This window comes from Neobacillus sp. FW104-15D2 (assembly GCF_058790155.1).
This window is the reverse complement of sequence record NZ_JBYTCJ010000016.1, coordinates 1-115,343: the sequence shown is the minus strand read 5'-3', so window position 1 is coordinate 115,343 and position 115,343 is coordinate 1. Positions and strand designations below refer to the sequence as shown.

The window sequence follows — 115,343 nt, the reverse complement described above, 5'->3', positions numbered from 1 at the left end:
AAAAATGTCCTTACAGGAGAAATAATAACCTTTGAAGAAGCTAAAATAAATTGGATTAAAAAGAAAACCCGCTTGCCGTTTTTAAAAAAATCTTCATTTAATTTAGTTGCAGAACAGCAGCTTCATTCTTTATACTAGTGATAATCACTGTTTGAAGGGTGGCAGAAAATGATTCACTTAAATTGGCAAGAACGTGAAACCATTAAAAAAGTAAAATGTATTCATACAAACGCTGAAAAGTATATTGTAAATAATGCATTAACTCCAGGAAACGTTTATGATGTAAAAAATGAAACAGAAGAGTTTTATTTTATCGTTGACAATACTGGTAAAGTTGGCGGTTTTTACAAAGATTATTTCGCGGATGCATAATAGGAAGGCTGCCTTTAAAAATGGGCAGTCTTTTTGCATACATAAATACTGGGCAGGGGGAGAATGGATTGGTTATTTCAAATGAAAATATTATTCTTGAAGGGGAAAAAGTAAAGCTTACCCCCATGGAAATGGAACATGCAGATGGCTTATGGCAGGCAGCACTGCCGGATATTATTTGGTCCTACATGGCAACAAAGATTAGATCTAAAGAGGAAATGAAGGGAGCTATAAAGGCTGCCATTTCAGAAAGAGATAAGGGTACACAGTATCCTTTTACCGTTTTTGACAAGGAACGCAGCCAGATAATAGGAAGTACTCGGTACATAGATATCTCAGAGGACAATAAAAGCCTTGAGATTGGCTGGACCTGGTATCATCCTGATGTATGGCGTACTCAGGTAAATACTGAATGCAAGTTATTGCTCCTTGAAAATGCATTCGAAAAACTTAAAATAAATCGAGTTCAATGGAAAACAGACATACGTAATATCCGTTCACAGACTGCTATTGCCCGTTTGGGTGCAATAAAAGAAGGAGTACTCAGGAAGGACCGTATTTTAAAAGATGGTTATGTCCGTGATACCGTTGTTTACAGCATGTTAAAAGAAGAATGGCCCACAGCTAAAGAAAAACTTCACTCCAAAATGAACACTTTATAATAAAAAAAGGCCTGTGGTTTATCCGCAGGCCATTGTTAACTTTTATTGTAAATCCGGAAAAATTCTTCTAACCATTTGTGAAAATTCATCGTAAAATCCTTTTACTGGACGGCCATTTCGCAAGTCGTCTCCGTAATCAGTCATATGTTCGTAGAAATCTGGATTTGCAGACACATACACCCGATCAATATCCTTGTCAGTGGATTTAATCTTTTTAGAAATTCTTTCTTCCAGACTGTTAGACAGGTGCTTGTTATCAGCTAATTGTACAGCTGCGAAAGCATTGTTATTCGTAACAATCACAACAGCCCGGTCTACCTCTTTCATTCCTGTTATTTTCTCTGCTGCTCTGTCAGCTACTTTTGCTTTGTTATCCTGATTGAGATTTCTAACATCATTATTATCTCCGACATTTCTAACACGTGGAACAGCATCCCTTGTGTTGTAATTAACTTTTGTTGGCTGTGTTCCATTATTGTTGCCAGCATTTTCGTTAGCATTATTTCTCGCACATCCTCCGATTAACAGTCCAAATAGAAGGACCGAAGGAAAAATCCATTTTGCCTTCATTATTTTTCACTCCTTATTTTCACTAATCACCGATAGCATTCCTAATTCATTGAAAACTATTCAGGATAGGAAGAAAAGAAGGATGTTTTTGTTTAATTAAATGGTAATAAACAAAGAAAAAGCATCCAGTTGGACGCTTTTTCTTTGTTTGCTTATTTTTTACCAGTACTAGTTTGAACCTCTGGCGTTTTTTTAGCCTGGTAAAGCCTTCTGCTCATCATAGTTTGGAGTGTTAAAAATGTACCACCGACTGCCCAATATAAGGGAAGTGCAGCTGGTGCTTTAAGTGAAAACATAACAATCATAATTGGGGAAAGAAGCCCCATATATTTCATTTGATCCTGCTGCTGTTGAGGCATGCTAGATTGTGAAACTTTAAATTGTAAGTAATAAATGACCCCAGCTATAAGGGTAATAGCAATATCAGGTTTTCCTAAACTGAACCAGAGAAAGTTGTGGGAAGCAATTTCTGCATTTCCTCTAATTGCGTAATAGAAACCGGTCAGGATTGGCATCTGAATGAGAATTGGGAGGCAGCCCATATTTAAAGGGTTAACTCCGTGCTTTTGGTATAAGCCCATCATTTCTTGCTGAAGCTCCTGTTTTTTCTTTGGATCCTTTTCAGTTTTCATCTTTTTCTGGATAGTTTCCATTTCAGGCTTCAAGCTATCCATCTTTTCTTTCATGCCCATCTGATTTTTATATTGTCTCAGCATAAGAGGCATTAATGCAAGACGGATTAGAAGTGTAATAACAATGATAGATAAGCCGTAATTACCGCCAAAGATACCAGCAAGTCCATGAATACTCTTGATAAAAGGTTCAACAAGATAAGTGTGGAAGAAACCGATGCCGCCTTTACCATTTTGAGCCGAACATGCTGAGAGTAATAAAGTTGTTAGTGTTAATAATCCTATTATTGTAAATGAAGACCGTTTTATTTTCATATTTCCTCCTGAAGTTTAAAAATTATAATGTATAAAGCAAAAAGGAAGAGTGTTCTTCACGGCCATCCTGCGAGCTTTTTTTTCTGCGGATATATTTTATAATCCACATTAAAATGTGATTGCTGTGATTATGGCTTTTTTCACTATTATAAAAGAATGGCTGAACGATTTTTGTGTTTGTAGTATCAGTAATAGAGCCAAGAAAAGAACTCTCGGCACTCCATGCCCAGAGAAGTTTAATAGTCATTCCAATATATATACTTATATAAAGTGCAGTAAGCGCATTAAAGTCTGTTAAGTCAATCAAGATCTGGATCAAAATCATTCACCTCGCTTTGTAGCCATGATATGAGTATAAAGGAGAAAGGGACAAGAATCAATTTAATAATATATATAACAGCCATCCAATTAAAAAAGTAAAAAGGTTCTTCACCATACCTGGTTGATCAAAGTTTCATTATTGTTTTTGTTTTGAATTTGAACGGAAAGCGAGCGCTGACGAAAAAAACAACAGGCAGTTAAACATTCTTAAAGATCCAAGAAAAATATTAGAAAAACTTGGCATTCGCCAAGTCCCTTTGGCGGTTGTCCTAGTTTTACTTATCACGCTCAAATCGGCACATCCTCAAAAAAGCTATGCTTTTTCTTCGTGCGAGGCAAAGCTGACGTAGCTTTCCTTGTCCTGTGCCTTTCACCTGACTAGGACTTCCTCGGAAAAGCAGGTGCTTTTCCGTCGTGCGATGATAATGCTGACGAAGCCTTCCTTATCCTGTCCGTCGTGCGTTCAGAATTTAGGGATATAAATTCTGATTAGCGAAAAAAGAAAAAAATGCCATAACTGGCATTTTTTAATTGAAAAGAGGTTTTTTCCAGTGTTTAGTTATCTGTTCAAGAGCATATTGTACTTTTTCCTCAGAAGGAGGTTCAATATCCTTTAATGGATATTCATGGCCAAGAGCTTCCCATTTATAAACGCCGAGCTTATGGTAAGGGAGAATCTCTATTTTTTGAACATTTTCTAAAAAGCCGATAAACTCGCCAAGTTCTTTAAGATCGGTGGGATCATCAGTAACCGAAGGTACAAGCACATGACGTATCCACACAGGAATCTTATGACTTGATAGGAATTTGGCAAACTCTAAAATGTGGTCGTTGGCCATCCCGGTTAGTTTAATATGTTTTTTTCGATTAATATGCTTTAAATCAAGTAAAATTAAATCGGTGTACTGAAGCAATTCCTCAAGGCCCTCAAGAAAATGGGCAGAGCTTGAAAAGCATCCTCCTGAAGAGTCAATGGTTGTATGAATTCCTTTACTTTTGCAAGCCTTAAAAAGTTCCACCAGGAAGGGGATCTGTAGTAATGGTTCCCCGCCGCTCACAGTAATCCCCCCGCCTGATGCCTGAATGAAAGGGAGATAGGAAGTTAAATCATTCATGATTTCGGAAACAGCCATCGGTTTGCCGCTTCCAATTTCCCATGTATCGGCATTATGGCAAAATTGGCATCTAAGAAGGCAGCCCTGTGTAAATACAACATAACGTATACCTGGACCGTCTACTGTGCCCAAAGTTTCAATAGAGTGAATATTTCCGTTCATGATGATTTTCCCCTTTCGGTAGTACACCGGAGGCCTTTAGCCCCCGGTTAATTTTCAGTTACATAGATTCATGGAAGGTACGGTTAATAACATCAAGCTGTTGTTCTTTAGTCAGTTTAATAAAGTTAACCGCATAACCTGAAACCCTGATTGTTAATTGAGGGTATAATTCAGGATGCTCCATTGCATCCAGCAGAGTCTCTCTGTTAAATACGTTAACATTTAGATGGTGGCCTGACTTAATGGCATAGCCGTCAAGAATGGAAACAAGATTGTGGATTTGGTTTTCTTCTTCTTTTCCTAGTGCTTTCGGTACAATGGAGAAAGTATTTGAGATGCCATCCATTGCATAAGCATATGGAAGCTTTGCAACGGAAGCAAGAGAAGCAAGAGTACCTTTAGTATCCCTTCCATGCATAGGGTTTGCTCCTGGCGCGAAAGGCTCACCTGTGCGACGTCCATCTGGAGTATTCCCTGTTTTCTTTCCATAAACTACGTTGGAAGTAATTGTGAGAATGGACATAGTGTGCAGAGAATCACGGTAAGTATGATGCTTGCGAAGCTTCTTCATAAAGCGTTCGACAATATCAACTGCTATGCTGTCCACACGGTCATCATTATTTCCGTATTTAGGGAATTCCCCGGAAGTTTCAAAGTCAACAGCGATTCCATTCTCGTCGCGAATTACTTTAACCTGGGCATACTTAATTGCACTTAGGGAGTCTGCAACTACGCTGAGTCTGGCAATTCCTGTTGCCATTGTACGAAGGATCTTGGAATCATGCAGCGCCATTTCAATTCTTTCGTAGCTGTACTTATCATGCATATAGTGAATGATATTTAATGTATTAATATAAAGTCCGGCAAGCCAATCCATCATATTATCAAACTTTTGCATTACCTCCTCATAATCTAGTACTTCAGAGGTAATAGGCTGATAGGAAGGTCCTACCTGTATTTTAAGTTTTTCATCTACACCGCCATTAATTGAATAAAGGAGTGCTTTTGCCAGGTTTGCACGGGCACCAAAGAACTGCATCTGCTTGCCGATTTCCATTGCTGAAACACAACAGGCAATTCCATAGTCATCTCCGTATTCAGGCTTCATGATGTCGTCATTTTCATATTGGATTGAACTTGTTTTAATAGACATCTTTGCACAGTATTTTTTAAAGTTTTCTGGGAGCTGAGATGACCATAAAACAGTGAGGTTTGGCTCAGGTGCAGGACCCAGGTTATCGAGTGAATGAAGGAAACGGAAAGAGTTTTTCGTTACCAGGGAGCGTCCGTCCATTGCCATACCGCCAATCGATTCTGTCACCCAGGTAGGGTCTCCGCTGAATAATTCGTTATAATCAGGGGTCCGGGCAAATTTTACAAGGCGAAGCTTCATAATAAAGTGGTCAACTATTTCCTGTACTTCTTCCTCTGTTAAAGTGCCTTCCATTAAGTCCCTCTCAATATAGATATCAAAGAAAGTAGAAACGCGTCCAAGACTCATTGCTGCACCGTTTTGTTCTTTAATGGCAGCAAGATATCCGAAATAAAGCCACTGGAATGCTTCTTGAGTATTTTTGGCTGGTTCTGAGATGTCAAAGCCATAGCTCTTAGCTAATTCTTTTAATTCTTTAAGCGCTCTGATTTGTTCAGCAATTTCTTCACGAAGGCGCATATTTTCTTCTGTCATAACACTGCTTGTGTTTTTTAAGTCTTTTTGTTTTTCCTGAATAAGGAAGTTAACGCCGTATAGAGCAACACGTCTGTAGTCTCCAATAATACGTCCGCGGCCGTATGCATCAGGAAGGCCGGTAATAATGGCAGCTTTACGGGCCAACATCATTTCATCGGTATAAGCATCAAAAACACCTTGATTGTGAGTTTTTCTAAATTCAGAAAAGGTTTTTTCTACATCTGGATTTAAAGTATATCCATATGCTTCACAAGCGGCTTTTGCCATACGTATACCGCCAAATGGCTGCATGGAACGGTTAAAGGGTTTATCAGTTTGTACTCCAACTACTTTCTCGAGTTCTTCAATTAAATATCCAGGCCCGTGAGAAGTAATGGTAGATACTGTCTCAGTATCCATATCTAAAACCCCGCCATTTTCACGTTCCTTCGTGGTTAGATCCATTACCTGTTCCCAAAGCTTATTTGTTGCTTCTGTAGCTCCCTGTAAAAAAGAGTCATCTCCTTCATAAGGAGTATAATTATTCAAAATAAAGTCGCGGACATTAACCTCTCTTGTCCATGTTCCTTTTGCAAAAACTCTCCATTGTTCCATGGTGATTCACCTCTAGTTTATTTTTAAATCTATATAACAGATTTGACGTTATTATCTTACCTTGAGTATAACAGTTAAAAAGTGATAAAAGTCACGTGAAATAGGGGGTAATTGTTAAGATATTGTGAAATCTAGGTTTTTAGGGGTTAATAATGGTAAAGGGGAAAGTTTTTTTAGTGAAAAGGGACTTGTGGTTCAAACTGTACTATAAAAAATATGCGATTATAAAGAACTGTTATATAAGATAAAATCAATGAAATCACTATGAATATAGTAGAAATTCAAAAAACACCACTTTCCTGAAACCATAACAGGATATTTGTTAAGGGACCGAGTATGTAGGGCGATAAGGGGTGGAATAAAAAAACAACAAGTGGTGTCCCTGTTGTTTTAATCTACGACAATATAGGCAATCATAGGACCATTATGGTCTTTATCAGGATGTGCATGGCATATAAGGCGGTATGTTCCTTCTTTTTTAAATTTGAGTGGGATAACAGTTTCCTGTCCTTTTTTTATGGTTCCTTTTATAGTGGTTCCTTCAATATGAAAAGGATGACTTTCTCCATTGACTCCATAAATAACAAGTCTTACTTTTTCATTCTTTTCAATAGAAATTGTACCAGGATCCCATCGATAAGCTTCAATTTCTTTTCCGTTGCTTAATTTGGTTTTATATTCCCCAGTAACCAAATGAATTTCACGGATGTTTGAATTCTCCTGGTTAAAAACAACGGTATCCGCTGCTTTTAGCATGTACCATACCGAAAAGGAAACAGCTGTTATAAAAACAAGGAAAATCAGTAAAACTGTTTGTTTCTTTATTACAAAGAAATTCATAATACAACCCCCTTATAGTAGTCCTAATACTATATATACGGGTATAAGGATAAAACTTGTCTGATTTTTTGGACTAACTTGGAAATGACACGCAAACATAGGGAAGACCAAGTTTCCATATACTTTTAATTGTTTGGCTCAGTTAAAGCTCATTGTTGATTTTTAATTAATTTAATAGAAGCAAAAGGCACGAGACTCCTCGGAAATCCTCCATTATGTTTTCTCGAAATTTCTGCGGGGTAAATTCCTGGATGATTCGCATGTGCTATCACATTTCCTTCGTGCGAAGGCGATTTCAGGGGCAATTCAATGTCATTCGCGAAAAGCGCTTTAAGGGAGACCCCGCAGGTGCTTAGCGCCGACGAGTAAGAAGGACTGAAGGGCGATACACCTCGAGGGGCTCGGCGCGGCAGCTTGACAGTCTCCTAAGTGCTCCTGCGCCATAGCGTTTCAAATAATCCTGTTTCGGCTCGCCGCAAAGCTACAAGTAACTGTTCACAGATGGTTCTCACAAAGTTATTTACAGCAACATGCAAGATTAACAAAGCCTATTATTTATATGATAGTAGGGGAGCCAAAGGGGAGAAAAGGAAACTGTACAAAGGCTAAAAAGAAATGATAAACCTAATGGTGAATAAGGGATTTTTGAATAATTTTCTTTGTTTTTTGTTCAGAAAAGATTATAGTAAATACAGGAATCAGAGGAAAAAAGGGAGAATCAGCATGAGTGCAATTAGAAAAGAAAAAGTCTTTACCGCTGCTAAATTCATTTTTCCACTCCTCTTGTTGATTTTGGCGGTATATGAACTAAATAAATTTGCTGGTAATATTAATGTTCATTTGCTTAAAAATGAGGTTAACCAGCTTCATATTGGTAAAGTGGTGCTGATTTTTGCTGTCACATTGTTAGCGGTTACTCCAATGTTTTTTTATGATTTTATACTTGTAAAAATACTGGATTTAAAAGTCCCTTCCAGGAAACTGTTTGAACAGTCGTTTATCGCTAATTCTTTTTCAAATTTAATTGGATTTGGCGGAATAATTGGAGCGATGCTTCGAACCTATTTTTACAATAAACTTGAACAAGATAAAAGAAGATTATTGGGAGGGATTGCTTCTGTCTCCCTCTTTTATTTGACTGGGATATCTCTTACCTCATGGGTTATAGTTTTGGGCTTTCGTGATTTCCCACTATTTTTGGATACGAAATGGCTTTATTTTGCAGTTTTAGGTGTAGGGCTCTATTTGCCTGTTTTTGCTGTAATCCATGTGGTTAAACATAAAAAAGACGATAAAATTCTCATATCTCTTGATACAGGGATAAAGCTTACGCTTGTTTCATTGCTTGAATGGGCGGCTGTTTTTCTCGCTATTTGGATTTTATGCGGTATATTGGGGATTTCAATAGGCTTTACAGGGCTGCTGCCTGTTTTTATTGTAGCTTCCTGTGCAGGAATCATCAGTATGATTCCTGGAGGTCTCGGTTCATTTGATTTGATATTTATTTGGGGAATGCACGATTTAAATATCCCAGATGAAAAGGTTTTGGTTTTACTATTATTTTACCGGATGGGTTATTATGTTCTACCTTTCTTGATAAGTATCATCCTATTTATTAAGGAATATTGGCAAAGATGGAATCATTCCTGGAATAACCTTCCTAATGCGATTGTTCAAAATGCAAGCCATACAATATTAACAGCTCTTGTTTTTATATCGGGATTAATTTTGTTGTTATCTGCATCTGTACCAGGAGTGGTCTCACGTTTAAAAGTCATTCAGGAGTTTTTGGCCTTTCCAATTGTGGACTTATCACACCGACTATCGGTAGCAGCGGGATTTTTATTGCTTGGGCTGTCACGCGGAATTGAATATAGTGTAAAAAGAGCCTACCAGCTAACGATGATTGCGTTATCATTGGCAGCTCTGTTTTCCATTTTTAAGGGGATAGACTACGAAGAGGCTTCTTTTTTACTAGTAGTGGCTTTACTCTTAAGAATGTCTCGAAATAAATTTTATAGAGAAAGCTACGTGATGACCTGGGGGAAGACGATATTTGATCTGACTTTGATTGCTATTATTACTTCGATGTATTTGATAATAGGATATCTCAATCTTCCAACTGCGAAGTTTAATATTCCTCCAAAACTCAGGCCCTATTTTATAACTAATTATTATGATTTATTTAACAGTGCACTTCTCGGACTCACTATTGCATTTTTAGTTCTGATGTTCGGTTATTTGATAAGCAGACCGAAAAATTGGGAAATGGAGAAAACTACCGGCCAGGAAAAAGAAATACTTGATCATCTGAAAAAATATAAAGGAAAAGTTTTATCCCACCTTATATTCTTACATGATAAGTATGTATTTTGGAACAGTAAAAGAAATGTTATGTTTTCTTATGCGCAGTATGCAGATAAGCTTATTATCCTCGGAGACCCTGTTGGAGAAAAAAGTGAAATGGCTGAGGCTATAGAAGAATTTCAGGAAATATCGGACCTTCATGGTTATTCATTGGTTTTTTATCAGGTGAGTAATGACCTGCTGCCATTTTTACATGGCAATGGTTATGACTTTTTTAAGCTCGGCGAAGAAGCATTTGTGGAATTGGATGAATTTAATATCAAGGGAAATAGGATGAAATCACTACGGAACATTCAAAATCAATTTGAGCATGACAATTATCGATTTAGGCTTGCCGAACCGCCTTTTTCGGACGAACTGTTTAATTCGTTAAGAGATACCTCAAATGAATGGCTGCAAGAAAGGCAAGAAAAGGGCTTTTCATTGGGTTTTTTTGATGAAGAGTATCTGAATAAAGCTGAATTAGCGATTGTCGAAGACCCAGATAAGAAAATTATGGGCTTTGCCAGTATCATGCCAATATATGATGACCGACAAACCATCTCGGTAGATTTAATGCGTTTTAGGCCTGATGCACCCACTGATATAATGGATTATCTTTTTATTTCTCTATTTGAATGGGCTAATCAAAAAGGTTACAAAAGGTTTAATATGGGAATGGCACCCTTAGCAAACGTGGGTCTTTCGAGATTTTCTTTTTTAAGTGAAAGGGTAGCTGCACAAATTTTTTTACATGGGCATTTTATATATCACTTCCAGGGGTTAAGGATGTTTAAACAAAAATTTACTGACATATGGGAACCTAAGTATCTGGCATATCGGAAGAAGTCATCCCTGCCATTTACAATGGCACAAATCACCCTTTTGATTTCAAAAAAGAGGGTTAAACAATAAAGTGTCCCAGGCGCAATAAATATATTTTCAAAGTAATGCACACGTCATTTCGCGTATATAAATGACGTGTGCATTTTATTTATGGCCGGCTCTGTGAAAGGGTATAAGAAAACTCTTTCATAGAGGCCATGCAGGACACTTAAAAATTTTTGCATTAAAAATCTTCTACAAGAATGGATTATTACTGTTTTCTTACATAGATTAAACATTAAAGAAAATGGTTTATAAGTTTGTCGAATCTGTTAAAATTAACAGGACTAAAGTAGAAGATAGGGTGTTAAAAATTGACGAAATTTGTTACGTTCCTAATGGCATTTATAATGTTTTTCTCAACTCAGACAGGTGCGTTTGCACGCCAGGATATAAATATAAAAAGTGAAGCAGCTGTAATGATAGATACAGAAACAGGAGCTGTTCTATATAGCAAGAATCCCGATGAAGCATTATATCCTGCTAGTTTAACAAAAATAGCAACGGCTATTTATGCTATTGAAAAAGGTAATCTCAATGATATCGTCACCGTAAGCAGGAATGCTGCCACTACAGAGGGGACGCGGGTTTATTTAGACGTTGGAGAAAAAGTACAATTAAAGAAACTCATTCAGGGGATGCTTATTAATTCAGGAAACGACGCGGCAGTTGCGATTGCGGAACATCTTGGAGGGACCGTTGAGCAGTTTGAGAAAGATCTAAACGAGTATCTTAGAACAAATATTGGGGTGCAGAACACCCATTTTGTGACCCCCAACGGACTCTTCAATGAATCTCACTATACTACTGCCATGGATTTGGCACGGATTACAAAGTATGCTCTGCAAAATCCCGTTTTTGCAGAAATTTTTGGTTTGAAAGAGTTAAATTGGGTCGGTCAATCTTGGAAAACGACTTTAGTTTCTAAACATCGAATGTTAAATGGAGAGATTCCTTTCCAGTATGTCACTGGCGGAAAGACAGGATTTATCGATGAGTCAAAGCAGACACTGGCTACTTCTGCTGATAATGGGAAATTAAAGCTAGTTGTCGTTGCGCTTAAGGCCGAGCATAAGAAAGATATTTATAAGGACACCGTAAAATTATTTAATTACGGTTTTTCTTCCTTCGATCATGAAACTCTGCCAAAAGACAAAACGTTTAAAAATGGAAAAAAACTCTACCTTGTTTCCGATGAGACAATGGTAACTAAACCTTTGAAGGCTCAGGTGGAAAAAGTAGATAAAAAAAGCGGTATGCTTGACGTGAAAAATAAGAATGGGGATATTCTACAGCAAATTAAGCTGACTGAAAAAAAGATTCCGGTTAAGAAACACAGGGAAGAATATACGAAAAATATGCATTTGAATTTGTTTTATGGAATCATTCCGGTTCTTGTTGTTTTTCTATTCATGTTTGTTAAAAGAAAATTAACCCGAAGCTAAGCAAAAAAGAAAGAGGGTATTTCAAACTATCAGTTTGGAATACCCTCTTTTTTAGGATCTATACTTTAATTTAGAGCTATACTAGCCAGATGATTTTCGCTCCATGCGCTCGCCTTCCACGGGCTGTTCCTCGGCGCTGTAAGCAGGGGATCTCCCATGGAACTCGCTTTTTCCAGCAGGACTTTGAACTTGCATTGAGAAATACTCACCGTATGTAGGAAATGCGACAGTACAAGGTAAGCATTCATGGAATTACATTCACGAAAGTATGCGAAGAATGATTGAATATTCTCGAGGAGTCTGCCATTTTCCGCTTCAAATAACTTAGATGGAAAATTAACAGCGAAAATTTTAGACCATGAGCCTCTATTTTATCTTTACTTTTTCACCAGATTAGTCGTGAATAGCATGATGAAAGAAATACCAATCATGCATATCACAAAAGTCCATGCTGTTTTCATATCTCCCGAATCCATTGCAATATAAATAGCTGTAGGAGCGGTCTGGGTTTTTCCAGGAATATTACCCGCAAACATAAAGGTTGCTCCAAATTCGCCAAGAGCTCGTGCGAAACTAAGAATCGTACCGCTGATTATAGATTTATAGGATAAAGGCAGGGATACATAAAGAAAGGTCAGCAGTTCTCCTGCTCCGTCAACCCTCGCTGCTTCTTCGATTTCTTTTTCTATAGATTGAAATCCGTTTTTAGCAGTTTGATACATAAGAGGGAAGGCTACAACAAAGGAAGCAAGGACGGCTGCCCAAGGTGTAAACATAATGGAATGCTGTATGATCCTTTCCACCAGTGCCCCAGCAGGGCTATGTGGACCTAATAAAATGATTAATAAAAAGCCTATTACTGTTGGTGGAAGGACAATAGGAAGTAGAAAGGCAGTTTCCAAGAAAGTTTTCCCCTTGAAATTTGGTCCAGACATAAGTTTCGCTATAATAATTCCAAATAGGAATACAAAAACCGCTGATATTAAAGAAACTTGAACAGATAATTTTATGGGAAACCAAAAATCACTATTAAACATACTCATCAATCCAATACTATAAATCCATATTTTTCAAATGTCTTTTGTGCTGGAGCGCTTCTTAAAAAATTCAAGAAAATGGCAGCTTCTTTGTGGTGTTTGGTTTCTTTAATTATACCTGCTGGATATATGATAGGATTGTGCGTATTTTTAGAAGCTGTCTCAACAATGTTCACCTTATTGGAGACTTTTGCATCAGTAAGATAAACGATACCAGCATCAACACTTTTTGTTTCAACATATGTAAGAACCTGCCTAACATCCTTAGCATGTATAAGTTTTGGAGTGAGCTTATCCCATAATTTGTATTTTTGCAGAGTCTGCTTAGCGTACATCCCTGCTGGAACAGTTTCGGGTGTTCCAATTGCAATCCTCGAAACCATTTTGTCCGATAAATCAGAGAAAGACTGAATAGCAGAATGGCTTTTTGGGGTGATGAGTACCAGCTGATTTCCCAATAAATCTTTGCTGTCTTCCCTTTTAATTAACCCTTTTTGTATTAAAACTTCAAATTTGTCTTTTGCAGCTGAAATAAAAACATCAACTGGTGCACCTTGAATAATTTGCTGCTGTAAGGCTCCTGTACCTCCAAGGTTAATGGAGAGCTGGATGTTCTTATGTTTCTTTTCAAAAGTGGTTTTTATTTCCTTAAGTGCATCATTTAAGCTTGCTGCTGCAGAAATCGTTAATTCAGATTTTTCCTGTTTTTGTGCTGGTGCGACCTTACCGGAACATGCACTTAAAACGATAAGCAGTGAAAACGAAAGTAACAGTGTAAAGCGAAGCTTCTTCATAGTATCCTCCAGAAAAACAAAAGTTGTAAAGACATATGAAAATTATATAGGAATCTTCTCCTTCATAAAAGCAAAGATTACTGCACGAAAAAAAACCTGCTGCAGGAGCAGGATGAATTAGAAAAAAAGTCTTCAGCAATCGTCGTTTTCACCGACATAGGGATGTGATTGAAACGAAGAAGGCGAGTCAATCTGGTCACGGTCATCTACCATGCTTTTCGTTGCGCAAAATTGACTGCCATCCCCAAAGTTTTGCCCAAAGCCCTGGTTTTTTTTATCAGAATTATGCCACTCTGCAAGGAGATTTTGACCAATATTAACTGCAGAAGCATTTTCGAAGGAATTAATTTTAATCATATAGATATTTATATTAATATACGGTATTGGAGCGGGCACGTAATCTCCTCCTTTGTTTGCTTCTAAAATATATGCATGCATAGGACAAATATGAAGAAAAGCAAACTGCAAATAGGGCAATAAACATTCTCTTGCCATAGGTACCTGAGAAGGAGATGAAATGGATGGATATGGATAAGCTGAAGCAGTGGCTGGATATCGCACAGAATATGCATGGAGCCGATTTTTGGAAGACGATTTTTGATCAGGATATGGCGGGATTTATGGATGAACAAAAAAGGGAAAAGCCCACAGATGGGGAAAAAATGAGCCAGGGAACGAAAGGTGACATTTTCCCTCCTATTGACATATTAGAAAACGATAAAGAAGTTATCATTTTGGTTGAAATACCTGGTGTGAAAAAAGAAGATATTGAGCTGGGGCTTAATGGGGACTCTTTGTTGATAAAAGGAGTTACAATGCAGTTTTTCTCTGAGTTCAGAAAGAAATACTCTGAGCGATTCTATGGGGAATTCCAGAGGAGCATCAAGCTTCCTAATGAGATAAAGCCAGAAGAAATTCAGGCGAAATTTTGGAATGGGATATTAATCGTAAGTTATACAAAACCTCCATCATATGTTCAGCCAATTAATATAGAATAGAAAGACGTACCGTTCCCGCTTGTTGGGAAGGCAGGAACGGCACTATGGATCTTACAGGAATATGCTTATTGAAGTCTGCTTTCAACCTCACGACAAACTTCATCAGCTGATAGGCCGTTTGCTTCAATAACAGAACCTTTTATTGTAGTGTCCTGAATACCCATTACATTTGAATCAAGGCCAGTCAATACACAGCAATCGCAATTTTGCGCATCAGATTCCTGCTTTAACTCTACGACATCATATCCTTTGTCGCGCAGCGCCTGCTGGACATTTGTAAGTGATTGTTCTACTCCTACTTTCGCCATTTCCAAACACCTCCTCCTAAACTTAGCTTGCCTAAGTGGAATTCAATTATTCCTTAGCCTTTTCTGAATAACTTGATTCAATCTGCAGGAAGATAAAAGTGGAGGTGCTGACATGTCCAAAAGAAAACAGGATCCCTCAACTATCGGTCTTGCCTCAAGCCAAGTTGAAGGGCAAGGGACCACACAAACAGAAACAGGCAGCAAAAGTATGTCTTCTTCACGAAAAAAACAAAAAAGACATTAAAAAAAGGTGCAAAAAGACCAGCAGGTTCTTTTTGCACCTTTTAATTTTATTATTGATACATAAGAGATACTTGTTTTTGCAATTCAGCATTTTCAAGGTACTCATCATAAGTCATTTGCTTATCAACAAGTCCTTTTGGAGTAAGCTCAAAAATTCGGTTCGCAATCGTCTGGATAAACTGATGGTCATGCGAAGAGAATATTAATGAACCTTTAAAGTTAATTAGACCATTATTCAGAGCCGTGATTGATTCAAGGTCCAGGTGGTTTGTCGGTTCATCCAGCAAAAGTACATTTGAACCGCTTAGCATCATTTTAGAAAGCATGCAGCGGACCTTTTCTCCACCAGAAAGAACACTGGACTTCTTAAGAACATCTTCACCTGAGAATAGCATCCTTCCGAGGAAGCCTCTAAGGAAGCTTTCGCTATCATCTTTAGGAGAAAATTGGCGCAGCCAGTCAACAAGATTTAACTCGCTATTTTCAAAGAACATAGAATTGTCCTTTGGAAAATATGCCTGAGTTGTTGTGATACCCCATTTAACTGTGCCGCTGTCAGCTTCCATTTCACCCATAAGAATTTTAAAAAGAGTGGTAATCGCAATCTCATTTGGTCCTACAAGTGCAATTTTGTCATCTTTATTCATAACAAAATTAATATTATCAAGAACTTTAACGCCATCAATTGTTTTAGTAAGGCCTTCAACCCTTAAGAGATCATTTCCAATCTCACGGTCAGGTGTAAAGCCTACATAAGGATAACGCCTTGATGATGGCCTTATATCATCAAGTGAGATCTTGTCCAAAAGCTTTTTCCTTGAGGTAGCTTGTTTGGACTTCGATGCATTTGCGCTGAATCGCGCAATAAAGCCTTGAAGTTCTTTGATTTTTTCTTCTTTCTTCTTATTAGCATCCTGTGCCATTTTTTGAGCCAGTTGGCTGGATTCATACCAGAAGTCATAGTTACCAACATAAATCTGTATTTTTGCAAAGTCCAGGTCAGCAATATGTGTACAAACTTTATTTAAGAAATGTCTGTCATGGGATACAACTATAACAGTATTTTCAAAGTTAATTAAAAATTCTTCCAGCCATTGAATCGCCTTAATATCAAGGTGGTTAGTCGGTTCGTCAAGCAAAAGGACATCAGGCTTACCAAATAAAGCTTGTGCCAATAGAACTTTTACCTTTTCGGATCCAGTTAGGTCTTCCATTTTTTTTGTGTGGAGATCTTCTTCAATACCGAGGCCCTTTAGTAGAATCGCAGCCTCTGATTCAGCTTCCCAGCCGTTAAGGTCGGCGAACTCACCTTCAAGTTCAGCTGCCTTCATGCCGTCTTCATCTGTAAAGTCTTCCTTCATGTAAATAGCGTCTTTCTCCTGCATTACCTCATAAAGGCGAGCGTGACCCATCATAACGACTTTTAAAACTTCGTCCTGCTCATACTCGAAGTGATTCTGCTTTAAAACAGCAAGTCTTTCATTTGGGCCCATGAACACACTTCCGGCTTGTGGTTCAATTTCACCGGATAAAATTTTCAAAAATGTTGATTTTCCGGCACCGTTTGCACCAATCAAGCCATAGCAATTGCCTGGGTTAAACTTTATATTTACATCTTCAAATAATTTTCTATCACCATATCGTAAACCTACGTTACTTACCGTAATCATGTTTAAATCCTCCATATATAAATATCTCAAAAATTATATCATTAAAAAAAGGTCATAGCGAATGGTTTTTAGCAGATGGCAGGAAATTGTATTAATTTGGATAATTTCCAGGTTTCTTTTGTAAGAAAAGGGCGAAAGTGGAAACAAATTAAGGCTTTTTACCCTTTTACTGAATTACTTATTAAAATAGAAAGAAGGTTAATTATACAAAGGTTTATAATTTACATTTTCCGGGAATAAAACCACTAGAATTTTGTGGTATAAGAAGTTTTTCAAATAATATGCTTACAGAAAAATTATCCAATTTTTTTTAAAAGATTTCACACTTTATTCATACTTTTAGTGTAAAATTAATTTTGTGACCAGCAAATAAAGAAGGTGAGTAGAATGGCTAAGAAACCAATTTCCGACCTAGTAAACAAATTAAAAAAAGCAGGAATAAAGGCCAGTTTGACTAAACCGAAATCGAATTATCTTTTATCATTACAGCAGTTAAAAAATAATCCAACATAGTATCAAAAAGAAAAAGCGGCCATCCCCGAGGATAACCGCTTTTTTTCTTTTAGGCAAATGATTAATTTAGCCGATCGTTTATATAGTCAAATACTTCCTTATGGTTAAATTCTTCTCCCATAGGGAACTTTTTAAGAAACTTATTGTTTTCATCAACAAGATAAGTAAAGGTGCTGTGTACAAAAAAACCATTTCCAGGATCTTTGTACTGAAATTGAAGAGCATCTGCTACCTGCTTAATATTTTTTTGGTCTTCTTTAATCGTTTCTTTTTGTCCAGTTAGGAATTTCCAGTTATCATCATTTTTTATGCCGAAGGAAGACATATATTTTTTTAGAGTATTAGGGGTATCCCGGTATGGATCAATTGTTATCGTTACAAACTCGATTTGTTTTCCAAAAGCTCCGCTTTTTTTCAAGTCGTTCTGTAAAAGAAGCATTTTTTGTGTAGTAGTCGGACAAATATCAGGACAATGGGTATAGATAAATTCCACGAGCTTTAATTTCTTATGGTCATCACCAAAACGATAGGTTTCATTGTTTTGGGTAGTAAGAGCTGCATCATCAGGTATCCTGGCTGAGGCATCACGAACTAGGAAAAAAGAAATTCCACCGAGAATGCCAATGATTATGAGCAAGCTGCTGATCAGATAAATTTTTTTCATTTTCTCTCCCCCCATAAATAAGATAAAGAACTTAATGCAAAAAAGATATGGATAAATTGTGAACTATATTCTTTAAGAGCATTTAAGTTTTATTCTCCTTTCTTAATTTGCTTATAAAAACCTGAGACAAAGCGCCTCACCATTCGTATCATTTTATAAATTTGTGTTTTCCCGAAAAGGATACTTTTAAAGGGGAATGATTTTTCCAGCAGACGGAATTAGTCCGTTCAGTTCCTGAGTAAGAGGCAGTTCTTTGTTATTCTTCAGTACTAGAATCCTCCAGTTGACCTAATTTTCTTTATCGTAACTATAAAAGCTTAAGAGGAAATTTTATCTTTGTTACATGTCTACGAATTCTTGAAAAAAAAAAGAGGTTTATGGAACATGTTGGAAGATTGATTATATAATGGAAGTGTTGTATAATTCTAATGAATTGATTGATAAAGGAGTATGTTTTATGTTAGGTGCCGTTCTTAACTAATCCACTAATTGGATATCCTATTTTGACTCTCATAGCCTTTTTGTGGTTAACACATAGGTTTATTTAGCTGTGGTTGAAAGGGAAGTTAAGAACAATGGTCATAGCAAAGCATACTGAAATGACAAAGTATAGCTGTGTACCTCTGTGTATACAGCTTTTTATTTTGTTTTTTTGGAAATGTGAAAAAGAAGATGGGGTATTTCTGTCTTCAAGGCCGTAATGACATTGTTCATTGCGGCCTTTTTTATTTAATTTTTTTAGGAGGAAAAACATTGAATCAACAAACCTTTCAAGTACTTGATTTTTTAAAAATTAAAGAAACTGTGGCCGCTTACTCTTTAACAGAGGAGGGCAGGAGAAGAATCTTAGAGCTTGTTCCCTCCATAAACCTAAAACAAATTGAAGCTATGCTGGGGGAAGTCACAGAAGCTGTTGAAATTCTAAAAAAGAGTGCAAGTGTTCCTGTCCATGGCCTAGACGGTGTAGAACTGCTAATGACAAGCTTAAACAAGGGGGTGGCATTACGTCCGGACCAATTAACAAAACTGGCTGAATTTCTGGATTGCTGTGGTAAGATGCGGAGGTATATGAGGGACAAAGAATTCATAGGACCAAGGATTTCTTCTTATGTAAGTACAATTGAAGAACTCCCTGAGCTAGGAGCAGAGATTATTCGCTGTATTCGCAATGGTCAGGTAGATGATTACGCCAGTAAAGAATTACTGAGTATACGAAAACAGCTGTCTATCCAAAAGGAAAGATTAAATGAAAAAATGCAGCAAATGGTTCGATCCAACAAATACAAATTGTATCTTCAAGAGAGTGTTGTAAGTCAAAGGCAGGGCAAATTTGTCATTCCCGTTAAGAAGGAATACAGGAACAAAATTAAAGGGGCTGTATTAGATATTTCCGCCTCAGGGTCAACTGTTTTTATTGAACCAGAAGAAATTGCAGTATACCAGGAACAGCTTGAATGGATGATGGCTGAAGAAGAAGCTGAGATCCATAAAATTCTTCTTTATTTAACAGGACTAGTGGAAAGCAAGGAACCTCAGATAAAGTTATCAATTGAAACGATGGTCCATTACGATGTTCTTTTTGCTAAGGCAAAACATAGCAGACATGTGAACGGCAGAACTATAGCCCTAAACGAAACGCACTATATCCATCTTGTTGAAGCTCGTCACCCATTATTGGGAGAAAAAGCTTGTCCCCTTACACTGGAACTTGGAAGACAGGAAAATGCTCTTGTAATTACAGGTCCGAATACTGGTGGAAAAACAGTTTCTATTAAGACAGTTGGTCTTTTAACCTTAATGGCCCAATCAGGATTGCATGTGCCAGTAGCGGAGGGCAGTTCCTTAAGCATATTTCAAAAGGTCCTTGTCGATATTGGAGATGGACAGAGTATTATGGACAATTTAAGCACCTTTAGTTCAAGGATCGTTAATATAATAGAAATTTTAAAGGAAACGAATGACAATTCTCTAGTCCTGTTGGATGAATTAGGTTCAGGGACGGATCCAAGGGAAGGGATGGGGCTAGCTACTGCAATTCTTGAACAGCTTTATGGTAAAGGAGCAACTCTTTTAGCTACCACCCATTACAGCGAGATCAAAGAGTTTGCGGATAATCATTCAGGTTTTCTTAATGGTTCTATGGAATTTGACCTTGAAACATTGCGGCCAACATACAAGCTTATGATAGGCAAGGGTGGCGAAAGTCAAGCCTTTGCCATAGCGTTAAAGCTTGGGATTCATCCTAAAATAATAGAAAAAGCACATTTAATTACCTATAAAGAAAACAAAGAGTACCCTTTGGAGGAAATAGATACAGCACAAAAAAGAGAACTAGAGAAGCAAATCATCATAAACAGGTATCAGCGAAGAGATAGAAAAATGGAATCAGCAACCCCGAAATTACAAACATTTATACAAGGGGACAATGTACTTCTTACTAACACTGATGAATTTGGAATTGTCTATAAGGGACCAGATGAGAAGGGGAACTATGTGGTTCAAGTTAAAGGAGAAAAATTCAGTATTAATCAGAAGAGGATGAAGCTTTATATTCCTGCAAGGGAGTTATATCCTGACGATTATGATTTTGATATTATCTTTCAATCGAAAGAGAACAGGAAGAAAAATTCTTTGTTGTCACGTAAACATGAAGAAGGAATTGTCATTGACCATTTTGAATAAAAGCAGGGCCGGTAACTGCGGCCCGTTCTTCAAGCGCCCACCGTTATTTTCAGATAATTAGAAATCCTGGGATTTTAAACACATCTTTGGCGTGGTCATGTTACAATAGGTTAAGCAAAATATGGAAGTGTGTTTTATAAAGGGGAATTTAGTTAATGGAAAGAATAGAAAGAAGAAATATCTTCTCGCTTCAGGGATTTTATTTGCTGTCCTTTTTCGGAGTAGGAAGTTTATTTCCACTACTAAGCGTTTATTTATCAGAAGTTGAAAAATTAAATGGCTATCAAATTGGTACAATACTTTCAATTGGCCCAATTGTTATGATTTTTTTCCAGCCACTTTGGGGGATGGTTTCCGATTTAACCCATTCGCCTACTAAGGTCTTAACATTTACCACCTTTTTGGCTGGGGTTTGTGGATTTGGTTACTACCTCTTCGGTTCTTATTCTATGTTTTTTTTGACGGCTATTCTGGTTGCAATTTTTCAAAGTGCAATCATACCTGTTTCTGATAGTATTTCCTTAAAATTTTCAAGCAGATTAAATTATAATTATGGGAATATCAGATTGTTTGGATCATTAGGTTTTGGACTCGCGGTTTTCATTATGGGGAAGATTTCAGAGTTTTCTCCCGCAGTTATATTCTTTTCATTTTTTGTTTCTTTGTCCATTGCTTCTGTTTTGGCTTTTAGGCTTCCAAAAGAGCATACAGGAGAAAAGGTAAAAATCCTTTCGGGAATGAAGGATCTTTTTAAACTAAAGAAATTTGTTGTTTTTCTTTTTGTTACCTTTTTGATTTTTGGTCCTAATTTGGCGAACAACACATACTTTGGTTTGTTTGTTGACGATCTAGGCGGCACATATACTGGTATAGGAATTGCATTCTTTATTGCGGTCATGTCAGAAATTCCATTTATGAGAGTAGCAGGAAGAGGTATTAATAAATATGGTCTTCTTCCCATTGCTGCAATCGCAGGAACGGTCTCGCTTGTTAGATGGCTGTTTTACTTTATGGAGCCTAGCTTATCATTGGTTTATGCTTCGGCTGTTATACAGGGTTTTTCCCTCGGCTTGTTTATTCCGGCGGGATTACAATACATTCGAGAAATTACCCCCTCACATATCACGGCAACAGCAGTTACAATGTATTCTGCCATTGGTAACGGTTTAGGGAACTGGTTCAGTACCTTTTTTGGCGGATTGATTTATGACAGGTATTCCATTTTCGGTGTTTATTTATTTTTTGCAGTTCTTGCATTTCTCGGAGTTTTGCTTACTTTATGGCTTATTAGGGAAGAAAAAAGCGGTATGTCAATTCGTAAAATAGCTGTAGGAGAATAATATAAGCAATAAAGAATATAACTTGTTTTTGCAAATAAGATAAAAAGGAGCTTAAAGCTCCTCTTTTACACTTATATCCTTATTCTGTAAAGAACAAAATACCTTGTACAGTGGAAAACATCATAAAAGATAAAATTCATGAACTGCTCAGTCCCTTAACTTATTCAATCCATAAATGGAAAATGGTTCTTTGGGCATACTAATGGTAAAGGAGGCGATTTCTATTTTTTATGGAAAGAGGAACCAAGAAGACGCCATTGAAAACATTATGGTTAGTACAGAAGTTTATTCCTGCTCTGATGATTCTTGTAAAGGCTGGATGAGAAAAGATTTTGCTACGGATGATTTGCTTTGCCCTATGTGTGGTAATGAAACGATTATGGAATTTAGAGATCTTCCTAAAATTTAATCTGTTATAAGACAGAAGTAAAAGGCCAGCTGAATGTCTATGTATTTATAGATTTTCATTTTGCTGGCCTATTTCTTTGCCCGCTAAATACATGTTGGCTTCTTCCATATATTTATGTTCATCTACAGAATCGCCATGGATGCTTTTCTTATTTGGATAGTTCCCGCCGTTTTCAATCGTAATTTGCTCTTCCTCAACAGCAGTGCTTAAATATTTATGTTTTTCGGTCATTGCACATTTCACCCCTTTTATAAGAGGTTTCGTCTAAAGAGGAGCTATTATACAGTGTTCCATATAAACGAGAAGGTATCTTATAATTGAGCTATTTTAAATTTTACTGTTGTTACTATTTAATTTGATTTTTATAAGTTAAAGTGGGGAAATCCCCTTTCCGAACAAAATGGAATGCCGTCTCGTTTGCCTCACATATGGGTTTTTCCCCGCCCTGTTTTACGCAGTAGCCTTTGAGGATTTACTCAGAACCAATAATTAAAAAATTTGTCACAAATCTTCATTATAAAAAAGAATTTTAGTGTTAAAATAATAATGTAAAGAAAATAATTTAACTTTTTTGGAGGCCTAACCATTGTGTCGTTCCGACATATGTGAACGAATTTTCTCTTCTCATATCAGGCTTTCCACGTTTGAAGATTTATCTGTTTATTTCGGGAAAAACAAACAGATGTAATCCTGAGGACGAAATTGAATTAACAAGTTCTGCTGCTTGTATAATGATATTTCAGAAACAGATAAATGGGGAATGGACTTGATAAATGGGCAATGAGGAAGTGAGAGCCTAAAAACTTAATAAAAAGTGATGTGTAACTCCAATTACTAAATAAAAAGCCTGCCTCCAACAACTTTTGGGAGGGAAAGCTTTTTAAAAAGAAGCGGAACATACACTTATTGGCTTGAGCTAAATAATAAGCCAATGGAATGGTTGGGTCTCCAAAACGGTTAAAAAAAATCTCCGTAATTTTACGGAGATTTTTTTATTTACGAATAAAAAGACTAGGTCATACGAATGCCAATATTCTAATAAAGACAATAAGCTAAGTCCACTTAAGAAACTTCAGGCTTACTGATATAGTTTTTCCTTTGAAAATAAAATCTGCTCGTTCCCAATTCTTCATTAAGAAGAAGCTCCATTTCCTCTAAATCTTCTTTGCCAACAGGAGGATCTTCCTGATCCCAATTTATTTTGTATATAAAATAATAATCCTTAATTTGTCTGAAAATAACAGGAGAGTTGGGAAATCGATCAAAAATTCCTTTGATATTATACCTTTTTGTATAGCTCCATTTAATTAAAAACATCTTGTGAAATCTCCCCCCGTTCCAATCTCCCTAATTATAGGCAAAACGGAAAAAAATTCAATTAAAAGTGTGTTAAATAGTAAGAATTACCTTTTCACAGATTATAAAAATATATAAAAGGCTTCTCATATTTGATGTTTCTATTGTTGGTTTTGTGAGCTGTATTCTTTGAAGCGGAAGACGGGGACTTCGGCGGTAAAAGCAGGCTTGCTGATGGCCCATGGAAATCGATCGCCTAAAACGAAAAATCATTAATTAAACAGCGGAAGTGACAGATAAAAGATAAAAGGCGGCCATTTGGCCGCCTTTTCATTTAACTATTCTTCTTTTTTGGAAAGGCAGCGGTCACATTCCATTAGATAGGATTCTGCCTGTTCAAGCATATGCTGGCCACACTCGGGACAAACCTTCTTTGGAAGATTGCGAAAAAATTCAACTGGACTTTGTAACATGTTTAACTCCTCCTTTTATAATACAATTTATTTTTATTTAACCTGTTATAGTACAGTATAAACAAAAAATATAAAAAAGTGTAGACTTTTTTTCTTTTTTTTAAATTTTTATTTTCGTCTAAAAACCCTTTTTCTAATATATATATACGATGAATAGGTTAAAAAATATTTCTTCCTATGTTTTGGTACTTCCCTAAAAAATCACTTTCTATTACAATCATATTAGAATCTCGAATTTATAAGGGGTTAATATAGGGGGATGAATGATATAATAGACCACTTTAATCCTTTTTTGATTGTTTTCGCCATAGGCTTAACGATTATGGCTTCATATACAGCACTTGATATGTTTACCTTATTAAGGTCATCGAACAGTAATAAACGGACTCTATTCCTTGGTGGTACGATTTCCATGGGAATTGGGATGTGGGTAATGAATTTTATGGGTTATTTAGCCGTTGATATTGGACGATTTTCAAGAATAAATATACCTCTTTCCATACTTTCAATTATTATGGGTGTGGCCTTTACAGGTATGGGATTTTACACCTTGCTGAGAAAGGAACTTAAGCGCGTTCATTTAGCAGCGGCTTCCATTTTACTCACACTGGGTGTGTTTTCTATTCATCTAATAGGTTTGTATTCGATGGAGATGGCAGCGAGTTACAATCCCTTTATACTAGGCTTGTCAGGACTACTTACTTTTGGTGTCTTTTTATTTTCATTATGGATCCTTTTTTATTCACAAAACTTTTCCGAAGAGGGCCAGGCTTGGCTTAAACCCGTTAGCTCCCTCATATTGACTATAGCTGTTGTAGAAGCGCATTTTCTTTTAAAAAGAGCTTCTTCCGGAGCTTTCACTCTTAGTGGTTCTGCCAATGGAAATTTCCTTCAGGAAGATTTTGTTATTTATCTTGTCCTGTTTGTTTCAATCCTTATTTTTGGAGGCCTGATTGGTTCTAGTGCCTTAATAAGTAAACGTCTATCTGCCTCCGATACAAATCTTAAGGATATTAAATCAGCTTTGGACGAATCCGCTATTGTTGGAATCACCGACCCTAAGGGTAATATTATTTATGTTAATGATAAGTTTGTTGAAATCTCTAAATACGAAAAAGATGAAATTATGGGTAAAAACCACCGAATATTGAATTCTGGTTATCATCCTAAAGAATTTTTTATTGGTCTTTGGAAGACTATCCAAAGCGGTCAAATTTGGCGGGGGGAAATTCGGAATAAGGCAAAAGACGGTTCATTCTATTGGGTGGATACTACAATTGTTCCTTTCCTCGATAAAAAGGGAATACCAACTCAATATGTATCCATCAGAAACGATATAACTAAAAGGAAAAAGTCTGAAGAAAGATTGCTCGAAAAAATTAAAGACGTGAAAGACATTAACTTTGCTTTGGACCAATCCTCAATTGTAGCTATTACAGATGCACATGGCACTATTACGAGTGTAAACGAAAAGTTTTGTGAGATTTCAAAATATGAACGGCATGAGCTTATTGGAGAAGATCATCGGATTTTAAATTCCGGTGTTCACCCGAAGGAATTTTTTAAAAATTTGTGGAAAACGATCGGTCAAGGAGAAGTGTGGAAGGGTGAAATTTGTAATCGTGCAAAAGACGGAAGCCTTTACTGGGTCGACACCACAATTGTCCCCTTTATGAATTCCAAAGGGAAGCCATATCAGTATGTTGCTATTCGTTCAGATATAACGGATAGAAAAACGGCTGAGGGTCACTTAAAAGCAACATTAAAAGAAATTAGTGATATTAAATTTGCGCTTGATGAATCTGCTATCGTTGCTTTTACAGACTCAAGAGGCATTATAACTAGTGTAAATGTTAAGTTTTGTGAGATTTCCAAATATACCCGAGATGAACTTATTGGAAAAAGTCATAGTATTTTAAACTCTGCCTACCATCCTAAGGAATTTTTTAAGAATTTATGGCAAACAATCGGCGATGGAAAGGTCTGGAAAGGTGAAATACGCAACAAAGCGAAAGATGGCAGCCTTTATTGGGTTGATACCACTATCGTTCCCTTTTTAAATGAAGACGGCAAGCCTTACCAGTATGTCGCGATTCGAAATGATATTACAGAGCGTAAGAAAACCGAAGAGGTATTGCACCGGCAGGATAAGCTGGCTGCAGTTGGGCAGCTGGCAGCCGGGGTCGCCCATGAAATTAGAAATCCTTTAACCTCTATGAAAGGATACACGGAATTCCTTCAGCTAGATGAGAAAGACCCTGAACGGCTGGAATTCCTAGCTATTATCCTTGATGAAATAGAACGAGTGAATACCATTGTTGAGGATTTTATGGTATTAGCAAAACCAAAAGCAGTTGAACTTGAGGAAAAGAATATTGTACCTGTTATCAAAAATGTTGTTTCTCTTCTTGAGTTCGAGGCAAGAAAGAAAAATGTACGTCTTCATTGTGACTGCAATCATGAGATCATTCAGGTTGAATGTGATGAGAACAGACTAAAACAGGTATTTCTTAACTTTATAAAAAACGGAATAGAGGCAATGCCAAACGGCGGAGATATTGTTGTCAAAACCACTATGGATAATAATAATGTCCAGATTTCGATTCAGGATACAGGCGTTGGTATTCCTGAAGAAAAGCTCAAAAAGCTTGGAGAACCCTTCTATACAACTAAGAAGAATGGCAACGGGCTTGGCTTAATGGTTAGCTTTAAAATTATTGAAGGCCATAATGGCAAGGTATTTGTTGAAAGCGAACCGAATAAAGGAACTACCTTCAATATCGTCCTTCCAGCAAAAACAGCATAATATAAAAAGATTAAACGGGAGATTTTTTTCTCCCGTTTTTTTTATTTCTTTTTACATATAGATTAAAGGAGGAGGAAAGTTTGAAAGCGTTTTAATTGTTGTTTTATTGCCATATATTTTTTCGGCAATTAAAAATGAATGAATTAATATGTTTATATAAGTACTTATGTTTTTAATGGAGGGGAAACGAGTGGGAGAGCCAAAATTCGTCAAAACCGTTTGCGGTTACTGCGGCACAGGCTGTGGATTGATCACAGAAGTTCAGGACAACAGAATTATTAAGATCCGCGGTGATAAGGATGCCCCTGTGAATAAAGGACAAACATGTATTAAGGGCGCATTTGCCTATGAGTATGTTCATGCAGAAAAAAGACTTAAATCACCTTTGTTACGTAAATCCGGACAACTAACAGAAGTAACATGGGATGAAGCCTGCGATTTTATTGCTAAAGGGTTAGCGAAAATTAAATCGGAGTGGGGTGGTAAAGCAATTTCCATGTTTGCATGTGCTAGAACAACAAATGAATCCAATTATATTACTCAGAAATTCATGAGGGCTGTCCTCGACAGCAATAACATAGACGGATGTAACCGAACTTGACACGCTCCAAGCGTTGCCGGTCTGGCAACTATTTTTGGCAGTGGATTCCCGACAAATACACTGGAAGATTTTGATAAAGCAGATGTATTATTACTGTTTGGTTCTAATACAACCGAGGCCCATCCTATAATTGCTAACCGAATAAAGAAAGCAGTAAAAGCAGGCCTGAAGATGATCGTTATTGATCCAAGAAAAATTGATATGGTTAAATCAGCCCACCGACATCTCCAAATAAACATAGGCACGGACATTGCTTTAATAAATGCCTTTATTCGAATCATATTAAAAGAAGGCCTGTATAAACCAGACTTTATATTTAAATATACGAATGATGTAGAGGCATTAAGAGAAAAAGTTGAACGTTATACTCCTGAATATGCTTCAGCCATTACAGGGATAAGTCCTGAAGATATTATCGACACAGCAAGAGAGTATGCTGGCGCGGGAAGCGCGATGATTGCCTACACTCTTGGAATTACCGAACATCATTGCGGTGTGAATAATGTATTTGATATTGGTAACTTAGCGCTTCTAACGGGTAATATCGGCAAAGAGGGGAGCGGTATTATGCCCTTAAGAGGCCAGAATAATGTTCAGGGGGCAGGTGATATGGGGTGCCTTCCCAATCAGCTGCCAGGGGCAATGAGTATTGTAAAGGAAGAAAACAGGCTAAGATATGAAAAAGAATGGAAGGTTACGCTTAATAAAGAAGTAGGAGATACTCAAACAAGAACCTTTGACCGTCTCGAGGCAGGGGAATTAAAAGCTATGTATATAATAGGGGAAAATCCCTTATTGGCTGATGTCCATATGAACCATACAAAAAAGCTTCTCGAAAAACTTGATTTGCTTATTGTCCAGGATATTTTTCTCACTGAAACTGCTGAACTGGCTGATGTTGTCCTTCCTGCCTGTTCCTGGGGAGAGGTGGACGGAACGTATACAAATACAGATAGAAGGATTCAAAGAGTCAGGAAGGCAGTAGAACCCCATCCAAACACGAAAGAAGACTGGAAGATACTTTGCGAGCTATCTGCCAAAATGGGATATCAGATGGACTACCAAAACAGCGAGCAAATTTGGGATGAAGTCCGCAGGCTGGCATGGGAGCTGTACGGAGGAATTTCCTATACAAGGCTTGAACAGGAGTACAGTTTGCATTATCCATGTCCCGATGAATCACACCCAGGAACATTGATCATGCATGAAAGGTTTTATCAGGAAGGAATGGAGTCTCCTAAATCTCCATTTGTTCCAGTAGATTATACTCCTCCTCTGGAAATGCCTGATAAAGAGTATCCTTTTATGCTGACAACGGGAAGAAGGTACGAGTCATATAATACTCACTCCCAAACTAAATACTACGCTAAAGGTGTAAAGCTTAAACAAACAGAAGAAACTGTTGATATTCATCCTGAAGATGCTGCAATGCTTGGAATAGAGAATGCGGAGACAGTATTGGTTAAATCACGCAGGGGAGAAGTAAAAGTTAAAGCAAAGATAACGGAACAAGTTGTTCCTGGATTGGTGTTTATGAGCTTTCACTGGAGTGAGGTACCAACTAACGTCCTAACACTTAACGAATTTGATCCTATATCAGGAACTGCAGAGTTTAAAGCATGTGCAGTGACGATTCAAAAATTGAATGAGTAATATGACAAAAGTCGGCTGCCAAGTGGCAGCCGACTTTTTTTATGGATAGGAAAGCATAAAGTTTTAACTATTAAATTGTCTGGCTCCAGCGCCCAGCGAGTTTTCATCTCTGTAAAAGCTTCCTTGAGTATCTTGCATCAAGTATGAACTTTAGGTGATACTTGGTGCAGCTAGTGTCCATCCCGCTCTCCCTACGATAAGTCAACATCGATATGCTTTGCATTTCGTGTTGTCCAGCTTCAGTGTCTAGGGGCTCGAGGTCATAAGCCAATCCGTCTGAAGGTTAAAGAACAACCTTCTCGCCGGCTCGTCTTATGCTTGTCGCCCCTAGTTAAGACACTTCAGCATTTCATTATCCTTTATCTCAGTCGAAGTGGAGGCACGCAGGACGCGGGTCAGAGAGGCGTTGCCACAAGGACGTGGCGACCTTAGCCTTTATTCATATTGCCATACGTCGTTGAACGTGCGCTTGCGCTTTTCTCATGCAAAGCGATAATAGATTAAAAGATAAGCTGAAAGGACGAATAGAAAATTAAGGAAAACAAAAATCATTTGATCAAGCCTAGTCTTGCAAGTTGATAGGAGGGTTATAAAATGAAACGCCTTCAATGATGAAAATAACCAGAATGATGTGTATGATAAAGTGCCCGGATAATTCAACCCCGCCAAAAATAGTAGTAGTCATAATAAAAATCCCTGTAAGAACAATAGCTAATACTCGATTTAATACCCCAACGACCAGCAGATATCCAACTACAAATTCTATAAATGCACTAAGTACAATAAATGTTGACGGATTATAGCCAAAGGTTGGAACACCGTGATGTTGGATAATATCAATGGTCATTACCGAATATACCCACTTTTCCACTGCGACCCAACATAGTGATAAGCCAGTCCCCAGATAAAGGAAAGGAAAGCCCCACCTTTCAATTTTTGTACTGCCAATTAATAAAACAAATATAATCGCAAGATAAAATCCATAATCAAGCATATGGAAAGGGCCATACTCGGCAGTTATTTTTATAAATATACCAAGTAATATAAGTGCGCCTGCCTTTGTTGAATAGTGATACAGAATAATTAGCAGGATGATTGCGGCCCAGACAAAGTAAATGATAAGTTCGGTGTGTATATGGAGTTCGGGAGCAAAAATGGTCCCAGAACTTACTTGAATTAGTAAGGCAGCAGCTGTTCCATATTTTAGTATATAACGTGAATATTTACGAAAACCCTCAAGAAAATGGTCTGCTTTTCTAATGGTTTCCATTTCATAATAATAGGTAGTACTTGGGTTAAGAGCGCTAAAAGAACCGCGACACCAACGGAAATAACCATAAATAACGGTGAAAGAATTTTTTCAAGAGGCACTTTTGCTGGTGTAAGGTTGGTAAACCATTTAACATGCGCTTCAGCAAATAAAGGTGTAAGAATCATTCCTAGGAATAGAAGTAAAGAAGTAAACCATTTTTTCATCATTTTTTCCTCCGGATTTTACATATATATAAATGAATAACAATTAGTGATTTGTTTCACATAAATAATATACAATGTGTATGCCCGAAGGACGCGCATTAATTTTGACGTTTCGATGAAGTTTTCACTATGAATATGTTGGAAACTCGAAAATAAAGGACTTGAAAACACCATTTTTAAGATATTTCCATAGATGTATTTAAGGTCCTAAAAAACTCATATATTGTTTGAAAATTCGGTTAATTTGAAATGCTATCGTAATATAGCTGCCATTCTTGTAACCATTTTATAACACGCCTGTTCTTTGTATTTCAACTTTTCATGTTAAGATATTTTATGTTAGCTGCTTAGAACATGGGAGGTAAGAAAATGAAAAAAACATTTAAAACATTAATAGCAGTCGCTGCACTCTCAGGAACTGTAGGTGCTAATGTACAGGCGGCAGAAGTCACAGTAAATAAAGGCGATTCGATCTGGAAGATTTCTAAAGTACATAATGAGTCTGTAGAACACATAATGAAATGGAATAACTTATCTACTGATTTAATTCATCCGGGGGATGTCCTTACAGTTTCACCAGAAGCAAACTACTTGGTGAAAGATGGAGATACTTTATGGGATATTGCAAAAACCTATGGTGTTACTGTAAATGAACTAATGGGCTGGAATCAGCTGCAAGGTGATTTAATTAAACCAGGCCTAAATTTAGAAATATTTAAGAGCGGTCATAACATTGTAAATGAAGCTGCAATCCAGCAAGCCAAGCCTGCCGTTCAGGTAAAAGCACAAAGTACGGCTAAAGCACAAAGTGCGCCTGCAGTAAAACCGGCTGTTGCACCTGCTGCCAAGTCTGCAGTCACAAAGCCTGCAGTAGCCCAGCAGCCAAAACCTGCTCAGCCTGCACCAGTGCAAAAACCAGCTGTACCAGCGGCACCAGCACCAAAACCGGCTCCAGCACCAAAACCGGCACCGGCACCGGCACCAACACAGCCTGAAACTTCTACAGCCAAAACAGAAGCAGTTGAAGGTAAAGTTATAACAGTTAAAGCTACAGCTTATACTGCATCTTGTGAAGGCTGCTCTGGAGTGACAGCTACTGGCATTAACCTTAAACAAAATCCAAATGCCAAAATTATTTCTGTGGATCCATCAGTTATCCCTCTAGGAACAAAGGTATATGTAGAAGGATACGGATATGCAGTTGCTGGAGACACTGGCGGCGGTATTAATGGAAATGAAATTGATGTCTTTATTTCATCACAAGATGAAGCGGTAAAATGGGGTTCAAGACAAGTAAAAGTAACACTTCTAGATTAATAGATTACTTGATTATAAAATAGATCGAGAGGTTGTCCTTTATGGGACAACCTTTTTTCGATTAAAACTGTATACCCTATTGGGTAAATGAACAAAAATCGGCTTTAAATTGAATGACTTTGCGTAAAAAGTTTCTTTTATATGTTTTTTTTTTAAATTACTAATTTTAATAAGATTAGACTCTATGAATATAGCATTTCGTGGGGTTTTGACGAATATATCCTTCCATAAAGCTTCAAATGAAGAAATTGGTCAGGTAAACGCCCCACTTTTCCAGAAAAATGCATGACCTTTTCAAAAGAATGCACGATTTTGCTGTAGGAATGCACGAATTTATCAAAAGAATGCACGATTTCGCTAAAGAAATGCACGAATTTATCAAAAGAATGCACGATTTCGCTAAAGAAATGCACGAATTTATCAAAAGAATGCACGTTTTTCACGAAAGAAATGCACGAATTTATCAAAAGAATGCACTGCTTCGTTAAAGAATGCACGACTTCGCTAAAGAATACACGGTTTCGTTAAAGAATGCACAACTTCACTAGAATGCACGACTTCGGTAGAATGCACGGCTTCGTTAAAGAATGCACGGCTTCATTAAAGAATGCACGACTTCGCTAAAGAATGCACGGCTTCGCTAAATGCACGACTTCGCTAAAGAATGCACGGCTTCGCTAAATGCACGGCTTGGCTAAAGAATGCACGGCTTAGCTAAAGCATCTTCGCTAAAGAATACGAATTATCTTAAGCGATTAAAAAATGCATCGCATTTTACATGTTTTGCTATATTATACCTTTTTAAAAGGGCACATAAACACTATGACAATAGATACTATTTTTTTCCAACATCTCGCAAAAAGTAGTTTTGTTTTTTTAATATGCCGATTTTAGCGGAAATCATGTGACTCCGCGGGAAAAGTGATTCCAGGGGGAGACAACCCCTCAGGAGTGAAGTGACCAGGAAGCTCCAGAGTCGCCCGAGGAAAGCAAGTGGGTTGGAGAAAAAATCAACAGTAAAATTTAACAGCGTCTAACAAACAAAAAAACAGACCGGATTAACCGGCCTGCTTAACCATTTCACTAACAGTTGTAGTGGATTGCCTTTGATAGAAGTACCAGTTTAAAGCAAATGAGACTGCGTAGAAAGCGATGAAGAAGTAAAAAGCTGTTACAGGAGTACCTGTTGCCTTTACGGACCAGCCAAATAACTTAGGAATAAAGAAGGACCCATATGCTGCAAATGCAGCTGAGAAACCAATAACAGGAGCAGCTTCTTTAGGAATGAAGATAGTTGGAATCATTTGGAATGTAGAACCAGATCCGATTCCTGAAGCAAGGAAAAGAATAAGGAATGATCCTAAAAATCCGCCAAATTGTTTTCCATTCAGGAAGTAAATTACCCCAACTGCCCCAATTGCCATTACCACAAGAACGTAAGCTGTAACTTTTGCTCCACTCATTTTATCAGCGAGCCATCCACCTACCGGCCTTGCAGCGGCTGCAACCAGTGCACCTAGGAAAGCAAGGGAAAGATGTTCTGGGAATTGGGATTTTAATAAAAGCGGAAACGCTGCAGAATAACCAATAAATGAACCGAATGTTGCCACATATAGAGTTGTCATAATCCAAGTATGCTTCCGTCTAACAATGATAAATTGATCTGCTACTGACTGTTTGGCATTAGGAAGATTATCCATCTTAAAAGCTGCAAGCAATGTCATGACAATAATAGGAATAACCCAGATAAAAGCTGCATTTTGAAGCCATACATGCTGGCCATTAGATAATACTTGTTTAAAGCAAGCATCAGAGATGGAACTGAAATCCATAGATTCCTTTTTGCATGTTTTTTTCCTTCTTCTTTCCAGAACTTTTCATCTTCTGGATTCCAATAAGTAATTCTTGCCATTGTAATTCTCCTCCATATATTTCATTTTTTGTTTTAATGGGTTATTTATATTTTTTATAATAAGGAGACTGGCTTCGAAAAATTGTGACGTACCTCACAAAAGCTGTGAAGGAAATGTGAACTCAATTAGAAAGACAAAAAGTTGTAACGTTTTTACCAGTTGACTGTAAAACAACCAATTAATAATTGTTTTTAAAAAGTAAAAGAGGGGTAGTATAGTTCTAAACACAAAAGAAAGGATGAATAATATGCTTTGGACAATAGCAGCAATTTTACTTGTTTTATGGGTATTGGGTCTTGTTTTCCACATTGCTGGAGGACTAATACATTTTCTATTGGTTGCCGCAGTGGTAGTTTTCATCTTCAATTTCATTAGAGGCAAGGCATCACGATAGATTGTAATTAAAAGATTTAACTCAAAAAAGTCTTCACAAAAAAGGCCTTCCGCGCTTAGCGGAAAGCCTTTTTCTATTCTCCCTTTGAATGAATCTCCCTGAACATACCTATATAATTTTGTGTTTCCCCTGCTTCATTTTTGATGGCGGTGATGGTCAAGTTTTCCTTATAAGATTCACCATTTTTGCGTTTATTCCAAATTTCACCTTCCCAAATACCGTTTTGCTGAAGACTTTCCCACATATTTTTATAAAAATCATTGCCGTGTTCACCTGATTGAAGGACACTTGGAGTTTTTCCTATTACATCCTTATGTGAAAAACCAGTAATTTTAGAAAAAGACGAATTAACCTTTTGGATTATTCCCTCTGAGTCAGTTACGAGAATTCCTTCAAATGAATGATCAATAATTTTTTCAGCAAGTTTTAGCTTATCCTGATAGAACATCCAAAAAACCAATAGTAAACTAGCAAGGGAAAACTCAGATAAAGTCATAAATCCAATAGCGTAATGACCTGTTAGATTAAAGAAAAGAGTAAGGACTAAAGGAGGGAAGAAGCCGCCTATTCCGCCGCTGGCACTTACTATTCCATTAACCACACCTGCCTGTTTTGAAAAGTATACCGGCACTATTCTAAAAATTGCTCCGTTCCCAATTCCTGCGCAAAAGGCAACAAGGAGGCATCCAAAAGAATATATAGGTAAAGAAGGTGTAAAGGATAAAAGGAAACCAGAGAAGGTTAATCCAGCAAAAACCGGAATTAATATAAATAATGAATTGATTTTGTCACCTAGCCACCCACCAACAGGCCTAAATATAGTAGCAATGGCAATAAATCCGGCTGTCCTAATCCCAGCATCGATTTTGTTTAAGTCAAATTGATTAATTAAAAAGGAGGGAAGATAGATAGTAAATGCAACAAAGGAACCAAAGGTTATAAAATAAAACAGACAAAGGAACCATAATCTTGAGTTTTTTCTTACTTCAATGAATTGATCATAAAATGGTACACTTACTCTTTTTTCTTTGCGATCACCAATCAAGAAGGTCAAAAGGATAAAAATAGCTATTCCAGCAAAGAAAATGGCTGTAGTCCTTCTCCAGCCAAGGGAGGCTGCAAGGATAGGTACTATGAAGGCTGTGATAGCCGTCCCTATATTTCCTGCTCCGTAGATACCATTAATTAATCCATGTTTTTCTTTCGGGTAGTATTTAGGAAGCGAGGTAACTCCTACTGAAAAAAGAGCCCCGCCTACTCCTAAAAGAACCCCGCCGATAAGCAGTGTAAAGAGGGATGTGGCAAAATAAATTATAGTAATAGGAATAAGAAGGATAACAAAACTCCAAAGAAATAAGACCCTTGCTCCATATTTATTTGTCAAGTAACCAAAAGGTATTCTGAGCAAGGAACCTAACAGGACTGGCAACGCTATGACCCAAGCTTGTTGGGTTAGTGAAAGAGGGATATCTTCCTTAATAAAAGGCATTAGGGAAGAAAGCAGTACCCAAACCATAAAGCCAGCAATCAGGCTTGCCGTTTGCAAAAAAAGCTGTTTTTTTTCGATTGTCATTTCATTCCCCTTGGAGGTCAAATTCTTTGTCCTTAAAAAGCCTAATCATTTTAAACCGGTAGTATATTTCGAATTAAAAATACCACATGTTGAGAAAGGAAGAAAAGCCTATTTTAAAAATAATATTTTGTGGTTCTAAATATTCAAAAATAAAATCCTGACAGCTGTTAGCTTGTTTGTTAATATTGATAGTAGTATATTTTTCCTTGCATAATAATTTCGCTGAATCTTCGTAAGCGGGGGCAGCATTGCGTGGGAATCCACTTGGGGTGGGTCCCTTTCGAGAATAATGCATCTCTTAAGCATTTTTTTCAAAAGGGGAGGGAATTTTTAGTCCGGAATCCGACAGCTAACTCCGTTAGAGGCCTAGGAAAACGCTATTAAAAAGGCTGTTAACACCCAAGGTATACCCAGGTGTTTTTTGTTTTATAGGAATACATTCGGGGAGAAAGCAAAAAATACAATTACAGAACTGGAGTGAAAATGGTTGGGAGCACAAGAAAGTATTTCACTTATTATTTTTCTAGTTACATACGGATTTATTATTTCTGAAAAAATACATAGGACCATTATATCAATGATTGGCGCAATCCTTATGGTAGCACTCGGTGTACTTGACCAGGAAAGTGCCTTGCATCACATTGATTTTAATACAATTGGATTATTAATCGGAATGATGGTAATTGTAGGGATTACTTCTCAAACAGGTGTTTTTGAATTTATTGCTGTTTGGTCAGCACAAAAGGTAAAAGGAAATCCTGTCAGGATACTAGTGGCATTAAGTATATTCACAGCGATAGCTTCAGCATTCCTTGATAACGTGACAACTGTTCTGCTTGTTGTTCCTGTTACGTTAAGCATAACTGTTCAGCTTAAAGTGAATCCAATGCCATATCTAATTTCGGAAATATTTGCCTCAAATATTGGCGGCACCGCCACTATGATTGGTGACCCTCCCAATATTATGATCGGAAGTGCTGTTAAAAAGCTGACTTTCTTGTCTTTTATCAACAACCTTACGCCTGTCATTATCATTATAATGATTGTAACTCTATTTATTCTTACGCTCATATATAGAAAGCAATTAAAAACAACACCGCAATTAATAGACAGTTTGTTGGAAAAAGATCCTTTTGCAGAAATTCTAAACAAAGCACTTTTAAGAAAATGCCTTCTTGTTATTGTTCTTACAATAGGCGGGTTCTTTCTTCATCAATTAATAGGCATTGAAACAGCTACAATTGCTTTAGCAGGCGCATTTCTGCTTCTGTTGATTACTGGTGATAAGTATTTGGAAAAGGCACTTGAAAAAGTGGAATGGACAACCCTCTTCTTTTTTATTGGACTGTTTGTGATTGTCGGTGGCCTTGTTGAAACGGGATTAATAGCATCGGTTGCCAGAAAAGCAATGACTTGGACTGGAGGAGAACTGAAATCCACAACCATATTAATTCTCTGGATGAGTGCCATTGTCTCTTCCTTCGTAGATAATATCCCTTTTGTGGCCACCATGATCCCCATGATTAAAGAGATGGGGAATTTGGGTATTAACAATTTAGATCCGCTTTGGTGGAGTCTGTCTCTCGGTGCCTGTCTTGGAGGGAACGGGACATTGATTGGAGCTTCTGCCAACCTGGTGGTTGCGGGGCTTGCAGCAAAAGAAGGGCAGAAGATTTCCTTTGTTAAATTTCTTTTTATTGGTTTTCCATTAATGCTGGTTTCAGTTTTCATTTCTATGATTTATGTCTATCTCAGATATTTGCTGTAAAAAAATTATGATAGGGAAGTATGTTTATGCAGAGAAAAAAGTATTATCTTGATCCGCCGAAAATATTAGTTCTTGGATTCGCAGGAATCATTTTACTAGGAACTTTATTTTTAACTTTTCCAGTCTCGACAGTTGATGGAAAAGGGCTTCATTTTTTAAATGCCCTTTTCACTGCTACTTCAGCTACCTGTGTAACAGGTCTAGTTGTAGTTGACACTGGTACAACGTTTACTCATTTTGGACAAATAGTTATCCTTTCTCTCATTCAAATTGGCGGATTGGGATTTATGACATTTGCTACGTTGTTTGCCTTTCTTCTAGGAAAAAGAATTTCATTAAAAGAGAGGATCCTCCTCCAGGAATCCTTAAATAATCTTTCAATGGAAGGGATTGTACGTCTGGTAAGAAGAATTTTAATTTTTACTGCTGTAATAGAAGCAGCGGGGGCCCTTTTACTTTCGATTCGATTTTCTTTTGATATGCCAATTGGCAAAGCTATTTACTTTGGGATTTTTCATTCCATTTCTATGTTTAATAATGCTGGATTTGATGTTATGGGGAATTTCACCAGCCTCACCGCCTATGTAGAAGACCCGGTTGTTACACTAACGGTTTCCTCTCTCATTATACTTGGTGGCATAGGGTTCATTGTTATGAATGAAGTAGTTGAATACAAGCAGACAAAACGATTATCACTTCATACAAAGGTTGTTTTAATGTCGACCTTCTTATTGCTTGCAGGTGGTGCAGTATGTTTTTTCCTCCTGGAGTTTTACAACCCAAAAACATTAAAGCCGCTTTCTTTTTCAGGAAAAATTCTTGCTTCTATTTTCCAATCCGTTACACCGAGGACTGCGGGGGCCAATACCCTCAGTCTGTCTGATATGACTCAGTCTTCCACCTTTTTAACGATATTTTTAATGTTTGTTGGAGCCTCTCCGGGTTCAACAGGAGGTGGTATTAAAACGACCACCTTTTCTACCCTTCTGGGAGCTGTTTGGTCTCAGATTAGAGGGAAAGAGGATGTTATTTTTTATCGACAGAGGATTGATTATGAAACAATCTATAAAGCCTTGACAGTTACTTTCTGCGGTTTGTTCCTTGTTATGGTCATTACAATGTTTTTAACCATTACTGAACATGGAAAAGACTTTCTAATGATTCTTTATGAGGTTACCTCTGCCTTTGCTACAGTAGGTCTTTCTATGGGTCTTACCCCTGAATTGTCACATGTAGGAAAAGCTCTCATTATTTTTACAATGTTTGCCGGAAGAGTTGGTCCTTTAACAATTTTTTACGCTGTATCCATTAAACGATCACCTGATGCTTTCCGTTATCCAAAAGGAAAAATCATGATTGGCTAATAAGAACGGAGGAGGGAAAGTCCGTGATAAATTCGTATGCTGTTATCGGGCTGGGGAGATTCGGAACGAGTATCGCAACCAAACTTTCCGAGGCTGGGCAGGAAGTACTCGGTATAGATATTAACGAAGAAAGAGTGGAAGATGCCAATTCTGTGGTAACCCATGCCATGATTGCTGATACAACTGAAATAGAAGCATTAAAATCCATTGGAATTAGAAACTTTGATACTGTAATAGTTGCTATTGGAAATAATATTCAGGCAAGCATCCTTTCAGTTCTTCTCCTTAAGGAACTCGGAGTGAAGAAGGTTATAGCTAAAGCTTTAAATAAGCTTCATGGACAGGTCCTTTATAAAGTTGGTGCTGATTGGGTCGTTCACCCGGAAAGGGATATGGGAGAAAGAGTTGCCCATCAGCTTTTATCACCGAATGTACTTAATTTTATTGAACTTTCCGATAAATATAGTGTGGAAGAAATAAAAATTCCCGATTGTATGAGTAATAAATCACTTAGAGAACTGGATTTACGGGCAAAGTACAATTTAAGTGTTATTGCTATACGCCATAATAACACAATAAAAATTTCCCCATCCCCAGATGAAAGTATTGAAAGGGAAGATGTTCTTGTAGTTATTGGGGAAAATGCCGATCTGGCACGTTTTGCTAATATGACTGATTAATGAATGCATATGAATGAGGTAATGAAAGGCCCAGTAACGGTCTTTTGTTACCTCTTTTTTTATTTTATTTAAAAAAAGGCATCTGGCACTTGATAGTTGTCCAAACTTGTCCATTTAAAATGAATAGAATAATAAAAATAAAGGAGGTGAAAAAAATGAGAACCAATGATTATTACTTTAATCAAATGGCTGGCAGTGGAAATGGGTCTGTTTGGCCTAATAATAGAAGGGCAGAAGTTTCACCAGCCTCCACCAGTCAAAGTGACTGCCAGAGGCTGGCAAACATCATTGGCGGTGATGTTATTACAGCATCTCCAGCTTGTGTCGTTCAAAGGCTGCGAGATATAAATGCCACTATTTTAGGCCGCCGCACCCGTTCCCCATTAGCACTCCCATTTGCCTTATCCTTTGAAAACAATCGAAACGGAAGGACACTAAACCTTGGTGAGTCAGTTGTCCTGGAAAGAGAAATCAACCCATTCATGACTGCTCTGAGAAGAAGAGGTATTACAGTGACAGCTGTCCACAACCATTGGCTGTTTGATGAACCACGGCTGATGTATATGCATTGGGAAAAAGTTGGAGATCCATTCGATTTTGCTAGAAATAGTTATAAGGCTGCGAAGGAGGCTGGCCTTTTTTAGTAATCCCCATATTCTTTAAAATGTTTAAATCATTCATAAAGCCCAAAGCTGTGTTACCAGCTTGGGCTTTTTTTAGAGATTTTTTTGTGAAACAGCCCCTTCAGCAGAAGCTTGAAATGAGAATTGGATTAAAAAACGTTTGAGCGCGTTTAACCTGATTTGATAAGGCTACTAGATATATAGAACTAAACTAAAAGGAAGGGCGGGACAAAATGGACAGGTTAAATAAAATTTTTATGAGCGTTATGGATGACTCTGATCAAATTATCAAGGAAAGTCAGAATGCCGAAAATCCATTAGCTATTCTTATTCGGACTGTGCTGGAAGAACAAAAGGATATCTGTGGAAAACTTATTGATTCTTTACAAAGGAAGGAACAAGATTTTAAAACTTATAAGAAGGAAATTTCTATTTTATTTCATGACGATTCTATAGCTGATTCAACCTTTCGGGCATGGGGAAGAGCCATAACCTGGCAGGATGAAAGTGCAGCTGAGCATGTTAACGATTTAGATTTATTATTTCAGAGGATTAAAAAGAAACTGAAAGAAGCGGCAAAGGAGCTGGAAGATCAATTCGGTCAAGAAACGATTAAGTATGCTGTTCCAGAGTTATATTTGCCCAAAACACAAAGAGAGGGTGGTCAATAATGGCTTGGGAAAAAGAACGAGTTGATATGAATGTATATACTCAGGGAGAAGTTGATAAATGGGTTTACAGCACATGTAATATCTGTTCAGTAGGCTGCGGATGCCATATTGCTGTAAAAGATAATAAGGTTGTTGGGATTAAAGGTAATTCTAAGCACCCTATTAACCGAGGAAGACTAGGACCAAAGGGTGAAAATCAATGGCATGCAAACAATAGTCCGGACAGGCTGCTTACACCGATGATTCGGGATGCTTTTGGGCAGCTCGTACCAGCTTCATGGGAGGAAGCAATGGAACTTATTGTTCAAAAAGCAAAGGAAACGTTAAAAAAGAAGGGCGGTAATGGGATAGCTATTTATTCTACGGGTCAGGCTTTCCTGGAGGATTATTATACCATTGCAAAAATAGGACGGGCGGGTATTGGAACGCATCTTCTTGACGCCAATACAAGGCTTTGTACCGCTACTACAGAATTTTGCCTTTTACAATCATTTGGTTCAGATGGGGTTCCAGCCTCATTTGACGATGTTGATGAAACAGATACGCTATTCATGTTTGGGCATAATCCAGCTGAAACAGGAACTGTTCTATTTGAAAGAATCATAGAACGAAAAAAAAGAACAGGAAAGCCTTATATTATAGTAGTCGATCCACGAAAAACTCTTACTGCCCGAATGGCAGACTTGCATCTGCAATTGTATCCGGGAACAAACGTTGCATTATTGAACGGTCTCCAAAGATTAGTATTGGAAGAGGGGCGAGTCGACCACGATTTTATTGAAAACAATACAATCGGTTTTGAAAAGATGGCAGAGCCTCTTGGAGACTGGACTTTGGAACATACTAGTAAAGTTACAGGAATACCTGCTGGATTAATTAAAGAAGCAGCAGATATCCTTGGACATACGGACTCACTGGTAACAACTACACTTCAAGGAACCTACCAAAGCGCTGATGCCACAACGGCATGTGTAGCGATTAATAATCTGCACTTAATTAGGGGACTTATCGGCAAACCGGGCTGTGGGCCTCTCCATATGGCAGGACAGCCAAGCTCATCTGCCAATCGCACAGCTGGTGGCGTAGGTACTTACCCGGCAAACAGAAATTCAAACAATCCAGAACATATAAAAGAAATCGCCGAACTTTGGTACGTTAAGGAAATGGATTTGCCAGTAGGGCCTGAAAAAGGAATAGAAGAGCAAATTGATATGATGGAAAATGGTGAGATCGACTTTTTCTGGAACATCGGAACAAATCCAATGGTTTCTCTTCCAAATAGGGCCAGGGCAAGAAAGGCATTTGAAAAAACGTTTGTTGTTGTACAGGATCCATTTTTAACAGAAACAACAGTTGTTGCAGACGTCGTAATCCCAGCTGCATTATGGGGAGAAAAAGAAGGAACGATGGAAAATGCGGACAGGACGATTAATTTATTAAGGAAAGCAGTGGAGCCGCCTATGGGAGTGAAATCTGATTTTGAGATATTGCTTGATTTTGCCCATAGAATGGATTTTCAGGACAAGGAGGGGAATCCGCTGATCCAATATTCAACACCAGAAGAATGTTTTGAAGAATGGAAAAAGGTTTCAGCGGGAAGGCCTTGTGACATGTCCGGAATTACTTATGAGAAGCTAGAAAAATACAATGGATTAAGATGGCCTGTCACAGAAAAGGCCCCTGAAGGAACCGCCCGTTTATATTCTGATGGACACTTTCCAACAGAAACCTCCTATACTCAATCCTTCACAAAGGATCAGTTTACAGGAAGACCGCTCACGCAGGAAGAGTTTGAGGAATTAAATCCGAATGGAAGGGCCATACTCCATCCAACAAGATACCTACCTCCTGTAGAACAGCCAAATAAGAAATATCCTTTATGGGTGACAACAGGAAGGCTGGTCTGGCATTGGCATACAAGGACAAAAACGGGACGTTCTCCATACCTGCAGACTGCAGCACCTAATGGATATGCAGAAATTAATACAGAAGATGCTTTTGAACTTGGGCTGATAGAAGGTGAGAAGGTTAGGATTATTTCTCCAAGAGGGGAAATTGAAGTACCAGTAAGAATTGGAGAAACGGTTCAAAAGGGGTTAATCTTTGTTCCTTTTCACTATGGAAGCTGGCATAAAAAGGAGGCAGCAAATGCTTTAACTGCAGACTATACAGATCCTTTATCAAAACAGCCAACCTTTAAGCAGTCTTCGTGCAGGATTGAAAAGATGAGAGAGACTCATATAGTTGGAGAAAATGAAAATCTTCGGATGATTGCTGAACAATTTAGGACGAGTATTGAAGCTCTTCAAAAGGTTAATGGACTTGTTTCTCCTTACGAACTTCAGACAGGAATCAAGCTGGAGATACCTTTCTCTGTTGAAAATGTTCCTTTGCCTGAATATCTTCCATATAAATAAATTTTGTTGTGTATTAAAGCAAAAATAGACAACGCTTCCGTTTAACATCAGGATTGTAGCTACCTCGAGGGGCTAGGGGTGGAGTTTGACAGGCTCGCGGGTTGCCCTGTAAAAAAACGATTTCATTGTCTGGCCCTTCGACGTACAGGAAGTGCTAGTGCCGTCATCGCCACAGGACGTGGCCATTTTAGCCGGCAGCACTTGTCCAGGCCTGAACAAAGCGCTTCCGTTCTTCTTTCTCCTCGGTCGTTTACGATCAGGGGGCTCGTTTTTCTTGCTTTTCCCACTGAAGTTTCGCTTATTTTTGCTCACCTATTCTTCAATTTGCAACAATGTTTTAGAAAAGAGCCAATAAAAAACAATACCCTTTTTCTCAAGGAAAAGGGTATTGTTTTTAGCCTTTTAAATAGGGTGACAGTTTTTTTATTGTTTCTTCAAGTTTCTCTCCGTTTTTTTGAAACATCGTTTTTGCCTCCTGGCTTTGAGTTTGAAGTGAAAAACTCATCATATCTGCCTGGCATTTTTTTAGAGTGGCAAGCAAAAGAGGTCGCTGTTGAGGAGAAGGAACTTTAATTTTATCGTCGTAAATATCTACTGTCAGTTCCCCATAAGAATTAATTTGTCCCATAAAAACATTTGGTAAGGATAGATTCATTTTTTCCAGTTCTATTTCTAGCCAGCCCCGATTTTTTCCAGATGCCCTTAAAGCTTCATCAAGTATGCTTCCGTCCATTATAACTGTTTGTGGTTCCTTTTCATTGGCTGTTTTTAAATTTAAATCCTTTGGTGTTAATGGCTGATTCTCTTTTTTTAGCAAAACACTCAGATTTCCGCGAGGTTCAAGTACGGCAAATTCTACATCTGCAGTCCGAAAGATGTTTTTTTGCCGCAGCAATGCAGAGAGTTCATCAATGGTATACTTTTCTTTTTTTAAATTATCTTCGAGAATTTTTCCATCCTTAATGATTACAGCACCTCTTCCTTCCACAATATCCCGGAAGGATTTACTTTTTAAAGAAAAGACGTCAACCAAAAAAGTAAGGCCACCGAAAAAAAATATACCGACAGCACCATTAATCATACTTTCTTCGAGTCCTGTAATTGCTTCACCTGCAATGCTTCCTATGGTAATTCCTGAAACATACTCTAAAAAGGAAAGTTCGGAAATTTGCTTTTTGCCAAGCATCTTTGTCACAAGAAATAATATAATCATAAAAATAAAAGACCGTATGATGATATCGATCCATCCTGGCATACTTTTTCCACCTCCACTTTATGAGTTTTTATACTGAGGTTCTTCTCTTTGCAAGTTTTCCATCCGATCGGTAAGTTCTATATTTATTTCACTAATAGTTAGCATGGATTCATGAAAAACCTGACTCGCCTCTTCATGGTTTGAATTTAGTGCTAAGATCGAGAGCTGAGATTCAATCCCCTTTAGGCTGTATAGGCATTGTTTGACATTTGAAATTACAGTCATTATTTACATCCTTTCAAAATAGGCTGGCTGGCGCCAGCCTGTCAAAATTACTGTTTATATTGAGGCTCTTCTTGTTCCATTTCCTGAAGACGTGGCTCAAGACTTTCAATTATAGTTTGGGCCTGCTGGGCAGCGTTTTGGTAAAGCTGCTTTGCATTTTGATTATCGGTAGATAAGGCAAAAGTTTCAAAGCTTGCCTGGGCACCTTTAAGTCCGGCAACAGCTTGTTTTACCTGAGCAATAACAGTCATGGTTAAATCCCCTTTCATTTTTAACTTACAAATGTAGTATGGCGTTATTTTTCTAGGATATGTAAGCATAACTGAATACAAATATAATCCTTGCATTAAGTAATTAAAATGATGGAAAGCAGGTTTTAGGCAAATATTTTTCAAATTCTTCATATATTTAAGCTATACGGAGTTAAGGGGGAAAAATAGTGGCGAAACCGGGGAAAGATGATTTTGTTAATGGGTTTGTTCCGCATCACAATCATGGTTCTGTAGATTATACTTCGGTAAGCGAAGGGCATGTGCATCAATGTCTTGATATTACTTCACCACCAATACAGACACAGGAGGGAGGGCATGTTCACTATACCGAGGGGTATGTAATGTTTGAAAACGGACATACACACCATTATAAAGCTTATTCAGGCCCCGCTATTCCGGTAGGAAATGGTATGCACGTTCATTACTATGATTTTTACACTTCAGAAGATGACGGACATAATCACCATGTCAGAGGTGTGGATCATCCGGCTCCAGGCAATAAATAATTAAATAAATAAGAAAATAGAAATAGACAATTGGGCCCATCCAATTGTTTTTTTTGGGAAAAAATTATGCAAAATTGAAATTAACCCTGCAGATTCTTATAAATGATTATAGGATGTTATTCTGCTTTTTGAAAATTCAGCCTGTTATAGTGTCCATAATTTGTTTCTTTCTTTATAATTAAAGCATGCCTTTTGGGCGCTAATACATATAAAGGGAAGGGTTATATAATGATAGATCTTCGAAGCGATACAGTAACTAAACCAACGGAAGAAATGAGAAAAGCAGCCTATCAGGCAGAAGTGGGAGATGATGTTTACGGAGAGGACCCGACCGTAAAAAAGCTGGAGGAAACAGCAGCAGAATTACTCGGAAAGCAGGCAGCGCTATATGTAACAAGCGGTACACAAGGAAACCAGCTCGCCATCCTTGCTCATTGCATCCCTGGAAATGAGGTAATCTTAGAGGAAGAATCCCATATTTTTTATTATGAGTCTGGAGCTCCTTCTGCGCTTGCAGGGGTTCAGCTAAAAACCCTAAAAGGAGAACGAGGGGCGATGAATCCTGGTGATGTATTGGCCGCCATAAGGGGAGAAGACCAGCATTTTCCCGAAACAGGGTTAATTTGCCTCGAAAATACTCATAATCGTGCAGGTGGAGCTGTCATTCAGCCAAACAATATGAGAGAGATTTACATGATAGCAAAGGAAAACCATATTCCTGTACATATTGACGGTGCACGGTTGTTTAATGCGGCTGCAGCTCTTGGATGTCCTGTAACAGATTTTTCTAATAACAGTGACAGTGTTCAAATTTGCCTCTCAAAGGGTTTGGGAGCTCCTGTAGGTTCTTTGCTAGTTGGATCTGAGGAATTTATCCGAAAAGCCCGGAAATGGAGAAAACGCTTGGGAGGTGGATTAAGGCAGGCAGGAATTATTGCAGCTCCGGGATTAGTGGCCTTAACAACAATGCGGGACAGATTGGCAGAGGACCATTCGAATGCCCGGAAATTAGCGGAAGGAATAGGTAATATAGCGGGATTATGTGTTGTTAATAAAGTTGAGACAAACATAATTGTTGCTGATGTTAGCGGATTGAACATAACTTCAAATCATTTTGTAGAAAACCTGAAATCACAGGGTATTCTTGCCGGCACTTTTGGAGGCAGCCGTGTTAGGTTTGTTACTCATTTTGATATCAATAACGGTGTCATAGACAAGGCGCTTTCAGGAATAAAGCAAGCAGCACAAAAGTAGACAATAAGCAGATATAGAAAATTCTGAAAGAAAATGTTTGGACAGACTTTGAATATTTCACATTTCAAAAAGGAACGTTTCACTGATTTTGTGGCAGCCGGAAAAATTTTCTTGCTGCTTTTTTTCATTCCCGCTGTTCTTACAATTTTTATAGAGATGCGAACAAGGGGAATCAAAATATCTTATATAGTTACACTAAAAGGAAAACCCCTGAAAGCATTTTTTGGGTTTTCCATCAATAAGTGGGGAATATTAAATATCGTTATATGAGTTTATTTGTTGACACAACCTTTTGGCTATAGTTATAATACTTTCTTGTAAACCGTTTATTTCGTATGCGAAATGTTCGGATGTGTAATATAATCATACGAAAGAAGGGAGGCAGGCATGTACGCTTTTAATAACGAAATATTGGAATCATTTTCAGAATTAAACAGAGAGATTTATAAGCTGGTTAAAAAAGATGCAGACAGGGTTGGACTTACTGTTGTTCAATTAAAAACTCTTTATAGACTGCTGGATAATCCGGATAGCAGTTTAAGTGATTTAGCTGAAAAATTACGGCTGACAAACAGTACTGTTAGTGGAGTAATTGACAGGCTTGTCCAGCATGGGCTGGTCGACAGAGTTGTTCCGCCGGAGAACCGGAGGGCCGTTTCCATACATTTGACTAAAAAAGGGGAAGAAATTATCGAATCAGTATTATCATCCCCTGAATCTCTTATAATTCAAAGAATCAACAGTGTTATGGCACTGCCTGAGGAAGAAATCAAAAACTTATTAAGATTGCACGCATTGGTGCGGTCTAGGCTATCGATGGAGGAGGAATAACAACAGATGAATGCAAGAAGACTGGTTCTTTTAAACGTTATTTTATTAATCATTTTGGTAGGCGGTGGATTAGCTGCTTATTCCTATTACAATCGTACTGTGAACTATTTAAGTACAGATAACGCACAGATCTCAGGACAGCAAGTGACCATTGCTTCCCCGGCAAACGGCAGACTGATCGACTGGACAGGAAAAGTTGGGGAAAAGTTCAGCAAGAATGATGAAATTGGCTCAGTTATGGCGGCTGGTACAGGTACGGCTTCACCTTCAGAAATAAAAATTACTGTGCCTCAAAATGGAACAGTAGTGCAAAGTAATGCTGTAAAGGATTCTTTTGTGGGCGCAGGAACTCCGCTCGCGCAGATGTATGATCTCGACAACTTATGGGTTACTGCAAATATAGAAGAAACAAATATTAATGATCTTGAAGTTGGCCAGGATGTAGATATTTATGTTGATGCATTTCCTAACAATGATTTAAATGGAAAAATCGAAAAGATTGGCCTTGCAACTTCAGGTACGTTCTCTTTACTTCCGAATACAAATACATCTGGAAATTATACAAAGGTTACTCAGGTAATTCCTGTTAGAATTTCAATTGATAATTACAAAGGACTTGAACTTGTTCCTGGAATGAACGTGACAGTGAGAATTCATAAGTAGGTGATAAAATGGCAATTACTATCACGGTTTACGTTCTAATATGCCTTGCGCTGCTGGCTTTTTTGAATATCAGGCTAGTAAAGAGGAGAAGCAGATTAGAGAGGGAGGAAAGAAGGAAGCCATTCTTATCCTCTGACCCCACATTGGAATCAGAAATTTCTAATGACAATAATACTCTTAACGACCAAGTTGACGAGATGCTTGAAAATTCAGCGGTCACTGAACCAGCACTTGAATATGTTGAATCAAGGGCAGAACTAAAAGAAGCTGAATTAGGCAGAAATACGAAAACACGCCGTGATCGGGGAAATGAGACAGGAGATAACAGCGGAAACGGCAAAATACTTGCTGCTTTAATGCTTGGAGCTTTTGTTGCTATCCTGAATCAGACATTGCTTAACGTAGCAATTCCCCATATAATGGCAGATCTAAATATTTCTGCGAATACTGTTCAATGGCTTTCTACCGGATATATGCTCGTGAATGGAATATTTATTCCTGTAACAGCCTACTTAATCGAAAAATTCGGTACTAGAAAGTTGTTCCTAACTTCGGTGTTACTGTTTACGATTGGATCTATTGTTTGTTCAGTCTCGGCCAATTTTACAATGTTAATGGCAGGACGGGTAGTTCAAGCAGCTGGTGCCGGAATTATAATGCCACTTTTAATGACGGTCTTCTTTACCATCTTTCCACCTGAAAAGCGGGGAAAGGCTATGGGAATTATGGGCATTGTAATGATTTTTGCTCCTGCCATCGGTCCTACACTTTCAGGATGGATTGTAGAGCATTATTCATGGAGACTTCTTTTTGATGTTGTCATTCCTATTGGAATCTTAGATTTAATACTCAGTTACATGTGGATGCGGGATGTCACAGAAGTTACCAATCCAAAATTTGATTTTCCGGGTGTGCTTTTTTCAACACTGGGTTTCGGTTTTCTGCTTTACGGTTTTAGTGAGGCTGGAAATAATGGCTGGTCCAGTACAATAGTAGTGACTTCGCTCGTTATCGGTATCGTTTCTTTAATCGCTTTTACTTTCCGTGAGCTTACAACTGATAAACCAATGCTGGAGCTCCGGGTATTTAAATATGACATTTTCGCTTTAACGACGATTATAAGTATGATTATTAATATGGCAATGTTTGGCGCAATGATTTTGCTGCCAATCTACCTTCAGAATATAAGAGGATTCTCTGCATTTCAATCAGGTCTTTTGCTTTTGCCTGGTGCAATTGTAATGGGAATCATGTCTCCTATAGCTGGGGCGCTTTTCGATAAAGTTGGTGCAAGATGGCTGGCTGTAGTTGGTTTAACCATTACTGTTATCACAACCTGGCAGTTCAGCCACCTGTCTATGTCTAGCACATTCAGCCATATTTTATTGCTTTACGTTATGCGTATGTTTGGAATGTCCTTTTTGATGATGACGGTAATGACTGAAGGTTTGAATCAGCTTCCGCGTCATCTTGCTTCACACGGAACAGCCGCATCAAATACTGCCAGACAGGTTGCAGGGAGTATTGGTACCGCGTTTCTTGTAACGGTCATGACGACAAGAAGTGGAGCTCATTATGGAGGATACCTTAATACGATTACAACAGGTAATCCATTTATTGGCAGCAGGATGGCAGAAGTTGGCCAGGGGCTTGCAGCCATGGCTCATGTGCCGTCAGCTGCAGGAAATAGCCTTGCCGTTCTAACACTATACGGACAAACCATGAAACAGGCAACAATAGACGGGATTAACGATTCATTTATTGTTGCAACAGGAATAGCCTTTGTTGCGTTAATCCTCGCCTTTTTTATTAAAAGAGCTAAGGTTAAAGAACAATAAAAATAGGGTGTACCGGTGCTATATTCTTAGCGCTGGTACGGCCTATTTTTATTTTAAGCGAACCGTTCGACATTTTTCACTTATATATCCACCTTCAGAGAATATGCCCCAGTTTCCTCAAAGGAACTCCCCACTAAACATATCTTTGCCCCACGTGCTAGTGCATGACTTACTAGGAGCCTCAAAGTGATTCCCTTCAAGCATAGGAATTGTGTTTTCTAAAAGCAAAGAGTTCAACATTCCTATATCTGTGTATATACTTAGAAAAAGGGTGAAAGGTGTGGGGGTTTTTGAATCAACAAGCTATAGTTATTCCAGATCGGTCAAGGTCTGCTAATAAAAAACAACATAGGAAGCTTTCAAAAACTCAAATATTTCAACGGGCTTTGCTTATAGCTCTGGGAGCCACTTTAATGGGAGTCGGTCTTGAAATTTTTCTTGTCCCCAATAAGGTTATTGACGGAGGAATAACCGGTATATCCATTATGCTGTCATACATAACTGGCTGGAATTTAGGATTATTCATTTTTTTATTAAACATACCTTTCTTCTTTATTGGATATAAACAAATTGGAAAAACCTTTGCTTTTTCCACCCTATTCGGAATTTTAATTTTATCGCTTGTTACCGCACTTCTTCATCCTGTACCAGCCTTAACCGAGGATATTCTGCTCGCTTCAGTATTTGGAGGAATTATTTTGGGGATTGGTGTGGGTATAGTTATTCGTTATGGAGGATCATTGGATGGAACAGAGATTCTTGCTATTCTTTCGGAAAAAAAACTGCCGTTTTCCGTTGGGGAAATAATTATGTTTTTTAATTTATTTATTTTAGGTACTGCAGGTTTCGTCTTCACCTGGGACCGGGCAATGTATTCTCTAATTGCTTATTATGTAGCTTTTAAAACAATTGATATTACCATTACAGGACTAGATGAGTCCAAATCCGCATGGATTATTAGCGATAATGCTCATCAAATTGGCGAGGCTATACTTAACCGTCTGGGCAGAGGAGTTACTTATATTAATGGGGAAGGGGCCTATTCGGGGGACGATAAAAAGGTGATCTTTTGCGTTGTAAATCGTCTGGAAGAAGCAAAATTAAAAGAAATTGTTTCCGAAAATGACCCCTCTGCTTTTTTAGCAGTTTCCGATATAGCTGAAGTAAGGGGAGGGCGATTTAAAAAAAGAGACATACATTAGAGCTAGTTAGTTGGCAGATGAATAATCGGAAAATAGGGACAGTTTTCCGTGATCATCTTTTTCAAAGTTTTGAATAAATTTGATGGTGAAATTTCTAGTGTTAACCTTATTTTTGGAAGGATGCAGGGAAGATGAAAATGAAAAAAGCATTGGTATTAATTTATGACACATTTGCAGAATTTGAGATTAGTATACTCCTAACTTGTGTAAATTCGCCAGAATTTCAAGTGAAAACAGTTAGTGTTAATCCAGAGGGTAAACCTGTAACATCAGCAGGCGGAATGAAATATACTGCTCATTTGAATTTGGAGAAGGTGAATCCAAAGGAATATGAGATTCTTATTATTCCTGGAGGTAATCCTTTCCCTCTCCTTAAAAACCAGCAGTTAACGAAAATTATAAGAGAATTTTACGATCTAAAAAAACTAATAGCCGCTATTTGTGCAGGCCCCTCCTTGTTATCTTCAGCGGGTATTCTCGAAAATATAAAGTATACAACCTCTCTTACCGAGGCGAACGCAGAATATAGCAAGGTAATGGTTTGGGGAAATAAGCAAAAAGACTTTTTGGTTTCAGATAATAGAGTCATTACTGCAACAGGATCTAATTATTTGGATTTTACAGAAGAGGTATTAATTCATTTGGGTATTCATTCTAGAGAAGAAACAAATCCATTGGAATATTTCCGGGTACCATCTGGAACCTGATAGCACGGAATATTAAATGGCGTATATAAGGAAAATATGTCAAAAAATGAAGAAAAAAATTGAAGAAATGAGCGGGTTTTGTCGGTCTATGCGCTTGCCCTGGAAATAATTTTAGGAAACTTTCAAACTAAACAGAAAAAAGATGGCAACTTAGAGCCATCTTTTTTTGCTTTAAAAAAGAAGTTCGAATACTTCATTCAGTTCATATGTTCTTTTTTCATCCTGTTCATCTTTTGCATACTGAATTTCCCTTTTTAGGATTCCATTTAGAAAATCGATTTCTTTTGCAGTTAAATGTCTTACAAAGTCGCCTTCCGAAGCATAGTTATGATTCATAAGTTTATGTAATAGATGCTGGCCTAAAGAATTGTCTTCCGAATAATTCGAAAGGGTTTCCCTCAAGTAGCCGAGTGTTTTATCCATATTGTCACCTTCCTGTTAAACCAGTTTATCGAACATACCTATTTTTATCCTTTTTCCTCTCAATTATTAACCTGCTTTTTAATTCTCGGCTATAGACCTCCGATTCATTCGAAACCCTTAGCTTTTTTTCGCTCAAGTCTTAGAAATAATAAATCACCGAAGTAATAGCACAATCGCCTATTTTAGAATATTTTATTGTAGAGGTTAGGGGAGGTGGGGAAATAGTGAGTTATTTATATGTAGCTCTCGGTGATTCTTTATCGGCAGGAGTCGGAACATCTTTATTTTCGCCGGGGTTCGTACAAAGATATAAAAGAATGGCTGAATATGTTTTGGAGGAACCTGTATTTTTAAGGGTATTCGCTTATCCAGGATATAAAACTGCAGCCATTTTAAAAGAAATGAAGAAGAATTACATTAAGGAATCAATTATAGAAGCAGATATCATCACAATCACAGCTGGTGGAAATGATCTTATTTTTGCAGCAAGGCAATATCTTACAGACAAAAATGAAGATGATTTTAAAAAGGCATTGAAATTAGGCATCAGTAATATGACGAAAATACTTGATACCATTCATAATTGGAAAAAAGAAGCTGATCGTCCATATATCATTCGCATGGTGAATTTATATAATCCAATTCCAAAAGAAGAAATAGCGGCTAAGTGGGTAGGAGAATTTAATAAACACTTAAAGACACTTGCTATTTTAGAACATGTTCGAATTGCAGACATCCAAAAAGCATTTAAGGGTTACGAAAGTGATTTTTTATCCATTGATGGCATCCATCCTAATGACATGGGATATGACCGTATTGCAGAGCTCTTAAATAGGCTTGGATATAAAGAACTTCGAGACACTGAAGAGGAATAGATGAGGGTACAACCTGTACCCTCTTTCTATTTTCAAAAGGATATGTTAAAAACTCATGGTTGATTTGGCTCAAAGTTTGTTGGAAGCTAGGGGTGCGAGATTCAACAGATCTAGGGAGAGACCATTCAAACGCCCATCGCCGCGGAAGCTCCGAACCGTTTATGGGAAGAGACCTTTTAGAAATCACAAGACCATTTAACAAATAATAACAAAAATAAAATAGCTCATTTCAGCATACTGCTGAACTTAAAGCAGAAAATAAAATGACTAGAAAGACTTTAAGAAAAGGTGGAAGAAAGTTGCCAATACAAGTAGTGAAAACAGTACCGAATTGGTTTACAATTGGGAATTTATTATCAGGAATTTTTTCTATAACTTTAATTATGAACGGTTTCTTTCGACTGGCAGCAGTTTTTATTTTCTTCTCAGCGTTTTTAGACCTTTTTGATGGACGAATAGCGAGAAAACTAAAAGTGAATAGTGAAATAGGTGTTGAATTGGATTCGCTTGCAGACATTGTAAGTTTTGGTGTAGCACCTGCCATCCTGTTTCATACTCTTTCTGATGGATCATGGATATCCTCAATTGCCTTTATGTTTTTTCCAGCCATGGGAGCCTTAAGACTCGCAAAATTCAGTGTAAAACCAACTGTAGGCTACTTTTGTGGAATACCCATAACATTAGCAGGGTTAATAATGGCAGGAATGGGACTGTTTTTATATAGCAACCCTTATATTACCTTGCTTCTGGCAGGATTAATGGTAAGTCCGATAAGAATCAAAAAATTTTAAGAAAGCTTTAGTTTACTGGCCATAAAAGGACTGCCTATAGAGGTAGTCTTTTTGTTTTAAAAAAATGGCGCTTTCCTAAGAGAATGTGCAATTTGAAGAGACTGTTGCAATAATAAGCGAGACTCCTCGAAAATGCCTTCACCTTTCTTCTTTCGGAGATGATTCACCGATACAATCTCAACGTCCTGTTGGAAAAGTAAGCCAGACTCGCAGATTGCCCGCGGAAAGCGAGCGCCGTGAGCGAAAATAATCAATCCAGTTTAACGATTCAAAAAAGAAGGTATTTAAAAATAGATAGCGAATAGTTATCAAATAGCTAGCAAATTCCTATCAACATGACCAGGAGGAAAAGAACATGCAAGAGGAAAACAGAATTCAACTAAACGTAAGAATTAAAAAGGAAACCTCTAATAAGCTGGACGAAATTGTCCAATATTATCAGGATAATACGAAACTTGGCAGAATATATAAAAGTGATGTGTTAACCGATATTATTGAAAAATCTTATGAAGTTATGAATAAACAGAAAAAAGTGAATCGCAGATAATACTGGGGGAAACTATGGATGTTTAAAATCGACATGGAAACACGAACAGCTTTCATCCATTAGGCAGGTAAACAAGCAACCTTTTGGGCGTGAAGGGAAGTAAATTTTGTTGAAACAATCAGAATTTCTGAATTTTTCAATACCGGTATATCTCTTGTTGCTTAGATGTGAAGATGTTTTCATGGCTATAGAATTAAGGAAAGATACATTAAAGATATTACCGGACGGGTCTATTATCCAGAAACCTTTAATAATGAATAACTAATTTGGAAACACAATGTGTTTCTTTTTTATGGAGTAATTCTGCTTCAGCATTTTAAAGTCAAATGAAATTATTCCGGAACATTCCCAGTGTATCAAAAATAAGATAGTGAAGAGATACACTGGAGGTGATGCAATGGCAGTCGTAAGAGCCAGACAATCCGATATTGATTTATTGGCACGTTTATTAAGAGCGGAAGCTGAAGGCGAAGGAATCCAGGGGATGATGGCCGTAGGAAATGTTGGCATCAACAGAATAAGGGCCAATTGTTCTGATTTTAAAGGGTTAAGAACAATTCCTCAAATGGTATACCAAGCACATGCATTTGAAGCTGTTACACATGGTTATTTTTATCAAAAGCCAAGGGAGCAAGAAAGAAGACTAGCCCGAAAAGCAATAAACGGGCAAAGAATTTGGCCAGCTAAATATAGTTTATGGTACTTTAGGCCACAAGGGGAATGTCCATCAACTTGGTATGATCAGCCATTTGTTGGGAGATATAAACTTCATTGTTTTTATGAACCAACCGGAGAAGAATGTCAAAACGTTTATAGTACTTTTTAAAAGGGAAAAGGAGCCAGGATATAGGCTCCTTTTATTAGTGTTTTTTCAGGTAACATATTTTAAGGAATTTAATACAAAGGGTGCCCTAATTATGCTATTATTGCAGAATAGTTTAATTTAAAGGGGGATACGAAAATGCTCGAAGCCCTTCTCATTTTTGCGCTTCAAATTATCTATGTACCGGTATTAACTCTTAGAACCATCCTGCTTGTAAAAAATCAAACCAAATCAGCAGCTAGTGCAGGACTTTTCGAAGGCATCATTTATATTATTAGCTTGGGAATTGTCTTCAAAGATCTATCCAACTGGCTGAATATCGCAGCTTATGTACTGGGTTTCAGTGCGGGGCTTTTGCTTGGGGGCTACATTGAAAGGAAACTTGCCTTTGGTTATGTTACATACAATGTAAGCCTTCTTGAGCGGAGTGATAAATTGGTTGAAACCCTCAGGGAAGCAGGTTTTGGTGTAACTGTATTTGTAGGTGAAGGCATAAATTCCAATCGGATCCGCCTGGATGTTGTTGCAAAAAGATCAAGAGAAAAGGAATTTTTAAAAATTATAAATGAAATTGCGCCTAAAGCCTTTTTGGTGTCTTTTGAAATACGCTCATTCCAAGGTGGTTATATGACCACTCGAATGAAGAAAAAAGCAAAAAAATACCAAGAATCCGGTTCATAAACCGGGTTCTTTTTTTTGATTAAATTTAAATAACACTCAATCGTTGATATTTCTAATCGGGCTTTAGCCCCCAGCGAGTGTTCATTACTGGCAAGCTTCGTTGAATATCTTACACATATATGATCGGCAGCTAGTGTCCCAACCACTCCTTCTCACATAAGTCAACATTGAATTGCTAGGCACCTCGTGTTTCCTTTATCACAGTCGAAGCGGAGGCACATAGGATGCGGATCAGAAAGACATTTCCACGAAACTGGGCGACCTTAGTCTTTCTGCAAATGGCCATACGTCGCATAGTGCGTGCTTACGCTTTTTAAGTTGGAAAATTATTCTTGTAAAATGTTTGCTAACTTGCTTGATAAGGGTATAAGTTATTAGCTTTATTTCAAGATAAAGAAAAAGAGAAGTGAGGGGAAAAGATGATTACCTTTGAGCATGTTACAAAAAAGTATCCAAATGGCCTGGAAGTCTTAAAGGATATAAATTTCCATATTAATAAAGGCGAGTTCATTGCTCTAATAGGGCCAAGCGGCAGCGGTAAAACGACGACAATGAAAATGATCAACCGCCTTATCGAACCTACTAATGGAAAAATTCTAATAAATGGGGAGGATATTTCTAAACAGCACCCTGTAAAGCTGCGAAGGAATATCGGTTATGTGATTCAGCAAATCGGTTTGCTGCCTCATATGACAATCGGGGATAATATTTCCCTTGTTCCTAGACTCAAGGGCTGGGAGAAAAATCAATATGATAAAAAAGTAGATGAGCTGCTGGATTTGGTGGGATTAGATCCAAAAACATTCCGGGATCGGTATCCTGCGGAGTTGAGTGGCGGTCAGCAGCAGAGAGTGGGTGTTGTCAGGGCGCTTGCCGGAGAGCCGCCCATTATCCTGATGGACGAGCCATTTAGTGCACTCGACCCAATAAGCCGGGAGCAGCTGCAGGATGAAATGGTTAAATTGCAGGAAACAATTAAAAAGACAATTGTGTTTGTTACTCATGACATGGACGAGGCAATCAAAATAGCAGATAAAATTGCCATTATGAATGAAGGAAGAATTGTTCAGTTCGATACACCTGAACGAATTCTTCGGCATCCTGCTGACGATTTTGTCAGAGGCTTTATCGGTGAAAAAAGGCTGGAAAATGGAGTTTTAGATATACCGACAGCAGAGGATCTTATGATAAGCAAGCTTGTTACAGCACGTCCTGGCCGAGGTCTTGCAGAAGCTTTGAAAATTATGAGAAGCTCACGGGTTGATAGCCTTCTTGTAACAGATAACGAACACAGACTTCTTGGAATTGCTCCCCTTGAAACAGTCCAAAGATATTTTGGAGAAGAAGATAAAACCCTTAGAGATATTATTAACACAAATTATAGTACAGTCGAACGAAGTACCCCTTATACAGAAGTTGCGGAGATTTTTGCTATGGAAGGTTCCACATTCATCCCTGTCCTTGAAAATGGAAAGCTTTCGGGACTTATTACGCGTGCGACAATGATGCGAGGTCTGGCTGGAATTAATACAGAACCTTCACAGAAAGGGGGCCAGATCAATGAATAACTTCTTTTCAACATTAGGTGCAACCTTTCGTGACCGATGGCCTGATATAGTAATTGGCTTAAAAGAACACTTATTTTTATCGCTTGTTTCTATTCTTATTGCAACAGCAATTGCAGTGCCACTGGGAATTTATATTTCGAGAAAACGAAGGCTGGCAGAACCGATTATCGGAGTTACATCCATTTTTCAGACAGTTCCAAGTCTTGCCCTATTTGGTTTTCTATTGCCCTTGTTTGGTATAGGTAACACAACTGCGATTATTGCTTTGACCATATATGCGCTTCTTCCTATCTTACGGAATACTTACATTGGTATTACTGGTGTTGATGCTTCAGTTATTGAAGCAGGGCGTGGAATGGGAATGACTAAAAACCAAATCCTCCGGATGATTGAACTGCCATTGGCTTTGCCTATTATTATGGGTGGATTGCGTACAGCAACTGTTTTGACTATAGGAGTGGCCACCTTGGCTGCCTTTATCGGGGCGGGGGGACTTGGGGATTTGATTTACCGCGGATTGTCCACTGCAAGAAACGAATTAGTTCTTGCAGGGGCTATTCCAGCAGCGCTCCTTGCGCTTTTATGTGACTGGATTTTAAAAAGAATCGAAATTGCAACTGATCCAAAAAGCAAAAAAAAGGTTTCCTTAAAGAAGATTGGTTATATTGCACTTCCAGTAGCTGCACTTTTGTTATTCTTTGCCTTTAAGGGTGAAGCGCAGGATGATGCGATAGTAATATCAGGTAAAAAGTGGACGGAACAATACATCCTGCCTCATATTTTAGAAGAATATATTAAAGCTAAAACTGATTACAAGGTTAGAGTGGATGAAGGTATTGGAGAAACTCCCATTTTAACAAAAGCGATTCAAAAAGGTGACATAGATGTTTATGTTGAATATACAGGAACAGGTCTTCTGACGGTTCTGAAGGATAAATATACGCCAGGAATGGACGCAGACCAAATTTATAATAAAGTTAAAACCAGATATGATAAAAAGTACCAGCTCGAATGGCTAAAGCCTTTTGGCTTTGAAAATACGTATGCCATGGCCTTAAATCCTGAAACTTATAAAAAACTAAACATTAAAACTGTTTCTGAACTGGTTTCTCACTCATCTGACCTTGTTTTAGGGGCGCCAACAGATTTTTATGAACGAGAAGACGGTTATCCTGCGCTTTCAAAAACATACGGACTGAATTTTAAAAGCAAAGAAAGCCTTGATGCAAACCTCATGTATACGGCTGTGAAGGAAGGGGATGTTCAGGTTATCCCGGCTTTTACTACTGATGGACGTATTCCGCGTTTCCATCTGGGTGTTTTAAAGGATGATAAAAAGTACTTCCCGCCCTATTATGCAGCACCGATTGTGAGGAAGGATACACTAGAAAAATATCCTAAGCTTGAAAAAGTGCTCAACGAACTGGAAGGCAAAATTACAAATAAAGATATGGCCGAAATGAATGCACGTGTTGATCTTGATAAAGCTGATCCGAAACAGGTTGCACGAGATTTCTTAAAAAAGAAAGGTCTTATAAAGTAAAATTCATCATTTCCGGGAGTATGGATCTCCCGGAATTTTTATTTTTTTATAATTGGAGGTAAACTACTCAAAAAAGGGTGATAGTATGAACCGTGCCGGCCGATATGCAGCTTCTGACCATTCAGATCCGATTGAGCTTCTTCATATTATTTACGAGCTGCCTGAGAAAGACAGAATGCTGATGTGGGTGGAGGGATATATTGATTTAGTTATTGAAAAACTTCCGGATTATGCAAAAGACATTCTCACTTCGAGAAAGGAAAAATGGGAAGATACAAAGGAATATATAAAGGAACAAGTTAGGGAAATAACGGAAACAGAAGATTATAAGGATGCCGAAAAGAAAACAAGAAAAGAGTTTGCTTTATTTGTAATGTCAAATTATCGGGAGTTGCAAAGCCTGTTATTTGCTTCATTTGATGGGAATATAAAAGAAAGTGATATTCGCAGGTATGTTTACAGGCGCCGATTCAGCGGAAGAAATAAGTATAGATAAGAGGTGAGGAAGATGGATTTTATACAGGATCACTTAAAAGATAATTTAAAAATTCTCTTTGTAGGTTTTAATCCCAGCTTACGGTCCGGGGAATCGGGACACCATTATGCCAACCCTAATAATCGATTTTGGAAAATCCTTCATTTATCCGGTTTAACACCAAGAAAGTTTAAGAATGAAGAAGATTATAAACTGCTGGATTTAGGATACGGATTAACCAATATAGTATCTCGTCCCACAAAGGCTGCAGATGAAATTACGAAAGAGGAATATAAAGAGGGAGCAAAAGAACTTCAGGCAAAAATTGAGAGATATAAGCCGATAGTCGTTTGTTATGTGGGGAAGGGTGTGTATCAGGAGTTTACCGGAAATAAAAATGTACCTTGGGGGCCGCAGAAAAATCCAGCAGTTTCTGGGACATTTGATTTTGTAGCACCGTCATCAAGCGGCCTGGTACGAATGAAAGTTGAAGAGGTAGTGGATATTTATAAACAGCTGCTTACGGTATTAACATAATAAATTTTGAAGAAAAATATCTTCTAAAAGAATTTCCATAGCCTTATCTCTATTAGCTTTTTCGTGTAAATAAGTATGTCTTGCTGGTTTAATGCGGGGAGACAGATTGATTGCTTCTGTTAATTCTTCTCTTTTGATCGGAAGAGTTTTAACATAATCAAAGAAACCGGTTCTGGTGAAAATTTTAAAAATTCTTTCTACACGGTGATTTTGTACCTTTGCCCATTTGTTCTTCAAATTCCCAATCATATAAAGCGGTAATATTTGAGACTAGATCACCAATACCTGCCAAAATGAATCTTTCTGGTGCACTCAATAATATGTCTATATCGGCAATAATCCTAAAAGGGACACTTGCGGGTATTGTTTTTTTTTTACCTTCGACCATGAGAGAACAATTTCGGCTGGCAAAACCGTCATTGGATGATGAAGTCGGAATGCTAATAAAAGGCCAATCCCTTGTATGAGCAATATATTTTCCGCAGTCAATGGTTAAGCCGCCACCTACAGCCAGAACGACATCATAATGATCTAAAGAGAAAGCAAGTTTGATTAAATTTTGAACATCCAAATCAGAAGGAAGTGTAAAGAAGTCGGCTTTAATAGCCTTTAGTGATAGAGCGACTCTGTTTTTAAATGAATCAAAGGTAAAATCATCAAAAATAAAAAGAGCTTTTTTGAAGCCATATTTTCTTAAGGCTTCCTCCATTTCGGATATTGCATCATTGTGAATCATAAGGATAGCTGGTATAGGAATATTGATCATTGAGTTTGACATTAGGATATTAGCCCTTTGTCGACAAGATAGGTTTCAACTTCCTTAAAGGAATTAACAGCAATGAAAGGTATGTCTTTTTCAGCCAGCAAATCCTTCAGATCGCTTTTAGCAAAGGTCACATCTGCAAATTCTGCCGGGTGGGAATCCGGCTCGCTGTCCCCAATAAAAAATACTTGCTCGTACTTTTCTTTTAACATCTGGATTACTTTGGATTTATCAATGCCGTAACGCTTAGAATAATAGGGGCTGTTTAAATCCAGTGTCAAGTGGACATTGTTTTCATGAAAAGACCCATTATTAGAAAAAACTTTTACATTCTCAATACCATACTTTTTTAAGGTTTGATATATATAGTAATCAGTACCGGCACTTAGGATATAAAAATCCCCGCCATTTTCCTGAACCTTTTTAATAAGGTATGGAACGTATTCATCAATTGGAATGGTATGAATATCATTGATGATTTGTTCTTCCTTTTGATTAATAGACTTAAAGACAGTCTGCAGAAAGTCAATATCAAGGATTTCTCCTAATTTCCACTGCTTATATAAGTTTTGTCCCTCTGGAAAATACTTTTCAATTACCATCCAGTAAAAATCCTTATTTGAAATAGTTCCATCAAAGTCAGATACAAATGCCCATTTTTTCATAATTATCCTCCAGATATAGGTTACAAAGATTTGTTTACCATTATAACAAGTTGAAAAAGAGTTGCGTAATAATTAGAGGAAAATGAAAAAAACGGCCGGAATGTTGCGCCCGGCCGTTCGGTATGTATGATGCCAGCTAAGCCGGCACCAGCCTCTTCCGTCCGAACTGGTTAAGTGTCCCGCAACAAGCGAATGTTCGGAAGAGGCTTTCTTATTATAACACGAAAAGCAGTTCAAATGCACGCTGCTTTCTTCTGTCAGAAAAAAGTGGTATGATTAGTTGAATTTGTTATTCTAAGGAGATGAAAACTTATGGCTAAAAAAGGATACATATTGATGGAAAACGGCGAAAAGATTGAGGTTGAATTTTTTCCAAATGAAGCTCCAAATACAGTAGCTAATTTTGAAAATCTGGCTAACTCAGGTTTTTATGATGGTGTTGTCTTTCACCGGGTAATCCCAGGCTTCGTATCACAGGGCGGCGATCCAACTGGCACAGGAATGGGTGGAAGCGGCAAAACAATCAAATGTGAAACAGAAGGTAATCCGCATAAACACCTTGCAGGATCTTTATCAATGGCTCACGCAGGAAGAGATACTGGTTCTTCCCAATTTTTTATTGTCCATGCGCCACAGCCACATTTAAATGGAGTTCATACAGTTTTTGGACAAGTAACATCAGGCCTTGAGACTGCTAAGAACATGAGAAACGGCGACAAGATGAAAGAAGTAAGAGTATTTGATGAAGAGTAATCTCATCTAAGAGAGAGTTTAATTACTCTCTCTTTTTTTATTGTTAAGAAACATTAAGAACCTTTTTCCCATCAAGAAAGGGTGCAGATTTCCCTCACTTTTTTGTAAAAGGTAAATACTATTTAAAAACAGTCGTTCTAAGAAATTATACTAATTCTGTTAGACAAAATTACCTGATTTAAGTTAGAATTTTAATAGTAAGGTAAACGATTAAGTAAATGGGAGGAAGGCAAATGTTAGGTGCAATTGAAGCCGGAGGAACTAAGTTTGTTTGTGCTGTTGGTGATAAATCCGGAAAAATACATGAGCGAATCCAAATTCCGACCACAGTTCCTGGGGAAACCATCCCTCAGGTAATTGAATTCTTTAAAAGATTTGAGATTGAGGGAATTGGAATTGGATCATTTGGCCCTATTGACATAAATCAGGATAGTCAAACCTATGGGTACATTACTTCTACACCTAAAACAGCCTGGAAGAATTATCCCTTTGTGCAAGCTATAGAAGAAGCTTTTCGCGTGCCTGTAGGGTTTAATACAGATGTAAATGCAGCTGCGTTAGGGGAAGCAACCTTTGGAGCTGCTAAGGGTCTGGATAGTTGTCTTTACATAACAGTTGGAACAGGAATAGGTGCAGGAGCTGTTGTTCAGGGGAAGCTGCTTCAAGGGCTTTCGCACCCAGAAATGGGACATATTTTGGTGAGGCGGCATCCTGAGGATCTATATAAAGGAAAATGCCCATATCATAACGACTGTTTGGAAGGTCTGGCAGCTGGCCCTGCGATTGAAGAACGCTGGGGAGATAAAGGGATAGATCTGGTAGAACGACAGGACGTTTGGGAAATGGAAGGATATTATATTGCTCAGGCTCTTATGCAGTACATCCTTATCGTTTCTCCCAAAAAAATTATTCTTGGTGGCGGAGTAATGAACCAAAAGCAGGTTTTTTATCCAATTTATAAATTTTTGGAGCAGCTGGTAAATGGCTATGTTAATTTGCCGAAGCTTTCTGAATATATTGTAAGCCCAGGATTAGGAGACCAGGCTGGAATCGTTGGTTCCTTGCTTTTAGCCCAAGAGAAACTTCTTGAGATACATAAATAATTATTAGGGGGATTCATTTTGCAGCCTTTATTTTTAAAACCTGTTTTTAAAGAACGAATTTGGGGCGGAACTGCTCTAAAACAGGAATTCAATTATGATATACCAAATGACCACACAGGTGAATGCTGGGCAATATCTGCTCATCCCAATGGCCCTTCCGTTATTGAAAACGGACCATATGCCGGGCTCACACTGGATAAGCTTTGGAACACGAATCCTGATCTTTTTGGACATCCAAAGGAAGATGTTTTTCCTCTGCTGACAAAAATTCTTGATGCCAACATGGATTTATCTGTTCAAGTTCATCCTGACGATCTTTACGCAAAAGAACATGAAAATGGTGAACTTGGAAAAACAGAATGCTGGTATATCATTGACTGTAAAGAAGATGCGGATATGATTTTTGGCCATACCGCTAAAACAAGGGAAGAGTTAATCGCGCTGACGAGTGAAGGAAAATGGGAAGACCTTCTTCAAAGGGTCAAAATAAAGCCGGGTGATTTTTTCTTTGTTCCGAGCGGTACGATCCATGCGCTATGTGAAGGAACTCTGGTGTTAGAAACACAGCAAAGTTCCGATACAACGTATAGAGTATATGATTATAATCGCAGAGATTCAGAAGGGAACCTTCGAGATCTTCATATTGAACAAGCCATTGAAGTGACAACAGTTCCACACGAGGGAAATGTAAGTTCATCTAAAGTGGAAAAAAAGGACAATGCCACTATCACTACTTATGTAAAGTCTGATTTTTTTTCAGTATATAAATGGGATATAGATGGGAAGGCTTCTTTTGATTTTAATGATAAGTACTTGCTTTTAAGTGTAATTAAAGGTAAAGGGGTACTAATTCATCAGGGAGAAATATATTCAATAACTAAAGGAACACATTTTATCATTCCAGTTGGATTTGGTGAATTTGAGCTCAAGGGCGAGTGTCAGCTGATTGTATCTCATCCATAAAATTAGAAAAGACAGGAGTGGCAATGTTCCCATCCTGTCTTTTTTAATGTTTATATACTTATTAGTAATTTAAAAACTTTACGCAAACAGGATATGGAACAGTTACATCCGATTGCAGCAATGTAAGTTTGCCAGTTTCCGGATCACGGACATAAAGAACAAGATTATGTGATTCCTGATTGGAAGCAACAATAAATCTTTCTGAAGGATCTAAGGTGAAATCTCTTGGCCAGTCTCCTTGGGTTGAAACAAGTTCTACAAATTCAAGTTCTCCGGATTCTCCGGACACCTGGAAAACGGCAATACTGTTATGGCCCCTGTTTCCAGCATAAACAAAGCGGCCATCAGATGAGATATGGATAGCACTACCCTGATTGTTTTCAGTAAAATCAGCTGGCAGTGTAGAAATATATTGTTTTACTTGGAATTGACCGTTCTCTGAGTCATAGTCTAATACAATTACTTCGGAACTAAACTCAGTCATAACGTATGCAATTTTACCATTTGGGTGGAAAGTTATATGGCGTGGACCACTGCCGCCCTTGACCTGAAGCCTGCTCACTTCAGTTAATTTTCCATCCTGATTAAGATCATAGGTTATGATGAAATCAGTTCCTAACTCTACTACTGCAACATATTTCTCGTCAGGAGTGACGCCTGCAAAGTGAGTATGAGGTTTTTCCTGACGTGGATCGGGTCCTGAGCCCTCATGCTTGTTAATTGATACAGCGGAAGAAATTGAACCGCTTTCAGAATCTAATAAATAAGAAACTACTTCACCTTTATGATAATTTGCACTGAAAAGATATTTTGATTTACTATCAAGGCTGACATGACAAGGTGATGCTCCTTCTAAAAGCTGGGAATTGATTCTTGCTAAGTCTCCAGCTTTATTAATACCGTAAGAAGCCACTCCTCCCTGGTCTCCTTCTTTCTCTACCGCATAAAGAAAGCGATTATCACTGCTGATATTAACATATGTAGGATTTTCTAATTCCGCAGCTACATTTACGTCTATTATTTTTTTTGTATCAGTATCCAGTGTAAAAGAATAAACTCCTTTACTTTCACCCTTCGTGTAGGTACCAATATATCCAATGAATTTTGACTCTGAAGTCATTAACCTTTCCTCCTATGGATAAGTTTTTTGTTCGTTTTATTTTATCATATTGCAGTAAGATTATTAATTTTGCTGATTCTCTTTTAAAATGTTATCGCACTATGATAGGGAAAATTTCACTATTTTTCGATAAAATAAGCTATTATTAATATAAATACGATCAATATTTTTGCTTAGGGTGGTCCTTTCATGAACAAATACGAAGCCATTTCGGCTGAAATGAGAAACAGAATTAAAGAAAAAAAATACTCTATCGATCAGCCGATTCCAGATGAAATCTCTCTTGCTAAGGAATTTGGATGCAGCAGAATGACAATGAAAAGAGCGCTCGATATACTGGTAATGGAGGGGCTTTTATATAGAAAGAGAGGCCACGGCACCTTTATTGTTCGGTCTGCCATACAAAATAGCAGAGTTAACGTTGCTAGCAATGAGGCAATGGGTTTAACCAATTTGTTAAAAAATAAAAACATTACAAGCAAAGTCATTAATTTCGAGGTTCAGTTTCCAACGGAAGAAGTTGCCGCTCACCTGGCTATTGATACAAAATCTCCCGTCTATTATCTAATCCGGGTAAGACTTGTTGATGGGGAACCTTATGTTATGGAAAAAACCTATATGCCTACAAAGCTTATACCGGGAATAAATGATGAAATATTAAATGGTTCTATTTATGAACATATAACTGAAAACCTAGGCTTAACCATTGCGGGTTCTCATCGTAAAATCCGGGCCGCAAAACCGGAGGCTTTGGACCAAGAATACCTTGAATGTAAAGAAGACGACCCCATTCTTGAGATTGAACATGTTGGGTTTTTAAATAATGGTGTACCTTTTGAATATTCCTTCTCACGCCATAGATATGATAAGTTTGAAGTCACTACTGTTAATCCAAGGAAATAATTAAGAAGTTTAAATTTATATTAAATAGAAAAGGGGATAGGCGGGCGCTTATCCTTTTTAATAGGAATAATAAATTGGTTTTCAGGTTGTAAATTAAATAGCTGTTATCGATACCAAAAGTCTATACATATAAAAATGAATGTATATAATTATATATAATGACTTCTAAAGAACCACGCAATTTAAGTATTCTTTTATGCGAAGGTTATTTTAAAAGATGTTGTTCCAGTTACTTTCTGAATTCTGGGTATAAGGAGGAAAAAATCCTCTGGTTACTTCCTTCAAATAACCTGGCCAATAGCATTTGCGATATATCTTTCTTTTAACTTTGAAATAAGGATAAAGTTATTGAAGAAAAAGAATTAACTTCTTTTGAAAAGCAATGAAATTATACTGAGTAATTCCCACTTTAGATTTCTATGTGGGTTAATAAAACCATTACTAATAATGGAGGAAAATATAATGGAAAACTTAGAAACAATAATTTTTCAAATCATACTTCATGGAGGAAATGGTAAAAGCTCGGCAATGGAAGCGATTGCTGCTGCTAAGATTGGCAGCTTTGAAGAAGCAAGAGAAAAATTGGCTGAAGCAAACAGCGCTCTTAATGAAGCACATAAAATTCAAACCTCTTTAATCCAAGGAGAAGTAAGAGGAGAAAAAACAGAGGTTTCCTTATTAATGGTTCATGCTCAGGATCACTTAATGAATGCAATTACATTAAAGGATCTTGCATCAGAATTTGTAGATATGTACGAAACTTTTAAAACAGAAGCTTCAAAGTAATAGGAGGATAAGCAAAATTGTCCGCCAAAAAGTTAAAGCGAATATTTATCTATTTTTTAAAAAAAATTAGTAGTTTAATAGTAAATATAAATGGTTCTGTTCCGGTATCTAGTAATAAGCATTCATGCCTATAAATACAAAATTACATTTCGGGAGGAAACGATATGCTACATAAACAACTAGCTCCATTTCCAAAGAACTTTTTATGGGGAGCAGCATCTGCTGCCTACCAGGTAGAAGGTGCCTGGAACGAGGATGGAAAAGGTGTATCTAACTGGGATAAATTTGTTCGAATCCCTGGTAAGACATTCAAGGGAACAACAGGGGATGTTGCTGTAGACCATTACCACCGTTATAAAGAAGATGTTCAGTTGATGGCTGATATGGGAATGAAGGCATACCGTTTCTCAGTAGCATGGACAAGGATTTTCCCAAATGGAAAAGGCGAATTAAACGAAAAAGGTTTAGAATTTTATGACAACCTAATAAATGAGTTAATAAAGCACAATGTGGAGCCAGTTCTTACCCTGTATCACTGGGATTTACCACAGTTTCTTCAGGATGAATATGGTGGCTGGGAATCAAGACAAATTGTTGAAGACTTCACTAACTATAGTGTGGAATTATTTAAACGCTTTGGAGACAGGGTAAAAAACTGGGTAAGCTTAAACGAACAGAATATCTTTACTGCTTTAGGTTATAAAGTGGCTGCACATCCGCCAGGTGTGGTTGATGAAAAGTTGTTTTATCAAGTAAATCACCATGCTAATCTTGCAAACGCGAGTGTTATTAAAGAGTTCCGTAAATATGTCCCAAATGGCAAAATTGGGCCAAGCTTTGCTTATTCTCCTGCATACGCTTTAACCGCTAATCCAATGGATGTTATCGCTGCTGAAAATGCAGAGGAGCTTAACAGCCATTGGTGGATGGATATTTATGCATGGGGACGTTATCCAAAAGCAGCGTGGAACTATCTTGAAAAGAAAGGTGTCGCTCCGAAGATTGAAGAAGGGGACTTTGAATTGTTGCTTGAAGGTAAACCTGACTTTATGGGGCTGAATTATTACCAAACAACAACCTTTGAACAAAACCCATTAGAGGGTGGAGTTGGCGGCAGTGAAATGAACACTTCTGGTAAAAAAGGAACCTCTAAAGACAGCGGTATTCCAGGAGTATTCAAAACAGCGGCAAATCCAAATCTTGAAAGAACAGATTGGGACTGGAATATTGATCCACAGGGGTTAAGAGTTGCTCTCCGCAGAATTACTGATCGGTACAACCTGCCAATCTTAATTAGTGAAAATGGCCTGGGTGCTTTTGATAAGGTCGATGAGGGAGATGTGATAAATGATGATTATCGTATCGACTTTATCCGTGCCCATGTGCAGGCGATGCAAGAAGCAATTTCGGATGGTGTAGATTTAATGGGATATTGTGTTTGGTCCTTTACTGATTTGTTAAGCTGGCTTAACGGGTTCCAAAAGCGTTATGGCTTCGTTTATATTAATCAGCACGAGGAAGGCGAACATGACCTTCGCAGAATAAAGAAAAAAAGCTTTTATTGGTACAAAGAGGTCATCGAGTCTAACGGAGAAAAATTATAAAAATACTTGACTATATTATCACCCTCACATTTAATTGTGTGAGGGGATTTTTATTACTAGACTTGAAAGGGTGGACACAGATGAAAAAACGAATGATTTTTTTCGATATAGACGGAACCTTGTTAAATCATAATAAATCCTTGCCAGCATCAACAAAAAAGGCGATTAGTAGATTAAAAGAATTGGGTCACGAGCTGGCTATTGCTACTGGCAGAGCACCTTTTATGTTTGAAGATTTAAGAAATGAATTGGGAATTCATACCTATGTAAGCTTTAACGGGCAGTATGTTGTATACAATGGAAAACCTGTTTACACCAATCCTTTGGATAAAAAGGAGCTTCTCAGCTTAACTGATTTTGCATTGGAAAGGAATAACCCTTTAATATATGAGTACCATGACAATATGTATTCCAACATTGAGAATCATCCCTATATCAAAGAGGGAATTGGTTCTTTAAAAATTACCCACCAGCCTATTTTTGATCCTAAGTTTTACCGCGAGAATGAGATTTATCAGTCCCTATTGTTTTGTACAGCTGAAGAAGAGGAAGCATACAGAGAAAAATTTTCAAAATTCGAATTTGTAAGATGGCATGAATTTTCGATGGATGTCTTGCCTACAGGCGGTTCCAAAGCAATCGGGATTAAAGCGTTGATTCAAACTTTAGGCATACCAATGGATTATGTATATGCCTTTGGTGATGGCCTGAACGATATTGAAATGCTTACATTTGTAAAAAACAGCGTAGCAATGGGCGATGCGGTTGACCAGGTAAAAAAAGCTGCAAAATATGTTACAAAACCGGTTGATGAGGATGGGATCCTTCGTGGACTGGAGCTAGTAGGTTTGCTGGAAGAAAAAGCTGTGTAATTTATATTTTGGCATGGAGTATAGTTTTAATGACTAGCTCCATTTTTCTTTGCATTTTATTATGAGTTACATAATCAATAATTAAGATTTATTAAGAATCTGAAAGATAGGTCCATTTTCATTGATCTAATTAAATTCAGGGGAGAGCCCAACACTAAAAAGGAGAGTGAAGTTGAAGTGCGGCCAAAAGTATATATTACGAGAAGAATACCTGATGGAATTATCGCGAGAATAGAAAAAGAATGTGAGGTTAGTATGTGGCCAGAAACTGATATTCCTGTCCCTCGGGAAGTATTAGAAAGAGAGATTATTGATGCTGACGGAATTTTTTGCTTATTAACAGAATCAGTTGATAAAGAATTAATAGCAAAAGCTCAGCAGCTTAAAGTAATCAGTAATATGGCTGTTGGATACAACAATATTGATATTGGAGCAGCAAAGGAAAAAGGTATTATAGTAACAAACACACCTGGAGTTTTAACAGAAACGACAGCAGATTTAACTTTTGCTTTAATGATGGCAGCGGCGCGAAGAATTGTAGAATCTTCTGATTATCTCCGGAAGGGTAATTGGAAAACATGGTCACCTATGCAGTTAACTGGTCAGGATATATTCGGAGCAACATTAGGGATTATTGGAATGGGGAGAATAGGAGAGGCGGTAGCTAAAAGAGCCAGTGGTTTTGATATGAACCTTCTTTATTATAACCGCAGCCAAAAGCCATATTTAGAAAAAAAGATGAATATGAAGTTTGTGGGCTTAGATACTCTATTAAAGGAATCTGATTTTGTTTGTATACTCACGCCTTATACTCGTGAGACAAAAAACCTTATAGGCTATAAAGAGTTATTATTAATGAAAAAAACATCTATCCTTATTAATACGGCACGCGGGGGAATCGTAAACGAAGAAGATTTATGCCGCGCATTGAAAGAAGGAGAGATTTGGGCTGCTGGATTGGATGTGTTTGAGTTGGAACCTATTTCTCCTGCAAATCCCTTACTCACACTTCCAAATGTAGTAACCCTTCCTCATATTGGAAGTGCTAGTATAAATACAAGAATGAAAATGGCTGAACTAGCCGCAGACAACCTTTTATTAGCACTAAATAATAAAACACCTCTTTATTTTGTGGATTAAATAAAAAAATAAATAAAAGGAGCTCTGAATTATCGAGCTCCTTTTAAAACAGCTTTTTGTAATTGCTTTCAAGCTTACTTGTTTGAACATATCAAAAAATCCTCAAAAGATAATCAGAAACCTATCTAGGACCATTAAAAATACCCTATAAACTTTTCTAAAAGTAAATTATCCATTTTTTTGAACTCTAAACAAGGCTGATTGCCTATTGGATAAGGGTAAATCGTTCTTTTACATAATGGACAAGTTCCAAGCTCCTTAAATTGATGAAGGATACTTAGTGGCATGGGTGGATTTGATTTCGCAATCATAAAGTTAAATAGCTTTTCCTTGTAAGTAAATTGAATATCCACTCCGTTATATCCGCCAACTTCACTAATATTAATATTTTCAAGTTTTAATCCATTAACAATAATTTCTTCCATCGTAAGATCACTGCTTTCTTTTCCTCTTTATATAATCCTATCTACTACTTTAAATGAAAACCCAATTAATTAAAATCCTCTTTTTTCGTCAACTTTTAGGGAAAGCTCTTTTCGCAAAATTTATTGCAAGAATATACTCGATTTCGGCGGCTAATCTCGGAGCGCGCCGAGTCCTAATTGGATGCCCCGATCATGCTTGCTTTTTCCAATAGGATGTTAAGCATACATCGGTGAATCGTCACTGCTCGAGGCAAATGTGGTTGAGAGGTCTCGGCTATTTTGATCACAGTTTCTTCAATTTGAACGTTTCTTTGGAAACGAGCCTAGGGAAAAAAATTATGAAAGGGAAAAAAGGCATCATTCCTATTGTTTTCTTCGTCCATTTTGTAAGGAAAAATAAAATGCTGTACCCTTTTAAATCTAGTGCACCTATATGTTATATACGTAGATCAAACCAGAACTAAAAATTTGAATTAATAGAAAGCAACTTATATAAAACAAAGGTTTGACCTGCTTCTTTTATCATGTATATAATAAGGTTATCGGTAAGGTAAATAAAATAAGTTAAATAAAGTTACAAATTAAGGCGGGGGGGATGCTTTAAATGAAGTTCGATATGCCAGTGAATGAGCTCAAGGAGTACAGGGGGACAAATCCTAAACCAGATGATTTTAATGAATTTTGGGAAAGGGGCTAAGAGACTTAAGCAAGCAATCAATGGATTATGAATTAATCCCAGCGAACTTTTCTAGTAGAGTAGCAGAATGCTCCGACCTTTATTTTACTGGCATTGGTGACGCAAAAATCCATTGTCAGCTGGTAAGGCCAAAGAATCAGAAAGAAAAGGGACAGCTGCAAAAAATTGGCACATAAATGAATGAATAACGGTTATAAAAGTTATTTCAGGTTAGAGCAAGTATTTAAAAAAGATGTTTTAATTAATGTCGGCTAGTAATGACAGAGAATTGGAGGAATACATATGACTGTGAAAAGCAATGTTACGATGCGTGACATCGCAGATAGACTAGGAGTCAGCAGCGTAACGATATCAAAGGCACTGAATGACAAAGAGGGAGTAAGTGAAGAGTTAAAAGAGAAAATCAAAGTGGTTGCTGAAGAAATGGGGTATCGTTTTAATACCCATGCAAAATCTATGAAGGAAGGACTTTCGTATAATCTTGGAATAGTAATTCCTGAGCGGTTTACTGGAACGACCCATGCCTTTTATTTACAGTTTTATCAGCTGCTATCTAAGGTATTGGACAACTACAATTATTCAGGTATTCTGCACATCCTAAGTAAGGAGGATGAAGAGAGGCTCATTTTACCAAGACTATATAATGAAAAAAAAGTAGATGGCTTTATCTTCCTTGGTCAGATTGATAAGATGTATGTGTCTGAGATACAAAAAATAGATAGTCCAATAATCTTTTTAGACTTTTATACCGATCAAAATGAAATTGATTCTGTCCTGTCTGATAATTTTTATGGTGTTTACGAAGTGACGAATTATTTAATAAGGAATGGACACAGAAAAATTGCCTTTGTAGGTAATGTACATGCAACGAGCAGTATTCAGGACAGGTTTCTAGGATACTATAAATCCCTGCTGGAGCATCGAATAGATCTAAAGGCTGAATATGTAATTAAAGACAGGGACGAGCTAGGAAGATATATTGATATTAATGTACCTGAGGATATGCCAACCGCGTTCGTATGTAATAATGATGAGGTAGCATATAATTTAATTAATGCACTCCATAAAAATGGTATTAATGTACCTGACGATTGTTCGGTGGTTGGCTTTGATAATTCTATTTTTGCTTCCTTAACCGAACCGCCACTCACAACTGTGGAGGTTGATATGGAGGAAATGTCAAAGGTGTCTGTTAAGTTCATTATGGAAAAGTTAAGGAATCCGAGTAAGAAATATGGAAGAACCTTTATAAAAGGCAAGATGATTTCTAGAGGCACTGTCAAAAATATAGAACAAAAATAAAACAAGGCCGGAAGCCTTGTTTTATTTTTGTTTAATTTATTGGGTTATATTACAATCATTGCTTCCTGGCGCTGGAAGTAGTGGAATAAGGCACCTAGTAAATTAGCATCATTTTTAAACTGGCAGGATTCAATAACCGGACGGACCTTCGCGATTTTAAGGGAACCTATGATAAGGTCTAATTTTTTATTTATTTGATCGATAAGATCATCACGGCTGCTTATTCCGCCACCAATAATGATTTTTTCAGGATCAAAAACATACTGAATATTAAAGATTCCTTGGGCCAGATAGAGGTAGAAGTTATCAATAGCCTCGCTGCAAACTTCATCCCCGGCCTCGGCAGCCTCGAAAATTTTACGGCCGTTTAATTCAGATTGGTTTACACCTTTCGCTTCTGCTACACTTTTCACTAATGCACCTGTTGCGGCCAAGTGACTCCATGTACGAAATTCATGTTCTCCGTTTACGTTCCTCACGTTTAAAATCATATAACCAATTTCGCCGCCATGCAGATTAGCACCTTTATGAATTTTACGATCTTTTATTATGGCACCGCCAATACCTGTTCCGATGATAGTAAAGAGAACATTTTGATTATTTTTCGCGGCACCTTTCCATACTTCGCCTAAAGCTGCACAGTTAGCATCATTTTCAACTTCGACTTGGAGGCCTGTAGCTTCTCCAAAAATTTCTTTGAAATTTGGACCATGTATACAAGGAAGGGCACTGGCGCCTCCTATGAATCCTGTCTCACTGTCTACGCCACCAGGACAGCTGAACGCGATACCCGCTACATTGTATTTTTCTTTATTTTCGAATGTAATTGAAAGAATATCCTGCTTGAATTTTTCGAAGTCATATTGGGAGGAGGAGAAGTCTCCTTTGGTTAAAAACTCCCCATCTTCATTTATGACAGCGTATTTAACGCTTGTTCCACCTACATCAAATACCATGAAGTTTTTCATTAATGATAGCCCCTTTATGCTGTTTTATAGTTTAAGCATTTACTTCTTTTAATAGAAATAGCTTAGACGAGAAATCACCGGATTTTTCTCTGCTCCAATACTCTGATGCCCGGTCGGTGTAATCTTCAGCTAAAACAATTCCAACATTCATTAATTCGTCTCCATAATGTGTAGTCTCTTTTTCAGCAATGGAGTATAGCTTATCTGGATCAAGTCCTTTTAATTTAACACGATAATATTTATCATTTGGCTTTGCTAGGACCTTGTAGTAACCTACCATAGCTTCCTTTTTATCCTCCGATACAACCATCCATGAAACTTCATTGGATTCAAAAGGATTTACCAGACGAAAGAATTTGCCATTGCGGATAAGCTCACGTTTTTCCTTGAAAAATCTGGTTTGGGCCATTACTTTGGATTTGTCTTCTTGGCTTAATTTAGTAATGTCGAGCTCATATCCGAAGGTGCCAAAATAAGCTACATCTGCCCTGGTTTCCATTGGTGTAGTTCTGCCCACCTGGTGGTTCGGAACAGCAGAAATGTGGCTACCAATGGAACTTAGTGGGTAAACCATTGAGGTACCGTACTGGATTTTTAATCTTTCCGCTGCATCTGTATTATCACTTGCCCAAGCCTGAGGGGCATAGTAGAGAAGACCTGGATCAAAACGAGCCCCGCCGCCAGCACAAGATTCAAAGAGAATTTCAGGGTACTTTGCAATTAGCCTCTCGTAAAGCGAATAAACACCAAGTATATAACGGTGGGCTACTTCACCTTGCTGATCGAAGCCGAGCCTTTGTGAATAAATTTCTGTCATATAACGGTTCATATCCCACTTAATATATGAAATCTTTGATTTTGATAGAATACTATCCATTAACCAAAATATATGTTCAACCACTGCTTCTCTTGAAAAGTCTAAAATGAATTGATTGCGTCCGTGAGAGGCCCTGCGATCAGGAGTTGCAATAATCCAATCTGGGTGCTCTTTAAATGGTTTTGTATCCTTGCAAACCATTTCTGGTTCAAACCAAAGTCCAAATTTCATGCCCATAGCATCAACTTTTTCAGATAACCCCTGAATACCATTCGGTAATTTTGTTTTATCCTCAAACCAATCTCCCAATGAACTGGTATCATCATTTCGCTTTCCAAACCAGCCATCATCCAGAACAAATAGTTCAATTGCTAAATCTTTTGCAGTTTGAGCAATAGATAAGATTTTTTCCTCATTAAAATGAAAATAGGTTGCTTCCCAGTTGTTAATTAAAATGGGACGCACCTTATCCCGCCAGAATCCACGGACAAGTCGGGACCTGTACAAATCATGGTACGTCTGGCTCATGCCGTTTAAACCTTTATTGGAATATACCATTACACATTCAGGTGTTTGGAAGAACTCTTGAGGGTTTAGTTTCCATTTAAATTGAAAAGGATTAATACCCATCATAACCCGGGTGACACTATAGGTATCAACCTCAACCTGGCCTAGAAAGTTGCCGCTATATACAAGGCTGAAACCATAAACTTCCCCTGTATGCTCTGTAGTATCGGGTCTTTTTAAGGCGAAAAAAGGATTATGAGCATGGCTGCTTGCTCCTCTTGCACTATATGTAGATTGAATACCTTTAAATAATGGCTGCACTTCTACATGAGATTCACGTGCCCATGCCCCTGTAAGATGCAGCATTTCAAACCTATCATCAGGAAAATCCACACTTGTACTCATAGCGTTATCTATATAGAATACTTGCATGCCTTCATTAATGAATCTTGCATTCCTGCAAATAACATTACGGTCTGAATAGATAGTATAAGTTAAAACTAATTTACACTGTAAAACATCATCAAATAAGGTGATTGCTAACGTATCTGCCTCATTTGTATCTTCTGTATATGTTGCTGGCAAATTGGAAAGAGCCGGCTTTCCGGAAAAGATTTGATAGTTTTCATATTGGAAATTTGTAATCTTGCTGCCTATATTATTCGTTAACATATGAGCTGGGTAACGATAGTCTGTTGTACCGAAGCTCGGATATTCCTGTTTAATGTGTTCCAGTGATGAAGTATGATCTCCCTCAAACATATTACACGAAGGACGAACTTCTCTTTCAATTAAGTGCTTAAAAGAATCGCGATGTTTTATTCTTTCACCAAAATACAAATGTTCTAATTGATTACTTTTCTCTAACACTCTAAAAATATAGCTAACTTCACTGTTGAATAAATGAAATTCCTTACTTGAACTGTTTACCTTAATCGCCAACTTCATCACCTCTTAAAAAAGTAAATTTTTCCATTAAGGAATGTAAAACGCCTATTTGGAAGCCCTTACAAAATAAACATAAATGAACTTACTTACTATTTATTAAAATACTATCAATTAAATTACTTAATTTCAATACTTTTTTTACTTTTTATAAAGTAATCGATGAATTTCAAAGAGGAGCAGTGCAAACGGTTGCTATGTTGATTTAAAAGGGAAAAATAAATAAATTAATTTAAGTAATGGAGTAGAGGGAAAAAGCTATAGCACTTAAAACCTTATACTTAGAGGGGTTATGCGATTTATTAAGAATGTGGGAATTAAATGATTTACTTTTCTAAAATGTCTAAAAAGTATAGACATTAAATCGAAAAAGAGTGTATAATCTGCTTATTAAGTTAAAAAATAAAATTATTAAGTAAAAAATTACTTAAAATTTAGTTGCGCAAAAGAAAAAATGGGTTTAATATAAAAATAAAGTTGTAAAGGCTTACATAGGTGTTCTAATTTCTATATTTTAACTAAGTTGTAGTTAGTTTTCTCTTTTGGAAAATTATCCTTTAATTACAACTTTAAATTACAATCTATTAAAGTAATGGAGGGAGAAACTGCTACTATATTAATTTGAAAAGGTTTACATATCTGTCGGCTTGATACTAGCTTTGGAAAAATAGGGGAAACCCAGGAGGTTGGGGGAGGAAGATGAATAGATCGAGAACATTTTTGTTTTATATGTTCATAATGCCATGGTTAATCGGTTTCTTTATCTTTACAGCAGGGCCAATGATTTACTCTTTATACATGTCCTTTACTGATTATTCTGGATTGGGCACCGCTAATTGGGTGGGTATAGAAAATTATAAAAAGATCCTGACGGATGATCCATTATTCTGGCAATCGTTATGGAACACTATATTTTACACGGTTATCGGTGTGCCGCTGGGGTTGGTTGTTGGCTATTTGTTAGCTGTATTGTTAAATTCGAAGGTAAAGTTTATGGGTGTTTTTAGAACTATCTTTTATTTACCTTCACTAGTGCCAACTGTAGCAAGCTCATTGCTCTGGATTTTAATCTTTCAACCGGATTTCGGTATCGCCAACGCAATTTTAGAATTTTTTCATCTGCCAACATCAAACTGGCTATTAAGCGAATCTATGGTGAAGCCAAGTTTGATCATCATGAGTCTCTGGGGAGCCGGTGGAGGAATGGTTATCTATTTGGCAGGACTTCAAAGCGTACCAACTTCATTATATGAAGCTGCTGAATTAGATGGAGCCGGAAAAATAAGGAAATTCTGGCATGTTACCGTTCCAATGACTTCTAACGTTATCTTCTTCAACTTAATAATGGGACTTATCGGTTCCTTCCAAATTTTTACCCAGGCATATGTTGTCAGCAGTGGGAATGGTGGACCAAACTATAAGTCACTTTTCTATGTATTCTACCTTTACCAGGGTGCGTTTAAATTCTTTAAAATGGGCTACGCCTCTGCACTTGCTTGGATCTTGTTTGTGATTATCTTAATCTTCACAATTCTTCAATTTAAAGTATTCGGTAAAAAAGTCTACTATGAATTCGATGAGTAATCAAGGAAGGGAGGAATAGTGATGGAACTAGCTGATGCAAAAGTAAAACCTCGAGTAAAAGTGAAGAAAGAAAGAAGTATTAAAAAGGGAAGAATAGTTGAAAGATTAGTAACTTATGCTCTTTTAATTGGCTTATCGATTGTATTTATCTTTCCGTTTTTATGGCTGCTTGGAACTTCATTAAAGCCTGAAAGTGAAGCTTTAAGTTTCCCGCCAACAATTATCCCGGATCACTGGAAGTTCTCAAACTATAAAGATGTATTTACAATGGTGAATTTTGGCCAGTATTATTGGAATTCCATTATTGTAACTGTATTGACGGTTGCGGGAACGGTTTTATCCTCTACTGTCGTTGCTTATGGATTTGCCCGTATAAAAGGAAAAGGAAGAGATGCATGGTTCGTCTTGCTTTTGGCAACTATGATGCTTCCTCCACAGGTAACGATGATACCTGTCTATATGATCTTCTCAAAACTTGGGTGGGTTAATACCTTTCTTCCCTTGGTTGTTCCTGCATTCTTTGGAAACGCATACTTTATCTTCTTACTCCGTCAGTTCTTTAAAACAATACCTAAAGAGCTTGAAGAATCCGCCTTTTTAGATGGATGCGGCACGTTCGGAATCTTCTGGAGAATCATCTTGCCTTTATCAGTCCCTGCTGTAATAACAGTTGCCTTATTAAGTTTTATGTGGACCTGGAATGATTTTCTTGGACCATTAATTTATCTGAATGATGATTCAATGTACACACTTGCTTTAGGTATCCTCCAGTTTAAAGGAGCCCTGATAATCTCATGGGGACCAATGATGGCAGCCAGTGTATTAATCATTTTGCCTTTAATTATCCTGTTCTTTGTTGGCCAGAAATACTTTATTCAAGGTATTGCTACTACAGGCGGTAAAGGTTGATAACCAAGGGCTTTACGTGGATAAATGTATATACATTAAAGCTGCATTTATCTAATTATTATATTTAAAAATATTAGGGGGTACCAAGCTGATGAAGAAGAAAAAAGGTTTAGGAATTTTGCTTTTATCACTAGTTTTTGCTTTATCTGTTTTCTTAACTGGATGTAACTCCAAATCAGAATCTGCTAGCGGCGGTTCTAAAGATGTCACTCTCAGGATCTTAACCTGGAATAACAACCCTGAAGGAACAAAACTAGAAGGGGAAATCTTTAAAGCGTTTGAAAAAGATAATCCTGGTATTAAAGTTAAACCTGTTTTTGCTCCTTACGACAAATTTAATGATAAATTTTTAACAATGTCTGCAGGCGGAGACCAGCCTGACCTAGTTTGGGTTCAGCCTACCGCTTTTGGACAGTTTGTTTCTAAAGGTATATTGATGGATTTATCTGATAAAAAAATCAATCAAGATGAATATATGCCAAATGTACTTAAATTAGGACAAGTTGATAATAAGCAATATGCGTTAATTCGTGACGCTTCTACTTTCCAAATGGCTTATAACAAGGACATGTTTGATGCAGCTGGTGTTCCTTATCCAAAGGATGATTGGACCTGGTCTGACTTCCTCGATGCTGCACAAAAATTAACAAAAACTCAAGGTGGTAAGACAGTTCAATTCGGAATTGAAAACTTCTATATTGATGAGTTATTAGTTGAAAATGGCGGTGGAGTTGTCAGCGAAGATGGAAAGAAGGTCATTATCGACTCTCCTGAGTCTATTGAGGCAGTAAAGTTTGCACGAGACTTAATTAATAAATACCATGTACAGCCTACTTCTGCTCAATCTCAAGGATTATCAAACCTTTTCATTTCTGGTAAAGCTGCTATGAAATTAATTGGTCCTTGGGACTGGGCAGATATAAATAAAAACTCTTCCTTCAAATGGGATGTTGTACCGATGCCAGCAGGTAAGGCCGGAAATTTGGCGAGAGCAACCTATCTTCCAATTTCAATTGGTAAGAGCACAAAACATCCTAAGGAAGCATTTGAATTATTGAAATACTTATCAACAGGTAAAGGACAGGATCTTCAAATCAATACTATCTCAGCGGTTCCTACTGTAAAACGTAATGCTGATAAAATTGTATCTATGGCTAATGCTCCAGGAAATGTAAAGTCTTTGGCTGCAACACTTAAAGAAGGTAAAACAGTATTACCTGCTCCATATATTCCTGAATATGCGGAGATAGCTAACAAAGTTACCCCAGTATTTGATAATATTAATCTTAAAAATTCAGATCCTGCTAAGGAATTGAAAAAACTAGGCGACCAGCTTCGTAAAGACTATAACTTGAAATAACAAATTAAAATGGGGGGGTACTTGCTTATATACAAGCAAGTACCCTTTTCCCAAGAAGGTGAAAGTGATGAATAAAGGAGTTTTAAGTTTAATAGAGAACAAGTTTCTTGCTCTTATTGATTTAACCTATCAATTGATTAAGATGAGTATCTTTTTTTGGCTTACTTTGTTTAAGGGCTTCATATTTCTCGGTTTAACTGCCTCTTTTTGTACATTACTAGAAGCAGTCGATGAAATTTTATCTGGTAGCGGTCTGCCAATCAGAAAGCTTTTTCGAGATATAAGCCTAAAATATAAGGGCAATAACAGATTATCTTTGGTTATGTTTGGTCTGATCATATATTTAAGTGCATTCATCATTTTACCATTTCCGGCTTCGGTTAATGCTAATACTGCGTCTTTTATTAAGTTTGGATTTCTTTATATTTTTGTTTTGACCTTAGTGTTATTTACTTATATTTCCTGGATAAAAGTAAAAAAGGAATTAACACTTAAACAAACGATTTTGTACAGTTTTTATTTAATGATGAAGAAGTTCTTAAGAACCATCTTCCTGATTATAATTTTAATTGCTCTTTTCTATCTCACACATATGAATTTTATCTTCTTAATTTTCCTTGCGCCGGCAATATATGCCTTAGGAGTTAGATTTGTTTTGAAAAACTTAGAAGGATAAAGGACTTATCTTATAGGAGGTATAAAAATGGATAACCTGCAAAATACAGAGAAATGGGTTGGATCCTGGAGTGTTAGTCCCGTGGATTATTCCTCAGCTCCTCTTCATTTTAATAATCAAACACTTCGTGCAAAGATAAAACTTTCAATTGGAGGCAAGAAAATAAGATTGAAGTTTTCCAATCGATTTGGCCATCAGCCAGTATCTCTATCAGGTGCAGATGTTGCAATAGCATACGAAAATAGTAATATTTCAGAGGGCACAAATCGTAAAGTTACATTTGATGGTGAGCAATCCATAGTGATGCAACCTCTCCAGAATGAAGTTTATAGTGATGAAATAGATTTAGAAACCACAAATTTAGAAAGCGTAGCTATTAGTCTGTTATTTTCCGGAAACACTTCTATAGCTACAGCGTATTTGGGAAGCAGTGAGTGTTGTACCTCTGTTCAGGGAGATTACTCAAGCTCTTTTTCATTTCCGATTAATTTGGAAAGCACAGAAACCAGTTTAGATCCTGCTTTGCCATTATTAACAGGCATTGATGTATTAACAAGAAATGATTTTACTTCTGTTGTAACTTTTGGTGATTCTATTACTGCTATGGATTGGCCTGATTACTTTGCAGATCGCTTAGTAAAAGAATCGAAGCCTATTGGAGTTTTACGCCAGGGAATCGGCGGCAATAAAGTTCTAAATGACAGCCCGTATTCCTATAAATATGGAATTGCTGGAATAAAGCGATTCAAACAAGATGCTATACATTCCTGCTCGGATTTTGTAATAGTCTTACATGGTGTTAATGACATCATCCATTCCTGCGGGCCAGAACCAATCTCAGAACCTGTAAGTGCAGAAGAAATAATTAATGGTTTAAGAAATTATATAAAAACAGCGCATGAAGAGGACAAAAAGATATTTGGTGCAACTATTATGCCATTTGGAGAATATAGAGGACTTACATCGCTGGAAGAAAATAAACGTCAGACTGTTAACGAATGGATAAGAACTTCTGGAGAATTTGATGGGATTATCGATTTTGACAAAGCAACAGAAGATCCTGATAACCCTGGTAAGCTCCTGCCAGAATACGATTCAGGCGATCATTTGCATCCCAGCAAAAATGGTGCGAAAGCAATGGCTGACTATATTGATTTGAGTTTATTTTGTTTAAATGCCCAAAAATAATAAAAAGTTGTAATTTTAGGAGGTAAGCAGGTGAATCATTTTATTACCCGTAAAGGGGATAAACTGTTTAACGGGGAAGAGGAGTTTCGCTTCGTATCTATTAATATCCCAAACCTTCATATAAACGAAGACCCTTTACCGAATTGGCACCGAATAGATTCGTGGGAAGTAGAGGATGCTTTTAAAACGATTAACCTGATGGGAGGACAGGTCACAAGGACTTATACCTTTTCCGTAAAAGGGGGAATCCGTCCGGGGGAAAATGGGAAAGCACATATTTACGGCCATGGACAGTTTGATGAGGAATTGTTCAAAGATCTTGATAAGGTAATAGAACTTGCGGGGAAATACAATATCAGACTTGTTATTCCTTTTATCGATTACTGGGATTGGTTTGGCGGTTTCAAGCATTTTGCTGCATTAAGTGGAAAATCCGCAGAGGAGTTTTGGTCAGACCGTAAAATAATAGAAGATTTTAAGATGCTAATTAATTTTGTTATTAACCGAACAAATTCATATACTGGTGTTCCTTATAAAGAGGATAAGGCTATTATGGCCTGGGAAACAGGAAATGAACTTGATGAATGCCCTGATACATGGACGGCTGAAATCTCAGAGTATATTAGAAGTCTCGATTCTAATCATTTAATTATTGATGGAAAATATGGACTATCAGAAGATTCTTTGGAAAACCCCAATATTGATATAGTTTCGAATCATTATTATGTCGACCGCGGTCATGATCTTATTGGCCGGGTGATGGCAGACATTAAACGTTCCAACGGGAAAAAGCCTTTTATTATTGGTGAATTTAATCACAGGGATACAATTATGGTAAAGAAAGTCATCGATACTGCAATAGAAGAAGGAGCTGCTGGTGCTCTTCTTTGGAGCCTTCGATATCATAATAAGGATGGCGGATTTTATTATCATGGTAATCCGAGTGATCCCGGCAATCCTTGTTTTAACTGGCCAGGTTTTTCCTCGAGAAAAGCAACAGGTGAACTAGAAAAACTTCATTACTTAAGAGAATCAGCCTATCGAATAAGAAAAATGGAGCTCCCTGAAATAGAAACACCAGAGGCACCCATTCTATTACCTATTGAAACTCCTGAAAGGATTAGCTGGAGAGGTGCTGCTGGTGCAGAAAAATATATTTTAGAGCGTTCTGATTATATCGATGGACCATGGGTGACTATTGCAGACAATATTATAGAAGATTCTGTTCCATTCCAGCCCTTTAAGGATTTATCACAAATAGAAGGTACCTGTTTTTATAGAATGAGGGCCTGTAATATAACGGGAAAATCAGCGCCTTCAAACGTTGAAGTAGCAGTTTACAGAACTTCTATAAAAAACATCTGAATTTTCAAAAAGTCTATCTTTAGAAAAACATACATAATAAGACGGAAACCGAAATATTATTTATTTATGCTTAGGAAGGAGGCACAGATTATGCATAGCTTACATTGGGCCTGGGGATATCTTCGAAAGTACAGGACCAGATTAGTATTAGGACTCTTACTGGCATTGATTGTTTCAGCAATGAATATGCTAAACCCCTATTTGGCAGGGAAAATAGTGGATAAAGTCATGTACGGACATCAAAAGAACCTCTTATGGAAACTGCTTCTCCTTATGATTGGTTTCACATTTATCAGGACAGCAGTCCGTTATGGTTATCAAATGATGTTTGAAAAACTTTCGCAGAATGTGATTTTTACCATGAGAGAGCATTTGTATGGTCGTCTTCATCAGTTGGATTTTAGTTTTTATGACCAGACCAAAACAGGTGATATCATGGCAAGAATGACAGGTGACCTTGAGGCTGTCCGGCACTTTACGGCCTGGACTATTTATATGATATTTGAAAACGCGATGATTTTGATCTTTGCTGTATGCTTTATGTTTTATATCGATCCGCCTCTAGCATTGGCGATGTTAGTGGTTACACCAGTTATTGGATTTTTTGCTTACAAGTTAACCTATGCAGTTCGCCCAACTTTTACTGAAATAAGAAATCAATTTGCCCGGTTGAATTCTGTTGTTCAGGAAAACATTAGCGGCAATAGGGTAGTTAAGGCATTCGCAAAGGAAGAATATGAAATTGAAAAGTTTTCAGTTGAAAATGAGGCATTTAAAATTAAAAACCTTCAATCAGCTAAAGTATGGGAGAAGTATTTACCTGTTCTTGATTCACTTGCAAGTGTATTAACTGTTGTCATGATTCTGGTTGGCGGAATAATGGTTATCCGCGGTTCGCTTTCTGTTGGTGAGTTAGTTACCTTTAACTCCTTAATTTGGGCTTTAAGCAACCCAATGCGGATGGCTGGCTGGCTACTAAACGATGTTCAGCGTTTTATTGCGTCAGCGGAAAAGGTTGAGGACCTGCTTAATACAAAACCAAAGATAAAAAATCAGGGACAAATCATAGAAATAAAAAAATTCAAAGGTATTGTTGAATTTGACCATGTTAATTTTAGCTATGGAGACGGTCCTGTTCTTAAAGATATTAGTTTTAAAGTTAAGCCGGGCCAAACCCTTGCAATCATAGGGCCAACGGGTGCAGGAAAGTCTACACTGGTCAATCTGCTAAGCAGATTTTATGATGCAAATAGTGGTGATGTGAAAGTAGACGGGGTTAATGTAAAAGAATGGGACCTTCATAAATTACGGGAAGGCATGGCAATGGTTATGCAGGATATTTTTCTGTTTTCCGATACGATTGAGGGAAATATTGCCTACGGAAATCCTTATGCTTCGCTGGAAACGGTTCAGTCTGCTGCAAAGATGGCAGAGGCTCATGACTTTATTGCAGAACTCCCCGAAGGCTATGAAACAATCGTTGGAGAACGGGGTGTTGGCCTTTCTGGTGGACAGCGTCAGCGTATTGCGCTTGCCCGTGCCATTCTGAAGGACCCGGCGATTCTTATTCTCGACGACACCACTTCAGCTGTTGATATGGAAACTGAGGTTAAGATTCAAACTACATTAAAATCAAGTCAGCAAAATAAGAGTTGTTTTATAATTGCACACCGGATTTCCTCTGTAAAAGAGGCCGATTTAATTTTAGTTATGAACGACGGAAAGATTATAGAAAGAGGAAAACATGAAGAGCTTCTTAAGAAAAAAGGCTACTATTTTAATGTTTACAAGAATCAGTATGGAAACTTTGATCACAAGCTCCATGGTCAGGAAGTGATATAAAAATGGCACGAAATAAATTTAACGTCGATGAAGAACTGGAAACCCCATTTAGCTTTTCTCATTTAAAGAGGTTATTTGCTTACCTTAAGCCTTATAAGTCTAAAATAATACTTACGGTTTTATTTATGCTGATTGCCAGTAGTGCCAATCTAATTGGTCCTTATTTGATTAAACAGGCTATCGATAAAGAAATTCCAGACAAGAATATTACGGGCCTTTTTCTTTTGTCCGGAATATATTTATTGGCATTGGTAGTGACCGGAATCTGTATGAAATATAGAATCAGAATGATGTCAGAAATTGGACAGAGTGTCATTGAAAAGTTAAGGGAAGATTTGTTTAGCCACCTGCAAAAGCTTTCATTTTCGTTTTACGATAGCAGACCACATGGTAAAATCTTAGTCCGAGTTGTGAATTATGTTAATTCCTTAAGTGACCTTCTTTCTAACGGTCTAATTAACTTAATTACAGACATATTCAGCTTAATAGTCATTTTTGGATTTATGCTTTCCATTGACAGTAAGCTCACCTTACTCACTATGGCTGGTTTTCCAGTGCTTGCGGCGGTTATATTCTTTATTAAAAATGCTCAGCGAAAGGCTTGGCAGGACTTGAGTAATAAGCAGTCCAATATGAATGCTTATATACATGAAAGTATTAATGGAATTAAGGTAACCCAGGCATTCGCCCGTGAAGAGGAAAATAAGAAAATTTTCTCAGAAATATCTGGAGGTTATCGAAAATCGTGGATGAAGGCTGTGTATATTCAATTTTTATTATGGCCTTCAATTGAAAATATCTCGGTTCTCACTGTTTCACTCATTTATGTGGTTGGTATTTCTTCTATCGGACATGGAGTGACCGTTGGGGCTATGGTTGCATTTGTGGGTTATATCTGGATGTTTTGGGCTCCACTTGCGAATATAGGGAACTTCTATAATGCGATTATTAATGCTATGGCTTATTTAGAAAGAATCTTTGAGATGATGGATGAGAAGCCGACAGTAATGAGCAGCCCTAATGCAAATGAACTTAAGGCAATCAAAGGAAAAGTAGAGTTTGACCATGTGGTGTTTGGGTATGAGGAGGAAAGAATCCTCGATAATATTAACTTTAAGGTAAACCCGGGAGATACAATTGCTCTTGTCGGTGCAACAGGTTCAGGAAAGACGACCATTGTTAGTTTAATAAGCCGTTTTTATGATATTAATAGCGGTCAGATCAAAATTGATGATGTCGATATCTCAACTGTAACCATACCATCCTTACGTAAACAAATGGGTGTTATGCTTCAGGATCCATTTATCTTTTCTGGTACTATTATAGAAAATATGCGCTACGGAAGACTTGATGCTACGGATGAAGAAGTTATAAAAGCATCAAAAGCAGTTCAGGCTCATCAATTTATTAAAGATCTAAAAGATGGTTATCAAACAGAGGTAAATGAAAGAGGAACTAGACTTTCCACCGGGCAAAGGCAGCTTATATCGTTTGCCAGAGCGTTATTAGCAAACCCAAAGATTCTTATTTTAGATGAAGCAACATCATCAATTGATACGGAGACGGAGCTTGCACTTCAAAAAGGCCTGGAAACATTATTAAGAGGCCGAACTTCCTTTATTATCGCTCATAGACTTTCTACAATTCAGAATGCTACTCGGATTTTATTCATTGATAAAGGAAGAATAGTGGAAGAAGGTTCACATGAAGAATTAATCAATAAAAAAGGATTTTATTGGAGGCTTCATAACTCCCAGCATTTATCTCTTGATGTTGGATAAATTTTTTTGGATTAAAAATTTGACTATACTTTTTTTATATATGAATAGACAAATATGAAAATAGATTTATAATATTATATGTAAGCGTTTGTAAAAGCTTTTCGAAACTTTGAACTTAAACGAAAACTGTCCAAAGGCGAATAATGGGAGGACTCTAATGAAATATAGACTATTAGGAAATTCCGGTTTAAAAGTAAGTGAAATTGGGCTTGGAAGCTGGCTGACTTATGGAACAGCTGTTGAAAAGGATCAATCCGCAGCTTGTATTCACAAGGCTTATGAGCTGGGAATCAACTTTTTTGATACTGCTAACGCATATAACAAAGGGGAAGCTGAGGTGGTCCTTGGTGAGGCTTTAAAGGAATATCAGCGTTCAAGTTATGTTTTAGCAACAAAAGTTTATTTTTCAATGGGAAGGGACCTAATGATAGAGGGCTTTCCAGAAAGCATATTATTGAACAGTGTGAAGCAAGTTTAAAGCGGTTGGGGGTTGATTATATAGACCTTTATCAATGCCATCGCTATGACATGGAAACTCCTTTGGAGGAGACCTTAAGAGCACTAGACGATCTTGTCACACAAGGAAAGGTTCTTTATGCAGGAGTAAGCGAATGGTCAGCAGCGCAAATTACGGATGCTGTACATATTGCAAAGGATAAAAATCTAAGACCTCTAATTTCCAACCAGCCAATTTATAATATGCTTGTACGTTATATCGAAAAAGAGGTATTGCCTGTATGTGAAAAAGAAGGTCTGGGGCAAGTAGTATTTTCGCCGCTTGCACAAGGAATATTGACTGGTAAATATAAACCGGGCCAGCCTGTTCCTTCATCCAGCCGTGCAGCAAATGATCAAACCAACACCTGGATTAATAGTTATTTAAATGATGATGTATTGAGCCGAGTGCAAAAAATAGAAACGATAGCAGAAAACCTTGATGTTAAATTGTCGCAATTAGCACTTGCATGGGTACTAAGACAGCCAGGTGTTAGTTCAGCTATTATTGGTGCCAGCAGGCCAGAACAGGTAGAGGAAAATGTAAAAGCTTCTTCTTTAGAGATCCCTGAAGCTGCGATTGAAGAGATTGATAGCATATTAGCTGAAATTAATGGATTTGTTCCTATTTGGTAGTAAAAGGTCAGTAGGGACGGAAATTTAATCAGATGCAACCATTCGGAGCGTGGAAATTCTAACTGTTAATAAGATTTTAGAGACCGGAATTAAGGGAACAAACCCGAAAGTATATTCATTTAATAATAAATAATTTTAAGACTAAATCAGAAAAGAGGAATGAAAATGACAAATAAAAATGTGATTCCAGAAGGTTTTTTATGGGGAGGAGCGGTAACATCCTTTCAAACCGAAGGTGCTTGGAACGAAGGTGGAAAAGGTCCATCAATCGTAGATGCGCGTCCTGTGAAAGAAGGTCAATCTGACTGGAAAAATGCAGTAGATTTTTATCATCGTTATAAAGAAGATATCGCACTTTTCAAAGAGTTAGGATTCAATGCATACCGGACAAGCATTTCCTGGTCAAGAATTTTTCCTGATGGTGAAGGAGAAGTAAATGAAGAAGGTCTTCAATTCTATGATGACTTATTTGATGAAATGCTGGAAAATGGAATTCAGCCTGTTATTACTCTATATCACTTTGACCTGCCGCTGGCTTTGCAGGAAAAATACAATGGGTTTGCATCAAGAGAGGTAGTTGATTTATTTGACCGTTATGCAAGAACTGTATTCAAGCGTTTCGGCCATAAAATAAAATACTGGCTGACTTTTAACGAGCAAAACCTAGTGTTAACAAACCCTCAATTCTGGGGAGTGAATCTTGAAGGCGCAGAAAATGAAGAAGCTTTAAGATATCAGGTTACTCATAATGCATTTGTAGCACATGCCAAAGCCGTAAAATCTCTGCATGAGTTAGTTCCTTGCGGGCAAATGGCTGGAATGGTTACTTATCAGGTAACATATCCAATGACTTGCAAGCCTGAGGATACTATTGCTCACATAAAAGCAAAAGAACTCTTGGTTGATTTTTATTTTGATGTGTTTGCTAATGGTGAATATCCATCTTACATTACAAAAGATCTCGAAAAGAAAGGTATTATGCCTGTATTTGAAGAAGAGGACGCAAAGCTGCTAAAGGAAAATACAGTTGACTATTTAAGCATCAGCTACTATCAAAGCCAGGTTGTAAGTGCTGAAAAAGCTGATGGAAAATGGCTGATTTCCGGAATAACACAGAATCCGAACCTGAAGACAAATGAATGGGGATGGGCAATTGATCCAATCGGTTTGAGAGTTTGCTTAAAGGATATGTATGCTCGCTACCGTTTGCCCATTTTCATTACTGAAAACGGTATTGGTGTACGTGAAGAATTAAATGAAAATAACACTGTTGAAGATAATTATCGTATAGATTATGTAAGAGAGCATATCAAGCAAATGAAAATTGCCATGGAAGAGGGCGTAGAAGTATTTGGATATCTGACTTGGGGTTCAACAGATCTCATCAGCTCCGGCGGACAATTTGAAAAGAGATATGGCTTTATCTTTGTTAACCGCGGTGAAACAGATTTAAGAGATCTAAAAAGATATAAGAAGAAGAGCTTTGATTGGTATAAAAAAGTTATTGCAACAAATGGGGAAGAATTATAAAAATCCGACCCGAAAATAATAGAAGTAAGATGGAGATTAGTTAATTGAAACTAATCTCCATTTTAAATGATTTTAAGGGAGTACCATTCATGGATTCTTACAAAATAAAGGTTCCTGGCAATTTTATATTAGGAGCAGCAGCTTCAGCATGGCAAACAGAAGGCTGGACCGATAAAAAGGAAGGCCAGGACTCATACCTTGACTTATGGTATAAAAATGCCAAGCATGTGTGGCACAACGGCTATGGGCCAGCTGTTGCAACTGACTTTTACAATCGGTATGAAGAAGACATTGAATATATGAAAGAAATTGGATTAACCCATTATCGTACCTCCATTAATTGGTCCCGCTTTTTTACAGACTACGAAAATGCTGTTATTGATGAAGGGTACGCCGATTATATGGACCAGGTAATAAATGGATTAATTAATAACGATATTGAACCCATGATTTGCCTGGAACATTATGAACTGCCCGCTGATTTATTGGAGAGGTATGGGGGTTGGGGTTCCAAGCATGTTGTGGATTTATTCGTAAAGTATGCAGAAAAGGTTTTTGAACGTTATGGCGACCGTGTAAAAAACTGGTTTACTTTTAATGAACCAATTGTTGTTCAAACACGTGTATATTTAGATGCCATTCGCTATCCCTATGAGCAAAACACGATGAAGTGGATGCAGTGGAATTTTAACAAGGTTTTGGCAACAGCTAAGGTTGTCCAGCTCTTCAAACAAAAGGGCTACAAAAAAAAGTATGGTTCCAAAATCGGTGTAATTTTGAACCCGGAGGTTACATATCCACGCTCTTCAGCTTCGCATGATTTTGAAGCAGCCAAAATTTATGATTTATTTTTTAATCGTATATTTTTAGATCCATCTATAAAAGGAGAGTATCCGCCTGAGCTAATCAGTTTAATGGAAAAGCACGATATTTCCTTTGAATCCACAGACGAAGAACTACGATTAATAAAAGAAAATACGGTAGATTATGTTGGGCTCAATTTGTACTTTCCTCACCGAATTAAGGCAAGAAGGACTTCCTGGAATAAAAACACGCCTTTCCATCCTGCCTATTACTATGAAATGTTTGAACTTCCGGGCCGAAAAATGAATCCGTTTAGGGGATGGGAAATCTACCCACAAATTATGTATGATATGGCCGTAAGGATGAAAGAGGAATACGGAAATATTGAATGGTTTATTGCCGAGAATGGTATGGGAGTAGAAAATGAGTTCCGATTCAAAAATGAGAATGGTATCATTCAGGACGATTACCGAATTGAGTTTATCAGCGAGCATTTAAAATGGCTATTATTAGGTGTCGATCAAGGTTCCAATTGCACAGGCTATATGCTTTGGGCATTTACCGATAATGTTTCCCCAATGAATGCCTTTAAAAATCGATATGGTCTTGTTGAAATTAACCTGGAGGAAAAACGTAACCGTAAGTTGAAAAAATCAGCCTATTGGTATAAGGACCTTATTGAAAACCGAGAATTGCTAGTTAAAAATGATGATTTATTTAAATAAGGTATTATTATAGAATAGTATGGAAACTTCTTTCAAAAATAGCTCTGTTTAATGTCCTAAATATAAGCCCGGAAAACTGGCCGGACAAAACCTATGAGACTTGGCAGTAGTTAGTCTGTGGAAAGGGAACTGATTCTAGTGAATAGAAGTTTAACAGAGTCTAAAAATCTTATAATAATACCTCTTGATTGGACTGATGATGGAAATGAAGAATAAGGCTATTACAGCCGCAAGGGAGAGAATGCTTTTTGTCTGGAGGATACCCTCTTTTCCGGTCCTGTTTTTAATAAATTTTATTCTTGGGCTCTCCTCATCCTTTTTCGCACCTTTTTCTTCTCTATTTGGAATAGATGAAGTAGGAATGAGCAATGTTGGGTTTGGAATCTTTATGACAGTTACCGCCCTGGGCGGAGTAACTATTAGCAGTTATATAGCAAAATTGTCTGATACGAGTTTAAGCAGGAAAAAGATCATGGTTCTTGCAACCTTTGCAGGTATAATTGGATACACTTTATATGCTTTTTTAAGGAATTACTATACATTAGCATTAACCGGTTTTTTTATCCTAGGAGTTACCGGGGCCGCTGTTCCTCAATTATGGGCATATGCTAGGGATGCGCTAAAACAAGCGAATATACCAAGCACAGACACGCCATTTATAATGAATATTTTCAGGATGTTCTTTGCACTCGCATGGACTGTAGGGCCTGCACTCGGTGCCTGGCTTCTTCAATTGATTGGTTTTAAGGGACTTTTCTTATTTGTTGCTTCTGGATATTTACTAGTATTTTTGACAATTACTTTTCTGTTAAAGGATTTGTCTGCTCAAGAAGTTACAATTGTAAAGACTCCGCCGCTATCAGTAGGGAATTATGTAAAGAGACCTCAAATATTTGCTTTCCTTGCTGCGACTTTCTTGCTATCGTGTGCTATCTCAATCCATATGCTGAACGTCCCTCAGTTTGTCACAAAGGTTTTGCATGGAACTGAGATGGATGTAGGGATGGTTTTTAGTGTTCCCCCGGTTTTTGAGGTTCCATTAATGATTTTGATTGGAATTTGGGCAACAAAAATTGATAATAGTAAATTGATAAAAATCGGCTTTGGAACTGCCTTTGTTTATTTCTTATTATTTGGATTCGTTAAAGAGCCGTGGCAAATTTATCCGCTTCAGCTATTAAGTGCGGCACAGGTTTCCATAACTGGCGGTATAGCCATATCTTATTTTCAGGATTTCATTCCGGAAGCACAGGGAACAGCAACAACACTTTATATGAATACCACTTCAATTGGATCAACACTTGGGTTTTTACTATTCGGGATTATTTCAGAGATATTTAGCTATGGAACTCTGATTATATTTTATACCATCTTTGCCGGGGCAGGTTTATTGTTTCTGATATTGGCGGGGAAAAAAAGGCCCAATACCGCAGCCTTGGCTACAGAAGAACAACAAATTAAGAGGGAGAGTGTAAAAAATGGTATATCAAGCTGAATCAAATCGTTACAAAACTATGAAATATAACCGAAGCGGGCGTTCAGGACTTCGTCTTCCTGCCGTTTCCTTAGGACTTTGGCATAACTTTGGCGGTGTCGATACCGTTGAAAATGGCCGTGCAATGTTAAGAAGAGCTTTTGACTTAGGAATTACTCATTTTGACCTTGCGAATAATTATGGGCCTCCTGCCGGTTCTGCTGAAGAAATGTTTGGACAGATTTTAAAATCAGACTTTGCTCCATATCGTGATGAGATGATTATCTCAACTAAAGCAGGATACTATATGTGGCCGGGCCCATATGGAGAGTGGGGCTCCAGAAAAAATCTAGTTTCAAGTCTTGACCAAAGCCTCAAACGCATGGGCCTGGATTATGTAGATATATTTTACTCTCACCGTCCGGACCCTGAAACACCGCTGGAAGAGACGATGGCAGCCTTAGATTCGATTGTCCGCCAGGGTAAAGCTTTATATGTAGGAATTTCTAATTACAGTGCAGAGCAAACAGCAGAAGCGATTAAAATCTTAAAAAAACTGGGCACTCCATTATTAATTCATCAGCCAAGCTATTCTATGTTTAATAGATGGATAGAGAATGGTTTGCAAGATGTACTGCAGGAAAATGGTGTAGGTTCAATTGCTTTTAGTCCGCTAGCACAAGGCATGTTAACGAATAAATACTTAACAGGCATTCCAGCAGATTCGCGTGCTGCAAAGTCTACCGGATTCCTAAAAGAAGAACATGTGACACCGGAAGTTATCAACCGCGTTCAAAAATTAAACGAGATAGCAACTGAACGGGGACAAAGTCTTTCCCAGATGGCTCTTTCTTGGGTTCTAAGAGGCGAAAAAGTAACGTCTGTTCTTATTGGTGCAAGCAAAGTAAGCCAGATTGAGGAGAACGTTAAGGCACTTAATAATCTTGATTTTTCAGAAGAAGAGTTAGCAAGAATTGAGGATGTTTTAAAAAGTTAACTAGCATTCCCGCTATTAGAAAAACTTGGCATTCGCCAAGTCCTTTTTGGCGGATGCCTTAGTTTTGCTTATGCGTTCAGAATTTATGGATATAAATTCTGATTAGCTTAAAAAGGCTCCAAGCGGAAAATTCCGCATGGAGCTTTTCATTTTTACTAGCCAAAAAGTAAGCAAAAGGACTATCTTTCCGTTAAAATAAAGAAAAGAGTACGGGAGAGGGGATCGTATGATTTTATATAAAGATAACCATACATTAGTAATCCAGAGTTCACTTTTTCAGACAAACTCCACAGTAATTGAAACGGAAGACTTTATTCTTGCTGCTGATCCATGCTGGCTTCCGGAGGAAGTTGAATACATCCGCAGATATATCGATGAAAGAAAAGGGGATAAACCTTTTTATTTGCTTTTTACTCATTCCGATTATGACCATATTATTGGGTATAAAGCATTTCCAGGGGCAAAAGTTATTGGAGCTGCCAATATGATTGGGAATCCAAAAAAGGAAGCCATTCTTGAACAAATAAGGGAATTTGACGATTCCTACTATATAAAAAGAAACTATGAAATTACTTATCCAGAAATTGATTATAAGGTAGAAAAAAATAAGCAAACGTTAAAGCTCGGAAAATACACCTTTACTTTTTATATGGCAAACGGGCATACAAATGATGGGATATTTACGTTAATTGAACCTCTTGGCATATGGATTGCGGGAGACTACTTATCTGATATTGAATTTCCCTATATTTATTCAAACAGTAGGGATTACGAAAAAACTCTTGAAATAGCATCAAAAATAGTAAAACAATATAGAATAAAGCTTTTGATACCTGGCCATGGTTCAGTAACAGGTGATTCTGAAGAAATTGAGAAAAGAATCAGAGACTCAAAAGAATATATTTCAAAAACCCGCCAGTTAATGACTGAAAATAAAGAGCTGGAAACTTATTCAGTTTTGAATCATTATTCTTTTCCCAGGATTATGAAGAAATTTCATGAAGGTAATGTAAATTTACTAAAGAAAGAAATGGGTATATAAGAGGAGAAGAAAATGAAGATTGTATCATGGAATGTAAATGGATTAAGGGCCTGTTTAAAAAAGGGCTTTATGGATTATTTTTCACAAATTGATGCTGATATTTTTTGTTTGCAGGAAATTAAGCTCCAGGAAGGCCAGGTTGATTTGGCAATTGAAGGCTATGATCTATTTTGGAATTATGCAGAGAAAAAGGGTTATTCCGGGACCGCGGTTTTTTCAAAGAAAAAACCTCTCTCCTGGAGACGCGGAATGGGAGAGGATATTCCAGACCCTGAAGGCAGGGTACTGACCCTTGAATTCGATTCCTTTTTTCTTGTAAATGTATATACTCCAAATTCACAAAGAGATCTTGCAAGAATCAGCTACCGGCTTGAATGGGAAGATCAGCTGAGACAGTATCTTGCCGATTTGGATAAGCAAAAGCCTGTTGTTCTTTGCGGTGACTTGAATGTTGCCCATAATGAAATTGATTTAAAAAACCCTAATTCAAATAAGGGTAACTCAGGCTTTACGAATGAAGAACGAGGAAAAATGACAGACTTGCTTGGGACTGGTTTTATTGATACCTTTAGGCACTTTTATCCTGAAAAACAAGGTGCATATACCTGGTGGAGCTATATGAGCAAGGTAAGGGAACGAAATATCGGGTGGCGTATTGACTATTTTATTGCCTCTGAAAGATTATCAGATTCTTTAATTGATTCCCAGCTTCATTGTGATATTATGGGCAGCGATCATTGCCCGGTTATGCTTGAACTGAACTTGTAATAGTATAAAGCCGCCGACAGCGGCTTTTATCTTTAAATTATAAAAAATAACAATAAGAAAATTCTGCTGAAAGGAAGGGGACTGGGATGAATATTGTCTGGTACAGCCGGGATCTAAGACTATCGGATCACAAACCCCTTTATGAGGCATCGAAGCATAAAGATGTATTGCCTCTTTATGTAGTTGAACCATCTAGATGGAAACAAGATGACTTTTCGGCAAGACACTTTCAATTTATTTTAGAAAGCTTGGGAGATTTAGAAAAAAGCCTGAATAATGTTGGTGGTAGTCTAATTATCACAGTAGGAGAAATGGAAGAGGTACTCGAGAACCTTAAAAAAGATTACGGATACTTTGGTTTTTACTTTAATACTGAAGCTGGCACTTCGTTTTTAGACGAACGCAATAAAAGGATTAGAAATTGGATGGCTGCTAATCAAATGCCCATATACGAGTTCACTGATTTCCCCTTAGAAAATGAAATAGTAACAAAAACAAAATACAAAAAATGGTGGGAGGCTTTTATAAGTGAGGCCACTTTGGAAACTCCCAAAAACATTCGCTTTGTGAAGGATTATAAGGAACCTTTCTTTACGGGTTTAAAACGTCTTGAATCTATAAAAATTAATGGGTTCAAAATAAGGTATGGCCAATTAGGAGGAGAGAGCGTCGCTTTTGATTCTTTGACCTCCTTTCTCGATGAAAGGCATGAACATTATCTTGAAAATTACAAAAAGCCGATACAGTCTTCGTTTTCATCGAGCAGAATTTCACCCTATTTGACATGGGGGAATATCTCATTAAGAACGATTGTTCAAAAGACCGAAGAGAAAAGAAAAAGCTTAAATGATGAAAATGCAAAGGTTCAGATGAAAGCCTTTTTAGACAATCTATTTATACGAAGTTATACAATGGATGTTTTATCGAAGAAAAATAGTAAAATAAATGCTTCGACTGATTTTAACTTTGATCATATACGAGCAAAAGATGAACATAAGCTTGAACTTCTTTTTACGGGCAAGACTGGAATACCAATTATAGATTCTTTGATGAGGAATTTGGAGAAAACAGGCTGGCTTCCCTATTATTTGCGAGTTCTTGTAGCCTCCTTTGCTGTGAATACATTATTACTAGATTGGTATAGCTTTTCGATTCGATTTGCAAATCTGCTGCTTGATTATGAACCAGCCATCCATTTTTATCAAATGGAACTGCTTTCTGGTATCCTGGATAAAAAGTCTATTAAAATATTGGACCCTGTTAAACTTGGAAAAGAAATTGATAGAGATGGCACCTTTATTAAGAGGTATGTTCAAGAGCTTAAAAATCTTCCAGCCGAATATATTCATGAACCATGGCGGTTCCCGGGCTTTTATCAATTGGGATACCCAACGCCAATTGTAGATGCTGTAAAAGAAAACAAACGAATTAAAGAGATTTTAAAATGTTATAAGAGTAATGAAACAATTAACGCGAAAAAGTCTGATAAGACCGGCAAAAAAGGTGATAACTTTGTAAGTGAACAACTGTCACTAGATTTGTAGGATCTATTATATCCTGTTGGTTATACGTTGCATTGTTGCTTTTTTTATAGCATCTTGATTGAAGCGGAATACGAGCACCTGAAGACGAAAATAAAAAGCCACCCCTAACATAACCACCCATTTTCGTAAAGATACCATTTGTAAAATAATTACCAATAGTTACCTCCTAATGGATTAGTTTATGCAAAAAAAAATGTGGGTAAAAATTAGCATCAACAGGTTTCCTAAAAGGAGCGGCATTATGAGGAATACAATTGCCGGCATTTTTCATTCAGTTAAGCAAACTGAAGATGCCATAGACCATTTATTTTCAGAAGGGTTTCGACCGGAAAATATGACGGTCTTTACCAATGCCAAAGAATATAATCCGCTAATTTTTCCCGCTGTCCCTGTTATCCAGGTTTCAAATCAACACAATGACTCTATTTGTGAAACGATTTTGGATATTGCTTCAGAAGATATGCTTGAAAGTGAGCTAGTGGATACAATCAATGATAAAACAGAAAAATATATTTTATTACTGGAATATGTAGATTTAGATGCCAATATGATAGATAACTTATCCCCCGAACTTAACTTTATATAAACGAAAAACCGGCCCTTGAGCCGTTTTTTTTTTGCCAACTAATTGGCGAAAAAACCTCATATCCTTTAAATTCATACTTTCAAACAAAATACTGTCCTTGAATAAACCATTAGTGAAGATTTTTGGACTCATAAAAACTTTTTGATTGGAGCAAATACGAGCTTTGATGCGAAAATCAACAGGCAAATAGAACATAAAACCCATTTTTGGTGAAGCTCCGAAATTAATCAACTTTCTTTTTCTTGCTTCCAAAAATTATAATGTTATATTTTTTTGAAAAAAGGCAAGCTTATTGTTCCGTTTTAAGCATTAATGTTATATACTATATCTTAATTAGGATAACACAATTGAATATATAGTATTACATATTTTATGGGGAATAAGGTGGTGGTTAAAATTAAATTAACAAAACGCCAGGAAGAAATTCTTCAAATTGTTAAAAAGGAAGGGCCGATTCCCGGGAAGGAAATTGCCGATAAGCTTTCTCTGACACGGGCAACCCTAAGACCGGATCTTGCTATTTTGACAATGGCTGGTTCATTAGAGGCTAGACCGAGAGTCGGATATTATTTAAGTTCCGAAAAAACAATGAAAATGAAGGCCGCCAAGTATTCTTCAAAACTAGTAAATGATTTCAAAGCTCTTCCTATTGTTATCAGTAAATCAGCTTCTGTTTACGACGCTATTGTCCAGCTTTTTTTGGAGGATGTAGGTACATTATATGCGGTTGATGATGAGGGAAATCTTGCAGGTGTTATCTCGAGGAAGGATTTAATCCGAGCAGCTATAGGTAATAAAAATTTAAATGAATTGCCAGTGAATGTAATCATGACTCGTATGCCCAATATTGTTACCATTTCACCAGAAGAAACATTACTTGCAGCAGCTAACAAGCTTATCAATAATCATATTGATTCTTTGCCGGTAGTCAGGGAAAAAGAAAGCACGCCTCATACATATGAATTAATAGGCCGTGTGACCAAAACGACAATTACCAGAGCGTTTCTAGAATTGTTTGAATGATAGCAGCCAAGGGAGTGGGGGAAATTTTGTTTCAGAAAGAAGTAGTTTATGTTGTATCAGATTCTGTTGGGGAGACAGCTGAATTTGTAGTAAAAGCTGTGGCTACCCAATTTAACGGGGGCCATGTTGATATCCGCAGAAATTCCTATGTTGAGGATACGGAAGACGTCGAGGATATTATTTTAATTGCCCGCCAGTCCAATTCACTTATTGCTTATACAATTGTTGTTCCTGCTTTGAAGGAATATCTTGATAAGCGTGCAAATGAGGAAGGAATTATTGCTGTTGATTTGTTAAATCCATTAATGGACGCTTTTATGAAACGTTTCAACAAAGAGCCAAATCATCAGCCGGGTTTACTTAGAAAACTTGATGAAGATTATTTTCGTAAGGTTGAAGCCATTGAATTTGCTGTTAAATATGACGACGGACGAGACACGAGAGGCATTTTTCGGGCCGATATTGTCCTAATTGGAGTATCGAGAACCTCCAAAACACCTTTATCCATGTATTTGGCCCATCAGCGATTTAAGGTGGCAAATATTCCACTTGTTCCAGAAGTCCCTCCACCTGATGAGCTTTACGAAATCCCAAGGAGCAAATGTGTTGGACTCATTATTTCCCCTGATAAATTGAATGAAATTCGTACAGAACGGCTAAAGGCTCTTGGTCTAACATCCCGTGCCAATTACGCAAGCTTTGAAAGAATACTGGAAGAATTGGATTATGCCGAAAAAATTATGAAGCGGGTAGGCTGCCCGGTTATTAACGTTTCCAACAAAGCAGTAGAAGAGACAGCAGGGTTAATTCTGGAAATTCTTAAAAAATGAGAGGAGCTGCAGACATGAAGAAATATGTATACCTATTCAATGAAGGAAACAGCGGTATGAAAGAACTTTTGGGAGGTAAAGGAGCAAACCTTGCAGAGATGACAAACATAGGCCTTCCAGTTCCCTTCGGCTTTACTATTTCAACAGAAGCCTGCAATGCTTACTATGAATCTGGTAAAACCATCCCTGATAAGGTTATTGATCAGGTTCTCGAATCTCTAAACAGTCTTCAGCAAAAGACTGGAAAAAACTTTGGTGATCCATCAAACCCCCTCCTTGTATCTGTCCGTTCAGGTTCCGTTTTTTCAATGCCAGGAATGATGGATACCATTTTGAATTTAGGAATGAATGATGAAACGGTAGAAGGTGTAGCTGAGTTAACGAACAATCCACGATTTGCCTATGATTCCTACCGAAGATTTATCCAAATGTTTTCCGATGTAGTACTTGATGTGGATGGTTATTATTTTGAGCATTTTCTTGAAGAAACAAGAGAGCAAAAGGGCTATTCCTCCGATCCTGAAATGAATGCGCAAGACTGGAAGGAAATCATTGATGGCTACAAAGCAATTGTTAAAAAACATACAAGAAAATCATTCCCTCACGATCCAAAAGAGCAGCTATTACTTGCTATTAATGCCGTATTTAATTCCTGGAACAATCAGCGGGCGATTGTTTACCGCCGCTTGAATAAAATTCCAGACCATCTTGGTACAGCTGTAAATATTCAAAGCATGGTGTTTGGAAACATGGGTAATGACTCTGGTACAGGAGTTGCTTTTACACGTGACCCATCTACTGGTGAAAAAACACTTTATGGTGAGTACTTAATCAATGCTCAGGGGGAAGATGTGGTAGCGGGAATTAGGACTCCTCAGCATATAAGTACATTGAAAAATGAAATGCAGGAAGTTTTCAGTGAATTTTCTGAAACGTGTGACCGCCTTGAACAGCACTATAAAGATATGCAGGATATCGAATTTACGGTTGAGCGTGGTAAGCTATTTATTCTCCAGACTCGAACAGGTAAAAGAACTGCCCAGGCTGCAATTAGAATAGCAGTAGAAATGGTCGCAGAAGGAATTATAGATAAAAAAGAAGCTCTCCTAAGAGTAGACCCTGATCAGTTAAATCAGCTTCTTCATCGCAGAATAGATGATAAGTATGAACGAAAGCAGATTGCCAAAGGTCTTCCTGCCTCTCCAGGTGCTGCAACTGGCCAGGTTGTTTTTGATGCGGATGAAGCTGAAGTACTTGGAAATGAAGGCAAGAAAGTTATTCTGGTACGTCCTGAAACAACTCCGGATGATATCCATGGAATTATTGCCGCTCAAGCCGTTGTAACTAGCCGCGGCGGCATGACCAGCCACGCTGCAGTAGTAGCAAGAGGAATGGGAAAAGCATGTATTTGTGGATGTGAATCTTTAAAAATTGATCTTCGCTCAAAAGTATTCAGCGTAGGAGACACACTGGTAAAGCATGGGGAGATCATTACCATTGACGGAGCGAGTGGTGAGATTATGCTTGGTGATATACCAATGATTGAACCTGAGCTTTCTGCGGAATTTCAGCAGCTTTTAACATGGGCAGATGAAGAGAGAGACCTAGGTGTTCGGGCGAATGCAGATAACCCTGAGGATTCAAGAAAAGCATTTGAATTTGGCGCAGGGGGAATTGGCCTTTGCCGAACTGAACATATGTTTATGGATGCTAAACGTATTCCTATTGTTCAATCGATGATTCTTGCAGAAAATTACGAAGAACGTAAAACCGCACTTGACCAGCTGCTTCCTATGCAGCAGGGAGACTTTGAAGGAATATTTGAAGCGATGCAGGGTCTGCCTGTTACCATTCGTTTATTAGATCCTCCTCTTCATGAATTCCTCCCGGATAAAGAGGAGCTCCTCGTTGAGGTAACAAAGCTTCAAATTACTGATCCACATTCATCCCAATTAAAAGAAAAAGAACAATTACTTAAAAAGGTTCGTCAGCTTGATGAATTTAATCCAATGCTTGGACATCGGGGCTGCCGCCTGGGAATGATTCATCCGGAAATCTACGCCATGCAGGCAAAAGCAATTTTTTATGCTGCTGCACAAATGTCTAAACAAGGTTTGCCAGTAAAACCGGAAATTATGATTCCTCTTGTTGGACATGTGAATGAACTCAGAGATATGCGTAAATTGGTTATCCAAGCTGGCAGACAAGTTAAGGAAGAAACAGGTGTGGAAGTAGCATACACAGTTGGAACAATGATTGAAATTCCACGCGCCGCTTTAACTGCTGATCAAATTGCAGGGGAAGCAGACTTTTTCTCCTTTGGTACGAACGATTTAACTCAAACTACGTTCGGTTTCAGCCGTGATGATGCTGAGGGGAAGTTCCTGCAAACCTATATAGAAGATAAAATTCTCCCTGAAAATCCTTTTGCAGTATTGGACCAGGAAGGTGTAGGCCGCTTGGTTGAAATGGGAGTAAAGCTTGGCCGTCAGACAAAACCTGAGTTAAAGACTGGTATATGTGGCGAGCATGGCGGAGAAAAGGCTTCTATAGATTTTTGTTACCGTACAGGTTTGGATTATGTTAGTTGTTCTCCTTACCGTGTGCCGCTTGCCCGCCTTGCAGCAGCACAGGCAACCATTCGCCATGGAAAAAGAAATAGAGAAGAAAGCTTTCTATCAGTGAATTAAAGCTTAAAAAGCCGTCCCGGGGATCCGGGGCCACTGAAAATCTGCCGATTTTATAGACCTTCATTGTTCTTCTGAAAGATTACAATTGAAAAAGCCGAACTTATTCCATATTTTTGGAATAAGTTCGGCTTTTTTCTTGTTTTCAGGTCTCTTTTCACTCTATTTTAATCCCATTAACTTCAGTATCCTTTTTAGATTGACCGTAAAAATGGCCATGGCACCTTGTAATTCCATGCCAATTAGATCCGAGGATGTGGCTACGTCATACCCGTGTCTGTGTTTTAACTCGCTATTCTTTGCCTCGATTTTATACCTTTCCCTGGATTTCTTCTTGAAGTACTCACTTTCCTGAAACTCTGTCTGATCTGAGTGTTCAGTTGATTTCAAGGTAACCGAATAGGTTTTGCTTTTCGCCCCTTCTTTATAACAGCCCTCCCTAAAAGGGAAAATCTTGCATTTTTCAATGTCAAAAAAATAGGTATCCGCCTGGTTCTTTCCGGTGTTTTTCTTTCCTTGGCGAGCCTTCCTGGTTGCCAGGTGGCCTGCTTTACAGACATACATCCCAGCGTCCTTTTTGAATTCGAATTCGTCTTCTTTCGCACGTGTGCCTTGAGTAACAACAGGGTTTAATTTGGCGACTAACTTGATTTCGTTTTTCTTACTGTAATTAATGTTCTCTTTTTCTGAATACGCTGCATCGCCAATCACTGCTTCAACTTGGATTCCTGCTTCTTCACTCTTCTCAATCAGGCTTTGAAGTTGTTTGCCATCATTTTTCTCGCCTGTCGTAATGACGGCCGCCGTAATTATACGTTCCTCGCTCATCGCCAAATGTGTCTTGTACCCAAAGAAAGAAGAATCTGCCGTCTTATGTCCCACTTTTGCATCATGGTCCTTTGAACATTTGAGTTGTTCGAGATCATCAGCGACCGTTTCTTTCAACAGGTTCAGCTGTTCCTTTACGGCGGGGTATTGAAGGAGGGTTTCTTCCTTTTCAATAACTTCAATGAGTTTCTGTGAATACGAAATCTCATCCTCCAAAACATCGGTCTTTGTCTTGGAAGGGAATTTGGATTTCATGGATTCATCGATTTGGTAAATCGCCTTCCTGAGCTTCTTTGAACGCTCAATCAGGACTTCCTTCGGTTTCAACTGGTTGTAACGGCACTGTTTTATTTATAAGCAAATCCAGGAGGTTAATATCCATCAATCTCAATTTACGGAATTTGGTAAGGGAGTTCGGGTTTATGACTTTCTCTTCTGGAGCCATGTCCAGAAAATATTTGAAGGACATATCATATTTTGAACGCTCAACGATATCCACGTCCGAAAGGTCGTGGACTGTTTTTAAAAATAGGTATTTGAACATGCGAATAGGGTCGATTGCGTTCCTGCCATTATCAAGGCAATACTTATCCTTGAGCTCTTCATAAACAAAGGTAAAGTCAACAAGATCATTAATCCTGCGCAACATATTATCCTTTGGCACGATTAGATCATAGAGTCCCATATAAGGACTTAGTTTGATTGATTGTTGTATTGGCATCATTGGAACCACCCGCTTCAACTAGATTATCTCCATTATAAAACAAAAAACGGCCAAATCCCCTTCAAATATGTAAGGGATTTGGCCGAACTAACTCTTTGGATCAAAGTTATTAGCACAAGGTTGATTGGAACGGAAGGTGCGAGACTCCTGCGGGATTAGCGGGACAGGTGAGACCCCGCAGGCGCTTTAGCGCTGAGGAGGCTCACCGCACGCCCCGCGGAAAGCGAAGCATCCTGGAGTGGAAATCAACCGGCCAATTTAACAAGGCAATATTTTAAGGACTTTTTCAGTGGCCTCGGGGATCCGGGGCGGCTTTTAGCATGAAAAAAGCAATCCATAGCAATAAAGATTTGTCCCTGAACCAGTCTCAAACACAGCTACAAAGATTTAAGATTTTTTAAGGAAGCATCACTTTAGTATGTTTATTCGTTTATTTTGTGTAAATTAAAAAGAGTAGCAGAAAATAATCGTAATGAATTAAAAAAATGAGGGACTATTACATGGGTAAATTAGAAAGCATATATCCGCTCGCTGTCGAGCATACAAAGAATAAAGTGATGCAGGATGTCGCACGGTACCTTGAAGATAAAGAAATAATGCCTTCCTTCGAGCAGTATTTAAGGGAAAGGCAGGAATACATAAGTCAGATATGGATCAATGTATGGCTCAATAAAGTGACAAATGATATTCCGCGCGATGAAAAAAAATTATTCTTAAACGAACGGGGATTTGAAACAAAAGATGTAAACAGAAAACTGATTAACCAATTGTTCCGAACTGAGATGAGAGAATATAATCCGTTTAATGCTTCTGCCTGGCTGGAGGATAAGTTTTCTGAAAAGGAAGAAGAGTGGCAGGATAGATTTGAAAGATCGAGAGAAATTTACTTTAAACGAATTGAAATGGAACATCTTGCAGATGAAAGACGCCGGACGACAGAAGAAATTCTTTCATTTATTGAGGATTATATTGAGGAGAACTTGGATGTTCTTTACTTACGTGTTCGTCACTTTATTGCAGGGAAATTAAAAAATGACTTTAGCGAAAAAACGAAATACCGTCAAATTGATACCTTTGCTCTTGAGGAAAAACTTACGGAAGAAGGTTCATTCAATCCCAAAGATTATTCGACTCTCTCCGGTTTTTTTGACGACCTCACGGGAGATTTTCACAGGACTAATCATCATGGACGCAGTTATTTTGAATACGAGACTTATTATGACATCTATCAACGGTATGTTTTTGATTATCTCTATGATGATGTTCCGGATAGCCTTTTAGAAAAGATTAAGGAACGCTTTGAGTACTATGATGATGAAGTCAAGCCACTGATAAAGGACGAAATAAATGAAGAAGTAGTTGATATGTCTGCTTCTTTCTTTAAAGAATTAAATGAGGAATACATTTCCGATCTATTGAGCCTTGCGGAAATCCCTTTTGAAGCTTCCCAGCATCAGGAGATTTTTGAAAGAGACGTGGCAGCCAGAGAACAGAGAAAAGCAGAAGAACAGGCAGAAATGGAAAGAAGAAGGCTTGATGAGGCCCGGATGCTGGACGATATCTTTGGACAGGAATATACGCCTTCAATAGGACAACAAACAAAATATATTTTGCATTTAGGTGAAACGAATACAGGTAAAACTTATCATGCACTTGAAAAAATGAAAGCGGCTGAAAGCGGTCTTTATCTTGCCCCTCTTCGCCTTTTGGCTCTTGAGGTTTACGATAAGCTTAATGAAGAAGGAACTCCTTGTTCATTAAAAACAGGTGAGGAAGAAAAAGTCACAGAAAATGCAAACCATATCTCCTGTACAATCGAAATGTTTCATGAAAAGGATTTTTATGAAGTTGTCGTTATTGATGAAGCACAAATGATTGCCGATAAAGATAGAGGCTATTCCTGGTACAAGGCCATTACAAGAGCAAAAGCAAAAGAAGTTCATATTATCGGAAGCAAAAACGTCAGACATATGCTCTACGAGCTATTAAGGGATGTTGAAGTAGAAATAAATGAATACAGCCGTGATGTACCGCTCGAGGTGGAATCCAAAGAATTTAAAATTGGCCGTGTGAAAAAGGGTGATGCTTTAATTTGTTTTTCCCGTAAGAGGGTTCTTGAGACTGCTTCCAGGCTGCAGCAGGACGGACGTGCAGCCAGTATGATCTATGGAAGTATGCCGCCGGAAACACGTAAAAAGCAAATTAAGCAGTTTATAGATGGTGAAACGACTGTTATCGTTGCAACAGATGCGATTGGTATGGGTTTAAATTTGCCGATTCGGCGAATTGTATTTTTGGAAAATGAAAAGTTTGATGGAACTAGGAGAAGAATCCTTACGTCCCAGGAGGTTAAACAAATAGCCGGGAGAGCGGGAAGGAAAGGAATTTACGATATAGGCCGGGTCGCCTTTACTGCTGATATTAAACGAATGAAGCAGCTCCTTGAGCAGGAGGATGAGCCCGTCCAAACCTTTGCGATTACTCCGACTAGCGAGATGCTGGATCGTTTTCAAAACTACAGCAGGGATTTGGGAACATTTTTTGACCTGTGGAAAAAGTTTGAAAGTCCAAAGGGAACAAAGAAGGCGCCGTTAACGGAAGAAAGGGAGCTATATGAAATTATTAGGGATACCGAAATAGAGGCAAGATTGTCCTTAAAGGACCTTTATTCCTTTCTGCAGCTTCCATTTTCCTCAAGGGAACCATCCCTTATTAGGCAATGGGAGGAAACTATTTTGGCTATTGTTTCCGGAGAGGAAATCCCAGAACCCAAAATTAAAAGTAGAAATCTGGAGGAGCTGGAGCTTTCGTATAAAGCAATCGGGCTCAATCTCCTTTTCCTGTACCGTTTAGAAAGGCGAACAGAGGCAGTTTATTGGGAGCGTGTTCGTGAAGAACTCAGTGACAAGGTTCATGAACGACTTAAAACCGATGTTAAAAACCTAAGTAAGAAATGCAAACGCTGTGGGAAAAAGCTGCCATGGGAGCATAAGTTTCCTATCTGTGATGCGTGCCATGAAACGCAAATGAGAAGGTACAGCCGATCATACTAACTTTTGCAGGATAATATATTGAACAGTTAACGGACTCCCCCATCGTGGGTGAAGTCCGTTTTTTAGTTTCTCTAAATAAGGATAATCTTTATTTCTTTTGGGTATGGAATACTATTGAAGAAATGAAGGAGGAACGAAAATGAATGATTTTTTAAAGAATGGGTTTTTACTAGGTATTGGAGCCGCTATTATGGGAAAAGAAAAGCTCGAGGATAATATAACAAAACTTGTTCAGAAAGGTATGATGAGCCAAACTGAGGCAGATTCAATTTTTAACGAGTTTTTAAAAAAAGGACAGGAAAAGAGTAACAGCTGGAACGAGGATTTTCGCAGCAATATAAGGAACCAATTAAAGGACTTGGGATTTGTAACCCGTGAAGAACTTGATTTGGTTAGAAACGAATTGAATGCATTAAGGGAAGAAAACTTAAAGAATAACGACAACAACAAGCCGCTCACTGACTATCAGGATTCTCTAAATGGGGAAAAGCCCGTAGTTGATCTTGAAAAAGATGATAATGAATTTTAACAGGTGATGGAGTGATAACGGATCGTTTGCGAAGATTGAATAGATATAGAGAGATAGTTGCCATTCTAGGTAAGTATGGATATGGCTTTTTAATAAAAGATATTGGATTAACCGACCTTTTATCGATTAAAGATAGGGTAAGAACGGGATTATCTGATGAAAATGCACAGGAAATGGGAACAAAAATCAGGGATTTGCTCGAGGAGCTGGGACCTACTTTTGTGAAACTTGGCCAGCTCCTTAGTATTCGAAGCGATCTGCTGCCAATCGAGATCCTTCGACAGTTAGAGAAGCTTCAGGATGAAGTAACATCTGTTCCAGTAGATGAAATAAAGGAAAAAATAAAGGCAGAACTGGGAAAACCGGTTGAAGAACTTTTCCATTCGTTTAACGAGGAATGTATTGGAGCAGCATCTATTGGCCAGGTCCATGAAGCTGTTCTGCAAACAGGTGAAATGGTTATGGTCAAGGTTCAAAGACCTGGGATCAGAAAAACGGTATATACAGATCTTGAAATTTTAATGGATTTGTCTGGCCTAATGGAGACCAGGTACGACTGGGCTAAGGATTACCACATGACCGAAATGATGGAGGAACTTTCAGACTCGATTAAGAATGAATTAGATTATATGGAGGAAGCTCGTAATACAGAGTTGGTTCAGCTGCAATTTGACGGGAATGATTCCTTTAGAGTTCCGGACATTTATTGGGATTATACCACTTCAAACATCCTTACCATGGAACGGATGAATGGAATTAAATTGACTGACCTTGGTGAAACTAACCTTTCCAAAGAGGAAAAGAGAAATGTTGCTGACTTGTTAGTCGAAGCTTTTGTGACTCAAATTTTAAGAGAAGGTTTTTTTCATGGCGACCCGCACCCGGGGAATCTTCTGTATAACCATTCTAAGAAGCAATTAGCATTGATTGACTTCGGACAAATAGGCCGTCTTTCCACGGAAATGAGATACAATGTCACTTCATTAATGATTGGTTTAATGAATGAGGATACCGACACGGTAGTTAAAGCAATGTATGACTTAACTGATGTTCCTTCCAATGTAGATGAAAAAAGGTTTTATGATGATATTTCAAGAATCAGCAAAAAATACAGTCATGTTCCTCTTGGTGAAATGAATTTTGGCATGACAATAAATGAATTATTTGCAACTGCACAGGAACATAGAATCAGGATACCCAAGGATTTTCTTATGCTTGGAAAAGCCCTCATTACAGTAGAAGGAATTATTTCTGAAATTGATCCTTCTCTTAACCTTTTAACACTGGCTAAACCTTATGGTGAACAATTGGTAAGGGAAAGATATGATCCAATTAAAATGGGAAAGAAGCTATTTAAGAATGCTGAAAACCTGTCCGATACCTTATTTAAGCTTCCTGGTAAAATAGAAGATGTAGTGGATAAAACGGCTGAAGGAAATTTAAAGGTTGAAATTTCACTCTCAGAAATTGGTGAAATTTTTAATAAAATAGACAGAATCAGCAATCAGGTTTCATTCAGTTTAACTTTGCTTGCATTTAGCATTGTAGTCCTGGGCCTAATCGTTGGGGCTACATTTGGTACAAACACTTTTATGACAAGCATTCATGCTTTGGAAATAGGTTTTGCTATTGCATTTTTAATGTTTATATGGATTATTTACTCCATCTTAAAATCAGGGCGTTTCTAAAAGGAGGACAAAGGGGGATTTTCCTCCTTTTCTATTCGTCCTAAAACCAATAGGAGATTTTTAAAACATTTATTCTAAACATGTATAACAAAAAATAGTTTTAGTAATAGAAATTATTTATAATTATCTATATTAATGAAATTGCCGGAGGGGTTGAACAGCCATGGAAACTCTGCTTGTATATAAGGGTGAATCTTCAGTTAAATTTTGGAAGATATTTGTACTGGACAATACATATACCGTTTCTTTTGGAATTGCGGGAAAAGCAAAAGCAGTTCAAACCAGGGTATTCGAATCCCACCATTACTGCAAAAAAGAAGCTGAAAAATTGGTCAAAATTAAAATGAAAAAAGGTTATACACCTCTCAGGTTCAATGGTTTAATGGTCAAGGCCAGTCCAATTACCGAAGAATCCTTCTGGGAATTGATTAATACAGCAAAGAAAATGGGAAAAGAAGTGATGGACCAGGTTCGATGGATTGTGCTCCAATTATCTAAAAAGCCGATCAAAGAAATCGTTAAATTCGATTCTATATTGAACGGATACTTGAAAAAATCTTATACTGCCGATATATGGGCTGCTGCTACTATAATTATGGGCGGCTGTAATGAGGACCGTTTTGAATATTTTCGCGCTTGGCTCCTATACTTAGGTAGGGAAATATATCAGGATGCTATTAAAAACCCTGAAACTTTAATACCTTTTTTGAGAGAAATAAAAAATGACATCCCTCAGCTGGAAGAATTAACTTTTGCTGCTTCCTGGGCTTATGAGGAGAAAACCGGTCTCGATGATGGAAGCTATTATGATTTATACGAGCATCTTGCCGGTAATATGGCTAACCAAAACTTACTTCAAATGGTTTGGAACATGGAGGAGTCAGTTTTAAGCAAAAAATTTCCTCGGCTTTGGAAACTATATGGCGAAAACCCATTGGAATATTAATTATTAGTGAAGCACTTTAATCTGTTTGATTAAAGTGCTGTTTAATTATTTTAAAAATTTACCTTTACAATTTTTTACCAAGTGTTTAAAATGAGTATATACCTAAAAAATCTAGGTAGGTGATCACATGTTTAATCGGGAATTAGTAAAAGGCAGTACCTCGCTTATTATGCTCCAGTTATTAAATGAGCGGGATATGTATGGCTATGAATTAGTAAAAGAACTAGAAAAAAGAAGTGATAATGACTTCAGTGTTAAGGAAGGAACCCTTTACCCGGCACTTCATAAGCTTGAAAAACAAGGATATATCGAGTGCTATTGGAAAGAGCAGGAAAAAGGCCCGGCTCGTAAGTATTACACTATTACTTCAGAGGGCAGAGATCTATTAGATGAAAGAACCCGTGAATGGCACGATTTTGTTCGTGTTATGAATAAAGTGATGGGGAGAAAGCAAAATGGAACAGCCGAAGAGTAGATTTTTGGCGGAACTTGGTGAAGGTCTGGGAAATCACCGTGAAAAGAACCATATATTAAAAGAATACGAACTGCATTTAGATGACCTTTTGGTTGAATTCAGCCACCTTCAGGAAGAGCACGAAATAAGAAAGCAACTAGAGAACCGCCTTGGCAGTCCCCAGGAAATAGCAGCAATATGGAAAGATGAACTTTCCGTTACCCCAGGTAAAATGAAGTGGTTATTTTTCTTCCTGAATATCGTTTTTTTTACCGTAGGAAGCCTTTTGACATTGGTTCATAATCTTTATGAATGGACGTGGCTGAAGGAGATCTGGGGTCATATAACTGCAATCCCAATTGTTATTGCGTTCCTATATTTATTCTTTTGGGTTTTACTTGGCTATGAGATTGGCAAGGGATTTGGTTATAAAGGAAAGAGGCTTTTAAAAATCACCTTTTTACTTTCGCTCATCCCTAATATGATCTTAATGGCATTGACCGTTTTTAAAGTCTTTCCGCATGAATGGTTTGCTCCCTTGCTTACCAGACAATTTATTGTTATATGCATACTTTTTACTTTAATTTTATACCCTGTTTCTTTTATCGGTTATAAATGGGGAAAAAAAGCTTCTTTATAAGCTTTTTTTTGCAAACATACAAAGAAATTCTATGTATATAGAAAAACATTGCTTTGAATTAAAAGGAGGTTACTTTTATGGATGTGAAAATGGGTAAAAATGACTGGGTTTTCTTCATTATCTGTTTGGCGGTTGGGGTACTTGCGGAGGAAGCTTTTTTCAGAGGGCAAATTGGCATCTCTTATCCCATATTTATAACTGTGTTTTATTCCATGTTCTTTTGGCGTTTTAGAAGAATTTCTTTTTCTCATCAAAGGCTTGGATCTTTACTACTTATTTGTATATGGGTATTAGCTTTTGGATACTTTTTGTATGACAATATGGTGTTTTATACTTTAAATATCATTGGGCTTCCTGTCTTGGTTGTCTTTCACCTTGTTTTGGTTACCAGTCCTAAAAATCTTATCTGGAGTCGTCCTGTTTTCCTCTATATTATTATTATTCGACTTTTTGAGTCTGTTAAATATAATTTTCAATGGCTTCTTTCCGGCCGGGAATTTATGAAAAAAGGAATAAGTGAAAAAAAGTATAATATCTGGAAAAAGGTCTTGATTGGTATTGGTCTTTCTGTTCCGCTTTTATTTCTTGTTTTAAATTTACTGGTTTCAGCTGACAGACAGTTTGAGCGGATCATCGGAAGGCTTCCTGAACTGTTTAATATTTTTAATGCCGAAAACATTTTTCGAATAATCATCTGTATTTTCTATGCATTAGTATTTTTCGGTCTGATTCAGGTATTGCTAAAAAAGAAATTACAAATAACCAACTCTACCTCGGTGAACAGCTTAATTAACCTTGATTCAATCATCGCCATGACTGTTCTTGTTTTAGTTAACGCGGTCTATCTATTGTTTGTAGCTGTTCAGTTTAAGTACTTTTTTGGGGGATCGCTTCAAGGTTCTTATACTTACGCAGAGTATGCACGGCGTGGCTTTTTTGAGTTACTGGCTGTCACCATCATAAATCTGACGATTACTGTAATTGTATTATCATTTGTTAAGCAAACACCTGGAACAGGAAAGAAATTTATTCAATACCTGCTTAGCGTACTTGTTCTATGCAGTGGAGTTCTTCTAAGTTCAGCATTTATGCGCATGCTGATGTACGAGGAAGCTTATGGCTTTACCTTCACCAGAGTTCTTGTTCATTCTTTCATGATTTTTCTTTTTGTTATTTTCCTTTATACGCTAGTAAGGATATGGATGGTTAATTTATCTCTTTTTCATTTCTACTTTATTTCTGCCCTGGTTTATTACACATCAATTAATATCATTAATTTAGACAAAATTGTAGTAAAGGAAAATCTGAAACGATACGAAGAAATCGATAAAATAGATGTTTATTATCTCAGCAGCCTTTCTGATACTGGAACTCTGGCTCTTATAGACCTTTATAAAAAGAATCCGGAGTGGCACGGACTAAGAGATTTGCTAAAAGAAAAACAAGCCTTTTATAAGAACGAAGAAAGAAAATGGCAATCCTTTAATTTAACAAGGGAGAGGTCCTACCAGGAATTAAGGAAATTAAAGTTTTAATAAGATGATATAAAATTCCCCTTTAACATGTTAAACTAATAAAAAGTTTTCCGAAAAAGGGGCTGAGATTTTGATTAACACAATTATTTTTGATGTAGATGGCGTTCTCTTAAGTGAGGAACATTATTTCGATGCTTCCGCTTTAACTGTTTGGGAAATGCTGTTAAGCAGCAACTATTTAGGATTGAATCCAGATCACTTTAAAACTAAGCTTACTAATGAGGAAGTATTCGAAATCCGTAAAAATGTTTTTCAGAGAGATGAAATACTAAAATTCTTAAAGTCACGGGGCCTTAATGCTAACTGGGATATGATTTTCCTTACATTTTCCCATCAGCTCATTTATCTTTTATCACAAATTAAGGATGAATCCGAAGAAATTTCAAATTCGATAAGCGGCGAAATAAACCGTGAAAAATTACGTAAAATTGGCATCATTCTTAACGATTATAAACTCAAAATTGATTTTTCTCTCTTTATTGAGGACTTTAGAAAATCAGAGGGAGGAAAAGAAAATCTTTTTAAATTTCTTGATCAGCTAGCTTTTGAAAAATTAGGAGTTAAGACAGAAATATTTCAAAGTAAAGGCGAACTCTGGTCTGTTTGTGAACATGTATCCCAGGAATGGTATGTTGGCGATAGTAATGTATTGGCTTCAACAGGAAGGCCTTCTGTCCAGAAAGGGAAAAAGGGATTTCTTGAGGATGAGAAAACACTCGCACCATCCGACAAGGTTCAAGACCTATTCGCATGGCTATTAAAAAAAGGTTTATCCATTGGGGTGGGGACAGGGCGGCCAAATCTTGAAACTATAAAGCCTTTTGAACATCTTGGATGGAAACAATATTTTAAAACTGATCATATCATTACGGCAGACGAGGTATTGTTGGCACAGAGAATTGTAAAAGACGAAAGATCTCTTTCAAAACCACATCCCTACACTTTTCTTCAATCCTTCTATGGAAAAGGGAAACCTGCCAAGGAATGCCTTAATATGGAGCTTCCGATTACTGCAGGAAAAGAAATATTAGTGGTTGGTGATTCACTGGCTGACCTTTTAGCGGCAAGGGAAATGGGCGCTGTATTTGCTGCTGTGTTAACGGGGCTATCCGGTAAAAATGCCAGACAGGAATTTGAAAAACATGAGGCAGATTACATACTTGATTCTGTTCTGGACCTAAAAGAGATTCTGTAATATAAAGACAAAGAGGGCCAGTTAGCCCTCTTGTGTTCTCTGTCCGATTTTTATTTTGACCTTACTCCATAGAAGATAAAACCAACTCCTACTAATACCCATAATAGCTTGCTGTAGGAAACCTTATCCACTAGGCCAATTAAACCAATTGTGGTTGTAGTAATTAATACTACGGGACCAATCAATGCAAGTGAACTGTTTATTAGAAGGGCTCTATTTAAATCCATAAACTTTAGCATTAACAGTCCCGCAATAATTTCAATCGTACCAGATGTTAATCTTAAAAGAGCCATCCACAGAACTGTTTTATCAATTAAATGAAACATATTTACCTCCCTATCGAAGCGACTCACGAAAAATATATGCGGGGACAGGGGAAAATAGGACAAGGAATTCGAACCTTAAGTCCCATTAAACAAGCTTCATATTTCCATATTTTACATTCCAACTCTTGTTGACTTTTTATCTTAATAATTATAAGATTACTTAGCTGTCTCGAATAACCACTTTTGAGAAGTTGACAGAGGAGAAATGTTTTATCTTTAATAAGTTCCTTACAATAGAATACAAATCGCTTATCCTTATTTTTTTCTAAAGTTTCTTCGCAGAAGTTGACACTTATGAAATTGTGTGATAAGATAATACCTGTCGCTGACTTATTAACTTCCTTATTTTTAAGGGGTTGACGAAGTTAGTAACTTATTATAAGATAGAAAAGTTCTTTTGGAACTTTATAAACTTTGCGATGCAACCTTGTATTGCTCCTGCGCCAGCGCGTATTCGAAGTAGAATATGTTCAGCTCGTCGCAAGGCTGCAATGAGGATGAATCATAGAAGTTTCCCTTGCTCTTTGAAAACTAAACAAACAAAGCGTGAACAAACAAACAATAACATGATGAACTTGTTTCATCAGCCAACGTAACT

General features: G+C 37.6%; 102 protein-coding genes, 4 pseudogenes and 1 riboswitch (1 of these 107 running past the window's edge). Of the genes and pseudogenes, 75 read left to right on the top strand and 31 right to left on the bottom strand.

Annotated elements, in window-relative coordinates; translation table 11 throughout:
- The 3 genes from AC3WR0_RS14185 to AC3WR0_RS14175 all read left to right on the top strand — a co-directional run.
- On the top strand, window positions 1-138 hold the 3' portion of the coding sequence (locus tag AC3WR0_RS14185; RefSeq protein ID WP_027321607.1) for a hypothetical protein. The gene continues 114 nt to the left of window position 1, outside the view; only the last 138 of its 252 coding nucleotides appear in the window; the start codon falls outside the window, past its left edge; its stop codon occupies window positions 136-138.
- A 30-nt stretch (window positions 139-168) separates the two neighbouring features.
- The gene (locus AC3WR0_RS14180; protein WP_492552919.1) at window positions 169-372 is read left to right on the top strand and encodes a DUF6501 family protein; all 204 of its coding nucleotides are present in this window, start codon (window positions 169-171) and stop codon (window positions 370-372) included.
- A gap of 68 nt (window positions 373-440) precedes the next feature.
- Window positions 441-1,034 carry a GNAT family N-acetyltransferase gene (locus tag AC3WR0_RS14175; RefSeq protein WP_492552918.1) on the top strand — a complete coding sequence of 198 codons (594 nt, stop codon included), beginning with the start codon at window positions 441-443 and terminating at the stop codon, window positions 1,032-1,034.
- Window positions 1,035-1,076: 42 nt separating this feature from the next.
- On the opposite strand, the gene AC3WR0_RS14170 is transcribed toward AC3WR0_RS14175, so the two are convergent.
- The 6 genes from AC3WR0_RS14170 to AC3WR0_RS14145 form a co-directional block, all read right to left on the bottom strand.
- The gene (locus tag AC3WR0_RS14170) at window positions 1,077-1,604 is read right to left on the bottom strand and encodes a YhcN/YlaJ family sporulation lipoprotein (protein ID WP_492552917.1); all 528 of its coding nucleotides are present in this window, start codon (window positions 1,602-1,604) and stop codon (window positions 1,077-1,079) included.
- Between the two features lie 152 nt (window positions 1,605-1,756).
- A complete protein-coding gene (gene yidC / locus AC3WR0_RS14165) occupies window positions 1,757-2,551 on the bottom strand; it encodes a membrane protein insertase YidC (protein ID WP_492552916.1) in 795 nt (264 codons plus the stop codon).
- 22 nt (window positions 2,552-2,573) lie between these two features.
- Window positions 2,574-2,870 carry a hypothetical protein gene (locus AC3WR0_RS14160; RefSeq protein ID WP_492552915.1) on the bottom strand — a complete coding sequence of 99 codons (297 nt, stop codon included), beginning with the start codon at window positions 2,868-2,870 and terminating at the stop codon, window positions 2,574-2,576.
- A 529-nt stretch (window positions 2,871-3,399) separates the two neighbouring features.
- A complete protein-coding gene (pflA, locus tag AC3WR0_RS14155) occupies window positions 3,400-4,149 on the bottom strand; it encodes a pyruvate formate-lyase-activating protein (protein ID WP_492552914.1) in 750 nt (249 codons plus the stop codon).
- A 58-nt stretch (window positions 4,150-4,207) separates the two neighbouring features.
- Window positions 4,208-6,433 carry a formate C-acetyltransferase gene (pflB, locus tag AC3WR0_RS14150; RefSeq protein WP_492552913.1) on the bottom strand — a complete coding sequence of 742 codons (2,226 nt, stop codon included), beginning with the start codon at window positions 6,431-6,433 and terminating at the stop codon, window positions 4,208-4,210.
- A 390-nt stretch (window positions 6,434-6,823) separates the two neighbouring features.
- Window positions 6,824-7,273: a cupredoxin domain-containing protein gene (locus AC3WR0_RS14145; protein WP_492552912.1), complete on the bottom strand. Its 450-nt coding sequence runs from the start codon at window positions 7,271-7,273 to the stop codon at window positions 6,824-6,826.
- Between the two features lie 723 nt (window positions 7,274-7,996).
- Between AC3WR0_RS14145 and mprF the strand changes: the two genes are divergently transcribed.
- Together mprF and AC3WR0_RS14135 are read left to right on the top strand one after the other, a co-directional pair.
- Window positions 7,997-10,534 (top strand): bifunctional lysylphosphatidylglycerol flippase/synthetase MprF, encoded by a 2,538-nt coding sequence (gene mprF / locus AC3WR0_RS14140; RefSeq protein WP_492552911.1) that lies wholly within the window; start codon window positions 7,997-7,999, stop codon window positions 10,532-10,534.
- Window positions 10,535-10,818: 284 nt separating this feature from the next.
- Window positions 10,819-11,949 carry a D-alanyl-D-alanine carboxypeptidase family protein gene (locus AC3WR0_RS14135; protein WP_492552910.1) on the top strand — a complete coding sequence of 377 codons (1,131 nt, stop codon included), beginning with the start codon at window positions 10,819-10,821 and terminating at the stop codon, window positions 11,947-11,949.
- A gap of 377 nt (window positions 11,950-12,326) precedes the next feature.
- Here the strand turns inward: AC3WR0_RS14135 and modB are convergent, their stop codons facing one another.
- The 3 genes from modB to AC3WR0_RS14120 all read right to left on the bottom strand — a co-directional run bounded on the left by modB (window position 12,327) and on the right by AC3WR0_RS14120 (window position 14,176).
- Window positions 12,327-12,986, bottom strand: a complete 660-nt coding sequence (modB, locus tag AC3WR0_RS14130) for a molybdate ABC transporter permease subunit (protein WP_492552909.1) — start codon at window positions 12,984-12,986, stop codon at window positions 12,327-12,329.
- A 5-nt stretch (window positions 12,987-12,991) separates the two neighbouring features.
- Entirely contained in the window at window positions 12,992-13,780 is a 789-nt protein-coding gene (gene modA / locus AC3WR0_RS14125; protein WP_492552908.1) for a molybdate ABC transporter substrate-binding protein, read from the bottom strand.
- Between the two features lie 132 nt (window positions 13,781-13,912).
- A complete protein-coding gene (locus tag AC3WR0_RS14120) occupies window positions 13,913-14,176 on the bottom strand; it encodes a hypothetical protein (RefSeq protein ID WP_027321620.1) in 264 nt (87 codons plus the stop codon).
- Window positions 14,177-14,301: 125 nt separating this feature from the next.
- Here AC3WR0_RS14120 and AC3WR0_RS14115 point away from each other — a divergent pair, with 125 nt between their 5' ends.
- The gene (locus AC3WR0_RS14115; protein WP_492552907.1) at window positions 14,302-14,778 is read left to right on the top strand and encodes an Hsp20/alpha crystallin family protein; all 477 of its coding nucleotides are present in this window, start codon (window positions 14,302-14,304) and stop codon (window positions 14,776-14,778) included.
- Window positions 14,779-14,843: 65 nt separating this feature from the next.
- Here the strand turns inward: AC3WR0_RS14115 and AC3WR0_RS14110 are convergent, their stop codons facing one another.
- Complete coding sequence (locus AC3WR0_RS14110; RefSeq protein ID WP_027321621.1) at window positions 14,844-15,086, bottom strand: YkuS family protein; 243 nt, start codon at window positions 15,084-15,086, stop codon at window positions 14,844-14,846.
- 112 nt (window positions 15,087-15,198) lie between these two features.
- Between AC3WR0_RS14110 and AC3WR0_RS14105 the strand changes: the two genes are divergently transcribed.
- Window positions 15,199-15,330: a YuzL family protein gene (locus AC3WR0_RS14105; protein WP_155900021.1), complete on the top strand. Its 132-nt coding sequence runs from the start codon at window positions 15,199-15,201 to the stop codon at window positions 15,328-15,330.
- Window positions 15,331-15,379: 49 nt separating this feature from the next.
- On the opposite strand, the gene AC3WR0_RS14100 is transcribed toward AC3WR0_RS14105, so the two are convergent.
- Window positions 15,380-16,999, bottom strand: coding sequence for an ABC-F family ATP-binding cassette domain-containing protein (locus tag AC3WR0_RS14100; RefSeq protein WP_492552906.1), 1,620 nt, complete (start codon window positions 16,997-16,999; stop codon window positions 15,380-15,382).
- A 387-nt stretch (window positions 17,000-17,386) separates the two neighbouring features.
- On the opposite strand from AC3WR0_RS14100, the gene AC3WR0_RS14095 reads away from it, so the two are divergent.
- The gene (locus tag AC3WR0_RS14095; RefSeq protein ID WP_275940678.1) at window positions 17,387-17,512 is read left to right on the top strand and encodes a hypothetical protein; all 126 of its coding nucleotides are present in this window, start codon (window positions 17,387-17,389) and stop codon (window positions 17,510-17,512) included.
- A 61-nt stretch (window positions 17,513-17,573) separates the two neighbouring features.
- Here the strand turns inward: AC3WR0_RS14095 and AC3WR0_RS14090 are convergent, their stop codons facing one another.
- A complete protein-coding gene (locus AC3WR0_RS14090; RefSeq protein WP_492552905.1) occupies window positions 17,574-18,176 on the bottom strand; it encodes an SCO family protein in 603 nt (200 codons plus the stop codon).
- Between the two features lie 753 nt (window positions 18,177-18,929).
- On the opposite strand from AC3WR0_RS14090, the gene AC3WR0_RS14085 reads away from it, so the two are divergent.
- From AC3WR0_RS14085 to AC3WR0_RS14075, 3 genes are all read left to right on the top strand, one after another.
- Window positions 18,930-20,858, top strand: coding sequence for an endonuclease MutS2 (locus AC3WR0_RS14085; RefSeq protein ID WP_492552904.1), 1,929 nt, complete (start codon window positions 18,930-18,932; stop codon window positions 20,856-20,858).
- Between the two features lie 155 nt (window positions 20,859-21,013).
- Window positions 21,014-22,198, top strand: coding sequence for an MFS transporter (locus AC3WR0_RS14080; protein WP_492552903.1), 1,185 nt, complete (start codon window positions 21,014-21,016; stop codon window positions 22,196-22,198).
- A gap of 190 nt (window positions 22,199-22,388) precedes the next feature.
- A complete protein-coding gene (locus AC3WR0_RS14075; RefSeq protein ID WP_051270724.1) occupies window positions 22,389-22,607 on the top strand; it encodes a cold-inducible protein YdjO-related protein in 219 nt (72 codons plus the stop codon).
- A 45-nt stretch (window positions 22,608-22,652) separates the two neighbouring features.
- Here the strand turns inward: AC3WR0_RS14075 and AC3WR0_RS14070 are convergent, their stop codons facing one another.
- The 3 genes from AC3WR0_RS14070 to yhfH form a co-directional block, all read right to left on the bottom strand.
- Entirely contained in the window at window positions 22,653-22,838 is a 186-nt protein-coding gene (locus tag AC3WR0_RS14070; protein WP_492552902.1) for a hypothetical protein, read from the bottom strand.
- Between the two features lie 831 nt (window positions 22,839-23,669).
- Window positions 23,670-23,924 carry a protein YuzH gene (locus AC3WR0_RS14065; RefSeq protein ID WP_492552901.1) on the bottom strand — a complete coding sequence of 85 codons (255 nt, stop codon included), beginning with the start codon at window positions 23,922-23,924 and terminating at the stop codon, window positions 23,670-23,672.
- A gap of 317 nt (window positions 23,925-24,241) precedes the next feature.
- Entirely contained in the window at window positions 24,242-24,376 is a 135-nt protein-coding gene (gene yhfH / locus AC3WR0_RS14060; RefSeq protein WP_081680064.1) for a protein YhfH, read from the bottom strand.
- Window positions 24,377-24,635: 259 nt separating this feature from the next.
- Here yhfH and AC3WR0_RS14055 point away from each other — a divergent pair, with 259 nt between their 5' ends.
- Both AC3WR0_RS14055 and fdhF read left to right on the top strand, forming a co-directional pair.
- Window positions 24,636-27,182 carry a PAS domain S-box protein gene (locus AC3WR0_RS14055; protein WP_492552900.1) on the top strand — a complete coding sequence of 849 codons (2,547 nt, stop codon included), beginning with the start codon at window positions 24,636-24,638 and terminating at the stop codon, window positions 27,180-27,182.
- 166 nt (window positions 27,183-27,348) lie between these two features.
- Window positions 27,349-29,436: a formate dehydrogenase subunit alpha gene (fdhF, locus tag AC3WR0_RS14050; protein ID WP_492552899.1), complete on the top strand. Its 2,088-nt coding sequence runs from the start codon at window positions 27,349-27,351 to the stop codon at window positions 29,434-29,436.
- A gap of 562 nt (window positions 29,437-29,998) precedes the next feature.
- Here the strand turns inward: fdhF and AC3WR0_RS14045 are convergent.
- Window positions 29,999-30,706 carry a DoxX family membrane protein gene (locus AC3WR0_RS14045; RefSeq protein WP_492552898.1) on the bottom strand — a complete coding sequence of 236 codons (708 nt, stop codon included), beginning with the start codon at window positions 30,704-30,706 and terminating at the stop codon, window positions 29,999-30,001.
- A complete protein-coding gene (locus AC3WR0_RS14040) occupies window positions 30,640-30,915 on the bottom strand; it encodes a hypothetical protein (protein WP_492552897.1) in 276 nt (91 codons plus the stop codon). The genes AC3WR0_RS14045 and AC3WR0_RS14040 overlap by 67 nt, the downstream gene beginning before the upstream one ends.
- Before the next feature lie 366 nt (window positions 30,916-31,281).
- On the opposite strand from AC3WR0_RS14040, the gene AC3WR0_RS14035 reads away from it, so the two are divergent.
- Window positions 31,282-32,229 carry a LysM peptidoglycan-binding domain-containing protein gene (locus AC3WR0_RS14035; protein WP_492552896.1) on the top strand — a complete coding sequence of 316 codons (948 nt, stop codon included), beginning with the start codon at window positions 31,282-31,284 and terminating at the stop codon, window positions 32,227-32,229.
- A gap of 1,058 nt (window positions 32,230-33,287) precedes the next feature.
- On the opposite strand, the pseudogene AC3WR0_RS14030 reads toward AC3WR0_RS14035, so the two are convergent.
- Window positions 33,288-34,025, bottom strand: a pseudogene (locus AC3WR0_RS14030) (MFS transporter); the annotation flags it as partial.
- Between the two features lie 364 nt (window positions 34,026-34,389).
- Between AC3WR0_RS14030 and AC3WR0_RS14025 the strand changes: the two are divergent.
- Window positions 34,390-34,536, top strand: coding sequence for a lmo0937 family membrane protein (locus tag AC3WR0_RS14025; protein ID WP_155899931.1), 147 nt, complete (start codon window positions 34,390-34,392; stop codon window positions 34,534-34,536).
- A 73-nt stretch (window positions 34,537-34,609) separates the two neighbouring features.
- Here the strand turns inward: AC3WR0_RS14025 and AC3WR0_RS14020 are convergent, their stop codons facing one another.
- Entirely contained in the window at window positions 34,610-36,109 is a 1,500-nt protein-coding gene (locus AC3WR0_RS14020; RefSeq protein WP_492552895.1) for an MFS transporter, read from the bottom strand.
- Between the two features lie 210 nt (window positions 36,110-36,319).
- Window positions 36,320-36,488: riboswitch (cyclic di-AMP (ydaO/yuaA leader) on the top strand.
- Window positions 36,489-36,596: 108 nt separating this feature from the next.
- On the opposite strand from AC3WR0_RS14020, the gene AC3WR0_RS14015 reads away from it, so the two are divergent.
- The 6 genes from AC3WR0_RS14015 (at window position 36,597) to AC3WR0_RS13990 (ending at window position 43,632) form a co-directional block, all read left to right on the top strand.
- Window positions 36,597-37,877, top strand: a complete 1,281-nt coding sequence (locus AC3WR0_RS14015) for an ArsB/NhaD family transporter (RefSeq protein ID WP_492552894.1) — start codon at window positions 36,597-36,599, stop codon at window positions 37,875-37,877.
- 26 nt (window positions 37,878-37,903) lie between these two features.
- Window positions 37,904-39,241, top strand: coding sequence for a TrkH family potassium uptake protein (locus AC3WR0_RS14010; RefSeq protein ID WP_492552893.1), 1,338 nt, complete (start codon window positions 37,904-37,906; stop codon window positions 39,239-39,241).
- A gap of 23 nt (window positions 39,242-39,264) precedes the next feature.
- Complete coding sequence (locus AC3WR0_RS14005) at window positions 39,265-39,921, top strand: potassium channel family protein (RefSeq protein WP_492552892.1); 657 nt, start codon at window positions 39,265-39,267, stop codon at window positions 39,919-39,921.
- Between the two features lie 155 nt (window positions 39,922-40,076).
- Window positions 40,077-40,565, top strand: coding sequence for a DUF1259 domain-containing protein (locus tag AC3WR0_RS14000; protein ID WP_492552891.1), 489 nt, complete (start codon window positions 40,077-40,079; stop codon window positions 40,563-40,565).
- 212 nt (window positions 40,566-40,777) lie between these two features.
- A complete protein-coding gene (locus tag AC3WR0_RS13995; RefSeq protein ID WP_492552890.1) occupies window positions 40,778-41,215 on the top strand; it encodes a hypothetical protein in 438 nt (145 codons plus the stop codon).
- Window positions 41,215-43,632: a molybdopterin-dependent oxidoreductase gene (locus AC3WR0_RS13990; protein WP_492552889.1), complete on the top strand. Its 2,418-nt coding sequence runs from the start codon at window positions 41,215-41,217 to the stop codon at window positions 43,630-43,632. The genes AC3WR0_RS13995 and AC3WR0_RS13990 overlap by 1 nt, the downstream gene beginning before the upstream one ends.
- A gap of 394 nt (window positions 43,633-44,026) precedes the next feature.
- Here the strand turns inward: AC3WR0_RS13990 and AC3WR0_RS13985 are convergent, their stop codons facing one another.
- The 3 genes from AC3WR0_RS13985 to AC3WR0_RS13975 are packed head-to-tail and all read right to left on the bottom strand — an operon-like array spanning window position 44,027 to window position 45,363.
- Window positions 44,027-44,887, bottom strand: coding sequence for a DUF421 domain-containing protein (locus tag AC3WR0_RS13985; RefSeq protein WP_492552888.1), 861 nt, complete (start codon window positions 44,885-44,887; stop codon window positions 44,027-44,029).
- A gap of 18 nt (window positions 44,888-44,905) precedes the next feature.
- Window positions 44,906-45,112 (bottom strand): DUF1657 domain-containing protein, encoded by a 207-nt coding sequence (locus AC3WR0_RS13980; RefSeq protein WP_492552887.1) that lies wholly within the window; start codon window positions 45,110-45,112, stop codon window positions 44,906-44,908.
- A 47-nt stretch (window positions 45,113-45,159) separates the two neighbouring features.
- Window positions 45,160-45,363, bottom strand: a complete 204-nt coding sequence (locus AC3WR0_RS13975; RefSeq protein WP_027320796.1) for a DUF1657 domain-containing protein — start codon at window positions 45,361-45,363, stop codon at window positions 45,160-45,162.
- Window positions 45,364-45,551: 188 nt separating this feature from the next.
- On the opposite strand from AC3WR0_RS13975, the gene AC3WR0_RS13970 reads away from it, so the two are divergent.
- From AC3WR0_RS13970 to AC3WR0_RS13940, 7 genes are all read left to right on the top strand, one after another.
- Complete coding sequence (locus AC3WR0_RS13970; protein WP_492552886.1) at window positions 45,552-45,890, top strand: YmaF family protein; 339 nt, start codon at window positions 45,552-45,554, stop codon at window positions 45,888-45,890.
- A gap of 228 nt (window positions 45,891-46,118) precedes the next feature.
- Window positions 46,119-47,144 carry a low-specificity L-threonine aldolase gene (gene ltaE / locus AC3WR0_RS13965; RefSeq protein WP_492552885.1) on the top strand — a complete coding sequence of 342 codons (1,026 nt, stop codon included), beginning with the start codon at window positions 46,119-46,121 and terminating at the stop codon, window positions 47,142-47,144.
- 387 nt (window positions 47,145-47,531) lie between these two features.
- The gene (locus AC3WR0_RS13960) at window positions 47,532-47,975 is read left to right on the top strand and encodes a MarR family winged helix-turn-helix transcriptional regulator (RefSeq protein WP_492552884.1); all 444 of its coding nucleotides are present in this window, start codon (window positions 47,532-47,534) and stop codon (window positions 47,973-47,975) included.
- A 6-nt stretch (window positions 47,976-47,981) separates the two neighbouring features.
- Window positions 47,982-48,638, top strand: coding sequence for an HlyD family secretion protein (locus tag AC3WR0_RS13955; protein ID WP_492552883.1), 657 nt, complete (start codon window positions 47,982-47,984; stop codon window positions 48,636-48,638).
- Window positions 48,639-48,646: 8 nt separating this feature from the next.
- On the top strand, window positions 48,647-50,476 hold the full coding sequence (locus AC3WR0_RS13950) for a DHA2 family efflux MFS transporter permease subunit (RefSeq protein ID WP_492552882.1): 1,830 nt from the start codon (window positions 48,647-48,649) through the stop codon (window positions 50,474-50,476).
- 311 nt (window positions 50,477-50,787) lie between these two features.
- Window positions 50,788-51,678, top strand: a complete 891-nt coding sequence (locus tag AC3WR0_RS13945; protein WP_492552922.1) for a YitT family protein — start codon at window positions 50,788-50,790, stop codon at window positions 51,676-51,678.
- A gap of 131 nt (window positions 51,679-51,809) precedes the next feature.
- Window positions 51,810-52,385: a DJ-1/PfpI family protein gene (locus tag AC3WR0_RS13940; RefSeq protein ID WP_492552881.1), complete on the top strand. Its 576-nt coding sequence runs from the start codon at window positions 51,810-51,812 to the stop codon at window positions 52,383-52,385.
- 171 nt (window positions 52,386-52,556) lie between these two features.
- Here AC3WR0_RS13940 and AC3WR0_RS13935 read toward each other — a convergent pair whose 3' ends face one another.
- Window positions 52,557-52,808, bottom strand: a complete 252-nt coding sequence (locus AC3WR0_RS13935; RefSeq protein WP_492552880.1) for a sigma-G-dependent sporulation-specific acid-soluble spore protein CsgA — start codon at window positions 52,806-52,808, stop codon at window positions 52,557-52,559.
- 224 nt (window positions 52,809-53,032) lie between these two features.
- On the opposite strand from AC3WR0_RS13935, the gene AC3WR0_RS13930 reads away from it, so the two are divergent.
- The 9 genes from AC3WR0_RS13930 to mug all read left to right on the top strand — a co-directional run bounded on the left by AC3WR0_RS13930 (window position 53,033) and on the right by mug (window position 60,648).
- Window positions 53,033-53,683: a GDSL-type esterase/lipase family protein gene (locus AC3WR0_RS13930; RefSeq protein ID WP_492552879.1), complete on the top strand. Its 651-nt coding sequence runs from the start codon at window positions 53,033-53,035 to the stop codon at window positions 53,681-53,683.
- Between the two features lie 299 nt (window positions 53,684-53,982).
- Window positions 53,983-54,474, top strand: coding sequence for a CDP-diacylglycerol--serine O-phosphatidyltransferase (pssA, locus tag AC3WR0_RS13925; protein ID WP_492552878.1), 492 nt, complete (start codon window positions 53,983-53,985; stop codon window positions 54,472-54,474).
- A gap of 355 nt (window positions 54,475-54,829) precedes the next feature.
- Window positions 54,830-55,021 (top strand): hypothetical protein, encoded by a 192-nt coding sequence (locus AC3WR0_RS13920; protein ID WP_166023206.1) that lies wholly within the window; start codon window positions 54,830-54,832, stop codon window positions 55,019-55,021.
- 397 nt (window positions 55,022-55,418) lie between these two features.
- Entirely contained in the window at window positions 55,419-55,847 is a 429-nt protein-coding gene (locus tag AC3WR0_RS13915) for a cell wall hydrolase (protein WP_492552877.1), read from the top strand.
- 135 nt (window positions 55,848-55,982) lie between these two features.
- Entirely contained in the window at window positions 55,983-56,525 is a 543-nt protein-coding gene (locus tag AC3WR0_RS13910) for a DUF2179 domain-containing protein (protein WP_492552876.1), read from the top strand.
- A 419-nt stretch (window positions 56,526-56,944) separates the two neighbouring features.
- The gene (locus AC3WR0_RS13905; RefSeq protein WP_492552875.1) at window positions 56,945-58,093 is read left to right on the top strand and encodes an ABC transporter ATP-binding protein; all 1,149 of its coding nucleotides are present in this window, start codon (window positions 56,945-56,947) and stop codon (window positions 58,091-58,093) included.
- Window positions 58,086-59,636, top strand: a complete 1,551-nt coding sequence (locus tag AC3WR0_RS13900; RefSeq protein WP_492552874.1) for a glycine betaine ABC transporter substrate-binding protein — start codon at window positions 58,086-58,088, stop codon at window positions 59,634-59,636. Before AC3WR0_RS13905 ends, AC3WR0_RS13900 begins: the two co-directional genes overlap by 8 nt.
- Before the next feature lie 85 nt (window positions 59,637-59,721).
- A complete protein-coding gene (locus tag AC3WR0_RS13895) occupies window positions 59,722-60,132 on the top strand; it encodes a hypothetical protein (RefSeq protein ID WP_492552873.1) in 411 nt (136 codons plus the stop codon).
- 12 nt (window positions 60,133-60,144) lie between these two features.
- Window positions 60,145-60,648 carry a G/U mismatch-specific DNA glycosylase gene (mug, locus tag AC3WR0_RS13890; protein ID WP_492552872.1) on the top strand — a complete coding sequence of 168 codons (504 nt, stop codon included), beginning with the start codon at window positions 60,145-60,147 and terminating at the stop codon, window positions 60,646-60,648.
- A 184-nt stretch (window positions 60,649-60,832) separates the two neighbouring features.
- Here mug and AC3WR0_RS13885 read toward each other — a convergent pair whose 3' ends face one another.
- Complete coding sequence (locus AC3WR0_RS13885) at window positions 60,833-61,426, bottom strand: iron-containing alcohol dehydrogenase (RefSeq protein WP_492552871.1); 594 nt, start codon at window positions 61,424-61,426, stop codon at window positions 60,833-60,835.
- Window positions 61,426-62,076, bottom strand: a complete 651-nt coding sequence (locus AC3WR0_RS13880; protein WP_492552870.1) for an MtnX-like HAD-IB family phosphatase — start codon at window positions 62,074-62,076, stop codon at window positions 61,426-61,428. The genes AC3WR0_RS13885 and AC3WR0_RS13880 overlap by 1 nt, the downstream gene beginning before the upstream one ends.
- Before the next feature lie 312 nt (window positions 62,077-62,388).
- On the opposite strand from AC3WR0_RS13880, the gene AC3WR0_RS13875 reads away from it, so the two are divergent.
- From AC3WR0_RS13875 to manA, 3 genes are all read left to right on the top strand, one after another.
- Window positions 62,389-62,829, top strand: coding sequence for a peptidylprolyl isomerase (locus AC3WR0_RS13875; RefSeq protein WP_492552869.1), 441 nt, complete (start codon window positions 62,389-62,391; stop codon window positions 62,827-62,829).
- A gap of 233 nt (window positions 62,830-63,062) precedes the next feature.
- A complete protein-coding gene (locus tag AC3WR0_RS13870) occupies window positions 63,063-63,932 on the top strand; it encodes an ROK family protein (RefSeq protein WP_492552868.1) in 870 nt (289 codons plus the stop codon).
- 15 nt (window positions 63,933-63,947) lie between these two features.
- Entirely contained in the window at window positions 63,948-64,895 is a 948-nt protein-coding gene (gene manA, locus AC3WR0_RS13865; RefSeq protein WP_492552921.1) for a mannose-6-phosphate isomerase, class I, read from the top strand.
- Window positions 64,896-64,956: 61 nt separating this feature from the next.
- On the opposite strand, the gene AC3WR0_RS13860 is transcribed toward manA, so the two are convergent.
- On the bottom strand, window positions 64,957-66,015 hold the full coding sequence (locus AC3WR0_RS13860) for a lactonase family protein (RefSeq protein WP_492552867.1): 1,059 nt from the start codon (window positions 66,013-66,015) through the stop codon (window positions 64,957-64,959).
- 189 nt (window positions 66,016-66,204) lie between these two features.
- On the opposite strand from AC3WR0_RS13860, the gene AC3WR0_RS13855 reads away from it, so the two are divergent.
- From AC3WR0_RS13855 to AC3WR0_RS13835, 5 genes are all read left to right on the top strand, one after another.
- Window positions 66,205-66,918 carry a GntR family transcriptional regulator gene (locus tag AC3WR0_RS13855; protein WP_492552866.1) on the top strand — a complete coding sequence of 238 codons (714 nt, stop codon included), beginning with the start codon at window positions 66,205-66,207 and terminating at the stop codon, window positions 66,916-66,918.
- 462 nt (window positions 66,919-67,380) lie between these two features.
- A complete protein-coding gene (locus tag AC3WR0_RS13850) occupies window positions 67,381-67,704 on the top strand; it encodes a PTS lactose/cellobiose transporter subunit IIA (RefSeq protein WP_492552865.1) in 324 nt (107 codons plus the stop codon).
- A 164-nt stretch (window positions 67,705-67,868) separates the two neighbouring features.
- On the top strand, window positions 67,869-69,308 hold the full coding sequence (locus tag AC3WR0_RS13845; protein WP_492552864.1) for a glycoside hydrolase family 1 protein: 1,440 nt from the start codon (window positions 67,869-67,871) through the stop codon (window positions 69,306-69,308).
- Window positions 69,309-69,388: 80 nt separating this feature from the next.
- Entirely contained in the window at window positions 69,389-70,180 is a 792-nt protein-coding gene (locus AC3WR0_RS13840; RefSeq protein WP_492552863.1) for a Cof-type HAD-IIB family hydrolase, read from the top strand.
- Window positions 70,181-70,357: 177 nt separating this feature from the next.
- The gene (locus AC3WR0_RS13835; protein WP_492552862.1) at window positions 70,358-71,320 is read left to right on the top strand and encodes a 2-hydroxyacid dehydrogenase; all 963 of its coding nucleotides are present in this window, start codon (window positions 70,358-70,360) and stop codon (window positions 71,318-71,320) included.
- 134 nt (window positions 71,321-71,454) lie between these two features.
- Here AC3WR0_RS13835 and AC3WR0_RS13830 read toward each other — a convergent pair whose 3' ends face one another.
- On the bottom strand, window positions 71,455-71,745 hold the full coding sequence (locus AC3WR0_RS13830) for a hypothetical protein (protein WP_492552861.1): 291 nt from the start codon (window positions 71,743-71,745) through the stop codon (window positions 71,455-71,457).
- Between the two features lie 604 nt (window positions 71,746-72,349).
- Here AC3WR0_RS13830 and AC3WR0_RS13825 point away from each other — a divergent pair.
- A pseudogene (locus tag AC3WR0_RS13825) lies at window positions 72,350-72,618 on the top strand (acetylxylan esterase).
- Window positions 72,619-72,730: 112 nt separating this feature from the next.
- The gene (locus tag AC3WR0_RS13820; protein WP_492552920.1) at window positions 72,731-73,744 is read left to right on the top strand and encodes a LacI family DNA-binding transcriptional regulator; all 1,014 of its coding nucleotides are present in this window, start codon (window positions 72,731-72,733) and stop codon (window positions 73,742-73,744) included.
- A 44-nt stretch (window positions 73,745-73,788) separates the two neighbouring features.
- On the opposite strand, the gene AC3WR0_RS13815 is transcribed toward AC3WR0_RS13820, so the two are convergent.
- Together AC3WR0_RS13815 and AC3WR0_RS13810 are read right to left on the bottom strand one after the other, a co-directional pair.
- Window positions 73,789-74,712: an ROK family protein gene (locus AC3WR0_RS13815; RefSeq protein WP_492552860.1), complete on the bottom strand. Its 924-nt coding sequence runs from the start codon at window positions 74,710-74,712 to the stop codon at window positions 73,789-73,791.
- 31 nt (window positions 74,713-74,743) lie between these two features.
- Window positions 74,744-76,978, bottom strand: a complete 2,235-nt coding sequence (locus AC3WR0_RS13810) for an alpha-galactosidase (protein WP_492552859.1) — start codon at window positions 76,976-76,978, stop codon at window positions 74,744-74,746.
- Window positions 76,979-77,680: 702 nt separating this feature from the next.
- Here AC3WR0_RS13810 and AC3WR0_RS13805 point away from each other — a divergent pair.
- The 20 genes and pseudogenes from AC3WR0_RS13805 (at window position 77,681) to ppdK (ending at window position 102,830) form a co-directional block, all read left to right on the top strand.
- Window positions 77,681-78,565, top strand: coding sequence for a carbohydrate ABC transporter permease (locus AC3WR0_RS13805; RefSeq protein WP_492552858.1), 885 nt, complete (start codon window positions 77,681-77,683; stop codon window positions 78,563-78,565).
- A gap of 21 nt (window positions 78,566-78,586) precedes the next feature.
- On the top strand, window positions 78,587-79,474 hold the full coding sequence (locus AC3WR0_RS13800; RefSeq protein ID WP_492552857.1) for a carbohydrate ABC transporter permease: 888 nt from the start codon (window positions 78,587-78,589) through the stop codon (window positions 79,472-79,474).
- A 91-nt stretch (window positions 79,475-79,565) separates the two neighbouring features.
- On the top strand, window positions 79,566-80,834 hold the full coding sequence (locus tag AC3WR0_RS13795) for an ABC transporter substrate-binding protein (protein WP_492552856.1): 1,269 nt from the start codon (window positions 79,566-79,568) through the stop codon (window positions 80,832-80,834).
- 67 nt (window positions 80,835-80,901) lie between these two features.
- A complete protein-coding gene (locus AC3WR0_RS13790; protein ID WP_492552855.1) occupies window positions 80,902-81,510 on the top strand; it encodes a hypothetical protein in 609 nt (202 codons plus the stop codon).
- 27 nt (window positions 81,511-81,537) lie between these two features.
- Window positions 81,538-82,698, top strand: a complete 1,161-nt coding sequence (locus AC3WR0_RS13785) for a GDSL-type esterase/lipase family protein (RefSeq protein ID WP_492552854.1) — start codon at window positions 81,538-81,540, stop codon at window positions 82,696-82,698.
- A 30-nt stretch (window positions 82,699-82,728) separates the two neighbouring features.
- Window positions 82,729-84,063 carry a cellulase family glycosylhydrolase gene (locus AC3WR0_RS13780; protein WP_492552853.1) on the top strand — a complete coding sequence of 445 codons (1,335 nt, stop codon included), beginning with the start codon at window positions 82,729-82,731 and terminating at the stop codon, window positions 84,061-84,063.
- A 90-nt stretch (window positions 84,064-84,153) separates the two neighbouring features.
- Complete coding sequence (locus AC3WR0_RS13775; protein ID WP_492552852.1) at window positions 84,154-85,905, top strand: ABC transporter ATP-binding protein; 1,752 nt, start codon at window positions 84,154-84,156, stop codon at window positions 85,903-85,905.
- A gap of 2 nt (window positions 85,906-85,907) precedes the next feature.
- The gene (locus AC3WR0_RS13770) at window positions 85,908-87,686 is read left to right on the top strand and encodes an ABC transporter ATP-binding protein (RefSeq protein ID WP_492552851.1); all 1,779 of its coding nucleotides are present in this window, start codon (window positions 85,908-85,910) and stop codon (window positions 87,684-87,686) included.
- A 157-nt stretch (window positions 87,687-87,843) separates the two neighbouring features.
- Window positions 87,844-88,817: pseudogene (locus tag AC3WR0_RS13765) on the top strand (aldo/keto reductase family protein).
- A gap of 159 nt (window positions 88,818-88,976) precedes the next feature.
- A complete protein-coding gene (locus AC3WR0_RS13760; RefSeq protein ID WP_492552850.1) occupies window positions 88,977-90,347 on the top strand; it encodes a glycoside hydrolase family 1 protein in 1,371 nt (456 codons plus the stop codon).
- 89 nt (window positions 90,348-90,436) lie between these two features.
- Complete coding sequence (locus AC3WR0_RS13755; RefSeq protein ID WP_492552849.1) at window positions 90,437-91,876, top strand: glycoside hydrolase family 1 protein; 1,440 nt, start codon at window positions 90,437-90,439, stop codon at window positions 91,874-91,876.
- A gap of 196 nt (window positions 91,877-92,072) precedes the next feature.
- Window positions 92,073-93,371: a sugar efflux transporter gene (locus AC3WR0_RS13750; protein ID WP_492552848.1), complete on the top strand. Its 1,299-nt coding sequence runs from the start codon at window positions 92,073-92,075 to the stop codon at window positions 93,369-93,371.
- Entirely contained in the window at window positions 93,355-94,347 is a 993-nt protein-coding gene (mgrA, locus tag AC3WR0_RS13745; protein ID WP_492552847.1) for an L-glyceraldehyde 3-phosphate reductase, read from the top strand. Before AC3WR0_RS13750 ends, mgrA begins: the two co-directional genes overlap by 17 nt.
- Before the next feature lie 226 nt (window positions 94,348-94,573).
- On the top strand, window positions 94,574-95,389 hold the full coding sequence (locus AC3WR0_RS13740) for an MBL fold metallo-hydrolase (RefSeq protein WP_492552846.1): 816 nt from the start codon (window positions 94,574-94,576) through the stop codon (window positions 95,387-95,389).
- A gap of 12 nt (window positions 95,390-95,401) precedes the next feature.
- Entirely contained in the window at window positions 95,402-96,157 is a 756-nt protein-coding gene (locus AC3WR0_RS13735) for an exodeoxyribonuclease III (protein WP_492552845.1), read from the top strand.
- A gap of 86 nt (window positions 96,158-96,243) precedes the next feature.
- A complete protein-coding gene (locus AC3WR0_RS13730) occupies window positions 96,244-97,701 on the top strand; it encodes an FAD-binding domain-containing protein (protein ID WP_492552844.1) in 1,458 nt (485 codons plus the stop codon).
- A gap of 241 nt (window positions 97,702-97,942) precedes the next feature.
- On the top strand, window positions 97,943-98,287 hold the full coding sequence (locus AC3WR0_RS13725; RefSeq protein WP_492552843.1) for a hypothetical protein: 345 nt from the start codon (window positions 97,943-97,945) through the stop codon (window positions 98,285-98,287).
- 372 nt (window positions 98,288-98,659) lie between these two features.
- On the top strand, window positions 98,660-99,310 hold the full coding sequence (gene ccpN, locus AC3WR0_RS13720) for a transcriptional regulator CcpN (protein WP_492552842.1): 651 nt from the start codon (window positions 98,660-98,662) through the stop codon (window positions 99,308-99,310).
- Window positions 99,311-99,336: 26 nt separating this feature from the next.
- On the top strand, window positions 99,337-100,140 hold the full coding sequence (locus AC3WR0_RS13715; RefSeq protein ID WP_492552841.1) for a pyruvate, water dikinase regulatory protein: 804 nt from the start codon (window positions 99,337-99,339) through the stop codon (window positions 100,138-100,140).
- A gap of 14 nt (window positions 100,141-100,154) precedes the next feature.
- Complete coding sequence (gene ppdK / locus AC3WR0_RS13710; RefSeq protein ID WP_492552840.1) at window positions 100,155-102,830, top strand: pyruvate, phosphate dikinase; 2,676 nt, start codon at window positions 100,155-100,157, stop codon at window positions 102,828-102,830.
- A 159-nt stretch (window positions 102,831-102,989) separates the two neighbouring features.
- On the opposite strand, the pseudogene AC3WR0_RS13705 reads toward ppdK, so the two are convergent.
- A pseudogene (locus AC3WR0_RS13705) lies at window positions 102,990-104,379 on the bottom strand (transposase).
- A gap of 500 nt (window positions 104,380-104,879) precedes the next feature.
- Here AC3WR0_RS13705 and AC3WR0_RS13700 point away from each other — a divergent pair.
- The 8 genes from AC3WR0_RS13700 to AC3WR0_RS13665 all read left to right on the top strand — a co-directional run bounded on the left by AC3WR0_RS13700 (window position 104,880) and on the right by AC3WR0_RS13665 (window position 114,419).
- Window positions 104,880-107,432 carry a DEAD/DEAH box helicase gene (locus tag AC3WR0_RS13700; protein ID WP_492552839.1) on the top strand — a complete coding sequence of 851 codons (2,553 nt, stop codon included), beginning with the start codon at window positions 104,880-104,882 and terminating at the stop codon, window positions 107,430-107,432.
- Between the two features lie 139 nt (window positions 107,433-107,571).
- The gene (locus AC3WR0_RS13695) at window positions 107,572-107,961 is read left to right on the top strand and encodes a phasin family protein (RefSeq protein WP_492552838.1); all 390 of its coding nucleotides are present in this window, start codon (window positions 107,572-107,574) and stop codon (window positions 107,959-107,961) included.
- Window positions 107,962-107,972: 11 nt separating this feature from the next.
- Window positions 107,973-109,649: an ABC1 kinase family protein gene (locus AC3WR0_RS13690; RefSeq protein WP_492552837.1), complete on the top strand. Its 1,677-nt coding sequence runs from the start codon at window positions 107,973-107,975 to the stop codon at window positions 109,647-109,649.
- A gap of 163 nt (window positions 109,650-109,812) precedes the next feature.
- Window positions 109,813-110,595, top strand: a complete 783-nt coding sequence (locus AC3WR0_RS13685) for a DUF4240 domain-containing protein (protein WP_492552836.1) — start codon at window positions 109,813-109,815, stop codon at window positions 110,593-110,595.
- A gap of 127 nt (window positions 110,596-110,722) precedes the next feature.
- On the top strand, window positions 110,723-111,070 hold the full coding sequence (locus AC3WR0_RS13680; protein WP_492552835.1) for a PadR family transcriptional regulator: 348 nt from the start codon (window positions 110,723-110,725) through the stop codon (window positions 111,068-111,070).
- Window positions 111,051-111,689: an HAAS signaling domain-containing protein gene (locus AC3WR0_RS13675; RefSeq protein ID WP_492552834.1), complete on the top strand. Its 639-nt coding sequence runs from the start codon at window positions 111,051-111,053 to the stop codon at window positions 111,687-111,689. The genes AC3WR0_RS13680 and AC3WR0_RS13675 overlap by 20 nt, the downstream gene beginning before the upstream one ends.
- A gap of 77 nt (window positions 111,690-111,766) precedes the next feature.
- On the top strand, window positions 111,767-113,224 hold the full coding sequence (locus tag AC3WR0_RS13670; protein WP_492552833.1) for a DUF4153 domain-containing protein: 1,458 nt from the start codon (window positions 111,767-111,769) through the stop codon (window positions 113,222-113,224).
- 70 nt (window positions 113,225-113,294) lie between these two features.
- Window positions 113,295-114,419 (top strand): HAD family hydrolase, encoded by a 1,125-nt coding sequence (locus AC3WR0_RS13665; RefSeq protein ID WP_492552832.1) that lies wholly within the window; start codon window positions 113,295-113,297, stop codon window positions 114,417-114,419.
- 50 nt (window positions 114,420-114,469) lie between these two features.
- On the opposite strand, the gene AC3WR0_RS13660 is transcribed toward AC3WR0_RS13665, so the two are convergent.
- Window positions 114,470-114,745, bottom strand: coding sequence for a YqhV family protein (locus AC3WR0_RS13660; RefSeq protein ID WP_027320693.1), 276 nt, complete (start codon window positions 114,743-114,745; stop codon window positions 114,470-114,472).
- Between the last annotated feature and the right edge of the window lie 598 nt (window positions 114,746-115,343).

Excerpts from the sequence above, each read along its gene's own strand:
- AC3WR0_RS14180 (WP_492552919.1), top strand. The coding sequence starts at position 169 with ATGATTCACTTAAATTGGCAAGAACGTGAAACCATTAAAAAAGTAAAA.
- AC3WR0_RS14170 (WP_492552917.1), bottom strand. The coding sequence starts at position 1,604 with ATGAAGGCAAAATGGATTTTTCCTTCGGTCCTTCTATTTGGACTGTTA.
- yidC (WP_492552916.1), bottom strand. The coding sequence starts at position 2,551 with ATGAAAATAAAACGGTCTTCATTTACAATAATAGGATTATTAACACTA.
- pflA (WP_492552914.1), bottom strand. The coding sequence starts at position 4,149 with ATGAACGGAAATATTCACTCTATTGAAACTTTGGGCACAGTAGACGGT.
- pflB (WP_492552913.1), bottom strand. The coding sequence starts at position 6,433 with ATGGAACAATGGAGAGTTTTTGCAAAAGGAACATGGACAAGAGAGGTT.
- AC3WR0_RS14145 (WP_492552912.1), bottom strand. The coding sequence starts at position 7,273 with ATGAATTTCTTTGTAATAAAGAAACAAACAGTTTTACTGATTTTCCTT.
- mprF (WP_492552911.1), top strand. The coding sequence starts at position 7,997 with ATGAGTGCAATTAGAAAAGAAAAAGTCTTTACCGCTGCTAAATTCATT.
- modB (WP_492552909.1), bottom strand. The coding sequence starts at position 12,986 with ATGTTTAATAGTGATTTTTGGTTTCCCATAAAATTATCTGTTCAAGTT.
- modA (WP_492552908.1), bottom strand. The coding sequence starts at position 13,780 with ATGAAGAAGCTTCGCTTTACACTGTTACTTTCGTTTTCACTGCTTATC.
- AC3WR0_RS14115 (WP_492552907.1), top strand. The coding sequence starts at position 14,302 with ATGGATATGGATAAGCTGAAGCAGTGGCTGGATATCGCACAGAATATG.
- AC3WR0_RS14110 (WP_027321621.1), bottom strand. The coding sequence starts at position 15,086 with ATGGCGAAAGTAGGAGTAGAACAATCACTTACAAATGTCCAGCAGGCG.
- AC3WR0_RS14105 (WP_155900021.1), top strand. The coding sequence starts at position 15,199 with ATGTCCAAAAGAAAACAGGATCCCTCAACTATCGGTCTTGCCTCAAGC.
- AC3WR0_RS14100 (WP_492552906.1), bottom strand. The coding sequence starts at position 16,999 with ATGATTACGGTAAGTAACGTAGGTTTACGATATGGTGATAGAAAATTA.
- AC3WR0_RS14095 (WP_275940678.1), top strand. The coding sequence starts at position 17,387 with ATGGCTAAGAAACCAATTTCCGACCTAGTAAACAAATTAAAAAAAGCA.
- AC3WR0_RS14090 (WP_492552905.1), bottom strand. The coding sequence starts at position 18,176 with ATGAAAAAAATTTATCTGATCAGCAGCTTGCTCATAATCATTGGCATT.
- AC3WR0_RS14080 (WP_492552903.1), top strand. The coding sequence starts at position 21,014 with ATGGAAAGAATAGAAAGAAGAAATATCTTCTCGCTTCAGGGATTTTAT.
- AC3WR0_RS14070 (WP_492552902.1), bottom strand. The coding sequence starts at position 22,838 with ATGACCGAAAAACATAAATATTTAAGCACTGCTGTTGAGGAAGAGCAA.
- AC3WR0_RS14065 (WP_492552901.1), bottom strand. The coding sequence starts at position 23,924 with ATGTTTTTAATTAAATGGAGCTATACAAAAAGGTATAATATCAAAGGA.
- yhfH (WP_081680064.1), bottom strand. The coding sequence starts at position 24,376 with ATGTTACAAAGTCCAGTTGAATTTTTTCGCAATCTTCCAAAGAAGGTT.
- AC3WR0_RS14055 (WP_492552900.1), top strand. The coding sequence starts at position 24,636 with ATGAATGATATAATAGACCACTTTAATCCTTTTTTGATTGTTTTCGCC.
- AC3WR0_RS14045 (WP_492552898.1), bottom strand. The coding sequence starts at position 30,706 with ATGGAAACCATTAGAAAAGCAGACCATTTTCTTGAGGGTTTTCGTAAA.
- AC3WR0_RS14040 (WP_492552897.1), bottom strand. The coding sequence starts at position 30,915 with ATGATGAAAAAATGGTTTACTTCTTTACTTCTATTCCTAGGAATGATT.
- AC3WR0_RS14035 (WP_492552896.1), top strand. The coding sequence starts at position 31,282 with ATGAAAAAAACATTTAAAACATTAATAGCAGTCGCTGCACTCTCAGGA.
- AC3WR0_RS14025 (WP_155899931.1), top strand. The coding sequence starts at position 34,390 with ATGCTTTGGACAATAGCAGCAATTTTACTTGTTTTATGGGTATTGGGT.
- AC3WR0_RS14020 (WP_492552895.1), bottom strand. The coding sequence starts at position 36,109 with ATGACAATCGAAAAAAAACAGCTTTTTTTGCAAACGGCAAGCCTGATT.
- AC3WR0_RS14010 (WP_492552893.1), top strand. The coding sequence starts at position 37,904 with ATGCAGAGAAAAAAGTATTATCTTGATCCGCCGAAAATATTAGTTCTT.
- AC3WR0_RS14000 (WP_492552891.1), top strand. The coding sequence starts at position 40,077 with ATGAGAACCAATGATTATTACTTTAATCAAATGGCTGGCAGTGGAAAT.
- AC3WR0_RS13995 (WP_492552890.1), top strand. The coding sequence starts at position 40,778 with ATGGACAGGTTAAATAAAATTTTTATGAGCGTTATGGATGACTCTGAT.
- AC3WR0_RS13990 (WP_492552889.1), top strand. The coding sequence starts at position 41,215 with ATGGCTTGGGAAAAAGAACGAGTTGATATGAATGTATATACTCAGGGA.
- AC3WR0_RS13985 (WP_492552888.1), bottom strand. The coding sequence starts at position 44,887 with ATGCCAGGATGGATCGATATCATCATACGGTCTTTTATTTTTATGATT.
- AC3WR0_RS13980 (WP_492552887.1), bottom strand. The coding sequence starts at position 45,112 with ATGACTGTAATTTCAAATGTCAAACAATGCCTATACAGCCTAAAGGGG.
- AC3WR0_RS13975 (WP_027320796.1), bottom strand. The coding sequence starts at position 45,363 with ATGACTGTTATTGCTCAGGTAAAACAAGCTGTTGCCGGACTTAAAGGT.
- ltaE (WP_492552885.1), top strand. The coding sequence starts at position 46,119 with ATGATAGATCTTCGAAGCGATACAGTAACTAAACCAACGGAAGAAATG.
- AC3WR0_RS13960 (WP_492552884.1), top strand. The coding sequence starts at position 47,532 with ATGTACGCTTTTAATAACGAAATATTGGAATCATTTTCAGAATTAAAC.
- AC3WR0_RS13955 (WP_492552883.1), top strand. The coding sequence starts at position 47,982 with ATGAATGCAAGAAGACTGGTTCTTTTAAACGTTATTTTATTAATCATT.
- AC3WR0_RS13950 (WP_492552882.1), top strand. The coding sequence starts at position 48,647 with ATGGCAATTACTATCACGGTTTACGTTCTAATATGCCTTGCGCTGCTG.
- AC3WR0_RS13940 (WP_492552881.1), top strand. The coding sequence starts at position 51,810 with ATGAAAATGAAAAAAGCATTGGTATTAATTTATGACACATTTGCAGAA.
- AC3WR0_RS13935 (WP_492552880.1), bottom strand. The coding sequence starts at position 52,808 with ATGGATAAAACACTCGGCTACTTGAGGGAAACCCTTTCGAATTATTCG.
- AC3WR0_RS13920 (WP_166023206.1), top strand. The coding sequence starts at position 54,830 with ATGCAAGAGGAAAACAGAATTCAACTAAACGTAAGAATTAAAAAGGAA.
- AC3WR0_RS13915 (WP_492552877.1), top strand. The coding sequence starts at position 55,419 with ATGGCAGTCGTAAGAGCCAGACAATCCGATATTGATTTATTGGCACGT.
- AC3WR0_RS13910 (WP_492552876.1), top strand. The coding sequence starts at position 55,983 with ATGCTCGAAGCCCTTCTCATTTTTGCGCTTCAAATTATCTATGTACCG.
- AC3WR0_RS13905 (WP_492552875.1), top strand. The coding sequence starts at position 56,945 with ATGATTACCTTTGAGCATGTTACAAAAAAGTATCCAAATGGCCTGGAA.
- AC3WR0_RS13900 (WP_492552874.1), top strand. The coding sequence starts at position 58,086 with ATGAATAACTTCTTTTCAACATTAGGTGCAACCTTTCGTGACCGATGG.
- AC3WR0_RS13895 (WP_492552873.1), top strand. The coding sequence starts at position 59,722 with ATGAACCGTGCCGGCCGATATGCAGCTTCTGACCATTCAGATCCGATT.
- mug (WP_492552872.1), top strand. The coding sequence starts at position 60,145 with ATGGATTTTATACAGGATCACTTAAAAGATAATTTAAAAATTCTCTTT.
- AC3WR0_RS13885 (WP_492552871.1), bottom strand. The coding sequence starts at position 61,426 with ATGTCAAACTCAATGATCAATATTCCTATACCAGCTATCCTTATGATT.
- AC3WR0_RS13880 (WP_492552870.1), bottom strand. The coding sequence starts at position 62,076 with ATGAAAAAATGGGCATTTGTATCTGACTTTGATGGAACTATTTCAAAT.
- AC3WR0_RS13875 (WP_492552869.1), top strand. The coding sequence starts at position 62,389 with ATGGCTAAAAAAGGATACATATTGATGGAAAACGGCGAAAAGATTGAG.
- AC3WR0_RS13870 (WP_492552868.1), top strand. The coding sequence starts at position 63,063 with ATGTTAGGTGCAATTGAAGCCGGAGGAACTAAGTTTGTTTGTGCTGTT.
- AC3WR0_RS13860 (WP_492552867.1), bottom strand. The coding sequence starts at position 66,015 with ATGACTTCAGAGTCAAAATTCATTGGATATATTGGTACCTACACGAAG.
- AC3WR0_RS13855 (WP_492552866.1), top strand. The coding sequence starts at position 66,205 with ATGAACAAATACGAAGCCATTTCGGCTGAAATGAGAAACAGAATTAAA.
- AC3WR0_RS13850 (WP_492552865.1), top strand. The coding sequence starts at position 67,381 with ATGGAAAACTTAGAAACAATAATTTTTCAAATCATACTTCATGGAGGA.
- AC3WR0_RS13845 (WP_492552864.1), top strand. The coding sequence starts at position 67,869 with ATGCTACATAAACAACTAGCTCCATTTCCAAAGAACTTTTTATGGGGA.
- AC3WR0_RS13840 (WP_492552863.1), top strand. The coding sequence starts at position 69,389 with ATGAAAAAACGAATGATTTTTTTCGATATAGACGGAACCTTGTTAAAT.
- AC3WR0_RS13830 (WP_492552861.1), bottom strand. The coding sequence starts at position 71,745 with ATGGAAGAAATTATTGTTAATGGATTAAAACTTGAAAATATTAATATT.
- AC3WR0_RS13815 (WP_492552860.1), bottom strand. The coding sequence starts at position 74,712 with ATGAAAAACTTCATGGTATTTGATGTAGGTGGAACAAGCGTTAAATAC.
- AC3WR0_RS13805 (WP_492552858.1), top strand. The coding sequence starts at position 77,681 with ATGAATAGATCGAGAACATTTTTGTTTTATATGTTCATAATGCCATGG.
- AC3WR0_RS13800 (WP_492552857.1), top strand. The coding sequence starts at position 78,587 with ATGGAACTAGCTGATGCAAAAGTAAAACCTCGAGTAAAAGTGAAGAAA.
- AC3WR0_RS13795 (WP_492552856.1), top strand. The coding sequence starts at position 79,566 with ATGAAGAAGAAAAAAGGTTTAGGAATTTTGCTTTTATCACTAGTTTTT.
- AC3WR0_RS13790 (WP_492552855.1), top strand. The coding sequence starts at position 80,902 with ATGAATAAAGGAGTTTTAAGTTTAATAGAGAACAAGTTTCTTGCTCTT.
- AC3WR0_RS13785 (WP_492552854.1), top strand. The coding sequence starts at position 81,538 with ATGGATAACCTGCAAAATACAGAGAAATGGGTTGGATCCTGGAGTGTT.
- AC3WR0_RS13775 (WP_492552852.1), top strand. The coding sequence starts at position 84,154 with ATGCATAGCTTACATTGGGCCTGGGGATATCTTCGAAAGTACAGGACC.
- AC3WR0_RS13770 (WP_492552851.1), top strand. The coding sequence starts at position 85,908 with ATGGCACGAAATAAATTTAACGTCGATGAAGAACTGGAAACCCCATTT.
- AC3WR0_RS13760 (WP_492552850.1), top strand. The coding sequence starts at position 88,977 with ATGAAAATGACAAATAAAAATGTGATTCCAGAAGGTTTTTTATGGGGA.
- AC3WR0_RS13755 (WP_492552849.1), top strand. The coding sequence starts at position 90,437 with ATGGATTCTTACAAAATAAAGGTTCCTGGCAATTTTATATTAGGAGCA.
- AC3WR0_RS13750 (WP_492552848.1), top strand. The coding sequence starts at position 92,073 with ATGATGGAAATGAAGAATAAGGCTATTACAGCCGCAAGGGAGAGAATG.
- mgrA (WP_492552847.1), top strand. The coding sequence starts at position 93,355 with ATGGTATATCAAGCTGAATCAAATCGTTACAAAACTATGAAATATAAC.
- AC3WR0_RS13740 (WP_492552846.1), top strand. The coding sequence starts at position 94,574 with ATGATTTTATATAAAGATAACCATACATTAGTAATCCAGAGTTCACTT.
- AC3WR0_RS13735 (WP_492552845.1), top strand. The coding sequence starts at position 95,402 with ATGAAGATTGTATCATGGAATGTAAATGGATTAAGGGCCTGTTTAAAA.
- AC3WR0_RS13730 (WP_492552844.1), top strand. The coding sequence starts at position 96,244 with ATGAATATTGTCTGGTACAGCCGGGATCTAAGACTATCGGATCACAAA.
- AC3WR0_RS13725 (WP_492552843.1), top strand. The coding sequence starts at position 97,943 with ATGAGGAATACAATTGCCGGCATTTTTCATTCAGTTAAGCAAACTGAA.
- ccpN (WP_492552842.1), top strand. The coding sequence starts at position 98,660 with ATGGGGAATAAGGTGGTGGTTAAAATTAAATTAACAAAACGCCAGGAA.
- ppdK (WP_492552840.1), top strand. The coding sequence starts at position 100,155 with ATGAAGAAATATGTATACCTATTCAATGAAGGAAACAGCGGTATGAAA.
- AC3WR0_RS13700 (WP_492552839.1), top strand. The coding sequence starts at position 104,880 with ATGGGTAAATTAGAAAGCATATATCCGCTCGCTGTCGAGCATACAAAG.
- AC3WR0_RS13695 (WP_492552838.1), top strand. The coding sequence starts at position 107,572 with ATGAATGATTTTTTAAAGAATGGGTTTTTACTAGGTATTGGAGCCGCT.
- AC3WR0_RS13685 (WP_492552836.1), top strand. The coding sequence starts at position 109,813 with ATGGAAACTCTGCTTGTATATAAGGGTGAATCTTCAGTTAAATTTTGG.
- AC3WR0_RS13680 (WP_492552835.1), top strand. The coding sequence starts at position 110,723 with ATGTTTAATCGGGAATTAGTAAAAGGCAGTACCTCGCTTATTATGCTC.
- AC3WR0_RS13675 (WP_492552834.1), top strand. The coding sequence starts at position 111,051 with ATGGAACAGCCGAAGAGTAGATTTTTGGCGGAACTTGGTGAAGGTCTG.
- AC3WR0_RS13670 (WP_492552833.1), top strand. The coding sequence starts at position 111,767 with ATGGATGTGAAAATGGGTAAAAATGACTGGGTTTTCTTCATTATCTGT.
- AC3WR0_RS13660 (WP_027320693.1), bottom strand. The coding sequence starts at position 114,745 with ATGTTTCATTTAATTGATAAAACAGTTCTGTGGATGGCTCTTTTAAGA.